Source organism: uncultured Dokdonia sp. (assembly GCF_947492815.1).
GTDB lineage: Bacteria > Bacteroidota > Bacteroidia > Flavobacteriales > Flavobacteriaceae > Dokdonia.
Map to the genome: position 1 here is coordinate 1 of NZ_CANLOB010000008.1, position 115,343 is coordinate 115,343.

Here is a 115,343-nt window from a genome sequence, read left to right on the forward strand (position 1 = left end):
TAGCTAAGGTTAAATCATTGGTATTTATTCGCATAACAAAATATACATTTTTGTCAACGAATTAGGTAACCTTTACAGAGACGAAGAAGTACCAGCCAAGCAATGGCACGACTTTATTGGATTAACTCCTATCACCGATGAAGATTGTGTAGATGATCCTAATGCCATCGGATGGATTTCTGTAAACCACGAGCGTATTTTATCAGATGATAAGATTGGGGATGGTGGAGGAATGACTTCTTTCCTTCTGGCTCGTGATCCAGGGGATGAGAGTCTTTATGTAATACCTCAAACTCTTGCAGATGGTCGTTCTGGAGAGTTTTTCAACGTTGATTTTAGTGGTGTTGGAGAAACTGGAATGAACTGTGGAGGAATTAACTCTATTGTAGATGGTCGTATCTGGACTGCAGAAGAGTGGTTTAGAACAAGTAATGCTAGTATTTATCAAGAAGGTGCTGGTGTAAGAGATACAGTACCTTACACAATCAAGTATACGTCTTTTGAGATGGCCAACTGGCAAACCATACCTAAATATGAGAACTTTAACTGGATGGTAGAGATTGATCCTCGTGAAGCCAAAGCTATACGTAAGCAATATAACTGGGGACGTCAGCCTTTTGAAGGAGGTACGGTAGCTGCCGACAACCAAACGGTTTATATGGGAGCTGATGCAACACCAGGATTCTTTACTCGATTTACAGCAAATGAACCTGGTGATTTTACAAGCGGCACATTGGAAGTATATAAACATGATGATCCTAACCGTTGGGTAGAAATTGATAATGAAGATTTTGATAAAATGCTAAACTTTGCAGGGGAAGCTGTTACTGCTGGAGCAACTATGTTCAATCGTTTAGAGTGGGTAACTATCGATGCCAATACTGGAAAAATATATATGACAGAAACGGGACGTGACAATCCCGGATCTCGTTGGGAAGATGAGCTTGCAGCAGGAGCTGTTTTTGCACCGCATCATATAGCACGCGCTGCTGATCAGGGAGTTGCTGATCCTGCCGATGCTGAATATTGGGATTATTACGGTCGTGTATTAGAATATGATCCTGCAACAGGTGATGTTCGTGTGTATATAGAAGGCGGACCTTTCTTTGAAGAAAGCCCTGCATTAGCAGAGTACCCCGTAAAACACTTATCTAATCCTGACGGACTTAATGTATTATACACTACTGTAGATAATGAAGAGAGAACATTCCTTTTGGTACAAGAAGATTTGAACGGTACTTCTTTTGGACGCGCTCCAGCTGAATTTCCAGATAACAGAATGTGTGAACTATACCTGTTAGATTTAGAAATTGAAAACCCAGTTTTAGATGATTTGATTCGTTTGACGCAGACCCCTCTTGGTGCAGAAATCACTGGTGCTGTTGGTACGCCCGATGGAAAGTCTATTTTAGTAAACTCACAACACCCTTCTACTTCAAACCCAGCACCATTCAATAATTCATTGACATATGCATTAACTGGATTTGACCGACCTGGGGCTATTGATGCTTTACTTTCTACTCGTGATGTAGAATTTGATGATTCAGGATTTAATATCTATCCAAATCCTGCAGAGCGTATTGTGTATTTTAATCAAACTACAGATGTTGCACTTTATGATATTTTAGGGAAACGTATAGGTGTTTACCGTAATGTAAATGCTATTGACATTTTTAATCTAGCTACAGGGACATATCTATTAAAGACGAAAGAAGGTGAGACTCGCAAACTTATTATAAAATAAATTTAATTATTTGAATTTAGCTTCAGGTGTTCTTTGAGGAGAGCATCTGAAGTTTTTATTAATTACTTGTTATTATGAATGTGCTAAAAAATACAACATTGGTTTTTTTCTTCTTAATGGGTTTCTATCTACTATGGAATAAAGGGGCTCCTGACAATTCTTATTCAGAGAAAGTTATCATTGGAATAAATGCTAAGTTTCAAAATGAATTAACAATATTTGATGAGCAAGCCCAACGATTTAATACTGTTGTTCTGGAAGCACAACCTAACAAAACCAATGAAACTGGGACAATTATTGTTAAATCATATAAAAACCTCAGAAAATCTTTTAAAAAAGTAGAATTTCTGATGGAATATTTAGATAAAGAATCCTTTAATTTCTCCATTAATGGAGCACCATTACCAAAAATTGAAAAAAAAGTACCCGATGTAATTGTCCTTGATCCTAAAGGCCTTCAAGTGATTGACGAATTATTAGCCGAGCCCCTCCATACAGAAAGTCTTAAAGAACTACAATATTATAGTGATAAATTAAGTAAAGACGTTACACGCATACGAAAATATCTTAAAAACAAGACAATTACTGATCGTCAGTTTTTTGAAGCCAGTCGTATAAGTTTAATCCGGTTAACATCCTTAGGAGTTACAGGTTTTGATACCCCAGGTACGCTAGAAGGCATTGCAGATGCAGAAGTAGTTATCAAAAGTTTGCATAGTTACATAGCACCTTATCGATTAGAATTAAAAAATATAGGAAAGTTAACATTAGCTAAAGAATGTGATGCTATTTTAAAAGCAGGAGAAAAACAGTTAAAACATACTACTTTTGACAACTTTGACCGATTAACCTTCATTAGAGAAGTTGTTAACCCCTTATACAAAATCATAAGAGATATTCATTTAGCACTAAATTATGAAACCATAGATGAAGTTACAAAGTATACGCCAGCCACCAATTATATGGCCGATAATCTATTTGGCAAAGATTTCTTAGATCCTTTTTATTATGTGAGTTTAGAACAAGATAAAAACTATAAGGACAAAGAAAATTTAGGGCAAAAATTATTTAATGACACACGTTTATCTCAAAATGGAACTATGGCATGTGCATCTTGTCATAAAAAAGAATTAGCATTTACCGATGGAGAGGCTATTACCTTATCTAATGATGGTTCTCCTTTAAAACGTAACTCTATGACTTTAAATTATTCTGTATTTGCTAAAGGTTATTTTCACGATTTACGTACACACCGTCTCGAAGATCAATTTGAGCATGTCATTGTGAGTAAAGGTGAGTTCAATTCTTCTTACAAAGAAATTATAATCAAACTTAATGCAATTGATGAGTATAAGGACGCTTTCGCGAAAGCGTTCCCAGAAGATAAAGAACCTATAAGCAGACGAAATTTAGATTATGCTTTCACAGCGTATACCATGGGGTTAAACTCCTATACAAATAAATTTGACAGATACTTTAATGGCGAGCCTGTAACATTAACCAAAAAAGAAAAAGAAGGGTTTAATCTTTTCACTGGAAAAGCAGCTTGTGCTACCTGTCATTTTTTACCATTATACAATGGTAGTGTACCTCCTTTTTATCTAGAATCTGAAAGTGAAGTATTAGGCGTACCTGAAACGACTGATGATCCTACGCAAATAGATGATGATTTAGGTCGTATTGCTAATGGAAGACCAAAAGATGGAGCACTACACTATAAAAACTCATTTAAAACACCTACACTACGCAATATTGCGTTAACAGCACCATATATGCACAATGGGGTATTTGCTACGCTAGAAGAAGTAATGGATTTTTATAATAAAGGTGGAGGTGCTGGACAAGGTATGAATATCTCACATCAGACATTAGCTCCAGATCCTTTAGAGCTTACTAATGAGGAAATAGATGCCATCATTGACTTTATGGAAGCACTTACCGATGAAGAGTTTAAGCCTTTTATAAAAACTATAACTGAAACTAATTAAACTACCTCAAAGCAAATCCAAGAGGCATTGAAAAGAAACTGAATTTTAACCCGTATTATGCAATAGAAAATCTATTCCGTCTTGAAACTGCTGTAAAATATATCACTGCGCTAGGTTTTTAAGCTTAACTATAGCGATGCTATGTTAAAACTCAGAAAACATCATATTCCATTGCTGTTTCAACCCTCATAACGAAGTTCAATTGCATAATACGGGTTTAATTTTGAAGTAAGACTCGGCGTATTAAATCCTTTGGTAGTGTCAATATAAATCTATTACTAAATGATAATAGATAGTCTAATAAAAAGATAATGAGTTAAGATGTAATCATTGATAAATGAGCATCAATTTTAGGGAAAAATTGATTATTTTTTAGTGTGATTTAAAAAGGTCATCCTTTAATCCTTCAAGTTTTCAACTTACTATAAAAGAGGTGGCTAAATTTAAAAAAATACATTTTTAGTAATTATGTTTCTTCTAGAGAAAGTGTAAAAAAGAAATATTTTTATAATACTACAGGACAGTTAAACTGGAAAAAAATAGTACATAACACATAGCGTAAAACAAGCCCTAAAATTGAAATAGAGTGATTATCTCATAGCCGACTCTCACTCTATTTCGTAACAGATACGTATGTTAATCCTACTTAACTACACTTTATATTACATATCCGTTTTTCATTTTTCATGACATAGCGTTTAAACATGTATAGTTATTTTTCTATACTAAAAATAGCATAAATCAAACGTCATTCAGTAAATAACGATAAAGTATTACGTCACAAATGGGTTCATTATATACATACAAACGATTCGTTATCTATACCATTCAAAAACCAATAGTTAGACATATATGTATGATCACTACCCATGTAGTTTATAAACTAGAGATAGCTGTTTCCAATATCAAAGATGTATAGAAAACCAAAATTATATTTGAGAATACACTGAGGTAATTACAACAAAAAGCTTTCTTTTTAATTCCTATTTCTTTTTCAAATTCTTTAGTGATAAGAATACATATTCGTATTTAGTTTATTACATTGCTCATTATAAAACGTGTAGATACGCTACACCTCACTAATACGAATCAGAAAATCATGCAAAACATTCAATTCCCAGTTAATTTCGAATTTAATATTTCAACCCTAGCAAATGACTTTAAAGCTACAGACGCAAGCGGAAAAACCATTGCCTATGTTAGACAGAAAATGTTTAAGCTTAAGGAGGATATTCAAATATTTAGTGACGACTCAAAAACAAAGGTGAATTATAGAATTAAAGCTGATAAATGGTTAGATTTTTCTACAGCATATTCTTTTTATGATGAAAGCACCGAAAATAAAGGTAAAAGCTTTGGGAAAGTAGTACGTAAAGGCTGGAAATCTATTTGGAAGGCAGAATATCAAATTATTGACGAAAACGAAAAACAACAATATACCGTGAGTGAAGAAAATGCTTGGGTAAAAGTAGGAGATTCATTATTAGGTCAAATTCCTATACTTAGCATCTTTACAGGATATCTCTTTAACCCTTCATATATTGTTGTAGATATAAATGGTAATCAAATTATTAGATTAAAGAAACAAGCATCTTTCTTTGGAAGAAAGTTTGAATTATCTAAATTAGGTGAGATGGATGCAGACGATGATGATAGAGTGATGCTTAGCTTAATGATGATGATTTTATTAGAACGAAGAAGAGGATAATCTTCCATAAAACATACATATCTCATAGCCATTCTTATATCGTTATGAGATGTGTAAACTAACTAGAAAGGTATGATTACTCATTCATTATTGCACTAGCGTCTCTATTCAGGTATACTTGTAGTAAAGATATATATACTACTACAATGAAAGCAAAACTAATCATACTGATTTCTCTAATCATCTTATCTTCTTGTAAAACGCAAAGTTATAGAGAGAAGTTTTCTTATTATTTTGATTTATCTGACCAATTACTTTTCATAGAAAGTAACATCATTAATTCTGATACAAATACATTTAGCATTGATATTCATTCTAGAAGTTGTTATTCTATAAATACTCTTATATCTAATTTTGAAATAAGTGTTGACTCTGTAAAAATCAAAACCATTAGAGAAACTAATTTTAAAAAAATAGTTGATACTTCATTTACGGTCTCTAAAAAGAAAATCTTAGAAGAGATTAATTATCAAAAAGAAAATGCCAAAGACATTATAGTTGTAGCCGGATACTATCAGCATATCCAAATTTCTCGTGATAACAAAGCCATACGATATCCAACAACAAAGGTTGCAGATTATTTAATTGAATATTTAGAAACTGGAGAAAATCATCAATAAATCATCGATCCACCTGAATGACCTCTAAGTTATCAATCTTCCCAGCATCTATCGTAAAACGTAACATCGTACGTACTTTATGAAAACCATGTTTCCCTATCGCACCTGGGTTCATGTGGAGTAAACCTAGTTTCTTATCGGGCATTACTTTTAGAATATGACTATGTCCACAAATAAATAATTTAGGCGGATTTGCTCGTATTTCTTCTCTAATTGCTGGAGAATAACGTCCTGGATAACCACCTATATGCGTAATCCAAACATCAACTCCTTCGCATACAAAACGATTATTTAACGGAAACTCTTGACGTGCTTCGGTATCATCTATATTTCCAAAAACAGCACGTAAAGGCTTGATTTTTTGAAGCGCATCAGTCACTTTTAAATCCCCAATATCACCCGCATGCCATACCTCATCGGCTTGTTGGGCATGATCGAGTATGTGATTATCTATATGACTATGGGTATCGCTAAGAAGAAGGATTTTTTTCAAGAACTTTAATTTTAATACGAATTAAATATAGCTGTTATTTTATAATAATTTGTGACTCACATTGTGCTCGTATATTGGCAGCCATTTGAGCGCTAAAATTAATCCAAAAATCAAAATCATATTCCGCATAGATACTCCATTCTTTACCACTATCATGCGTGATTATACAAGCAGCATATGTGCCATATTGATATATTGATATTTTTTTAATTGGATCTTTGAATCCCCAAATATTACATCGTACCATTCCAAACCCATCACCATGAGTATCTAAAAATGTATTCTTTATCTCATGTATAGTATTTCCTTTCATAGTTTTTTGAGACATTGCTTCATCAAAAAACCTTGTATCCTCTATAATAGGATTAAAATCTGGAAGAATAGGATTGGTTACCCAAAAAGGAGCCCAATCCTCTATAGGTTCATCAGGCCCAGGAGAAAGTGTCACCCATTTTCTTATTCCTGAATCATCTTCAACCCTTAAATTTAATTCATATGATGAATAAAAATGTCCATAATCCTGATTATAAAATGTTACATCAGGATATGACTCACTACTAGATATTCTTAAATTAGGGATGAGTCCAAATTCAATTGTTTGCCCTATGAGATCTTGAAGAATATCTTTATGTCTATCTAAAATTAATTTCATCTTGTTCTATAAGGTATAAGCAACTTACTTTGTTTATTATGTTTTTATACGCTTTCGCGAAAGCGTATATTTGCTCAAAAATAATACACTTTGCGGTATTTTATACAACTATCTTATAACGGAACTCCATATCATGGATGGCAACGCCAACCCAATGCAGTTACAGTGCAACAAACCATCGAAGAAGCACTATCTACATTGTTACGCACACCTACGACCATTATGGGTGCTGGACGTACAGATACGGGTGTACATGCCCAGATGATGTATGCACATGTAGATATGGGAGATACCGATTTTGATAAAGCGGATATAACAAAACTCACCTACAAATTAAATAGTTTTTTACCCCCAAGTATTGCGATTATAAAAATTATTCCTGTAACAGCAGCGGCACATGCTCGTTTTGACGCAACACATAGATCTTACATTTATAGAGTGAGTCCTAGTAAAAACCCATTTACACAAGAGCGTGCTTTTTATTATAAAATTCCGTTAGATGTAGAACGCATGCAAGAAGCTTCAGATATCTTATTAACATATTCAGATTTTGAGTGTTTTAGCAGATCAAATACAGATGTCAACACGTATCTTTGTGATATAAAAGAAGCATCTTGGTCTCAAGTAGATGATGAATATCATTTTAAAATCACAGCAGATCGATTTCTACGTAATATGGTACGTGCTGTGGTAGGTACACTTATAGAAATAGGACAGGGTAAAAAAACTGTTTCTTGGATGCATGAAGTGATTAAAGGTAAAAATAGAAGTCTTGCTGGTGCTTCTGCTCCTGCACATGGATTATACTTAACGGATATTGGATATCCTAAACATATATTTATAGATTAATGTCTACAACCAAAGGAAAAGCTTTTGATACAAAACTATTTAAAAGGTTATTGCAGTTTGCAAAACCTTATAAATGGCAATTATATCTAGCCGCCATTGGTGCTATACTGCTATCTTTATTTGCAGCATTACGTCCTAATTTTATGGAGAAAGCCATTGATATAGGAATTAGCAATAAAGAACCTGATAGTTTACTTTATTATATTGTTTTAATGGGGATTGTGCTTTTAGGTCAAGTTATTTTTAGGCTTTTATTTATTTACTATTCTAATTGGATTGGACAACAAGTTATACGTGATATACGTGTAAAACTGTTTAAGCATATGTTGCGTTTTAAGATGCAATATTATGATACTTCTGCTGTGGGAAGATTGGTAACTAGAGCTGTAGGTGATATAGAAACGATCGCTAGTATTTTTAGTCAAGGATTATTTATGATCATTGCTGATTTACTTACAATGACCGTTGTTTTAGGGTTTATGTTCTGGAAAAGCTGGCAACTTACACTTATTGTACTTGCTATTTTTCCTATTATATTATATGCAACACGTGTTTTTCAACGAGCAATGAAAGTTGCTTTTGAAGAAGTACGCACACAGGTTTCTAATCTAAATACATTTGTACAAGAGCGTGTTACTGGGATGAAAATCGTACAGATTTTTAATCGTGAAGCTATAGAACATAAGAAATTTGGAGCTATTAATAAAAAACACATGGATGCCTGGAATAAAACGGTATGGTATAACGCTATCTTTTTCCCTATTGCAGAAATGTGTACTTCTATTACTATTGGACTTATCGTATGGTATGGAGGTTTACAGGTTGCAGAATCTGACGCTATTACCATTGGAGTGATCACCGCATTTATAAGTTATATTCAAATGCTATTTACACCATTACGCCAAATAGCAGATAAGTTTAATACGCTTCAAATGGGAATGGTAGCTGCGAGTCGTGTTTTTGATATTTTAGATACTGAGTCTAAAATTACTGATGTAGGTACCAAAGAACTTACTGATATACGAGGAGAAATTACATTTGAAAATGTACGTTTTAGTTATATTTCTGATGAAGAAGTATTAAAAGGAGTTTCTTTTACCGCACAACCAGGGCAGACTATTGCCATTGTAGGATCTACTGGAGCTGGAAAGTCTACCATTATTAATCTATTAAGTCGTTTTTATGAGATAGACAGTGGTACAATTTCTATAGACAATACTTCTATCGCTGATATAAAGTTGACTCAGCTACGTAAAGAAATCGCTGTGGTACTTCAAGATGTTTTCTTGTTTGCAGATTCTATCCTTAATAATATCACATTGAATGATCCTAGTATTTCTGAAGAAACTGTAATTGCATCAGCAAAAGAAATTGGTGTTCATAAGTTTATATCTAGCCTTCCAGATGGTTATCATTATAATGTAAAAGAACGAGGTGCCATGCTCTCTAGTGGTCAGCGACAGCTTATTGCTTTTTTACGTGCCTATGTAAGTAATCCTTCTATTCTTATATTAGATGAAGCGACATCTTCTGTAGATTCGTATAGTGAACAGCTTATTCAGAAAGCTATCGGTAAGATTACCAAAGGACGTACTTCTATCGTAATTGCACATCGTCTCGCTACTATAAAAAAAGCAGACGTCATTATGGTTATGGATAAAGGAACAGTAATAGAAAAAGGAACCCATAAAGAACTCCTTAAAAAGAAAGATGGTCATTACTTAGCGCTTTATGAGGCGCAATTTACAGAGGCTGAAGTAATTTAATAAATACTACTCTCAAATTAATTCAAGAGTAGTATTTAAACTTACTTTTATTTTAAATATAAAATATCTACTCCAGAAGCACTTGTAGATCCGCTAGCATTTAAATTCCCAGACCAGTTTAATCCAAAATTATCACTATAAGCATAACGTACATTATTACCTGATTCTGCTTCATAAGCTATGACTAATCTATTACTTCCATTTGATGCAATAGATACATTATTATCAGTTTTCACATCGATATTATTAACCCTCACTTTTCTAAAAGTTCCAAAGTTAGACAGATTAAGCGTTGTTGATGATATAATCGTAGCAGCTGTAGTCACAATATGATTCGTACTAGTTCTAATGACGATTTGATAATGTTTAAAACCAGATTGATCAATTGGATTTTGTGTAATTGAAATAGAACGAGGAACACCCGTACCAGCAGGTAATTGTATATTTTGAGTACTATAATCTACAAAATTGACTCCATTACCACTAGCTTTTACAATGAGTTGATTATTATTGACTGCCACCATATATACACGTTGATTCCCAAAAATATCATCCACCGCTATAAAATCAAAATCATTATAAGTAGGTGAATTTGCTAGTTCTCTATTTGGAGACCAATTAAATGTAGTTCCATTCAAAACACTGTAAAACATTCTTGAATTACCCGAAGTTTTACCTCTATGGTATACGTAAAGGTTACCATCAAATCCCAGCATACTAAAAGTACCATTTGTTTGCGCACCTGGCACTACTCTTTCTGGACCAAACCTATTTCCATCAAGAGATATTCCATAATATATTTTTTTTGTATTTCTTCTACCTACGTAAGCAACCGCTACTCTTTCAAAAAATTGAGCCGACTTCACAGTAGATTTAGTTAATCCTAAGTCATTAAGTCGAGTACTACTAGACCAACCGCTTGTACCAGTAGTACTATGCGATGTATATATATTATCTCTTGTTCTTCCTCTATGAAAATATTGAAATCTATCTGGAAGTATTGTATTCCTTGTTGTATTAGCCACTAAATTAGAAGAAGTAATTTCTTCTTGACTTTCTTCTAAATCATTTTGACATGAAAATAAAAATAGCATACTACATATTGAAAATGCTACGTATCTAAAATTTAAAAATTGATTTTTCATTTCTTATTTTTTTGAAAGCGTTGTCATTGTACCAAATTCATCTTCAGCATATTAACATACGATTCGATTATTACAATGTGTTAACTACCTGTTCGAACAATTCAAAAATAAAATCACAAAACATTGAAAAACAACTAATTAACATGCTAAAAAAGCAAGATTCAAGAATATCGAGTAACATCTGATAAAGTTTTACCAGATCTGGGATTTTCAAATAAAAAGTATTGAAATCAAAGATAATATTATCTAAAAATTAAACCTTAAGTAATATGCTCTCTATAGGTTACTAGTGTCATTTCTTCAGATTTACCACGAAGCTGTACACTTCCAATAGTTTCTTTTGTGAGTCCTTCAGGAAGTTGATATAGAATATCGGCAAACTCACTTGACACCAAAATATCAACATTATTTTCATTACATTTTGCCTGAATACGAGCTGTTGTATTAAGTACATCACCAGAAAAAGCAATATCGCGTTTAATTCTTCCAAGCTCCCCTACCATAACAGCTCCATAATGAAGCCCTACTTTAAATACAGGTAAATAGCCATATGTTTTGGTATAATAAGCTTCTCGATGTGAGATTACTCCTCGCATTCTATAGTAACAACGTAGTGCATTTCCTTTTTTAAGTCCATTTTTCATCTTCCAAGTAACTACGACCTCATCACCCACATACTGATATACCTCTCCTTGAGATTGCTGAATGGGAGCGGCTATATCTTCAAAAAAATCTTTTAAAAAATGAAAATATTTTTCTTCTCCTAAAGCTTCTGCAATTCCAGTAGCATTACGTATATCTGCAAACATAAAAATACGACGCTCTCTTTTTGGTCTAAAATACTTTCCTTTCAAATAGTCAGGAAAAACTCCAGGTCCGTACTTATCATTTACCATAAAAATAACTACTGTGCTTAATACTATAAACAACCAAATAATAATATTTTTCATAAAGAGCCAACTCTGAAAAAATACTTTTACTTCAGTAATTACTTCTTGACTATGAAATGGTTTTCCAATATAATCACTGTAGTAAAAAACACTCCCTATCAAGCTAATTATCAATGCTACTATAATATAAGTAAGTGCGATTACAACAAGAGCTCTTCCAAAAGCATACTTTCTTAGGCTACGTTCCATAAAGTTAAGCGTAACTGTACCTCCAATAAGCCCTGCAATTATAGACACTAAAAGACTGGCTCTAAAAGCTATGGTAAAATCATATTCTGAAGTCAATGCATTATTTTCTACCAATGTCAAATACTCATATAAAAACAGCGAATTAAAAATAAGAACCCAAGCAAATAGTACCCAAAAGGCTCTTTTTGTATAATACCAAAATTCTTCTTTAGAAAATTTACGCATATTTTTTTGCTTTCGCGAAAGCGTACTCTTATTAAATACTATCTCGTATAACTTTAATAGTCTCTCTTATGGTGTCACCACTTATGGAGTCTTTAAGCGCTTTTGCTGCTTTTTGAGCTTCGGCTTGTTCTTTTATTAATTTAAAAAACTCTGTATCATTTAATGCGCCAGACTTAGCCATAAAATAACCTGCTACAGCTACAACAATAAAAAATAAAACTGTAATAACTCCTCCTATCAAAAAGAAAAGACCTGTTTTTAACACCAAAGCACCTGAATCTAACTTAAATAATTTTTTCAATACATACGCCATATAAGCAATAGTGACCAATGGTGAAATCATACCATATATCTGAACTAATGTTTGATTCCATATCACAAACAATCCAAAGATTGTGGTTATTAATGCTATATGTGAATACCCATATAAATAAATCACAAAATGCTCTACAAGATTATATTTCTTATAATTCCAAAATACGATTTTAGAAATCAGTGCTAATACTGGAATCATGGCAAAATATACTATAGATTGATTTTCCATGAGCATACTCATCCATTTAGAGATGAAAGATTTCTGGAATTCTGCTGTTGCACTACCATCATAAAAACTAGTCTGAGCTTGTATCATGTCTTCCATAAACCAGTGCTTTATTACAAAAGCATATATTCCTGCTACGGTAAGTGCGACAGCAAAATAGCTAAATGCAGGAAGGTATTTTTTACGCATTCCCTTCATATAACCCCCTATCACATCTTCAGGTCTTCGAAAAAGTGATAAGAACGTTCTTAAAAATGCATTTTCGATATTTAAAAAGCGATCTACAAAATCTTCAAAAAGGTTACGCCAAGTGATCCTATTATACATACGTTTCCCTCCACAATTAGGGCAAAACCGCTGATCTAATGCAAGATGGTTTTCACAATTAATACAGATATCACTTACTTCAAGAAGTTCTTGTTTACGTTTGGATACTTTCCCCATAGGAATATGGCTTGATCAGTTAGTAATGGCAAGTTACTATAATGTTACTAGCTTCCCAAAAGTAAGATTGTATCCTTTACGCTTTTTGTTAACTGTTTTATGCTATCTACTTTGAGACTATCTATAGCAACTTTACTAGCTTCTTTTAATGTCTTCTGACTTTCTTGTACATCTTTTATTTTTTCTATAAAAGTATCAAAGACACCTAATTCATATAAGATCCAACCACTTAAACCAAAAAATACAAGCCCTAAAACAAAAAACACAACACCAAAGAGTAATGTCTTAAGGATAATTTTTTCTATAGTTAAATTAAAAAGACGTGTCAGTACATAAGCGGTATAACCCACATATAAAAACATGAGTAGAGGACTAATAATTACCTGAGCAATACTAGACCAAATGAAAATAATCCCAATGATAGAAGCAATGATTTGTGTGTGGGAGTAGACGTATAAATAAATAACCACATGTTCTATAAAGTTATATTTTTTATAATTCCAAAAAACAAGTTTTGATACTAATGCATAAAACGGGATATTAAAAAAAGTCAAAATAGATTGGTATTCAAATATCCAATTCATCATCTGTTTAGTTGCTTGCACTGTATCATCTACATTAACATCATTGGCAGCATTTATACTCTCTCTAAACATATCGTCTGTAAGAAACCATTTTCTAAAAACAAATGTATACAGTCCTGTAATTGTAAGGGATATTGCAAAATAACTAAAAGCAGATAAGTAACGCTTCCGCATTCCGTCTATATATCCTCCTACAACATCTTCTGGTTTTTTAAAAAGCGTAAAAAAGGTTTTAAGGAAGTTATTTTCGATATTCAGAAAGCGATCTACAAAGTCTTCTGTAAGATTACTCCAGTTTAGTCTATTATACATTCTTTTGGCTCCGCATTGCGGACAGTATGCTTGATCTAGGTTCAACTGTGAATTACAGTTTTTGCAGGTATCAGAAATAACACTAAGTTGTTCTCGTTTCTTCTTAGGTTGCTTAATTACTTTTTCTTTTTCTTCTGGGAGTAATTGTTCTTCCATAAGCTTAGCTTAAATCTAATGTAATTAACTCTCGTAATTCATCTATCGTTTTGTAACGTACAAACTCGCCATTCTTTACATAACTGATATCTCCAGACTCTTCGCTTACCACTAATGCTAATGCATCTGTTTTTTCTGTAATACCAAAAGCGGCTCTATGACGAAGTCCAAACCGTAAAGGAATATTACGTTCTTGTGTTACAGGTAAAATCACTCTCGTAGCAGTAATCGTATTATTTTCTATAATCATAGCGCCATCATGCAATGTAGAGTTTTTGTAAAATACACTCTCTATGATAGGTCTATTAACCTCAATTCCCATAGCATCTCCTGTTGCTTTTACAAATTCTAAACTTGTTGTTCTTCGTATTACAATGAGTGCTCCTGTACGTACACTTCCCATATTTACACAAGCATCTAAAATGGCATTAACATCTATATCTAAAATAGTATCACCTTTAGAAAACTGAAAATTCTTAAAAACTCCTTTCCCTCTTAGATTTGTACTCCCGATCATCAATAGAAACTTGCGTATTTCTTGTTGAAAAACAACAATTAAAACTAGCATTCCTGCATCGATAAACTCTCCAAGAATGGTACTGAGCAATTCCATTTTAAGAAGCTCAATAAGTTTCCATATCAAATAAACAACAACTATCCCTATAAAAATGTTGATAGCCACTGTTCCTTTTACTAATTTATAGACATAATACAGTAATGTTGTCACCAGTACTATATCTATAATATCAAGAATGCGGATGTTTTCAAATATTTCCAAAAAGTGTGCTTTGTAGTAAAAGTAAAGGAAAAAATGACATCCTAAAACTGAACACGAAAAAAAACCGTTTTTAGGGATTTAAAAACGGTTTAAATTACAAAAGTTGAATGTTATTTAAACATTCATGATTTAACAGTTAGCACACGTAGCCTTAACAGGTCCGTCATACACAGTAGATATGCAAGTGTCAGTAAGACACACCTCATTACTTAAATCTGTTATAAATTCAATCATAGGTGTAATTGTTGTATTAGCAGTAACCCCTCCATTAATTTGCGTTTGTTGCAACTTTGAGATAACCATTTTGTTAAGACTCAAAGACTTTAATTTCTTTTTTTTCATTTAAACTTATATGTATTGTATTGAATAGGTCTTTCCTATTTTATAATAAGCAGTTCCTTTCCTATTACTTTTGTTACCCTAAATAAGATTAGAAGAATCAGTTTAAACAAATAGTAAGAGTGCAACAATTACTTCCATTTGATACCACACCCCATACTTGGTTTTTGGATCATTGTTTGTGGTCTACTATTAAATACATTATCTAAAGCCTCTCTTAAGTCACGGCCGTTTACTGGGATTCCATTTCCTGGTCGAGAAGCATCGAGTTGTCCTCGATAAACTAAAGTGTCATTTGCTCCAAAAAGATAAAAATCAGGAGTACATGCAGCGTCATAAGCTTTTGCTACTTCTTGCGTCTCATCAAATAAATATGGGAATGTAAAATTATTTTTTCGTGCATTATCCCACATAGCTGTAGGTCCATCTTGCGGGTACTTGACAATATCATTACTACTTATCGCCACAAAACCAAAACCTAATACTCTATAATCATTAGCTATTCTTACAATTTCATCTATCACATGTATTACAAAGGGACAGTGATTACAAATAAACATCACTACAGTACCACGTTCTCCCCTTATATCTGCATAACTACATTGTTGATTTGTAATGCTATCTATAAGTTTAAAATCGGGAGCTTTTGTACCTAGCTCAATCATATTTGAAGGTGTAAGTGCCATAGTCTTTTTATATTAAATGTACGTTTTTAAAGATACGTACTAATTGGACGCAAAAAACATAAGAATGTTACGTGTTTACGAGCTATATTTGAGTTTGTGATAGCTATTGATTCTTTATACGCTTTCGCGAAAGCATAAAAAAACCACTTCCTAACATCTAGAAAGTGGTTCTTCTTATATGTATTTAAGTTTTAATACGTCAAACTAAATTTGTTTCAGTTTCTCAAAGCAATCCACCTGACTCAGTGAGATTCTGAAATACATTCAGAAGGACGAAAATCTTATTTTTATATTTTATTTTATCATGCTATACGATCGCTTGATAAAATCAGTAAGTTCTTCTCCTTTTAATAGGTTTTGAGAAAGCTTAGCAAGATCAAAAGATTGCTTAATTAAGCGTTCTTTCTTCTTTGAGGTTTTTGTATTCATAATTTCAGAAACCAATTCGTGATTTGCATTTACAACAAGATTGTACATGTCTGGCATATTACCCATACCAAACATTCCGCCACCACCGCCAGATTGCTGCATCTCTTTCATACGACGCATGAATTCTGGTTGTGTAATAATAAACGGCGCTGCTTCACTATCCATCGCTTCCATTTGAACGGTATATGAAGTATCTCCAATAGCTTCTGTAATGACAGTTTTAAGAGATTCTTTCTCTTCATCAGATAATTTACTGATTTGCTCTTCTTCTTTCTTAATAAGGTTATCTACATGGTCACCATCAACACGAACAAAAGAAACGTTTTCTTTACTAGTCTCAAGTTTTTGAATTAAATGACTTACAATAGGAGAGTCTAATAATAATACTTCATACCCTTTGTCTTTTGCACTTTGGATATATGCATGTTGCTCATCCTTATTACTTGCATATAAAACAACTAGTTTATTGTCTTTATCTGTTTGCGTATCTTTTATTTTAGCTTCTAACTCTTCCCAAGTAAAGAAGGTATCATCTACGGTAGGATATAGTGCAAATTTATCTGCTTTTTCGAAGAATTTTTCTTCAGAAAGCATTCCATACTCTATCACTACTTTGATATCATTCCATTTCTTTTCAAAATCTTCGCGATCATTATTAAATAATGATTTTAGCTTGTCTGCTACTTTACGAGTAATGTATCCTGAAATTTTCTTTACCGCACCATCTGCTTGTAAATAACTACGAGATACATTAAGAGGAATGTCTGGAGAATCTATTACCCCACGTAACATTGTTAAGAAATCTGGCACAATTCCTTCTACATTATCAGTAACAAATACTTGATTTTGATATAATTGGATACGATCTTTCTGAGCGTTCATATCTTGTCCAAGCTTAGGGAAATATAAGATTCCTGTTAGGTTGAATGGATAATCTACATTAAGATGTATATTGAAAAGAGGTTCTTCAAACTGCATTGGATACAGCTCACGATAGAAATTCTTATAATCTTCTGTCTCTAAGTCTGTCGGTTGTTTTGTCCAAGCTGGATTAGGGTTATTAATGATATTATCAACCTCCTGTGTTGGTGCTGGATCTTCTTCTTTTGCGTCTTCTGGTTTTGGAAGCGTTTCTGTTTTCATACCAAACTTAATTGGTACAGGCATAAATTTATTGTACTTCGTTAACAACTCAGTAATACGCCCTTCTTCAAGAAACTCTGTACTATCTTCTGCTATATGAAGAATAATCTCAGTACCTCTGTCTGCTTTATCTGCAGCTACAAGTGTGAACTCTGGTGAACCATCACAACTCCAATGTGCCGCTGGTTCATCTTTATGAGATTTTGTAATAATCTCTACTTTTTCTGCTACCATAAATGCAGAATAGAACCCTAAACCAAAGTGTCCTATAATTCCTGCATCTTTTGCAGAATCTTCATATTTATTTAAAAACTCTTCTGCTCCAGAAAAAGCTACTTGATTAATGTACTTCTCTACTTCATCGGCAGTCATCCCTAGACCTTGATCTATAATATGAAGTTTCTTTCCTTCCTTATCTACTTTTACTTCAATAAGCGGATTTCCATATGTTACTTTAGATTCTCCTATACTAGCAAGATGCTTTAGTTTAAGAGTTGCATCTGTTGCATTAGAAATTAATTCTCTAAGAAATATTTCGTGATCACTATATAAGAACTTTTTAATAAGTGGGAAGATATTTTCTACCGACACATTAATTTTTCCTGTTGACATATCTTTATTTTTTGATAATTAGTTATTCTACTTTCCGAAATGAATTAGACAAAAAAAATACCAAGGTATAGAATATGACAAGATGGCATTGCAGCAAACAAAAAAAGCCAAGAATAATGAAATAATCTTAGCTTTGTATTTAGTTGTCAATAAATTAACTCTCAATAATCCATATATTCATTAAATAGATCTAAGCTAACTTTTTTCGCTTTCTCAACAGTTGTCGTAATATGTAGATGAGTAGGTTTAATCCAATCTATTAAAGTATTGATTCCTTCTTCATTTTCTGGTTTTATAAGTATTACAGGAAGCATCTTTTCTTCTTTATCTCTTCCTATTACTTTAAAGAAATTAATTGTTTTACGTAATCTATCCCCGAAAGAGTATTCTAAATCAGAAAAATCTAAAATTAAGGCATAGCAATTCATTTGAAAATAATACTGACATACTTTCCCAAACAAATAATCTGACGCATTATTTCCTTTTGATCCATTCGCTATATGACCAGAAACTTCGCAAAGCAAAAACTGAAAATCTTCATCTATTTGAAAAGATACAGATAGACTATCATCCTTATCATAATTAACTTTATAGAACTTCATATACGCATGTTCTTAGTAAGTACTAATACAGTATTACATTATGCCTGTCCTGTAGGTCCAAAATTTAAAGGAATAGGCTGTTTCTCATAATCTTTGATTTCTCCGTGAGCGCTTTCAAAACGTTTGATGTTTTCTGCTAATGCTTTTGTTAATCTCTTGGCATGTTGAGGCGTAAGAATGATTCTGGATTTCACTTTACTTTTAGGAGTTCCAGGCATAATATTTACAAAGTCAACTACAAATTCTGATACCGAATGATTAATAATTGCTAGATTCGAATAGGTACCTTGAGCAACAGCTTCATCTAATTCTATATTGATTTGTCCTTTTTTCTTTTGAGTGTTTTTATCGTCTGCCATAGTATTTAATTTTCGCAAAGGAGGGAATCTCGTCCACACATTCACAAATTGTTATTTTCTTAACTGAGTATCCCGTATTCAGGATAAAATATTGAATAGCGAAGGCAGAAATCTTATTCTATCTATCGCAATTACTGTGTATATGTTTTACGCTTTCGCGAAAGCTTATTAATTTAAAAATCCCATCTTACAAGATGCAAGATGGGATTGGTATTATAAATTAGTATGCTTTTAAGAGCGTATTAATTATAATTTACTTCTTGCTTTTCAGCCATCATATTCTGTAAGTCTTCTTTGCTACCTACGATAATATTATCATAGCGACGCATACCTGTACCTGCTGGTATTTTATGTCCAACAATTACATTCTCTTTAAGACCTTCTAAGGTATCTACCTTACCGCTTACAGCAGCTTCGTTTAATACTTTAGTTGTCTCTTGGAAAGAAGCTGCAGATATAAATGATTTCGTTTGAAGCGATGCTCTTGTAATACCTTGAAGGATTGGCGATGCTGTTGCTGGAGTTACTTCTCTAGCTACAACAAGGTTTTTATCTTCTCTTCTCAGTATTGAGTTTTCATCTCTAAGCTCACGTGGCGAAACAATCTGACCTGCTTTTAGGTTTTCTGAATCTCCTTCGTCTTCAACTACTTTCATTCCAAAAATAGCATCATTCTCTTCAATAAAATCTGCTTTATGTACTAATTGATTCTCAAGGAAAATAGTATCTCCCGGATCTTCAATACGTACTTTACGCATCATCTGACGTACTACTACTTCGAAGTGCTTATCATTAATCTTCACCCCTTGTAAACGATATACTTCTTGTACTTCATTTACTAAGTATTGTTGTACAGCCGATGGGCCTTTAATATTTAAAATATCATTTGGTGTTACAGAACCATCAGATAATGGCATACCTGCTCGTACATAATCATTTTCTTGTACAAGAATCTGATTAGATAATTTCACTAAGTATTTCTTTATTTCTCCTAATTTAGACTCAACGATAATCTCACGATTACCACGTTTGATCTTACCAAAAGAAACAACTCCATCAATAGCAGAAACTACTGCTGGGTTAGAAGGGTTACGTGCTTCAAATAATTCTGTTACACGTGGTAGACCTCCTGTAATATCTCCTGCTTTTGCAGATTTACGAGGTATTTTAACAAGAATCTTTCCTTCTTTTACTTTATCACCATCATCTATCATTAAGTGAGCCCCTACTGGAAGGTTATAAGAACGTAATGCATTACCATCAGCATCCTCAATAATCAATGTAGGTATCTTCTTCTTATCTCTAGATTCTGAAATTACTTTCTCTTGGAATCCTGTTTGTTCATCAGTTTCTACACGGTATGTAATACCTTGCTCAATACTTTCGAATTTGATTCTTCCAGAGAATTCAGAAATTACAACTCCGTTAAATGGATCCCACTTACAAATAACCTCTCCTTCTTTTACAGTAGCTCCAGACTCCATAAAGAGTTGAGAACCGTAAGGAATAGCATTTGTACTTAACGTGATTCCAGTTTTAGGATCTGTAATTTTAGCTTCAGAAGTACGAGAGATAACAATAAGAGCTTCATTACCCTCATTATCTTCTCCTTTTACTGTCTTAAGATCTTCTATTTCTAATTTACCTGGGAATTTCACTTTTACATTACTATCTTCAGAAACACCTCCTGCTACCCCTCCTACGTGGAACGTACGAAGTGTAAGCTGTGTACCAGGCTCCCCAATAGATTGTGCTGCAACAACACCTACAGCCTCACCCATTTGTACTGTTTTACCAGTAGCTAGGTTACGACCATAACATTTCACACAGATACCTTTCTTAGCCTCACAAGTAAGCGCTGATCTTACTTCTACGCTTTCGATAGGAGCAGCACCAATAGCATCTGCCATATCTTGTGTGATCTCTTCTCCAGATTCAACTAAGATTTCATTATTTAATGGGTTTACAACATCATTTAATGATGTTCTACCAACAATACGATCTGCTAGTTTTTCTACAACCTCTTCATTCTTCTTAAGAGCTGTTACTTCAACACCTCTTAATGTTCCACAATCATGACTATTAATAATCACATCTTGTGACACATCTACCAAACGACGTGTTAAGTATCCTGCATCTGCTGTTTTAAGAGCGGTATCTGCAAGACCTTTACGAGCACCGTGAGTAGAAATAAAGTATTCAAGAATAGAAAGACCTTCTTTAAAGTTAGAAAGAATTGGGTTTTCAATAATAGCTCCACCTCCATCATTAGATTTCTTAGGTTTTGCCATCAGACCACGCATACCTGTAAGCTGACGAATCTGTTCTTTAGATCCACGAGCTCCAGAGTCAAGCATCATATATACCGAGTTAAATCCTTGCTGATCTTCACGGATACGCTTCATAGATAATTCTGTAAGCTCACCATTTGTAGAAGTCCAAACATCAATTACTTGATTGTAACGTTCAGTATTGGTAATAAGACCCATGTTATATGAGCTTGTAATACCATCTACTTCAGCATTAGCTTCAGCAATCATTGTATGTTTTTCTGCTGGAATAATGATATCTCCAAGTGAGAACGATAATCCCCCACGGAATGCATATCCATATCCCATAGTCTTAATAAGATCTAGGAATTCTGCAGTTTGTGGTACACTTGTTACTTTTAATATGTTACCAATAATATCACGTAATGATTTCTTAGTAAGTACCTCATTAATATATCCTGCTACTTCTGGTACCGCTTCATTAAATAATACACGACCTACTGTAGTATCAATAACTTGATATGAAAGATTTCCTTCTTCATTATAATCTAAAGCACGTACTTTAATCATCGCGTTAATATCTACGCGCTTCTCATTGTAGGCGATCGTTACTTCTTCTGCAGAGTAGAAAGTAATTCCTTCTCCTTTTACATGGAATTCAGGAGTCGATTTTCTGGCCTTTGTCATATAGTAAAGACCTAATACCATATCCTGAGACGGTACCGTTACAGGTGCTCCATTTGCAGGGTTTAAGATATTATGTGAAGCAAGCATTAATAATTGTGCTTCAAGAATCGCCTCTGGTCCTAATGGTAAATGTACTGCCATCTGATCACCATCAAAATCGGCGTTAAATGCTGTACATACCAGTGGGTGTAATTGTATTGCTTTTCCTTCAATAAGTTTAGGTTGGAATGCTTGTATTCCTAAACGGTGAAGTGTAGGAGCACGGTTTAGAAGTACTGGATGTCCTTTAAGAACATTCTCTAGTATATCCCAAACTACTGGCTCTTTTTTGTCTATAATTTTCTTTGCAGATTTTACAGTCTTTACAATTCCTCTTTCAATCAACTTACGGATTACAAAAGGCTTATAAAGTTCGGCAGCCATTCCTTTAGGAAGACCACATTCAAATAATTTAAGTTCTGGACCAACAACAATTACTGAACGTGCAGAATAATCAACACGCTTTCCAAGTAAGTTTTGACGGAAACGTCCTTGCTTTCCTTTTAAAGAATCAGAAAGTGATTTAAGTGGTCTGTTACTATCTGTTTTTACTGCAGATGACTTACGTGTATTATCAAAAAGTGAATCTACAGACTCCTGTAGCATACGTTTTTCATTACGTAAAATTACTTCTGGCGCTTTGATTTCCATCAAACGCTTTAGACGGTTATTACGTATAATTACACGACGATATAAGTCATTTAAATCTGATGTTGCAAAACGTCCTCCATCTAGTGGTACTAATGGACGTAATTCTGGTGGAATCACCGGAACTACTTTCATAATCATCCACTCAGGAAGGTTCTCACGGTTTTTATTTGCATCACGTAACGCTTCTACAACTTGAAGACGTTTAAGTGCCTCTGTTTTACGTTGCTTAGACGTTTCATTATTTGCTTTGTGACGTAATTCATAAGAAAGTGCATCAAGATCGATACGTCTTAATAATTCAATAAGACACTCAGCACCCATCTTAGCGATGAATTTATTAGGATCTGTATCATCAAGATATAAATTCTCTTGAGGTAATGCATCTAATATATTAAGGTACTCTTCTTCTGTTAGGAAATCCATTTTTTGTAATGGCTCTCCTTCTTCGTTTGTTGCAATACCAGGTTGGATTACTACATAACGCTCATAATAGATAATCATATCAAGCTTCTTAGAAGGAAGCCCTAATAAATATCCGATTTTGTTTGGTAAACTTCTAAAGTACCAAATGTGAGCTACAGGCACTACAAGACTAATGTGTCCTACGCGATCACGACGTACTTTCTTTTCTGTTACTTCTACACCACAACGGTCACATACGATTCCTTTGTAACGTATTCTTTTATATTTTCCACAAGCACACTCATAGTCTTTTACAGGACCAAAAATACGCTCACAGAACAACCCGTCACGCTCTGGTTTGTGCGTACGATAGTTGATAGTTTCTGGCTTTAAAACTTCACCTTTAGAAGCTCCCAAAATAGATTCTGGAGAAGCAAGACCTATAGAGATCTTGTTAAAGCGCTTTTGTGTTGCATTATCATTCTTTCTTGCCATAATTCAATGTATGCGAATTAATTAAATTTGTGTTGTTTGATGGTCCGCTTTCGCGAAAGCGTACTCAAAAAAATACGCTTCCGCTATAGGGTATATCAAACTACTCTTCCAGACGAATGTCTAGTCCTAGTCCTTTAAGTTCGTGCATTAATACGTTGAACGATTCTGGTAAACCTGGCTCTGGCATAGGTTCTCCTTTTACGATACTTTCGTATGTTTTTGCTCTACCGATTACATCATCAGACTTTACAGTTAAGATTTCACGTAGGGTACTTGATGCTCCATAAGCCTCAAGAGCCCAAACTTCCATCTCTCCAAAACGCTGACCTCCAAACTGCGCCTTACCTCCTAAAGGTTGTTGCGTAATTAAAGAGTATGGTCCGATAGAACGCGCGTGCATCTTATCATCTACCATGTGTCCTAGTTTTAACATATAAATCACACCTACGGTCGCTGGTTGATCAAAACGATCTCCCGTACCTCCGTCAAATAAGTATGTATGTCCAAAACGTGGAATACCAGCTTCATCAGTTAAGGCATTGATCTCATCAAGAGAAGCACCATCAAAAATAGGGGTCGCATAAGTCTTACCTAATTTTTGACCTGCCCATCCAAGTACAGTCTCATATATCTGTCCGATATTCATACGAGAAGGTACCCCTAGTGGATTCAATACAATATCTACTGGTGTTCCATCTTCTAAGAAAGGCATATCTTCTTGACGAACGATACGTGCAACAATACCTTTGTTACCGTGACGTCCTGCCATCTTATCTCCTACTTTAAGTTTACGCTTTTTAGCAATATAAACTTTAGCGAGTTTGATAATTCCTGAAGGAAGCTCATCTCCTACTGAGATTGTAAATTTCTCACGACGAAGATTTCCTTGAAGATCATTTTCTTTAATCTTATAATTGTGAAGTAAATCTGCAACAAGAACGTTTGTATCCGCATCAGTTGTCCACGTACCTTGTGTAAGGTGTGTATAATCTTCTACAGAGTTTAACATCTTAAGGGTATACTTCTTTCCTTTTGGAAGTACTTCTTCTCCAAGGTCATTCATTACCCCTTGTGCTGTTTTTCCATTTACAAGCTTAAACAACTTTTCAATTAATGTTGCTTGTAAATCATCAAACTTCACATCGTATTGAGACTCAAGTACAGCGATATCCTCTTTGTCTTTTGCTCTCTTACGCTTATCTTTTATAGCTCTTGCAAATAACTTTTTGTTAATTACAACACCATGAAGAGATGGTGATGCTTTTAATGAAGCATCTTTTACATCTCCTGCTTTATCTCCAAAAATTGCACGAAGTAATTTTTCTTCTGGAGTAGGATCAGATTCCCCTTTAGGTGTAATCTTACCAATAAGTATATCTCCAGGTTTTACTTCAGCACCGATACGAATCATTCCATGCTCATCAAGGTCTTTTGTAGCCTCCTCAGAAACATTAGGAATATCATTAGTTAACTCTTCGTTACCTAATTTTGTATCACGTACATCTAAAGAATATTCATCAATATGAATAGACGTAAAGATATCATCACGTACTACTTTTTCAGAAATTACAATCGCATCCTCAAAGTTATACCCTTTCCAAGGCATAAAGGCTACTTTCATATTTCTACCCAATGCTAACTCACCATTTTCAGTAGCATATCCTTGAGATAATACTTGCCCTTTATGTACACGGTCCCCTTTTCTAACAATAGGTTTAAGGTTGATACTTGTACTTTGGTTTGTCTTACGGAATTTAATAAGATTGTATGATTTAATATCATCATCAAAACTTACTAATACTTCATCTTCCGTACGATCGTATCGTATATCGATTCTATTAGCATCTACATATTCAACAGTACCTGCACCTTCTGCATTTATTAATACACGTGAATCTGTAGCTACTTGTCTTTCTAATCCTGTTCCAACAATAGGAGCATCTGCTCTTAATAAAGGTACTGCTTGACGCATCATGTTTGATCCCATCAATGCACGGTTTGCATCATCATGTTCCAAGAATGGAATTAAAGATGCAGATATAGATGCAATTTGATTAGGAGAAACATCAGCATAATGTACTTCAGATTTTTCCACTACAGGGAAATCACCTTCCATACGAGCAATTACTTTATCTAACTCGATAGTACCATCATCGTTCATAGGATTGTTTGCTTGCGCAATTAACATTCCTTCTTCTTCTTCGGCACTTAAGTATCTTGGTTCTGTTGTTAAATCAATTTTACCATTTTCTACTTTACGGTATGGCGTCTCAATGAATCCCATACTATTCACTTTTGCATATACAGAAAGTGAAGAGATCAGACCAATATTTGGTCCTTCAGGAGTTTCAATAGGACATAAACGACCGTAATGTGTATAGTGAACATCACGCACCTCAAATCCTGCACGTTCACGAGATAAACCTCCTGGTCCAAGTGCAGATAAACGACGTTTATGTGTAATCTCAGCTAGTGGATTGGTTTGATCCATAAACTGTGATAATTGGTTTGTACCAAAGAAAGAATTAATTACAGAAGACAATGTCTTTGCATTAATCAAATCTATAGGAGTAAATACTTCGTTATCACGCACATTCATACGTTCTCTAATGGTACGAGCCATACGGGCAAGACCTACACCAAATTGTGCCGATAATTGTTCTCCTACAGTACGTACACGTCTGTTAGAAAGGTGATCAATATCATCAATCTCTGCTTTTGAGTTAATTAACTCAATAAGGTATTTAATGATGGTAATGATATCTTCTTTGGTAAGAACTTGCTTATCCATATCGATATCAAGTCCTAATTTTTTATTCATTCTGTAACGACCTACTTCACCTAAGTTATAACGTTGGTCAGAAAAGAATAATTTGTCAATAATACCACGTGCCGTTTCCTCATCTGGCGGCTCTGCATTACGTAATTGACGGTAAATATGTTCTACAGCTTCTTTTTCAGAGTTTGTAGGGTCTTTTTGAAGCGTATTATGTATGATGGCATAATCTGCTTGCTGATTATCTTCTTTATGTAAAAGAATTGTTTTAGCTCCTGCTTCAACAATCTCTTCTACGTGTTCTTTCTCTAGTATCGTATCACGATCTAAAACGATCTCGTTACGTTCTATAGATACAACCTCTCCTGTATCTTCATCAACAAAATCTTCATGCCATGTATTTAGTACACGTGCAGCAAGTTTTCGTCCTAAATATTTTTTAAGTCCAGTTTTAGAAACTTTAACCTCTTCTGCAAGATCAAAAATTTCAAGGATATCTTTATCTCTTTCAAAACCAATAGCACGGAACAATGTTGTTACAGGTAACTTTTTCTTACGATCAATATATGCATACATTACACTATTGATATCTGTAGCAAATTCTATCCAAGATCCTTTAAAAGGAATTACTCTGGCAGAATAAAGCTTTGTTCCATTGGCATGGAAAGATTGTCCAAAAAATACTCCTGGTGAACGGTGTAACTGAGAAACTACGACACGTTCTGCACCATTAATAACAAATGTACCACTAGGAGTCATGTAAGGAATTGTACCTAAATACACATCTTGTACAATGGTTTCAAAATCTTCATGCTCTTCATCTGTACAATATAATTTTAGACGTGCTTTCAAAGGCACACTATATGTAAGACCTCTTTCTATACATTCTTGTATAGAATATCTTGGTGGGTCTACAAAGTAATCTAAAAATTCGAGTACAAAGTTATTACGGGTATCAGTAATAGGGAAGTTCTCAAGGAAAGTGTTATAAAGCCCTTCATCACCTCTTTCATCTGGTTTTGTCTCCAGTTGGAAGAAATCTTGAAAGGATTTTACTTGAATATCCAAGAAATCTGGATAATCAGGTCTATTCTTTACCGATGAGAAACTAATTCTTTCTGCTTGTTTTGCATCTTGCATCATCAACGAACGGAATTTGATTAGAAACTAGATTTACTGTTGGGGTAAATCGATTTTTGATTTTATTTTTAAGACACTAAAATCAAGAAAAAGTCTTTGTTACACTATGGTAACCTTTATATACGACAAATGGTTTAGGTCAAATTATGCTTTAATATAAGCACAACAGACCTAAACCTTTATGTCTTTATTATTAGAGCTTACTTAAGCTCAACTTCAGCTCCTGCCTCTTCTAATTGAGCTTTAAGTGCTTCAGCTTCATCTTTAGCTACACCTTCTTTAATTGGAGATGGAGCGTTATCAACTAATCCTTTTGCATCTTTAAGACCAGCACCAGTTAATTCTTTAACTAATTTTACTACTGCTAATTTAGAAGCACCAGCTGCTGTAAGGATTACGTCAAATTCAGTTTGCTCATCTTCAGCGTCTCCGCCACCAGAACCACCGCCTTGAACTACTGCCGCTGCTGCTGCAGGCTCAATACCATACTCCTCTTTTAATATACCAGCTAACTCATTTACTTCTTTTACTGTAAGGTTAACTAATTGTTCTGCGAATTCTTTTAAATCTGCCATTTTTCTATCGTTTTTAAAAAAATAATCTTAATTATATAATTGTTAATAGTGCGTACTGCCTAACCTTCCTTTTCAGAAAGGGTTTTGATAATACCAGCGATTGTACTTCCTCCAGATTTAAGAGCGCTAACAACGTTCTTAGCAGGAGACTGAAGTAATCCAACGATTTCTCCAATAAGTTCTTCTCTCGATTTGATATCTACCAGTGCATCTAGTTGGTCATCTCCAACATAGATAGCTTCTTCAATAAATGCTCCTTTTAATAAAGGTCTGTCAGCTTTCTTACGAAACTCTTTAATCACCTTTGCTGGCGCATTACCTGTTTCAGACAACATAATTGCAGTGTTCCCTTTTAAAACTTCAGGAAGTTCTGCAAAATCTTTATCTGATGCGTCCATTGCTTTTGAAAGCAATGTATTTTTAACTACTGCTAATTTAACTCCTGCTTTAAAACATGCACGACGTAACTTTGAGGTATTGTCTGCATTTAAACCAGAAATATCTGCTAAATAGATATTAGTACTATCTGCTAATTGTGTAGTTAAATTTTCTATTACTTGTGATTTCTCTTCTCTTGTCATAATTTCTAATTTAACTAGTAGCGTAACTTTTAGAATCTACCTCAATTCCAGGACTCATTGTACTAGACATGAAGATACTTTTAATGTATACTCCTTTTGCTGTGGTAGGTTTTAATTTCACTAATGTACTAAGTAGTTCTTTTGCATTACCCGCAATTTTATCAGCATCAAAAGATGCTTTTCCTACAGATGCGTGTACAATACCAGTTTTATCAACTTTAAAGTCAATTTTACCAGCTTTTACATCTGAAACTGCTTTGGATATATCCATAGTTACAGTACCTGTTTTTGGGTTAGGCATTAAACCACGTGGTCCAAGAACACGTCCTAATGGTCCTAATTTACCCATAACACTAGGCATTGTAATAATTACGTCTACATCTGTCCAACCACCTTTGATTTTATCAAGGTACTCATCAAGACCAACATAATCTGCACCAGCTGCTTTTGCATCTGCCTCTTTATCAGGAGTAACAAGTGCAAGCACTTTTACATCCTTACCAGTACCGTGTGGTAATGTTACTACACCACGAACCATCTGGTTTGCTTTACGAGGATCTACGTTAAGACGTACAGCAATATCTACGGAAGCATCGAAATTTACGTTGCTTACTTCTTTTATTAAAGCAGAAGCATCATCAATACTGTAAGCTTTACCAGCTTCAATCTTGCTATGATTCTCTTTTTGCTTTTTTGTTAATTTTGCCATTTTAATTTTCTTTTTGGATGTTAAGCTGGAGCATCTCCACCTTTAACCGTAATACCCATTGATCTTGCAGTACCAGCAACCATTTTCATAGCGCTTTCTATTGTAAATGCATTTAAATCAGGCATTTTGTCTTCTGCGATAGTTCTTACTTGATCCCAAGTAACTTTTGCGACTTTTTTACGGTTAGGTTCACCAGAACCACCTTTTACTTTAGCTGCTTCCATTAATTGAACTGCTGCTGGTGGAGTTTTAATTACAAAGTCAAAAGACTTATCTCCATAAACAGTAATAACAACAGGAAGTACTTTACCGGCTTTATCTTGTGTTCTAGCATTAAATTGCTTACAGAACTCCATGATATTAACTCCGGCTGCACCTAAAGCAGGTCCTACTGGTGGAGAAGGGTTTGCGGCACCTCCTCGTACTTGTAACTTTACAACCTTACTTACTTCTTTTGCCATTTTTCAAAATTTAACTTTGACTTGTTCTTAGAGTTGGAAGCAATAGAACAAAATCCAAAATATTAGTGTAACACTTAATTATTTATACTTTTTCTACTTGCATGTAACTTAACTCTAGCGGTGTTTTTCTTCCAAATATCTTCACCATCACCTCTAGTTTACGTTTTTCCTCATTTACCTTTTCTACAGTTCCATTAAAACCATTAAAAGGACCGTCAATTACTTTTATAGTTTCACCAACAGTATAAGGAATTGCTACATTATCTTGTTTTACAGAAAGCTCATCTACTTTTCCTAGCATACGATTTACTTCTGCCTTACGAAGTGGCACAGGATCTCCTCCTTTTACCTCTCCTAAAAACCCAATCACTCCATTTATTGATTTAATAATATGAGGGATTTCTCCTCCCAAATGAGCTTTTACCATAATGTAACCAGGAAAATAAACTCTTTCTTTGTTTATTTTCTTCCCATTACGGATTTGGATTACTTTTTCTGTAGGAACTAAAACCTCTTCTATATAGTCCTGAAGATTAAGTCTTGTAATCTCCTGTTCTATATAAGCTTTGATCTTATTTTCTTGACCACTAACAGCCCTTACTACATACCAATGTTTGGTGTTGTTTGTTTTAGCCATAGTTAAAAATTAAGAACCTACTACTACTTTTTCAAAGTACAACTTGATCACATTACTAAACACAGAATCAATACCCCAAATTGCTAAAGAGAAAATAATTGAAAAAACAGCAACTACTACCATAAGACGCTGTGCTTCTGCTAGAGGAGTCCATGTCACATGATTCTTTAACTCGTTGTACGATTCTTGTACGTAATTTATTAATCCAGCCATAATTTTATTCTTATTTAGAAAATGACAAACAATGCTTTATCATTTTACTTAGCACGGGTTGAGAGACTCGAACTCACGACACCTGGTTTTGGAGACCAGTGCTCTACCAACTGAGCTAAACCCGTATATTAAAAAGGGACGCTAAACGCAAACACCTTTTAAACAAAAGTCAAGGCGTTCCGAACAATCGGAACACCTTTACTTTTATAAATTCATTTATAGTCTTAGTCTAGGATTTCAGTAACCTGACCAGCTCCTACAGTTCTACCACCTTCACGGACAGCAAAACGAAGACCTAAATTTAATGCGATAGGCTGAATAAGCTCAACAGTAATTGTTAAGTTATCTCCAGGCATTACCATTTCAACTCCTTCAGGAAGCGCAATGTTTCCAGTTACATCAGTTGTACGAACGTAGAACTGAGGACGGTAGTTATTATGGAATGGAGTGTGACGTCCACCTTCTTCTTTTTTAAGGATATAAACCTCTGCTTTAAATTTAGCATGTGGTGTTACAGATCCTGGCTTTACAATTACCATACCTCTAGAGATTTGAGTTTTCTCAATACCTCTTAAAAGGATACCTGCATTATCTCCAGCCTCTCCTCTATCAAGGATTTGACGGAACATCTCAATACCAGTAATAGTAGAAGTTAACTTTTCAGCACCCATACCGATGATCTCTACAGGATCTCCAGTGTTTGCGATACCAGTTTCAATACGACCAGTTGCAACAGTTCCACGACCAGTAATAGAGAATACATCTTCTATAGGCATTAAGAAATCTTTTTCAGTCTCACGTAATGGCTCTTCAATCCATGTATCAACAGCATTCATAAGCTCTAATACAGTATCAACCCACTTTTGCTCACCATTAAGTGCTCCTAAAGCAGATCCAGCAACTACAGGACCATTATCTCCATCATACTCATAGAAAGAAAGAAGCTCTCTAATTTCCATTTCAACAAGCTCAAGTAATTCTTCATCATCTACCATATCCACTTTATTCATGAATACAACAATACGAGGAATACCTACCTGACGACCAAGAAGGATATGCTCACGTGTTTGTGGCATAGGACCATCTGTAGCAGCAACTACAAGAATAGCACCGTCCATTTGAGCAGCACCAGTTACCATGTTCTTTACGTAATCGGCGTGACCTGGACAATCAACGTGTGCGTAGTGACGTGATTCAGTCGCATACTCAACGTGAGAAGAGTTAATAGTAATACCTCTTTCTTTTTCTTCAGGAGCATTATCAATTTGATCAAAAGCAGAAGCTTCTGAATAACCAGCATCTGCCAATACTTTCGTGATAGCAGCAGTTAAAGTTGTTTTACCGTGATCTACATGCCCGATAGTACCAACATTTAAATGGGGTTTCGAACGATCATATGTTTCCTTTGCCATAATGTAATTATTTAATCTTTAGTCTTAGTTATTATTAGTGTACTAAATTCTTATTGATCGACCCCCTCTTCATCTAAACACAAAAGGCTAGTACGACCTGTACTTATTTAATTATTTTTTTTTGAGCCAACGACGGGATTTGAACCCGTGGCCTCTTCCTTACCAAGGAAACGCTCTACCCCTGAGCTACGTCGGCTAGTTTACGCTTTCGCGAAAGCTCAATACCCAAAGGCATTTATAGAGCGGGAGACCGGGTTCGAACCGGCGACATTCAGCTTGGAAGGCTGACGCTCTACCAACTGAGCTACTCCCGCATTTATCAACATCGTCTACAACGACATTAAAAGGTTTTTCAATATTTCAAAACACACCACACAATTCATAATATGGTGATACAAAAAAAATCAAGTAAAAATGCATTAGATTTTTACTTGAAAATAATTAGAGTGGGGAGAGCAGGATTCGAACCTGCGAAGTTAAAAACAACGGAGTTACAGTCCGTCCTCGTTGGCCGCTTGAGTATCTCCCCTTTTATCAATTTTTTCGGATGCAAAAGTATGCATTTTAAATCAATAAATAACAATAATTTTAAAGAACTTTTTTAATCTTTTTTTTGAGCCGATGGAGGGACTCGAACCCACGACCTGCTGATTACAAATCAGCTGCTCTAGCCAGCTGAGCTACATCGGCTTTTTATACTTTTAAAAACCTCTAAAGAGACATAAAAAAAGTCCGTTATTTCTAACGGACTGCAAATGTAGACAATTTTAATATCTAACAAAACATTTTGTTTATTTTTTTTACGCAATATGTGCTCTTAATTTTTCTTTTCGCTTTTTTAGCACTCTTTCAAGCGATTGCACACACACATCTGTACCTTCTTCAAAAGATTTTGCATTCTTTTTTACAATAAACTCATCTCCAGGTACACTTATTAGTATTTCTACAATCTTATTTTCAGGCTTATTATTGGGCTCTAGTTTCAAAAACACATCTGCATGTATTATTTTATCATAAAATTGCTCTAACTTATTTAATTTCTTCTCGATAAATTCAATCAATTTTACATCTGGATCAAATTGTGGTGCTTCAACAGTTACTTTCATATGCCACTATATTTTAAGGGTTAGAACTTTGATAGTAATCATACTATCATATTTTCACAAACAACAATCACTTCTTATTTCGAGGATGTGCATTACTATAAACATTGCGTAGTGTTTTAATACTATTGTGTGTATACACTTGCGTAGATGCTAGACTTGCATGACCTAATAAATCCTTTACAGTATTTAACTCTGCTCCTTGGTTAAGCAAATGCGTAGCAAAAGAATGCCTAATAATATGCGGACTCTTTTTGATTTTGTTTGACGTCTTACTAAAATAATGATTTATTATCCTATAAACAAGTGTATCATACAATTTAATTCCTTTCTTTGTTATAAGAAGTGGTGCACCCTTTTCATTTTGAGAAATCTCATTTCGCTTCTCCAGATATTTAACAATAGTTACACAAACATTAGACAGCAAAGGCATCAAACGCTCTTTATTTCGCTTACCTATAACTCGTATTGTTTTTTGAGACAAATCAACACTACTTATCGTTAGCCCTATAAGCTCTGCACGCCTCATTCCCGTCCCATACAACAACTCCAACAACAAAAGATCTCTTAGAGACTCAAAATCATTAGAAATAGATAATAAATCAAAAACCTCAGACATTTCATTTTCAGAAAAGGGAATTTGAAGTTTTTTTGATGTTTTTAATGCTTTATGCTTCACCAAAGGAGACACATCAATAACTTCTATTTTCACAAGGAATTTATAAAATGATTTTAAGGACGATATTTTCCTATTAATACTTCTATTAGATATCCCTTCATCTACAAGTGCAACAATCCAATTTCGTATTTGATTATAATGCATTTCATGAAGTTCTACATCACCATCGTTTGCTTTCGCGAAAGCAAAAAAAGCTCCAATATCTTTTTGATACGCAAGGATTGTATGAGAACTATAATTCTTCTCTAATGTAAGATAGTCTATAAACGCATTGAGATACATAAGTTAGCTGCAGGGCATCATTAAATAAGATTCACTCTTGATTGGGAATAAAAAAACCGTTACTTCACAAAGATATACTTTATAAAGTAACGGTTATGTATCTTGAAAGAGATCATCTCCTTCTAAAAATCCAGACACCTCATATAAATTATGAGTGACGGATACTATTTCTAGATATTTTCTTTATCTCTAAGACCCTGAATATAAGAAGCCTTTTGAATTTCACGTCTTCTACTTACAGAAGGTTTTGTGAACTGCTTACGCTCTCTAAGATTACGCATAGTCTTAGTACGATCAAATTTACGCTTGAAACGTTTTAGCGCTCTATCTATATTTTCTCCGTCTTTTACTGGTATAATTAACATAGTGGGACCTCCTTTCTTTAAATTCTTATTCTGTTTTCAGGCTGCAAATATACTACTATTAGTTATTCCTGCAACCTAGTATTGATTTTTTTTATGCTTTTGTTTCAGTTTGCACTTTATATTCTTTTTTATCGATAATCATTTTGGCAATAATCTCTCTAAGAATATCTGAAGTTCCGCCACCTATAGGACCTAATCTACTATCACGCAGCATTCTAGCCATAGGATATTCTTCCATATACCCATAACCTCCTAACATTTGCAAGCAATCATAAATTACCTCGTCTGCTATTTTGGTAGCGGTTAATTTTGACATGGTTGCCTCCTTTACTACATATTCACCTTTATTAAGACGATATGCAATTGAATAATTAAATGCTTTTGACATTTCAACCTCTGCTTTACGCTCTGCTATTTTATGTCGTAATGCTTGAAAACGATCTATAGATTGCCCAAAAGCTTTACGCTCTTTCATATACTCCAAAGCATACTCAATAGCAAATTCTGCTCTTGCATGCGCATTAATTCCCATAATTAAACGTTCTGTTGCAAAGTGTTGCATGATATAACCAAAGCCTTTATTTTCTTCTCCCATTAGATTTGCCACAGGAATACGCACATTATCAAAAGCTATTTCTCCTGTATCGGAAGCTCTCCATCCTAGTTTATCTAATTTTGTAGCAGACACCCCTGGTGTATCACGGTCTACTACAAAAATACTCATTCCCTTCCCTCCTAGTTCAGGGCTTGTTTTTGCTGCAACGACCAAATAATCTGAATAGACTCCATTTGTGATAAAAGTTTTTGAACCATTTAACACATAATGATCTCCATCTTTTTTTGCAGTGGTTCTCATTCCTGCTACATCACTACCTCCAAAAGGCTCTGTAATACACAAACAACCTATTTTCTCACCTGTAATACTTGGCGCAAGGTATTCTGATTTTATTCGCGTATCGCCCTCAGCATTAAGATGTGTCATCGCCAGATAAGCATGCGCCCATATAGCAGCCGCAAATCCGCCTGAATTTATTTTCTGAAGTTCTTCAAGAAGGATTACAGTATAAAAGAAATCTAATCCCATACCTCCGTATTCTTCAGGATAAGCGATTCCAAAAAAGCCCATCTCTCCAAACTTTTCCCAGATGAATCGATCAATCTTTCCAGTTTCCTCCCATTTATCTATATGAGGAACCACTTCCTTTTGAAGGAAATCCTGTAAACTTTTTCTAAAAAGATTATGTTCTTCTGTAAAATATAATTCGTTCATCTTTATTCTTAAATTTAGGCTTAAAATCGTGTAATCGTTAAACAGATTTGTAGTCGTTCTATTTAACAGACAAATATAACTTAATTCTAGCAAATTTGTAGTCTGTCATTCCATCTAGTCCTGACAATTCCTCTAAGGTTTTAACACCTTCATGTAGTAATCTATAATCCACAATTTCCTTTGCTAAGTCAAAATTAAGTAATGGTATTGTGGCTAAATCTGAAGCGGTAGCAGTATTTACATTTATATAATGTATTGTCGGTTTTTCTTTTACCGTATACTCATTAAGCACAGCTCGTTTTTGTTTTGTAGAAACCCCATAGACGTCGTATAATTGACCATCTACTTGATATCCGCCTATTTTTCGAATATGACGTAGTATCTTATCTGCTGCAACTTCATCTACCCCTTCAATAACTAATAATGCATCTAATGTTATTTTATTTAAATCCTTTTTTTGATCGTATGTTTTCCATTTTGGTTGATGCACATACTTTTTTCTTGGTTTTGGATTTGTTACCCAATCCGGAAATTTAAAATAAGGAGAAATAATATCTAGTAAAGAATCAGAAACCTTCGTTACTTGTTTGAAATCTGCAATGGAGTTAATCCATTTTCCGCTTTCGCGAAAGCGGTGCAAGCGATCTACCTCTTCCAAATTCATTCCCAAGGTATATCCCTTATAATCTGTAATATAATTAGGATTAAAAGGATAACGCTTAGGTTTATTATTTTCTATCGCAAGCACCTTAAGTGAATCAATTTGTTTTTGAAAAGCAAGAACTTCTAATTGCTCTTCTTCTGAGATTGCAATATCTTGAGAAGGTTGATACCAAAACGAAATGCTTATAAGAATAAGTATGATTCCTATAAATACTAAAATCCCACTTCTTTTTTGTCGATCATAAAAGAAGTGGGATTTTAAATTATTCATTATAGAATGTTTTCTTTATTAACTGTTACCAGCTTTAATAGCATCAAAGAATCTCTTTAGTTGTTTCTTCACAACTGGGAATAAGAAATAAAGTCCAACCATATTCGGGAACACCATTGCAAAGATCATTGCATCAGAGAATGACCAAATAGATCCCATACTTGCAGCTGCCCCTACAATTACAAATAATAAGAATAAAATCTTATACACCATATCTGCCACCTTTCCACGTCCAAATAAGTACTTCCAAGACTGAAGCCCATAGTATGACCAAGAAATCATTGTCGATACAGCAAATAGTACTACCGCAATTGTTAAGAATACGCCAGAGTAAGGGATATATTGTGCAAATGCTTTTGATGTGATACCCGCTCCTTCAAATTGAACTCCATCAATAAAAACAGCACCAGAACCATCTCCTCCATACTCAAAGTATCCACCAAAGTTAAAGATCACAATAACAAGCGCCGTCATCGTACAAATTACTACGGTATCAATAAATGGCTCTAATAACGCCACAAGACCTTCACTAGCAGAATATTTTGTTTTTACAGCCGAGTGTGCAATAGAAGCAGATCCTGCCCCAGCTTCATTTGAAAAGGCAGCACGCTTAAAGCCTACCAACAGTACTCCTATAAGACTCCCTACACCAACGGCTGTTGGATTAAAAGCTTCAGATATTATTAAGCTAATAGCATCATCTACTAATCCAAAGTTGCTAAATATAATATAAAGACAGGCTAAAATGTACATTACTGCCATTAGTGGTACTACTTTTTCAGTTACAGAAGCAATACGCTTGATACCTCCTATAATAATAACTCCTACCAAAACAGCCAAAGCTACACCAATCCAAAAACCAGCTCCTGTACTCTGCAAATCAAATAATTCTTTTAGTACAATCGTTGCCTGATTAGATTGAGCTGCATTACCTCCTCCAAAGGAACCTCCAATACAGAATATTGCAAATAATACCGCTGTTATTTTTCCTAGTGTGCCAAATCCTTTTTCTTTAAGACCTTTACTTAAATAATACATAGGACCTCCATAAACAGTACCATCTTCTCCAACATCTCTATACTGCACACCAAGTGTACATTCTACAAATTTTGTAGACATCCCTAATAAACCACAAATGATCATCCAAAACGTTGCTCCAGGACCACCTAATGCAATCGCTAATGCAACCCCTGCAATGTTACCATTACCCACAGTACCAGACACAGCTGTTGCCAATGCTTGAAAGTGACTTACTTCCCCATCTTGACTCTCATCTCGAATGGTATCTGGAATATCTCCATCTACTGCTGCATTTTCATCTCCTAAGCCATGATTTTCTATATCATCATATTTACCACGCACTACGTTAATAGCCTTTCCGAAGTATCTGATATTTGGAAAACCAAAATAAAGCGTAAAAAAGATAGCACTAAGTACTAGTAAAATAATCACAAAAGGAGCTCCTTCAAATACTTCAAAAAATATCACTTTGCCTACTGCATCAGAGAAAGGTTTAAAAGCTTCATCGATTTTTTGATCTATACCTTTTTCAGCGGCATCTTGAGCAAACGTAAGTAGAGGAGTTAAAATGGCTAAAATTGAAAGAAGATATTTCTTCATCATTTAATGTATGTTAGGTTATTATTAAAACAGTTAGCAATATGCAAAAAAAAGCTCCTTAATCAAAGGAATGACTCTTAAAATCGGTTACAAATACTAAATTCCAAAAATACGATGTAAGTTCACAATTTGTTCTGGACGTCCTATCACAACCAGTTTAGAACCTTTTTTCAGAATAAAATCTGCACTAGGATTAACGGTATACTTTCCATCTGGAGATTTGTACCCAATAATGGTACAACCAGTTTTATAACGTAAGTCTATATCTTTTATACTTACTTCTCTTCCATCTGGACAAAATTTTTCAAAACCAATTTCTTCTACATTAATAGAATCTTCTTCTCCTACCACAGAAAGGTTATCTAAAAACTCTATAAGATCTGGTACTACGACTAGAGATGCCATATGATCGCCTCCTATTCTATTAGGCATAATCACATTATCAGCTCCGGCCAGTTTTAATTTCTTTTGAGAAGTCTCATACTCTGCTCGACTTATGATTTTAAGTTGTTGATTCAGCTGTCTTGCACTTAAAACCACAAAAAGATTGTCTGCATCATCTGGCAATGCAGAAATTAACGTACTTGCTCGTGCTACTCCAGCTTTTAATAATGTTTCATCTTCATTAGCATTACCATTTACAAATAAAGTATCTGCATCTTCATAACGTTGCACAACATCTTCTTCTTTATCTATAATAACAAAAGACTTATTATATGCACGAAGTTTTTCTACGGCTTGCTTTCCATTACGTCCATAACCACATACAATAATATGATTTGATAATTTGTCTATTTTTTTCTGCACTTTTCTATGTTTTATGGTATCGTACGCATTTCTACTTATAATGTACTCTGTGATTACAGATATAGCATATCCCACAATAACTACACTACACAATATAAGAACAACTGTAAAAACTTTTGCTTCTGGAGTTAACGGATTTACTTCTCCAAACCCAACGGTAGTTACCGTAATAACAGTCATATAAAGGGCATCTACCCATCCATAGTCAGCAATCGCCTTATATCCTAAAACCCCTATAAGTAAGGTTACCAACACGAGTGTGATGGCTACATATATTTTAGATCTAAAAAACTCAAACATACGCTATAGATCAAAAACTGATGTTCGTTTTGTGTATACTAAATCTTTTAACTTTAATAAAAAAGCAGATGTAAGATATAAAGCAAAACCAACACCCAATGTTGCAAAAGATATATAAATAAAAAACAATCGCACATTTTTTGCTCGCATTCCTAATCTATCAGCAAGACGAGAAGAAACATAAAATCCGTGCTTCTCAAAATAGTGTCTTATATTATATACTAGCTTTAACATTATTGCAAAATACGAAAGTATGTGTACATATTTTATACTCGCTATGTATTTTGATTAGATTTCTTCAATTCTCTTCCCCCTTCTCTAAAAGCTCAATAGTAGATTTTTTTATAACATCTATTGGGATTTAAGAAAAAGAATAAAAATTAAGTGTTCAACTAATTACTACTTCATCAAAATACGCAATGAATATTCTATATCTTTTTGCATCATAATATCACAAATACCATATTAAATCTGTATTTTTAAATAAAAAACTATGTTTGGACTTTTTGGTAAAAAATCACCCCTAGAAAAATTACAGAAACAGCATAAAAAAATACTTGAAGATGCATTTAAACTTTCAAAAACAAATCGTTCCGAAAGTGATGCCTTGTATGCAAAAGCTGCTGAAATTGAAAAAGAAATCGCAGCGCTTTCTGTTAATAAATAAATTAGAAATCTTTGCAGCAATAGGCTGTTTTTGAAATCCCTATTTTATATTTGTAATCATGGAACATTTCATCGTATCAGCTAGAAAATATCGCCCTCAAACATTTAAAGATGTTGTGGGTCAGCAGGCTATCACCAATACGCTTGAAAATGCCATAGCAAATAATCATCTAGCACAAGCACTTCTTTTTTGCGGCCCACGTGGTGTTGGAAAGACAAGCTGTGCTCGTATTTTAGCAAAACGTATCAATCAAGATGAAAACACACGTCCTGATGAAGATTTTGCTTTTAATATTTTTGAATTGGATGCTGCTTCCAATAACTCTGTAGATGATATACGAAACCTAATCGATCAAGTACGTATTCCTCCACAAGTTGGAACTTATAAAGTGTATATTATTGACGAGGTACATATGCTATCACAGGCAGCATTTAATGCATTTCTTAAAACGCTAGAAGAACCTCCTAAGCATGCTATTTTTATATTAGCAACTACTGAAAAACATAAGATTATACCTACGATACTATCACGTTGTCAAATTTTTGATTTCAAAAGAATCACGGTAACTGATGCAAGAAAACATCTTGTTCAAATTGCACAAGAAGAAGGTATAGAAGCAGACGAAGAAGCATTGCATATTATTGCTCAAAAAGCAGATGGTGCTATGCGAGATGCATTGTCTATATTTGATAGAGTTGTAAGTTTTAGTGGAAAAACGCTTTCGCGAAAAGCGGTAACAGAAAACTTAAATGTGTTAGATTATGACACTTACTTTACAGCTACAGATTTTATCTTAAAAAATGATATCCCACAGTTACTATTACAATTTAATGATATCTTATCCAGAGGATTTGATGGACATCATTTTATAGCAGGACTCGCTTCTCACTTTAGAGACTTAATGGTCTGCAAAAATCCACCGACAATACATCTATTAGAAGTAGGTGATGGTACTAAAAAGAAATACTACGAACAATCACAACAAACCGAACTCGCTTTCTTATTAAAAGCGATTGACATGGCAAACAATTGTGATCTCACGTATAAAACAAGTCGTAACCAAAGACTACTTGTAGAACTTTGCCTAATGCAGCTTGCCTCTATCACCTATGATGGAGAAAAAAAAAATGACCAACCTTTCATAATTCCGCCGTCATTTTACAAACTATCTCCTGAACATGCTCAAAAAGTAGATAGATCTCTAAAAACAACAGCTAGTATTACAAATGAAGCTGCTCCTGTCGCTGAAACTGTCGTAACTTCTACTCAACCAGTAGTTCCTGTTACACAAACCATCACTACTCCTGCTCAGCCAACAACACCAGTTGAAACCTCAGCACAGCCTACCATTATAAAAACGCATACAGAAGTAGCACCTGAAACACCAAAAACCGATGCTACTCCAGCAATAACGCAGCCTAAAATTGCCATCACAAAAGAGCGTATTTCTGGCTTATCATTAAAAGGACTACAACGCAAAAAAGAATTAGAAGAAAAGCGTAAAGAGCAAAAAATAGATGTTACTAATCTGCCGAAAGAACCCTTTACTGAAATTGCAATGCAAGCCGCATGGAAAGAGTATGTGGTTAAATTATCTAATCGAGGGGAAAAAATCATAGCCTCCAATCTAGAAGCTGATACCCCAAAACTAGATGGGACCGTAATACAACTAGAATACCCTAACGCTACAATGAAGGTAGAAGTTGAAAGAGCGCAAGGTCCCTTACTAGAATTCCTTAAAAGGAAATTAAATAACTATGATATTACCCTTGACATTGTTGTAAATGAGGAAGTACAACGTAAATATGCATACACACCTCAAGAAAAATATGATAAATTAAAGGAGCAAAATCCTGATTTAGAAATTCTTAAACGCGCATTTGATTTAGAATTATAACCTATGGAAGAGAAAGAACCTATACAGATGCTACATCTTAAATTACCCACAGATCCAAGATGGGTAAATATTGTAGAAAAGAATCTTGATGAGATCCTTACCGATCATGCGTATTGTGAGCAAAAAGCAGCATCATCTGCGATCTCCTTTATAATTGGTTTCCCTGAATATTCAGACCTCGTATCAGAAATGAGTGATCTTGCACAAGAAGAAATGAGTCATTTTAAAATGGTACATGATCTTATGGTAGAGCGTGGATTATCACTTGGACGCGAACGTAAAGATGCCTATGTACATAAATTGAGATTTTATTTCCCGAAAGGAGGATCAAGAGTAGAAAGCTTAATTAATAGACTTCTTGTTGCTGCTCTTATTGAAGCTAGAAGTTGCGAACGCTTCCGGTTACTTTCTGAAGAATTAGAAGATAAAAAGTTAGCCCGTTTTTATAAAAAACTAATGATTAGTGAAGCCGGTCATTATACAATGTTTCTTAGTTTTGCTCGCAAATATGGAAAACGAGAAGTAGTTGACGCCAAATGGCAAGAACTCCTTGATTTTGAAGCACAAGTAATGAAAGAATTAAGTGTAAGTGAAACGATACACGGATAACCGTTATTATATAGTATAAGAAAATCCCTAATCAAAATTATTTGATTAGGGATTTTTTATATGGTAAATATATCTCTTATAACCTATATCCAATACTTAAGGTAAAGAAGCTATTTTTTCCTTCTGCATTAGTTAGTACATTATCTCTATTAGCTTCATTTGTATCTTGTGAGAATAATGGTAAATCTACTGCGGCATCATCTTCAAACACTTCTGTAAAACCTATCGTATAACGAGCTTCTAAGAAGATATTCTCTGTAACTTGATAGCCTACTCCTCCAAAACCAGAGAATTCAAAACTTGTAAAATTATCAGATTGCTCAAACGCAGAAATTTTTAATCCCGCTTGAGGTCCAGCATTTATAAAGAATTTATTAAAGTTAATTTTTAGTGCTAGTGGCAATTGAAGGTATTCATATCGTAAACCTTCAAATTTATTTCCTTGAGCAGAATATCCAAACTCAGGCTGAAAACTTAAACGCTCACTAAGGGGAAACTCTGCAAAAAATGAAGCTGCAAATCCTATTCTACTTCCTTCTTGAGAATCAAAACCTCCTTGTCTTGGTGTATCACCTGCTAAGTTTACAATATCAAAAGAGAAACTATTAATCTGACTTACATTCACACCTAATTTGAAACCATATCCTACATTTTGACCATAGGATAACGAACAAAATAGAAATACTAAAACGCTAGATAATAATGTAATTTTTTTCATAATGTATAAGTGTTATGAGCTATAAAATGTGATGATTCAATGTTCTATACTGTTACATCTTTATAGCTAAAGAATGTATCTTCCGAGTGAAAGATACATTCTTTTATGGGTTTTATAAAAAAAAACAAAAGAACGATGGGTATTAATCTTTGAATGTTTAAAAAACATCGATTAATGACCTATATTGATTCTAAGTTGAACGATAAATACTTCTATTTTGATTTGTAAAGTGTCTTTATAATACCGTCAGATAGTCCTATAGTAGGCACAATAACATGCTCTGCATTTGCCCATTTCATGGCTCGCAAATAGATCTTAAGTGCAGGAATAATAACATCTGCTCTATCAGGATTCAATCCTAATTTAACAACACGCTCATCATAACTTAAATCTTCCAACATTTTGTAAAAGTTGAGCATATTTAAATACGAAAGCGATTTTCTAGATTTCTTCCCATTCATTTTAATAATCTTATTGATATTACCACCAGAACCAATAACCGTTATTTTTGAATAGCTTTTTGTTTGTTCTTTTATCCAAATAGAAATTGCTTCCCATTTAGATTCATCCACAAGGTTTTTAAGAATACGTACGGTTCCTATCTTAAAAGATTTTGAAGCCTTCATTTCACCCTGATCATATAAAGTACATTCTGTACTACCACCTCCTACATCAACATATAAGTATACCTTATCTTTTTCTATAACACTATGCAAATCTGTTGCAGCAATGATCGCAGCTTCTTCCTTACCATCAATAACTTCTATAGCAATAGATGTTTTTTCTTTGACTAATTGCACTACTTCATCACCATTTGAAGCTTCTCTCATTGCAGAAGTAGCACAAGCTCTATAATATTTTACTTGATGTGCATTCATGAGCAATCTAAAAGCCTGCATAGCATCTAACATTCTTTGGGTGTTTTTTTCTGAAATTTCTCCCACAGAAAACACATCTTCCCCTAAACGAATAGGCACTCTAATAAGCTCATTTTTTTTAAAAATTGTAGGCTCATTTCCCTGTTCAATTACATTAGCGATCAAAAGTCTAATCGCATTAGAACCTATATCAATAGCTGCATATTTTTCAATAGTCAACATTAATTACCTATAGCGTTTAAATAGTATTTATATGTAGCTAATTGAGATCTCACTTTAGGCTTATCATTTTCTACATAAGCATTGTCTTGTCTCTCATTAAGTTTTCTTGCCTTCACATTATCATTCCAACATATATCTAAGGTTTCTAAGATCTCTCTTTTCACATCTTGATCATAAATAGGACAACTCACTTCCACTCTATTATCTAAATTACGAGACATCCAATCTGAAGAAGATATATACACTTTTGACTGCTCTCCTTTTCCAAAAACATACACTCTTGGATGCTCTAAGAATCGATCTATAACACTAATAGCACGTATATTATCACTCAATCCAGGTACACCAGGAATCAAGCAACAAATACCTCTTACAATTAAATCTACCTTTACACCTGCTTGACTAGCATCATACAATTTATCTATAATGGCATAATTAGAAAGACTATTCAATTTAAGACGAATATACCCTTTACCTCCTTCTTCTACTTTCTCTATTTCTTCATCTATCAATCTATAAAATGTATTCCTACTATAATGAGGAGACACTACTAGATGTTTATACTTATTAACGATATAATTGGTATCAAAAAACACAAACAGCTTTGATAAATCCTTCAATATTTTTTGATCTGCTGTAAATAAGGTATAATCTGTATAAATATTAGCTGTTTTATGGTTAAAGTTTCCTGTACTTATAAAACCATATCTTTTAATTTTCTCATTTTCTTCACGCTCAATCACACATACTTTACTATGTACTTTTAAACCAGGAACACCAAAAATAAGCTTCACCCCTTGATTCTCCATTTGTTTTGCATACATCATATTAGATGCTTCATCAAATCGAGCTCGCAATTCTATTTGTACCGTAACTTCCTTTCCATTTTGAGCGGCATTAATTAAAGCACTTGCGATATGAGATATTTTTGCAAGCCTATAGATCGTAATCTTAACCGACTTCACCTTTGGATCTAGTGCGGCCTCTCGTAAAAACTTAATCGTGTAGGCAAATGTATGATAAGGTGCATATTGCAAATAGTCTTTTTGAGCTATTTTCTCAAACATGCTACAATCTAATGTAATCCCTTTTATAGGAAGTGGTTTCTGTTTTGGATACAGTAAATCTTTACGCCCTAAACTAGGGAATCCCATATAATCTTTTCGGTTGTGATACCTTCCTCCAGGGATAATACTATCATCATTTTCTATATCCAGCTTCTTCAGCAAGAAATCTAACGTCTCTTTCTCTATGGTTTTATCAAATACAAATCGTACAGGCGCTCCATCTTCTCTACCTTGTACAGATCTTGATAATTTTTCTATAAAACTTTTTCCAAGATCAGATTCTATATCTAGTTCTGCATCACGGGTAATTTTAATCATATGAGCAGAAATAGACTCATAATCAAAAATATTAAAGATACTATCCAAGTTATATCGAATCACATCATCGATCATAATGATACGATCCTGATCATCTATCTTTGGAAGCACTATAAAACGATCTATACTACTTGGGATTTCAAGTAATGCATACATAGGAGCTTCTTCTCCTTTCATCACCATCTTAATAGTAAGATATGCATCCAGATCTTGAATACGAGGTAATTCTACATCCTCTCTCAAGATAATGGTTTCTATAGCTGGACTCACTTCTTCTGTAAAAAAGTCTTTTACAAAACGTTCATGTTCATCATGCTCAATCTCTGTTTCTTTAATCACATGAATTCCTTCCGCTTCAAGCTTTTTATAAATATCTTGTAAAATATGTAAACTCTCTGCCTGTTGCTCAATCACAATATCTGTAATCATAGGCAACAGTTCTTCTGCCGTATACACCCCTAATGCCTTTCTTCCTTTACGTCCTGCTCTTACAATACGGCGTACCGTTGCATAGCGAACTTTAAAAAACTCATCAAGATTATTAGAAAATATACCTAAAAAACGGAGCCGTTCTATTAAAGGTACTGTCTCATCAGCAGCTTCTTGCAATACACGCCCATTAAACTGTAACCAACTTAACTCTCTATTTATATACTTACTCTTCTGGAGTTCATTCATTCTTTATAATTCTTTAGGTATGCATGTAAAAATAGTCTCTCCCAGACTCATATCTTTCCAATGATCTATATCAAATGTAATTGCAGTAAATCCACAAGTAGGAACATTATCTACAAATAGATGCCCGTACGTATTTACAAAATTAGTCATTGCATTATTATGACCAAACACCATAAGACAATCAATAGCATCATCACAATTTCGAATCACATCTACAAGATCACGTCCGTCAAAATCATAGAGTCTATGATTCAGTACAATTTCTTCTTCTGGTATTTGGTACGCTTTCGCGAAAAAAAACGACGTCGTCTTTGCTCGCATCGCATCACTACTCATCATCAGGTCTGGCTTGGGCATTTTACTAGCCACATGTGCTGCCACTCTAGGCGCATCAGTAAGCCCTCTATCATTTAAAGGACGCTCATGATCTATCACATCAAATTTCCAACTAGACTTCGCATGGCGAACTACATACAATGTTTTCATATATCAGGGTGCTAAACGTTCTTTCATCCATTGTTTTCCATCCCATCTATATCGAATTCTATCATGAAGTCTGCTCGGTCTTCCTTGCCAAAACTCGACAGAAACAGGTGTTACTAAATAACCACCCCAATGTGACGGTCTTGTGATATCTTCATTAGCATATTTCGCTTTAAGCGTAGTCATTCTATCCTCTATCACTTGACGACTTTCAATCACCGTACTCTGATTTGAAACCAAAGCTCCCAATTGACTATCCTTTGGGCGTGCATTAAAATAATGATCAGATCGCTCTGAAGATACTTTACGTACATTTCCTTTGATCACCACCTGACGTTCCATACTTGGCCAAAAAAAAGATAATCCCACCTGAGGATGCTTCGCCATACTCATCCCTTTTTCACTTTCGTAATTTGTATAAAATACAAACCCTTCCTGATCATACTCTTTTAATAACACAATACGTGATTTAGGAAAACCATCTTCGCCCAAAGTAGCAAGTGTCATCGCATTAGGTTCTTTCACCCCTCCATCTTCTTCTATCTCCTTATACCAAGTAGCAAATTGTGCTATAGGATCATCACTTATATCCGCAATAAGCAAAGCTCCCTTTTCATAATTTTGTCTAAATGCATGTAAGTCTCTGTTCATACCTGCTAAGGTACGAGAAAGCAAACGAAGTTAAAAGTAGTCATACACGGTTTCACATAGAATTAACCTTGCACCACCAATTACCAAATAGGGGCATTCACCCCTTGCTATAACACCATGACTTTTATAACTTTACAAGTAAACCATTTTCTTATGAAACCACAAAGAAAACAATCATTTTACATGTATCTATTAGGAATAGTATTCCTTTTATGTAGTTTATCATCTTGTGTAACTACACGTGTGGAAGCAAATCCATACCAAGACAGTGCAGTAAATATAGAATGCCAAAAACAACATAGTTGGAGTTACTTCTGGGGACTCAAACAAAAACGTGTCAATGCAAATCCTGAAGTAGAAGACGCCGTTTGCCCATGTCGTGAAAAAGCCATGAGTTGGGTCGAGACAAAATCTTCCCTTGGAGATTTCTTATTAAGCTTAGTAACAATAGGAACTGTAAACCACCGAACAGTAACGTATGGATGTGCAAGAGCACAAGACGGCGATGGAGGATTAGACGATTAATACCACACACTATGATACCAGAAGGATTAGAAAAATTACCCATTCAAGAATGGACCAATAAGCACGAAAATTTCACACACGATCTCGTTCCCAATACTTCTTTTAAAGTATATAATCCCACAGGAGCAAGTCGTCGAGAACGCTATCATAAAACCACTAAAAACTTTCAATGGCTCATCAAACACGGTATTGATAACGATATCAAATTACGTGCAATGGGAAGTGGTTGGTCATTTACCAAAGTAGGTGTAACTGAAGGAGGTCTTATCGATACGGCTTCTTTAAACTTTTCATTTCCGCTTACGCGAAACTATGTAGCGACCGACTATCCAAAACAACCACAAGATCTCTACTTCCTACAATGTGGTAGTATTATCTACGAAATCAATAATCGGTTAGCAACGAAAAATCCTGCGCGATCTATCAAAGCATCAGGAGCTAGTAATGGTCAGACCATTGCTGGAGCTTTATCTACAGGAACCCATGGTGCTGCTTTTGAAGTAGGTGCCATCCAAGATTTTGTAGTAGGACTACATCTTATCACAGGACCTAACGAACATATGTGGTTGGAGCGAGCTTCTTATCCCGTTGCGGCACCTAAATTTGTCAATTGGTTAGACGCCAAAATCATTAAAGACGATGCATTATTTGAAGCCGCATTAGTTAGTTTTGGAAGTTTTGGCTTTATACACGGCGTCATGATAGAAACCGAACCTGTTTTCTTATTAGAAGAACATCGTAAAGGAGATATTCCTTATAATGCTATTTTAAAGAAAGCCATGACAGAACTAGACTTTTCTGGTCTTAATTTACCAGGAGCAGGTCCTAATAAAGAACTCTATCATTTTGAAGTACTCTTTAACCTTCACAAGTTTGAAAAGAACAATCCAGATAAAGGCGCTTTCTTAAAGTATATGTACAAGAAACCCTATCAATTACCCTACACACCTGTGGTACGTGACAACAATTTTACCTACGGAGATGATTTATTAGGTATTATATCTTCTACTCTTGACCGATTAGGAGTCATTTCAGACCTTTTAATTCCACCTATGGTCAATACCATGTTTGGACTCGCCTTCAAACCGCAACCGCCACAAACAGGAACCATACGCGAACTCTTTAACTACACTAAATTCAGAGGAAAAGTAGCGAGTGCAGCGATAGGAATAGACATTGCAGATTCAGCCAAAGTCGTAGAAGAAATCATAGACGTCAATAAAAAATGTCCTTTTCCCGGCGGACTTTCTTTACGGTATGTAAAAGGAACGAAAGCTACTCTAGGATTTACAAAATTTACGCACACCTGTGTCTTAGAAATGGATGGCGTAGATAGTAAAGCAGCACGTACTTTTTATGAAGCCGTCTGGAACCGACTAGAAGAAAAGAACATTCCATATACATTGCATTGGGGTAAAATTAATTTTAACCTCAACAAAACGCGTGTTAAAAATATGTATGGCACTGCCCATGTAAATGCATGGATTGATGCTCGTAATACACTACTCACGAATGACACAGCAAAAGTATTTACCAATAAGTTCATAGAACGTTGTGGTTTGGATACGCTTTTAGGGCCAATTGTTTAATTATTAGAAAAAAAGTATAGGTCATAGAATATAGACATTCACAAAATAGAGTAACACTCTAAATTAGAGTAGTACTCTATTTTGTATTACTATAAACACACCCCTTACTCCCGTCTTCTTAGAGGGGAAACTGCCATATTTTTTAAGCATTCGCTTGAGTATTACTAGGTACACTTTCGCTAACCAGTCTGCCGACAGGCGGGAGCAGAAAAAAGCTCCTCACCTCTCTGAGGGGAGGTGGATGAATTGAAGTATGAAATTCAGACGGAGGGGAGTTTTATTTTTTCTTCTTCTTCCCTTTTATAAATCCTTTCTGGACTAACAAATCACGAATGGCTTTATTATGCTTGACGATACGCATATGTTCTTCATAAGATAATTCTTCATCATCATATAGTGCCTCGTAGTTTTCAAGCAATTCTACTTGATCTGTCGCCATAAAATAACGTCTATGCTCGGTATAGCCATCGGCATCGAGAAAATATTCACAGACATACCCATTGTCTTCTGTAATTTTAAAAGCAATGGTAATATTGTTTTTCACCGCAGTAGATCCTGCAATGCGATATACGCGATCGGGATAGGTATCTTGTTTTACCAAAAAAAGATTACGTGGTATTAACTGATCAAAGTGTTCTTGCAATTGAGCTGCAGCAGCTTTGGATATTTTTTTCTTTTCTTCCATCATCTTTTTTCGGGTCTCTTTTAAAAGGTAAATACTTTCCCATCATCTGCCAGATGAATTGTTGGAAATATGGTTACTGCTTCTTCTTTAAATTCGTTTAAGTCATTATATCGGGTAGAATAATGTCCTAAGATAAGATTTTCTACGTCGGCTTGTTTAGCAATACTAGCAGCTTGCTTTGCCGTACTATGTCCTGTTGGTTTGCACAAATGTGCATGACTTTCTAAAAAGGTTGATTCGTGATACAAAGCTGTTGCTTTTTGTATTTGATCGGCAATAGCTGGTTTGTATTTTGTATCACTACAATACGCATAGCTTTTTGGTTTGGGAGGATCTGACGTTAGTGCTGCATTAGGAACAATGGTTCCATCTTCTAAGGTGACATCGCCTCCTTGTTTGATTTTATTGAAATAGGCTTTGTCAATATCAAGATTGAGTACTGCATTAATATCTAACTTGCGTTGTCCTTCTTTTTCTTGAAAGTAATAGCCATTAGCATAAATACGATGTTGCAACGGGATCGTAGTGACAGTTACTGTATCATCTTCATACACCAATTCAGGTTCTTTGCTGCTCAGTTCTTTAAAATGTAAGGGGTAACTCGTAAAATTTTGCATCAACTTCAGCTGTAGCAACACAATTTCTTTAATCCCAACAGGACCATAAATGGTAAGCGGAGCGGTACGTTTTAAGAGACTAAAGGTAGAGATAACACCCATCAAGCCAAAGAAATGATCACCGTGTAAATGTGAAATAAAGATATGCTTAATGCGCACGAACTTTATTTTATTTCGCCGTAAGGCAACCTGTGTTCCTTCTCCGCAATCTATTAGAAATACATGATTCCGAATCTGTAATACTTGTGACGTCGGATTTTTAAATGCACCTGGAGCAGCAGCATAACAGCCTAAAATTGATACGGTAAATGTACTGCTCATGTATTGTTTTTATTTATGAATAGGTATGCGAAAATAAATATAAGTTTATAGAATTGAATTCTTTATTTTCTTTTTTTCATTGCCAAAAAAAGAAACAAAAAAGTCTAGGCTGACGAAACCTTGTCTAAATTTATTGTTCGTTTCCTAAATTTCAGAAACTCGCTACGCTCAAACAGTCTGAAATTTTACGGAACCTTCACGTCAAATTTTACGACAACCTTTCGAATGCCGAAAACAAACTAGTATGTAATTAGGTTGGGAAAGTATTTTATTTTGAAACGATATTGAGATTCCCACCGAAGTTTATGCTGAGCGAAATCTATACCCCTCGATTATATAAAAAAGTATGAGATTCCCATCTTCATGGGAATGAATTTAAAAGCCTAGATCACGCTCGATTTCCTCCATTTGGATGATATCTTCGGCTTCTTGAAGGGTAGGCACAACCATCATTTCGTCAGGGATGACATCATAATCAATACCCGTATTGACAATCACAAAAGATTTTTTATCAGCGCGTTGGTAATTTGAAAGTTTAATAAAAGCAACGAGTTGCTCTAATGTCAATTCGGTGTATTGTAAAAGATCAATCACTAAATTGAGGTCTTCATACTTTTCAGGAACTACATGCTCTAAATACGATGCAAACTTTAATACATCATCGCGTTCATCTTCTAGAATCGTATACGTATCTTTTTGTGTAACCTTCATTACTGTTTGATTTTTGAAGCTAGTAAATAGAGGACTGCCATACGAACAGCCACTCCGTTTTCAACTTGATTCAAGATAATTGCTTGATCAGAATCGGCGACATCACTAGTTATTTCTACGCCTCTATTAATCGGACCTGGGTGCATAATCACAATTTCTTTATCCAACGAATTTAATAAGGCCTTATCGACTCCGTATTGCTGGGTATATTCTCTGGTACTTGGGAAGTAACTGATATCCATACGCTCATTTTGTACACGGAGCATATTGGCCACATCACACCACTCAAGCGCTTTGCGTAGATCTAACTCTACTTCAACGCCAAGACTTTCAATATACTTTGGCATTAAGGTTTTAGGCCCGCATACTTTGACATTAGCTCCTTGTAATTTCAGAGCATAAATATTAGACAATGCTACGCGGCTATGTAGAATATCACCTACAATCACCACATTCTTCCCTCCTACATCGCCTAGACGTTCGCGTATCGAATAACTATCTAGTAATGCTTGCGTAGGGTGCTCATGCGCTCCATCACCTGCATTGACGATACTTGCATTGATATGTTTTGATAAAAAGACACCCGCTCCTGGATTCGGATGACGCATCACTACCATATCTACTTTCATAGACAGGATATTATTTACCGTATCAATAAGGGTTTCTCCTTTCTTTACGGAAGAAGCCGCTGCCGAAAAGTTAATCACATCGGCACTCAGTCTTTTTTCTGCGAGCTCAAACGAAAGTTTGGTACGCGTACTATTTTCAAAAAACAGATTGGCTATCGTAATATCACGTAAGGAAGGTACTTTTTTGATCGGTCTGTTGATCACCTCCTTAAAGTTATCGGCAGTTTGGAAAATCAGCTCAATATCTTCTTTGGTGATGTATTTTATTCCTAGTAAATGTTTTACACTTAATTCACTCATGGCTACTTATTAATGACATACACGGTGTCTTCACCTTCATTTTCTACCCAACTCACTTTTACCTTTTCTTCATTGATGGCATCTACTTGGCGCCCTCGGTAATCAGGTTGTATAGGGAGGTGTCTGCTAAAACGTCTGTCTATCAAACACAATAATTCTACTTCTTTAGGTCGCCCAAAACTCTGTACTGCTGTTAAAGCCGCATTGATACTACGTCCGGTATAGAGTACATCATCTATAAAGACCACTTTTTTATTTTCGACTACAAAATCGATGTGTGTTTTATTGGCGGCTAATATTTTTTCGCTTCTGCGAAAATCATCACGAAAGAAGGTAATATCCAAATACCCCAATTCTACATTTTCAATCTTGTAGGTATCGATGAGTAATTGTTTAATCCGTTCGGCTAGAAATATCCCACGCGGTTGAATTCCTATGAGTACGGTATCGGTAAAATCTTCGTGATTTTCAATGAGTTGACAAGCTAGTCTATTGAGGATAATATGTACCTCGGTCGCATTAAGTAATACTTTTTGACTCATAGATGATTCCAAAACAATGTTCGGAGAGCAAAGATAGGGAGTTTTTTTGTTTTTGTCTTTCCGCTTTCTCGAAATTAGACGTAGGACTGGAAGACGTAAGACATAGGACGCTGTTTCTTGGGAAGTGTCTTATGTCCTATGTCATCTCGACTAAAGGAGAGATCACACAAGTAGCTCAGGTACAAATCTCTTTTAAAACATACTTACTATTATGAGATTTCCTGCCTACAATAAAGTCTCTTTTTCACTTCACATACGGGAAACCGTAAATAAGTGTAGTTAGGATATGGTAAGTTTCGTAACAGTTACAAACGTTTACAAATAATTATATTCGTTTGCACATGATATCATTCATATTACCACAAAACAAAAACACCTATAAAACAATTAGTTACAATGCTATTTTTTTGAAAATTATGTTACATTTGAGAAAAAATAACTGTAAGTAAAATATCATACAAGTATGATATAAAGTAGTTACCTAACATTTGATGAACACTGAGCGACCATTTAAAATCGATTTAAGTAAAAAGGATTTCAAAGCAGAAATTTCGCTTCCGAAAACTTTGTATGCTGAAGAACAATTAGTAGATATTCACATTGCACCAACTATTGTGAAACTGGAATCGACAAACGATGGAAAAAAACAAGTTCTACCTTTTGACGAAAAAATGTTTACTGATGATATTTATAAAAAATTCAATCGCTTAACCTATAGTATCGGAAAACTGAACAGATTAGCAGAATTGATTTATGACAAACTTAAACGAACAATTTCGCTCTATTTGGCAGTCAATGAGTTGGAGGAATTAACTGAACGAAATAAAAAGTGTAAAGACCTAAAAAAGTATAACTTAAAAAAAGACTTGACTTTCGGAGAATTAAGAAATGTATTTAGTTGTATAATAAAAACTGACTCGGAATTTGAGCAATTTTCGGAATTAGATAGTGGAGAAAAACGAAATAAATTTAGTAAGCTTTTTGACAATTACATAGTCGATAGAGACTGTTACACACACGGAATTTTATCATTCTTATATCCAGAATTTGAACCAATTTTAAAAGTTAAACCACCTAATTCAGAGGAACATTACGTTGGACTAACGGAAAAAATATTAAGAGACAATTTGCTGACTTACCAAAAAATCGACGGAATATTAAGTGAGGTAAATCAAGTTTGGCAGGATAAACTTTAGGTAACAATGTGTTATAGTTCATTGCGGCTTGTTGGTTAAGACAAAGAGTTTTTCACACTTTTACTATCTTGGTTTCTTAATCTGAAAATCCTTGAGGATTTTCAGATTAAGAAACCATACACAAACATGTTGTATGCCATTTGACAACAGAATAACTTAACAATAAAAACATAGTATGAATAAAGAATTATACGAAAATGAAAAGGTTAATCTCTCTGAAGCAAACGTTGGAAGTGAAGTTAAATTAACTAATGAAGAGATTAATGAAAAGTATAAAAAAGGAGAAGTAAGAATTATTACTGAACAAGCTCGTTATCCTCTAAGTACTATTGTTAATATGGTAAATAGTGAAGATTATATTCTTAACCCTGAATTTCAAAGAAGGCATAGATGGGACACAACTCGAAAATCAAGATTGATAGAATCATTTATTATGAATGTGCCTATTCCACCAATCTTTCTATATGAAAGAGAATATTCTGTTTATGAAGTTATGGACGGATTACAAAGACTTACAGCTATTTCTCAATTTTATGAAGATAAATTTGCATTACAAGATTTAGTTGAATGGAAAGAGTTGAATGGATTTAAATACTCTAAATTACCTGAACAAATAAAAAAGGGAATTGACAGAAGATATATTTCTTCAATAATATTATTACAAGAAACTGCAAAATCAGAAGCCGAAGCCAACAGGTTAAAGCAATTAGTTTTTGAAAGAATTAATAGTGGTGGAGAAAAATTAAAAGCTCAAGAAATAAGAAATGCATTATTTCCTGGAGGATTAAACAACATAACAATTAGTCTTTCACGTAACGAATATTTTTGCAAATTGTGGAATATTCCAGAACCTGATGAAACTGAATTACAAACAGGGCAAGCTCGACAAGAAGTAATTGAAAATAAATACTTTAAAGATATGTCTGATGCTGAACTTGTGCTTAGATTTTTCGCTTATCGTCAAATTGACCAATGGCAAGGAAATACAATGGAATACTTTTTAGATGAGTTCTTAAAAAAAGGTAATGAACAATTCAACGAAGGTGTTCTAAACAGCTTAAAAGAACTATTTAATAATACTGTGAAATTCGCATTTGACTTATTTGGAGAAAAGGCATTTTGGCTTCATAGAAAAAGAGAAGACAAATGGTTTCATTATGAAAGGCCTACAAAAATATTGTATGACCCATTAATGCAAGTATTGGCGAGTAATCTAGATAAGAAAGAAGATATCTTGGCTAAAAAAGAAAATATTGTTGCTGGCATAGAGAATTTACATAAAGATAGTTTTGAATCTTTTAAAGGCCGTGACACTAACAAAACTAAAGTAACCGAAAGAATTGATGTTTTAAATAACTATTTAAATTCCTTTCTGAATGAATAATATCTTAAGTGAATTTCAGAATGAAATGGAGTTACTTAAGTTTTATATTGATTTTCAGAATAAGAGTTATAAGAATCAATCAAAGCTTGAAAAAGCTGACCCAAACTCTGTTTTTAATACATTAACCGTATCAAAAATAAAACAATTTGATTTTAACTCGCATATAATATCAATTTACGGAGCATATGAGCATTTTATAGAACAAATGTTAGTTAAGTATTTAACTGAGGTTTGCTTAATTACAAATTCTTATAACTTACTTCCTTTAGAAATACAAAAAAATAATTTAAACAAGACTCTAGAGATTATTAAACAACTTGATTATAGAAAAAATCGGAATATTAAACCTGAAAAAGTTATTGAAATATTACATAAAAACATTAATGAAAATTCTTCTACGATTAATATAAATGCTTTTAAAAATCATAGTGCAAATTTTAGAATATCAGTTGTAGATACTTATTTTTCTGAGATAGGAATAAAAAACATTTCTAGTTTAGTTAGACAATATGAACCTTTAAAAACTTATCTAAAAAATAATATCTCAGATTTTTCATCAAAAAAGAGTTCTATTATTTTTCAACCTTTAGAGCATATTTGTGACCTAAGAAATGATATTGCACACGGAGTTAGTAACATTCAATTAATAAATAAAACAATTCTATTTGAATATATCGATTTTATGAAAATCTACTCTACCGCATTATTTGAATTAATAAATGACAATTATTTAAATAAAATTTACGAGCAAAACAATGATGAAATTGAAGCTATAAATGTTTTTAATAACCAAATTTTATGCTTCAATACAAAAGGCAAATTAATCAACAGAAAATCAAAAATATTGGTTAAATCTGAAAATCACTTTCCAAATGTTTATTTAACAAGTATCAAAGATATCCAGCAGGATAATAAAAGTATCGACAATACTGAATTAGATAAAAATGTTGAAATTGGAGTTATGCTTGACAAAAAAATAAAAGAAACTATGAATTTCAAATTAGTAGCTGAATAAAAAACGGCACACAACAAAGAACTGAGTTAAAAAACAAGTTTTTTTAAACTAATCTTGATACATAATTCCCCCCTAGCGCTCGTTTGTAACGAGTGCTTATAACACAAATCCTTTTACTAGCATCACAACACACCTCTATCCATCCTAATTAATTTTTCGTACTTCGACTACGCTCAGTATAAACTTCTTCTTCGTGTTCTTTCGCGAAAGCGGAAAAACAAAAACACATCACATAGAACATAGGCCTATTCATCATCCCGTTTTTAATTTGGCTTTTAGCATAGAAAACAAAATCGATCACTACAAAATGTCCAAGATTCTTCTTTTAGGACGTAATTAGGTATAAACACTACGATTCTTTTATTCAAAATCAGATATTTGTAGTAGCAATCTATAAAACGTTTTCAATGAAAATCAACTCACTGGCACTTATACTTCTATTATCTAGTATTCCTTGTTTCGCTCAATGCAAATCTGAATTAGAACCATATGCTTCTGGATTTGATACTATAAAAGAAGATTCGTTTTCATTTCTGGACACGATTTTAAATGATATTAGAGTTGTAGGCTATGGAGAAGATACCCACGGAACTGCTGAGTTTACTCTACTTGCAAAAGAGCTCATGGAGTACCTATCTGAGAAATATCACTTTAAGATACTCATCATCGAAACGGGTTTTGGAGAAGGACAATATTTAGATGATTACATTCAAGGTAAAAGAGATGATTTAAAAACCATTTTGGAAGATCATAATTCAACATGGAGATATAAAACAAAGGAATTTTATCAATTAATGAATTGGTTAAAAGCATATAACAACAATACTGCTGACAAGATTCATTTATATGGCTGTGAAATGCAATATGTAATTTCAGATGTCCATAAGATTAGAGAATATCTAGAAAAAGTAAATGCTGATTATCAAATAGACGGGTTTGAAAAGCACTTATGGCAATCTATGGAAGAGAGCGAAAAAGTAGATTATTATATATCATATGCAAAACTCAAGAAGTATTTTATCGATAATCATGAACTATTCAAACGTAAAACTTCAGAGGAAGAGTTTAGTTTAGCTTATCATCATATTGTTGTGTTAGGGCAATTTGTAACCGCAATTAATCAACATGCGGAACAGCGCAAACACGATTTTCGGGATATCTATATGGCAGAAAACATTCAATGGATTCTAAATTTTCATGGAAACACATCTAAAGCACTTTATTGGGCGCATAATGCTCATGTTGGAGATTGGGTTGATAATGGAATTATAGATGTCACTGGGCATCAATTGAGAAAAATGTATGGAGATTCTTATTTTAATATAGCGACAGATTTTGGAACTGGAGAATTTTTGGCTTTTTCGCAGGATTGGAAAATGGAAACATTTGGTTATGATAGCGTTCTCGAAGACACATTTACTGAATGTTTAAGAAAATATGGAAGTCCTAACACTTTTTTGAACCTCCGAAAAGCAAGAGAACATAATGAATTAACTGGCTATCTAAATTCAGCATTTACAACAATGAGTGGTGCTGGTGCACAAGTAAGAAACCAACCTACAGAAACTAAAGAAATTGGGAAAGCCTTTGATGGTATTATCTATCTTGACAAAACCAGTAAAATCAATTGGGCTGAATAAAATGCTACAACATCGGCAACAGTTACGGAGGTCTACAATTCTGATTAAAATGGCTTATCCTCAGTCTCATATGCTATTCTCTCACTAGCCTTACTATTGCTCGTTTGCAATGATTGCTCACAAAACATTCTCTTCTAATGTTATGCTACCATTTAAACTTCAAGTATAATTTTACTAGAAAAAGTAGTTATGCAATCGTATAGAGATCAAAATGCATTAACCTGTTTCGTTAATAACTATGAATTAGAACCGAGCGTTTACAGATTGATATTTCTCATATTTGTGCTAAAACTAAGCTTAAAATAGTATGAATTTAAATGAGAAGGTTGTCATTTTCTCAGCACCTTCTGGAGCTGGAAAAACCACAATAGTCAAACACTTACTTTCAGTGAACAGTACGTTAGCGTTCTCAATATCGGCATGCAGTAGAGAAAAAAGAAATACCGAAGTTGATGGGAAGGATTACCATTTTCTAACGGTAGATGATTTTCAACAAAAAATAAAGTCGAAATCATTTGTTGAATGGCAAGAAGTCTATAAAGACAATTATTATGGCACTTTAAAGTCTGAAGTACAGCGAATTTGGAAAGAAAATAAATCCATCATATTTGATGTAGATGTTGTTGGAGGTATACACTTAAAAAAATATTTTGGAGATAAAGCGATTTCAATTTTTGTAAAAACGCAATCTCTGAATGAATTAGAAACTCGACTTAGAAATCGAAAAACGGAAACTGAATTCACGCTTCAAACAAGGTTACATAAGGCTAAAAAAGAAATGAAATATGAGAAAGAGTTTGATTTCATTTTAGTGAACGATCATCCAGAAACTTCTTTTCAAAAGGCTGAAAGCATTGTAAATTCATTTTTAAACCCACAATAAAGTTAGCCAACATCTTTTAAAATACTTTCAACTCAGCTAGCCCTCATTCAGAACTAGCTTACACAAAACACATCCCGCCTACGCGTACTATAACTCAACCTTTTCTGTTTTAGCTTTCGCGAAAGCGTAATATTGCTATTTAAAAAGAGCATACTAATTTGTATAATCAGGCACCTCTTTCTGTAGAAACTTCTCCTGCTAGTGCTCGTTTGCAACAAGTGCTTTATGCATAAGCCTAATCAATTAAAATAAAAAGATTGAGTGAACCCATGTACTAACTGTAATCAAGACCCTGTAACACATTCTTGAATTTTATGACTGATATGATATACTCTTAAAAATTAGATTTGATGACTGAAAATTCTCCAGAGCAACAAGGAAATAATCGTAAGGATTTGAATTGGCAAAATGAAGCAGATGCTCAACTCAACACTTCGGAATGGTTCGGAGCAATTATACGTTACTTTTGGAATCTTGGAAGAAAAAAGTTTGGAACATTCTATAATCAAAATGAGTTAAAAAAGAATGCAATCATTGGATGGTTATTCCAACTTATTTTGATAATTGTCTTACTATGTATTGGATATTATTATTTTATATATAGTTAAAATCTTGTACTAGCACTTATTTAAAAATAAATATATACAATCTCCCACTAGCGCTCGTTTGCAACGAGTGCTTATAAAGTATATACAACTACTAACTCAAAACACTACCTCAGCCCTTCTTAATTAAGCTTTCGCGAAAGCGGAAAAAACCAATCCTAAAAATTAGCTCCTTTTAAAAAAATCTTCAAATAGGAAGTGATTTTCAAATGGATTTTATAAATTTACCATACCACACCAGAACAGTACGGGTTATTAAAATTACAAACTAGCTAAAATTCACACACTATGAAAAAGTATTACTACACCCTTCTTATTAGTGGGTTGTTTAGTCTACTCACCAATGCACAAGTCATTTACAGTGACCAATTTGATGATATTCTGACTACTGAATCCAACAGTGCATACGATGTAAGCCTTGATAATGGAAACCTCAACATTCAAGGAAATGGAACCGCAGGGGCTTTTAATGCCTTTGAATATGATGTACATACTACAGGTACACCCACTACTTTTGATATGACATCACCTCCCCAAATTTTTATCAAAGCTAGAGCAAATGGTCCTGGCGTATTACGTGTAGACGTAAAAGATGCTGAAGGATATGTCTCCAATCTTTCTGCTAATTACGCATCGCTCACAGAAGAGTTTGCTGTATATACTCTTGATTTTACAGGAGATTTCAATGATGGTGGGTATGGAGGAAGTCCATGTGAGTCGGCAGATGCGCCTTGCCCAGTAAATGCATCAACCATTACAAATTTGGTGTTCTTTGTAGACGATACCACTGGCGGGTATGATGGACTCATTGAAATTGATTGGATTTCGGTAGGAGAATCGTTAGAAGAAGAAAATACAGACTTATTATATAGTGATCAATTTGATGATTTCCTAACTACAGATTCTAATGATGCTTACACTTCTTCCTTAGTAGATGGAAATTTAATGATTGTAGGAAATGGTACCGCAGGAGCTTTTAATGCATTTGAATATGATTTACACGATATGGGTGTAGTACAAGCCTATGATCTTTCTGCAAACCCACAATTATATATCAAAGCAAGAGGCACCAACATGCCTGAGTTTCGTATAGATATGAGAGATGCAGCAGGCTTTGTCACTAATCTACAAGCCAATGCAGTGACCTTAGAAGATGATTTTAGTATTTACCAATTGGACTTTACTGGAGATTTCTTAGATGGCGGTTTTGGCGGTAGTCCGTGTGAAGCAACAGATGCTCCGTGTCCTGTAGATCCTATGGCAATAGCAAAACTTGTGTTTTTTGTGAATGCAGCCACAGGAGGATATGATGGAACCATTGAAATTGATTGGATTTCTGTGGGCGAACCTCTTGAAACTGAAGAAGAGCCAGAACTTTTATATAGTGATCAATACGAAGACTTCTTAACAACAGGTTCTAATGATGCGTATACGGTATCGCTTTTAGAAGGAAATTTAAATATTGTTGGTAATGGTACAGCCGGTCCTTTTAATGCATTTGAATATGATTTGCACGATATGGGAACTCCTATGGCGTTTGATGTGTCTTCTGCACCACAATTATATATCAAAGCAAAAGGAACAAACACTCCTACCCTACGTATTGATATGAAAGATGCAGACGGATATGTGACAAATTTGCAAGCTAGTTCTGCTACGCTTACAGAAGACTATTTTATCTATACATTAGATTTTGAGGGGAATTTTCTAGATGGTGGATTTGGAGGAACATCATGTGAAGCTGCAGATGCCCCTTGTGCAGTAGATCCTACTATGATTACCAATCTGCTCTTGTATGTAAATGATGCTACAGGAGGTTATGAAGGAGTGATTGATATCGATTGGATTTCTATTGGGCAACCGCTAGAAGACGCATTACCAGCTGGTAAAAATATACGATACAACCAAGTGGGGTATCACTTAAATAGAGAGAAATTAATCAACCTCACTTCCGAAACTGATTTTGAGCCACTACCCTATACAGTCGTTAATGCCAATGGAACAACTGTGGCTTCAGGAATGACTTCGGCAACACAATTATGGGATGAGTCACAAGAATATGTAGCTACGATAGATGTTTCTGAAATTAGTACAGAAGGAACCTACGTTATTACAGTTGACGATAGAGAAGCAGCATTCCGCGTAAGCGAAAATGTATACGAAGCCTTAAGTGAAGCTGCTTTTAAATACTATTATTTTAACAGAGCTTCTACAGAAATTACTGCTGAATATGGAGGAGAATATGCAAGACCTTTAGGGTTACCCGATACTGAAATTTTAGTCCATTCTTCTGCTGCATCTGATGCACGTCCTGAAGGAACTGTCATCTCAGCTCCTAAAGGATGGTATGACGCAGGAGATTACAACAAATATGTTGTAAATAGTGGTATTAGTACCTACACATTGCTTGCTGCATTTGAGCATTATCCTGATTACTTTGAAACAAAAGCCTATGATATTCCAGAAACCTCTAACGCTATTCCTGATGTGTTAGATGAAGTAAAATGGAATTTAGATTGGATGCTTGCCATGCAAGATCCTAATGATGGAGGTGTATATCATAAATTAACTGGATTAAACTTCCAAGGAATTATCATGCCTGCAGACTACACAGCAAATCGTTATGTGGTTCAAAAGTCAACATCGGCGGCATTAAATTTTGCCGCAGTCACGGCAATGGCATCTCGTATCTATGCAGCGTATGAGGCAGAACTTCCTGGATATAGCGCACAACTTATTGCAGCTTCAGAAAGCGCGTATAATTGGGCACTGGCAAATCCAGCAGTGTACTATGATCAGCCAGATGATGTATTTACAGGAGAGTATGGAGATAACAATGTCTCTGATGAGTTTCAATGGGCAGCCGTAGAGCTTTTTATTACGACTAGTGACCAAACGTATAACGATGCTATTGATGTAGAAGCGATTGATAACGGAGTGCCATTTTGGGGATATACGGCACCACTCGGGCTTATTTCAATTGTAAACAATGCCGAACAGCTTGATAATGATGTCGATGTCGCAAGTGCGATTACTAAATTCTTAGAAACTGCTAATGAGTTAAAAGAAAAAGTAAACAATAGTGCCATGCGTGTTGCCATGGGATCTGGTGATTACAACTGGGGAAGTAATGGTCAAGCGGCAAATCAAATGATGTTATTAATCCAAGCCTATCAAATAGATGGAGATGAAAGCTTTTTAAATGCTGCCTTTACTGCTTCAGATTATTTATTAGGACGTAATGCAACAGGATACTGTTTTGTGAGCGGATTTGGTGATTTACCTATGAATAATCCACATCATAGAATTTCTGAAGCAGATACAGTAACAGATGCAGTACCAGGAATGGTAGCTGGTGGACCTCACTCTGGACAACAGGATGGATGTCCTGGATATCCAAGTACAGATCCTGCACGTTCGTATGTAGACACCTGGTGTTCCTACTCTTCAAATGAAGTAACTATTAACTGGAATGCACCACTATTCTACGCGACAGCAGCACTTTATAGAATTCAAGAAGAAACCCTTTCGGTAGGAGATATTGATATTACAGATGCAAATCCATTACAACTCTTCCCAAATCCTTCTACAGATATTATCAATATCAGTTTAGAGAATGCTTCTAATCTATCGGTAAAAGTATTTGCAATGGATGGGAAACTCATCATAGATCAAGCGCTTGAATCATCAAGAGCTCTGAATATTAATTCCCTTTCAAAAGGAATGTATATCATGCAAGTAGAAAATGAAGGAGAAAAATATGTGGCAAAGTTTTTTAAACTGTAATTTTTACGAATTCCACTAAGAAAGGTGCTTGTCTTATGATAAGCGCCTTTTTTTATGTAATCCTTTTTCCGCTTTCGCGAAAATGGAAATAGATGCCAAAAAATTATAAATATAATTATTAGCAACCCTCTACTTCTGCTCTACATTCACTAACTTTAATGTATATCAATAATGTTGTTACTCATACACAAAATCTTTGTAACGCGTTACCAAAAATATAGATATTGAAGATATATGGAATAAGCGGACTTGGGGCTGATAAAAGAGTTTTTGATGCGTTAACGCTAGATGTTGAGTTCGTACCCATAGATTGGATTACTCCTAAAAAGAAAGAGTCTATAAAAAAGTATTCCAAAAGACTTAGTGCTATTATTGATGTTGAAAATGATTTCTGTCTTATTGGAGTGAGTTTTGGCGGGTTAATAGCTACTGAAATAAATCAAATATTAAGGCCAAAAAAAACCATCTTGATTTCTTCTGCACATACTAAATATGAGCTTCCTGCTATATTTAGATGGTTTGGCAAAACAAAACTAATAAGGTTCATACCTACTTTTCTATTTGATCCACCAAGGTTTATTGCAACGTATTTATTTGGTGTAAAAGACGGTCAACTTCTTCGTGCCATTTTAGATGATACAGATCTGGACTTTACGAAGTGGGCAATCAATGAATTAACGAATTGGAAAAATACGATTCAAGCAAATAATATTCTTAAAATCAACGGAACAAAAGACAAATTAATTCCACCTAAAGGGACTACAAAAATGGTATTAATAGATGATGGCGCGCATTTTATGATTGTTGATCGCGCAAATGAAATAAGTAAAATTATCAATGAAGAAGTTAAAAAATGCTATAGCACTATATGAGAAAATACAGTTTTTATATTCCTACAAATTCATACTATTTATCAACTCATTATAGAAAGTCTATTATTTTTAATTCTCAAACTAACAATTACTTAAATACTCCTAGAATTTAATGAGATCATTTTATCATTTGGAAATTTACGATAAGATAAGAGCGAATCCTTATGCATATATTGGGCAACGTAAATTTTCACTCTTAGAATCATATATGATGCAATTTGACGCAATGACCACTGTCAAGTTTAATTCAGAAAAAACGGAATGGTTCAAACAAATGCCAAGTATGAGAGCATTTATCTCTTCTGAATTAAATCTACAAATCCCTGAATCAGTAAGATGGACTTGGGCTATTGGTTTTGAAACTGAAGACCAAAGAGAATTGCTTGAGAATTATTTCACATGGATTGACTCCTACGAACATGCATTTCCAGTTAACAGGAATGATTATCAATTCGAATCTAGTTTAAATGTAGATATCGACATGACCGATTTCATTAAGCATATGTGTGAAAGACCTATTATGTATGGGTTTAACAATCTTTCAGAATTAAGGGCGAATATAGACGGCTTTTTCTATTTTAAATCTGTTTATAATATGAAACTCACTAAAAATGAAGAGTTATTAAAAAGCTTTATTGAACGTTGGAAGAAAAAAGTAAATACAGATATAAAGTTTGAAACGTGGGATCGCCCTTTATTAAAAGAAAAAATGGGGATCCATCCATTTACATTTGGAGGAGGAAGTAATGGAGGTTGGATTTTTAAAAGGTTTGTTGAAATAGTAGAAGAAGAAACAGCAATTAAATTAAAAGATCTGAAATAGTATATAATGGCTGATTCTCATTGCTAAATCATACAACTACTTATCATCTATATCTTATAATTAAATACATGAAAAAAATCATCATCACAGCATTAATAACCATTCTTATTTTAGCATTCGTCATACTTTCTATGGGTGGTGGACATGGATTTTTCTGGCCTGCTAAACTAATATACCCCTATGCAATGATTATAACAGTTTTAAATAACCAAATAGGACTTTTTTCAATTATCATTGCTGTAATCCAAATTCCACTGTATGCTATCATAAGTAATAAAAAACCTAAATGGCTGTTTTTAATCATTGGCATTCATATAATTGCAGCCATTATTTGCCTGAATTTGCCAACTGAAACATTTAGTGGATAAATAATAGAGCGTGACTAATTATAATATGAAAGAAAAAGAATACACCAAGCTTGGATTTAATAAAGAACTGGAAAAAAAGTAATACTTCCTCATCGCAACATATATAATACACAAACTTCCCATTTTCTAATTATATACTTCTAATAGTAAGTATTCTAATTACGCTTTCGCGAAAGCGTATAAAAGAATCCTATTATTTCATAATTCAATGCCCTAGAAGATACCCTTATCATAAGTGTATAGCTTCTTTTCCTAATGAAACAATAGCGACGATCCCATAGATTACTCAAAGAAATCATACTATAATTATTTCTCTTTTTATACATTCGTACTATAAAGATTATACAATGCAAAAAATAATACACACGCTTTTCCTTTTTCTTATCTACACCAACGTTACTATTGCGCAAGAGAACAACTGTGTACGAAAGGTAACTTTTGGTGATACAGACATTTGTTTACCCACAATAGAAGGGTATAAAGAGTGTTATACATATCCTACTGTAAAACAATCGGCAGATGCTACAGAGGTCCCCATCAATATGGTATTAGGGTTCTATCTCGATGAAGAAACGTATGCTAAAAAAGATAATATTGGTAGTATTAGCTTTGATAATTACTTCAAGATTTATGCGACCAAACAAATCAAAGATTTGAAAGCTGATACTGATATTCTTAAGCGAATGCAAGGCATGATCTCTGCTAGTTTTCTTACAGAGAATTGGGATGAGTTTAAAAAACAATTAGACACTGTAGATTACGAAGGGGAAATTGGTGTTCCTACGATTGTAAAATCATATAATGCAAATGACCAATCATTTACTGCACTTTTAATTCTTAAACAGAAATTAGATACTGGGGAAACGAATGTTTTATCATTTGCGATGAATGGCTTATTACTTCAAGAGAGACTTATTTGGATGGCATATTATCTTGATTATGAAGGAGAAGCTTCTATTCAAAAATTACAAGAAAATAATGATCGGATTTTAGCTCAATTTTTTGATTAAATGATATATTACATATGATTACTACGATAACGACCAAACATTTAAAAATTTCTACAATGCAAAAAAGAAGCTTGGTTTTTATTTTTTTGATATGGGTTACAAATCTCTTGAGTTTTGAGGCGTATGCACAAGATCCCAATTTTCATATTTATGTATGTTTTGGGCAATCCAATATGGAAGGCCAAGGTACTATTGAAGCACAAGACACAGTAGCAAAAGATCGTTTTTTAATGATGCAAGCACTAGATTGCCCAGCATTAGGAAGAACAAAAGATACTTGGTATCCTGCAGTTCCTCCATTATCACAATGTCACTCAGGGCTTTCTCCAGCTGATTATTTTGGCAAAACACTTGTAGCAAATCTTCCAGATAGTATTAAGGTGGGGGTTATTAATGTGGCTGTAGGTGGTTGTGATATCCGATTATTTGATAAAGACATATATCAAGAATACCAAAATACCTATCAAGAGGATTGGTTTATTAATAAAGTAAAAGACTATAAAGGAAGTCCCTACGCGTATCTCATGGAAATGGCAAAAAAAGCACAACAAAAAGGAGTAATTAAAGGGATTTTACTACATCAAGGAGAGACTAACACAGGCGATACCCAATGGCCAACATATGTCAAAAAAATATATAACGACATGCTTACAACGCTTTCATTAAATGCAGAAGAGGTTCCCTTACTAGCGGGCGAGCTTGTTTCTATAGAAAATAGTTGTTGTGGTAGTATGAATCCCATCATCAATACATTACCTAGTGTGGTAGATACGGCACATATTATCTCATCTACAGGTTGTACGGCTCAGGATACTGCACATTTTGATTCAGAAGGCTATCGAGAAATGGGAAGAAGGTATGCTGCCAAAATGCTCACATTACTTCCTGAATAATGATATAAACGATACGTTTCTTCTTTCTTTTTAATTTTCTTTATACGCTTTCGCGAAAGCGATAAAAGATACCTTATATTCATAAAAAAGGTTCTTATATTAGTACATATCATAATGTTACATAAAAATGCGCTTCTCCATATTGAAAATAAATAGTGCTGATTGTCTATGATATACAACTAATACCTATGAAGTAGAATATTAAAAATTTAAAAATATGCTAGCAGTTATATTCAGTGAAAAATTTATAGAAAATGTTTTATCATTAGTACTAACAGCCATATTAACAGGAATACTTGTTCCGCTTCTATTTAGATGGATAGATCATCGAAGAAATAGAGAGCAAAAAATATTTGAAGCAACCTTATCTCGTCAAAATAAAATCATTGATTCACAAGTAAAACTTCTAGAAGACCTATCCTGTCTACTTTGGGAATATCAGTTATTATTTATTAATGTTCCTTACTTCAAACAATTTTCAAAACGAGACTTATATATAGCCGCTGTAAAAGAATATATAGAAAACTCAGGGGAAATACTTGGGAATATACGTGCAGAAATCAGCAAATCCATTCGGTTAGTTTCTCCTACATCACACCAGCAATTAAAAGACATGTATTATAAAGACTTACTCCCTATTGACTTAGAATTGAATCAATTGATAGATCAAGATACAAAAGATAAAAAGCACGCAAAAGATTGGGAAAATCTACAGATATACGTTCGTGATGATGTCGCTAAAAAAGTTGATGAAATTATTGACTATTTAGCTAACGAATTGCAACTCAAATTATCAAAAGAAGAAAAGGTTTAAAGAAAAAACCTCCCTTTTCCCTAAATTAGTCTTCAAAAAATAAGCGCATGCATCAAACGTGGTGGAAAGAAGGAATTGTTTATCAGATATATCCTAGAAGTTTTAAAGATACCACTGGAAATGGTATTGGAGATTTACGTGGTATTATAGAAAAATTAGATTATATCGCGAGTTTGGGGGTCGACATTATTTGGCTAAACCCTGTTTATGACTCGCCAAATGATGACAATGGGTATGATATACGTAATTATCGTACCATCATGGCTGAGTTTGGCACCATGGGTGATTTTGATGAGTTATTGGCTGGAATGAAAGCTCGCAACTTACGCTTAGTGATGGATCTGGTGGTTAATCATTGTAGTGATGAGCACGAATGGTTTCAACAATCCCGATCCTCACGTGATAATCCATACCGCGACTATTTCCATTGGTGGCCTGCCGAAAAAGGAATCCCTCCAAAACGATGGAGTTATTTTGATGTTGATGAAAATGCATGGCGATATGATGCACAAACCGATGCGTATTACTTACATTATTTTGCTGTAAAACAACCTGATTTAAAGTGGGAAAATCCAACGGTACGTCAGGAGATTTATGATATGATGCATTTCTGGTTTCAGAAAGGCGTAGATGGATTCCGAATGGATGTAATTCCGTTTATTAGTAAGGATACTACCTATCCTGAAATAGATGCTACGGCACCGCATGAATTTATTGCTTATTACTCCAATGGTCCTCGTATACATGAATACCTCAACGAACTCAACCATGAAGTAATATCAAAATATGATGCTTTTACGGTAGGAGAAGGACCCGGCATTCATATTGACCAAGCGCTAGATTTTGTACATGAAGATCGAAAAGAAATGGATATGTTTTTCCATTTTGATTTGATGTCTTTAGATCGTAAACCTGGCGAAGTATTCACCATGCGAGAAGGTAAATGGAAGCTATCTGAGTTTAAGAAAATTTTTAGTGATTGGGATACCGCTTTCGCGAAAGCGGGTTGGGGAAGCTTATTTCTTGCAAACCATGATTTCCCAAGATCTGTGAGCCGTTGGGGAAATGACAGTCCTGAACATTGGAAAAACAGCGCTACCCTACTCCACACCTTTTTATTGACCATGCGAGGCACTCCTTATTTTTATCAAGGAGATGAAATTGGGATGACTAATGTACGCTTTACAGATATTGAAGATTATCGAGATATTAATACCATCAATCGCTATAAGTATGTAAAAAATAGCGGTGGTGATTTGGGAGCATTTATGGAAAGTGAGCAACATGCTGCACGCGAGAATGCGCGTACACCTATGCATTGGGATGCTACATCTAATGCTGGTTTCACTTCTGCCACACCTTGGATACGTTTAAATCCAAATTACAAAGACGGTGTTTCTGTAGCATTTCAAGAGACCGAAGCGTATTCCATACTTTCCTATTTTAGAAAAATGACAGCTGTAAGAAAATCAAATCTTGCGCTCGTATATGGAGATTATGAATGCTTGCATCCAAATCACGAACAAGTTTATGCATATACCCGTACGCTAGGAGCAGATCGATTTTTAATCCTGCTTAATTTTAGTGATGATACCGTTACCTATATACTCCCTTCTCATATTACGTATAACAGAAAAGTAAAAGTAATTTCGAACACCTATATTCTAGACGATCAAACCTATAAGGAGTTTATGTTGAGTGCTTGGCAAGCCGTTCTGTATCGACTGGAGGATTAAATTACATCTTAACTACTTATTATGAAGAAAAAATTACTGCCTATTTTTCTATTTATTTCTTTTATCTGTACGCTTATAAGTTTCATTATAACAATAGCATATATGCCTACCAAAACTAATGAAATTGAAACTTCAAAAATAAGAGCCGAAATAGAAGAACATGTTATTAGTACGCTAGAGGAACATAATAAAGAGCGACAGAATAGTATGAGCTACTACCCGAATGGCATAAAAAAAGATTCAGGTATTTATAATGCAAATAAGCAAAAAGTAGGGTATTGGAAGTATTATTATAAAAATGGAACTATTGATCGCGAAGGTTTATACATCGGAAATCAAAAACAAGGTGTTTGGAAAGAATACACAGATCAAGGTAAATTATCATACGAGATACCTTATGTAAATGATCTTGAAAATGGATTAATGATATCGTATAGTCATGATACAATAGATGCACTAATGAATATTAAGGATGGTCTTCGACATGGGTTATTTCAAACCTTTCACGAAAACGGAGCTTTGTTTCAAGAAGTGCAAATGGTTAATGGACATGAACATGGAGTATTAAAAAGTTTTCATCCTGATGGCTCATTGAGACAACTTTCTGAATATGATATGGGTAAAGCCATAGGAACCATAAAAGAGTATCATCCAAATGGACAGATAGCCAGAATAGGAAGTTATAAAAACGGTGCACAAGACGGCGATTTTAAATATTATAATGAAAATGGAAAGCTTACCGCTATTGAGACTTTTGAAAATGATTTTATGAGTAATTATATTGAATATGAAGAATAGTTTTTTTTATATTAATAATTATTCTAGAACTTCACAAAGCCTTAGTTTTAGGTATATTTATACTGAAAATTAGTACAAAACAGGAATTGAAGAAGTATGCTAGAAAAAGTAATAGAATATGCTAAAAAAAAGCATAAAGACGTAAATCAAAAATATGATGATTTTGATTACGACTACCATCTGAATATGGTATATCAAGTAGCTCAAAAATTTATTCATCTCATCCCCAAAGAAGAACAAGAAAATGTGCTTGCAGCTTGTTGGGTACACGATATTATTGAAGATGCTAGAGAGACCTATAATGATGTAAAAAAGGAAACTAATGAAACTATTGCCGAACTTGCATACGCCTTAACCAATGAAAAAGGAAGAACAAGAAAAGAACGCGCAAATGACACCTATTATAAAGGCATAAGAGAAACTAAAAATGCTTCATTTATAAAGATGTGCGATAGAATAGCTAACGTTCAATACTCAAAAAGTACGGGTTCAAGAATGTTTGAGGTATACCAAAAAGAAAATGAAAACTTCATCTCTAAAATATATGTCCCTCAATGCGATGAAATGGTGCATCATTTAAATGTCCTTTTGAGTAAAGAATAAAAGGTATTACATCAAGATTCCGCTGAAAAAGCGAGATTAGCCTTCCTGCCGTCAACAGAGGCAGATTCAATTATGTGTTTTGTATGCATCTTACAGAGTTTACAAAATAGTGTTTCACTCATTAAAATTATACGAATATCTGTTTTAATTAAAACTACGCAAATACATTGCGTAACGTCATTTTACTTTTGAACTGTAATTAAAACTCTGGCAAAAGAAGTTCCTATATTCTTTTGGTGAAATTACTTCTCGCCGAGTCTTTACTTACTTATCAATACCATTAAAGAATGCTTTCTTTATTTGTTCAAAAAAAGTAATACCATGAAGACATTAAAATTATTTAACGCAGTATTAGCAAAAGATTCTAATGATCAACCTTTTGTTGCAAAAGAAGGATACATTATTGAATCGGGCGCTTTATGGGCAAAGAATAAAATTATTCGTTTTTATAAAAATGAAAAACTAGACGGTTTTGGCCTCAATAAAACCTTTCATAAATCATGGAAAACAGTTCTTACAAACACAAGAAAAGAACTGTGGATGGAACAGATTAAACACTACGTTTCAACCTATGGAAGCAACTTTCAGGATGTCATGTATATTCCAAATGAAATAATCGATATTCCTGATACAAAACTAGCATTCAAAGTCATTAAAGGCTATTCAAATAAGGAAATGACTGAAAAATGCCTGTATTTATTACAATCTGGTATCGCATTAAAAGAAGATACTATAGATGAAGTGTTAACTATTTTAGTTGATGAGCTCTCTTATCATTTTACAGGTGATGAAAATATCAATAACAAAGAAGCAATTGTAAAAATTGCAGATTTATATGGTGTTTTACCAAAAAACAACATCGCTTTTTTAAGGTATATTATTTATAAAGCAACTGGCGAGTCATTATTAATTAAAAGCAAAGATACTGTCGAAACTATTATTGCGTCAAATTACAATCCTACTGAGCAGTTTGCCGAATTCGGATTAGAAAAATTAGCAGAAATTTTTAATCGATTTAAACCATTATTTCTTGCTTTTAAAGCAAAGTGTCCTAAAATAATCAATAAGATTTCAAAACTATCTAAGACACATCACAAACCTCTAATAACAAATCCATTAAATCTTGTAACGAGTGTATTACTTTTAGAAGAGGATACACATTGGTTAGATAATGCTACTCCTTTTGCTTTGTTTAAAGCACTTTCAGCTTGTTATACAAGGATGAATGGTCAACACGCATTTGCATACAGAATAAGAAATGGGAAATCCTTTATAAAAAACAATAATGTATCTGGAGTTATCTGGCCTAATTATTATTTTATAATAGCCTATTTAAAAAACAAGTTTGATTTTTCTGGAAAAAAATTCTTTTTCCCTGCAGGTGTTGAATATGCACTCCCAACTTCTGAAAAAATGTATGTGGGAAACATACCTACAGGTAGTAAATTCTTTGCAGATTCTTTAGCTGTAGGTATTTATTGGGAAAATCAATGGGGAGCTCATGATATAGATGTATCTGGCTTACATATAGGAGGAAAAATTGGATGGAATGCAAGCTATAAAAAAGGAAAAGGAGAACTTATCTATTCTGGAGATATTACTGACGCACCTAATGGTGCCGTAGAATATATATATGCTCAAAAAGGGTTAAAAGAACCTACTTTAATTAATAGTAATGTATATGATGGTTCTAGTAACTGTGAATATAAAATGATCATTGGAAAAGGAGATAACATAGATTATGAATATATGATCAACCCTAATAATCTATTTTTAGAAACAAAATGTCAATCTGTGCAAAAACAAACTATTTTAGGGATACTTATTCCTGAAAAAGACAAACAGTGTTTTGTTGTCTTAAATGTGGGAGCAGGAGAAACGAGAGTTTCTGGAAATTCGCTATTATCCCATACCGCTACAAAAGCTTTATATCAACAATGGCGTAACTCCATTTCTTTAAAAGATATTATTATTGAGTTAGGAGGAAAAATAGTTATGAATCCTAAACATGCTATGTATGATTTTTCATTAGATAAGCTACAAAGAGATAGTTTTACTAAGGTTTTTAAACCTGTCCAGAAATAATAAAACTTATGAGAATCATATTAGAAAACGATATTGAAGTAAGTATCCGAGAGTTACATCAATGGGGAACATACAATGGTCTTCTAGAAGGACTCCCTACCGATGCATCTAATAAACGTACTATTGAAAGAGTCATCAAAAGAGCACAAGAAATGTGCTATGTAAATGATTATTATTTAATTGAGCCTAAGCAAACTCCCATAAAAATTAACAGACCCTATCCATTTGGTACACCCATGAGTTTGCCTTCTATGGTATGTGTTGCAGAGTTATGGCATCATCAACCTGCAAGAAATGAAGATATGCATGCATCTTCATTATTAGTAATTTGGTTTCAAGAAACATATTGCTTTCCAATAGAAGATGATATTCTTGAAAAAATCAAAACAATAGATTGGGGTAAACATGCCTATGATTTTGAGTATTAAAAAAGTACTTATTTTTTTATCACTTTAAACGTTTGTACTTTTCCTCCTGATTGAACTCTTAAAAAATAGAGTCCATTAGTAAAAGCCTTTAGTGAAATTGATGCATTTTCTGTTATTTTTTGATCTATTATTAATTGTTGCCCCGTAACATTATACAAACTATATGTACTATTGCTTACAGCATTTGTCACTGTAATTATATCACTAGTTGGATTTGGAAAAATTTCTATATCCGCTTTCGCGAAAGCGGACTCAACCCCCAATACACTTTCATCTTCATAATACATAAACCCATTACCTGCGTATCCTACATAAAGTACTCCTGGGATAAAAGGATTGGCTTCAAAAACTTTTGCACGGTCATAAATTCCTAAAGGATATGTTCCTATTTGTGTCCAATTATCCCCTTGATTTATACTTTTAAATATTCCGTATACACCATCGGCTTCTCCTTGAATAAAAATAGTAGGATACGTGGCATTGGGTTCTGGAGCCCCAATAGCTACATTCAACACCTTATCTGTATTAGAAAGAGTTGTCCATGTTTCTCCTCCATCTGTAGACCGTTTTAATCCTTCAATTAACTCTACACTTTGTTCTATACCATTGGCAAAAAACAAATGTCCTTCAAAATCAGGTACACTTTCTAGTTTGCCATTAAAAGCAAAGGCACTGTCAAGTCCAACTTCTGTAGTCCAAGTGGCGCCACCGTCTATTGTTTTATGAATAAATCCATTTCCAAAATCATAGAGGTAAAACGTATTAGGCGCTACACGATCGGCAGTTAAAGCTAGCCTAGAAAAAAAGAAACCACTCAAGCAACAGGTGTCTGAAGCACCAGGTATAGAAGCTTGATTCCAAGTCTGCCCTTTATCTAAAGTAAAATAAGGCAATTTATTATCTGCTGGTAACCAAACAATATTATTGATATCTGTAGCACTCACTGATATAAAACCAAATAATTGCGTATCACCTTCAGGAAGTGATGCAAATTTTGTCCATGTTTCACCTCCATCTTCTGAGTACCCAGAATATTGCGTACCGTCATCAAAACAGCAGAAGCGATGATCGTCTACTACAGATACTACAAAATTAGGATTATTGATATTACGATCTAAAGACCAAGCAGAATTAAACCTATTAATAGGCCCATAGGTCTCAGGGTAAGCATCTAGATCATTGTGTTTAAATATAGGCCTATCCCAATGTACCGTCACTACAGAACCATCGGTAAGGCCTATAATATCATTAGAGACTAAATGTTCTTGATCTTTAGAGGTCTCTACCCATGTAATATCAGAATCATCTAGACCTGTAGAAGTCCATGTTCCTACGCCATCACTTATCCATAATTTATCTTCTATAACAGGGTCAAATACAATTTCCCCTAAAGAAAAGAAATCTCCATCATACCATTCCATCCAAGGGATGTTTGGAGCAACTCTAGTTTTGGTTTTAAATTCCCATGTGGGTGTGTTTTCTGTAAGATTTGCTGTCTGATATGTATCTGTAAAACCATTCCCAAACACTAAGGCTCTATCTACATTAAAAGGATCTAAAGCTATATTTAAAAACTCATCGGTTCCACTTGGAAAAACAGTACGCCAAATAGCCCCATCATAAGCCATAGCTCCAATACTATTAAAATTTCCGTCATAACCTACAATATATAAGACACCAGTATTTGAAATTTCTGTATCTAGAAAAACAGGATTTGTAATACCGCTATTTGTGGCTTCCCAAGTAACACCCGCATCTATAGACACATATACATCTTCCCCATCTACACTAGCATATAGTGTATTTGTCCTCCCATTAGTACTACCACTCGTAATATCAAATTTAATCTCACGTACGCCTCTATCTACTGTCCCAGAAGGAACAGTGGTAACTGTATTCCAAGAAGTACCGCCATCAAAAGTAACCCACATCCCATCATTAATACTTCCAAAATATACAACCTCTTCATTTATAGGATCTACAGAAAGACGCTCTCCTGAAAGTTTAGATTCATCATTGTTGGGAAAGTTTTGAATAGATGGAAAATTAGTTTTTTCCCAAGTATCTCCACTATTTTCTGATTTAAAAATACCATCTTCAAAAGCCATATAAGCAATCGCAGCATTACTGTCTGCCCCTACAATACTTAAAACCCCATCATACTTTTGCACATCAATTTCTGATGGAGGCATTGAATTTGTAGTAACTAATTGAATCCACGCATCTGATGGCGCATCATAACGATAAGCTCCTCCAACATCAGATCTTGAATAAATAGGACTTCCATTGGGATGTACATACAAGCCTGTCATCCATCCACCAGCTCCAGTTTTGAGAGGTTTCCATAATTCATTTTGAGCAGCAACTGTTACAGTTCCTATAAGAACTAAGAGTAGGATGAACTTTTTCATAAGTAGCTAGTTTTCCTTAAGTTAAAAACTAAAGTATCATCCTCAAAAAAATTAACAGTCTTGTTTAAACTTACATATCTTCAATAATTAAAAACAAAAAACAATTCAAAAAACTAAAAGTCAAATGATTAAAATAAAATCTGCTTCTATTTTATGTTTTTAAAAAAATAAAAAGGTTAAACACAGTAATCATACATCAATACTTCTCACAAGAAAGAAAATTGACATGATAATTATCTAAAATGACCAATGAATAGCTGTTAAAAAGCAAAGAAAACCCCTTGTGATTTCGTATCTTTATTGCAAACAACTTTAATGAATATTCCCACTATCGATTTACCTCGAATCGTTGTTATCGGGGCAGGATTTGCAGGGCTTCAAGTTGCAAAAAAGATAGATACAAATCACTATCAACTTGTGCTCATTGACAAAAACAATTATCATACATTTCAACCTTTATTATATCAAGTTTCTTCGGCAGGATTAGAACCAGATTCTATTGCCTATCCTATTCGGAAAATCTTACATAAAAAGAAAAACACATTTTATAGACTCACCAATGTTGAACACATTGATACAGAAAAATCGACAATACAAACATCTATTGGCGATCTTATTTATGATAAGCTAGTTATTGCTACAGGAGCCACCAATAATTTTTTTGGAAATGACAATATCGCATTGCACTCACTTCCTATGAAGTCTTTGACCGATGCACTTAATTTACGCTCTAAAATCTTAGGTAATTTTGAGAAAGCATTAAATACCACAGATCTGGAGCGACGTGAAGAATTAATGAACTTTGTGATTGTTGGAGCAGGTCCTACAGGAGTTGAACTTGCAGGAGCTCTTGCTGAGTTAAAAAATAAAATTCTTCCAAATGATTTTCCAGACCTTGATTTACGCATCATGAAAATCCATTTGATAGAGGCTGCAGATCGGGTATTAGCTCCTATGCAAGAGCGCTCTTCTGAAAAAGCGTTTACAGCGCTTAGAAAATTAGGCGTGCATATTTGGACACAAACTTTTGTCACCGATTATAAAGACAATGTAGTTTCTACAAATGGAGATCAATCCTTTAGAACCGATACACTAATCTGGGCTGCTGGCGTAAAAGGTGATTTTCCCGAAGGTTTACATATAGCAGAGATAGGAAGAGGACACCGTATTATAACAGATGATTTCTGTATAGCAAAAGGTGTAGATAATGTATACATACTCGGAGATGCGGGATTGATACAATCTGAACGATACCCACAAGGACTTCCTATGCTAGCTTCTGTAGCGATGCAACAAGGAGCCTATCTTGCAAAAGCTTTTAACCGCTTAGCGCGAAATAAAAAAACACTTCCTTTTATCTATAATGACAAAGGATCTATGGCTACCATAGGACGTAACAAAGCCGTTGTTGAAGTCAAAAAATTTAAATTTCAAGGCTTTTTCGCCTGGCTTGTTTGGATGTTTGTACACCTTATGCTATTAGTTGGCTTTAGAAACCGTGTCATTGTGTTTGTTAATTGGATGTGGAATTATTTTAGATATAATAATGGTTTGCGATTGATTGTAAGGCCTTATAAACGCCCTACTATAACATAAGAATTCCAAAACGATTTAACAACTACATATGAAAATGTACAACTACCATATTTTTGATAGTTGTACATTTTCCATCAACTACTTATGCAAAATAGAAACTTGTCAATTATACACTTTTTACAAGTATAAATTCTAAATATCCTGTATACGCTTTCGCGAAAGCGTATAAAAGCAGTCTATACTCCTTACCCGAAAGGGGCAAACACCCCTAAACAACTACATATCAATAAAATAAATTTGTCACTGTAATAAAACACATCATTTACAGAGGTTTTTTGGCATATCACAAGCTCAGACAAGTGTTTTAAGGAAAGTCTATCAGCTATTTAAATGTAAATCAGTAATATAACTACTGAAACTACTGATTCTACCCCTAAAAAACCATGTGTTTAAGTGTAAGCTGATGCATCTTTAACATAAGTATTATGGCAAAAAAACCAAAATAATTAGTTGTCAATAATACAAAAACAAGGGGAAATAATTTATTAACTAAAATCAAAAAAAGAATGAACAATTACAGAAGAGAAGAAGCGCTCGAAAGAAGAAGAAAAGCAGCGCAACTTGCGTATGATCGTCCGCATTTACCACACATTGATAATGGAGACGAGCAGTGTTTTAGACATGATCAAAAAAACGCTGAGCGTCATGGTATTGCAAAAGGAGAGCCATCGTACTTAATGACCTTTACAAAGGGAATGCCTCATAATGAAAAAACTGGTTTAGTAAACACACCACTTAACGTTCAAAAATTTATCAATGCGATAGATAGTGGTGATGAAAGAGACTTTAGAGACACGCCATTAGGACGTGAAGAAAATGTAGGTTATGAATGTAAGCTTCCTGATTGGTTGTCAGAGAAAGCAAAGACAGGTAACAATGGAAGACCTGTGGGCCTACGCGCTTGGGAAAGTCAAAGTGCTGGATTGGCGTTTGATCTAGAAGGACCAGATGCACAAGCAGTTACTATGCCTCCTGCACCTCGCCTAGGGAGTGAGGAATTAGAAGGAGAAATGGCTGAGGTGTATACCCAAGCATTATTAAGAGATGTTCCGTTTCATGCATACACAAATGGAGTAATGGGATGTGGTAAAGGCTTAGATATTAAAAAAGATATCTCTCCAGATTATGTGATTGATGCTTTTGACACAAAACCTGCTTACGTAAAACAAGTACAGGAATTTACAGCTAAATTACAGAAACTTGATTGGTTTAATGAAAAAGTAACATTAAAACTAAATGAGCAGGAAGAAATACGTAGATGTGATCGTTTATGTCCTACGCCAACTACTGCTTATAGAGGAATCACACCAGGTGATGACATAGGTCCTTACCTTTCTCAATTCCTTTTAGTAGGAAATACAGGTGTTAATGGAAATGATGCTGAACGTAGAACAAGAGACGGATTAATCACTTATGGAGCAATTTCTATAGATCAACGTGTGCGTACAGCAACGCCTGGTCAAAACTATATGCAAACTTGGGAAGAATGGCTAGATGTACAAAATGCAGCAAATGTAGGTGCTCTTGAAACATACCTTCCTGGTAACACGCCTCAGGGACGTCGTTTTATCTATACACCTCGTGATCTTGCTACGTATGTACATTATGATGCTTTATATGAAGCATACTTAAACGCCTGTTTAATTCTTTTATCAAATGGAACTCCATTTGATCCAGGAATTCCTTTCCAAGGAAATGATAAAGTTGATCACCAGCAAGGATTTGCTCATTTCGGCGGACCACACATCTTATCATTAGTAACAGAAGTAGCGACACGTGCTTTAAAAGCTGTACGTTTCCAAAAATACAACGTACACAGACGTTTACGTCCTGAAGCGCTTGCTGCAAGATTATTCAAAGTAGATGAATTACAACACATGGCTCCAGACTTAAGAGAAATGTTTGATAATTTAGCTGAATGCAAAATCTTAGATGCAGTAGCAGATGAGAATGGAAAAGCAGGAAACTACTTATTACCTATGGCTTTCTGTGAAGGATCGCCTATGCATCCAGCCTATGGAGCTGGTCACGCTACTGTAGCTGGTGCTTGTGTAACGATTCTTAAAGCATTTTTCGATCACAAGAGCCTTCTAGAAGTAGTTCCTAAAGATGAATTACGAAAAGAGGATTTTAATATTCTTGAAAAAGTAAAACCAGGACTTACAGAAGATAAAGTACATTCTTCAAATCTTGCATACGTATCTGTAGATCAAGGACAATCTTTAAGTGTTGTACCGGTACTTGATAGTGAAAATAAAATCGCAAAACTTACGGTAGAAGGAGAACTTAATAAATTATGTTCTAATATTTCTATAGGACGTGATTGGGCTGGAGTACATTACTTTACAGATTATTATGAGTCTATCTTAATGGGTGAAGAGATTGCTTTAGGTATTCTTGAAGAACAAAAATTATTGTTTGGAGAAAACTTCTCTATGACAGTACCATTATTTAATGGAGATACAAAGAGGATATAATCACCACAATATCTTTTTTGTTAAAGCGCCACTCTTTTTTGAGTGGCGCTTTTTTATATGTACCAATCATAAGAAGAAAGCTTCACTGTATACCCATCATAATTAGCGTCATTTAAAAAGCGATCTCCAAAATCTTCTTTGTACCATTCAAACAATGCAGAGCAATGAATGTTTTTTTGATCATGATTTACTATAAATTCCTGACTCACAAAAGATACTTCAGCTACAGCAAGTTCTTCTTCCAAGCCTGAAGTTGTATAAAAAGCAATAGCCGGACAAGATGTTGCGCCACAGTTTAAAGCAAAATGAATACGATAGTCTATTGTATCTACCATATGCGCTAACTTAGGGTTGTCTTGTGCGATATGATTTCTTGCATTACGACGTAACAGACCATGCTCTATATCATCTAAAGAAAATGTAAGATTATCTATACTAAATAAGGGTCTTTTAAAGAAATCAGCTTCTTCTTTCATAGATGCTTTAATCTTAAACTTAATGATGGCATAATTGGTCATTCCATTATACACATTGAGCCAAAAAGCAAGTTTTGCTGTATCATCTTTGTAAAGAGTAAGATCAACCTCCTTTAGACTTCTAAGGTATTTTTCAATTAACAGATTATCTACACCATCTCCATACTGATAGGCATATCGTGCTATTTTTAAATCTTTTGAAAAGGATCTAGCATCAAAAACCGTCATACACAATTATCTATTTCTTCTCCTATTTTTATTTCGACTATTTCTAGAATTTGAATTTGAACCTTCACTCTTTTGTGATTTATTTTTTGGGTGAGCGTTTCTAGACTGTTTATGTCGTTGTTTATTTTCGGCAGCTCTGGCTTTCAATTCTTCGATGGTATCTGTAGGTTCAAATCCTGGTATAATGTTACTAGGTAATCGTTCTCCTAATAATTTTTCAATCCCTCGCACGTATTCTTTTTCATCGACACCTACTAGTGAAATTGCTTGACCGCTAGCTCCTGCCCTACCTGTTCGTCCAATACGATGTACGTAATCTTCAGGCACATTAGGTAATTCATAATTAATCACATAAGGTAATAACGGAATATCAAGACCGCGGGCTGCAATATCTGTTGCAACCAATACACGTATGGTTCCTTTTTTAAAACCAGCTAATGCTTTTGTACGCGCATTTTGTGTTTTATTCCCATGAATTGCCGCCGACGTAATTCCCGCCTTATCTAATTTCTGACTTAACCTATTAGCACCATGTTTGGTACGCGTAAAAACAAGCACCTGATCCCAGTTGCCTTCCTTAATAAATTTAGTAATCAGTGCTGTTTTCTTAGATTTATCTACACGATAGGTCGTTTGGATGACTTTCTCTGCTGTAGTATTTTCTGGAGTTGCTTCTACCAATACCGGTTTGTACAACATGTTACTTGCTAATTCTTTAATACTTTTAGAAAAGGTAGCACTAAACAACAATGTTTGACGCTTTCTAGGCACTAATGAAATCACTTTTTTAATATCCCTCACAAATCCCATATCTAGCATACGATCTGCTTCATCTAATACTAAAAATTCTATTTTAGATAATGACAATTCCCCTTGACTTTGTAAATCTAATAATCGTCCTGGCGTTGCAATCAAAATATCAACTCCTTGTCGTAAGGTACGTACTTGCGGTTTCTGATTCACTCCTCCAAAAATCACTGTAGATCGAATATCTAAAAACTCACTATACGCTCTTACATTATCATATACCTGAGCAGCTAACTCACGCGTAGGTGTGAGTACTAACGCACGTATGGGACGCCTGCGTCTAGCTTCTGTTTGGGTTAATAGTTGCAACATAGGCAAGGTAAACCCGGCTGTTTTTCCGGTTCCTGTTTGTGCAGAAGCAAGCACATCTTTTCCTTCTAATACGACAGGAATTGCTTTCTCTTGTATCGGTGATGGTGTAGTATATCCTTTTTTGCTTATCGCTTTAAGCAAGGCATCAGATAAGCCCAATGATTGAAATGACATAAATAGGTCTTAAGAAATGACGCGTATTTAGTGTTTGTATCATTTCGTGTATTTTACAAAGGTACTCTTATTTTAAGTCATACGCTTTCGCGAAAGCGTATACAACACACATAAAAGCTATCTATTTACTGAAAACACAGCACTAACGTTTCCAAAACTTCAATTTTTTCTTCCATCTTTTTTTCCTGTGGAATCCTTTTTGAAAGTCTTGTACCTCTTGCCACATGGCTTTAAACACGACTTCTTTATCATCTCCGCTAGCGTTAGCATACGCGTCTGCTGTGATCTTTACCTGAGATTCAACAGCAGATAAGCGTCTAAAATTAGACATACGCGTTTTAAAATCCATCGGTCCAAATTCCATTCGGTTGAGATCTACTAGATAGAAATCATACCCATCATCCTTGATCACAATAAGCGTATTTCCAGGAGAATGGTCTAGGAAATGAATGTTTTTTTGATGAAGACCGTAGGTGAATTTCGCGAAAGCGGACAACAAATCTTTATCACCAACATATTCAGAATCTCGTATGAGTTCGCGATACGTCAAATCATACGTCAGATGTTTACTCACATAATAGCTTCTTCCAAAAAAAAGACCACGCTCTTCAAAATAGCCTATAGGTTCTGGTGTAAGCACGTCATTTTCTAACAATCGATTAGCATACTCAAAAGAACGTCGCGCCTTTGATGTCCTAAAATAACGATACGCAATCTTATTAATAAGATTAGGTACTTTAAAGGATTTGATATTAATAGTCTCCCCATCCAGTTCAAATAACTTGAGAGAATTACGATTCCGTTCATCAAACTTTTTACCTTGTGATTCAAAATGAGTCACGATATCTACAATTTGATTTTCCTTATCCTTATATGTGGGTGCAATATGATAGTTCACGTTGCAAAACTACTATATTATTTGGTGTGTAACTATTATAAATTTACTTAGACATATTGATATGAAAGGTTATCTATTTATTGGAAGTCTTATGTTTTTGAGTATCCTATTGGTTTTAGCTCACAATAAAATATTTATGAAATCAAATTTCTACTTAAAGAAAATTAAACCAAAGTCCTATTTTTATGAATTAGTATTCTATATGTTTTTCATAGGTCCAATTTTAGTACTTTCAATATTTCTTACTTCCATTTTATTATATTATTTGATGTACTAAAGCTATTTTTAAAAATTATCTATACTTTAATTTAAACAATGAACAATCAGGAGTTTTGATTTATCTTTGTTCGCATGTCTGAAATTCCTACTATTTTTTTAGAGAGTCATAATCTCAAAAACCTAAAAACAGGTTTTGGACAATTTAATTATCATCTTATTAAAGGGATGTATAATGCCCAAGTTTCTGACATACGATGTACCTTATATGCAAAAGACACTGCTCCTTTTCAAAAAGAGTTTGGAGATTATTTTGATTATAAGAAATACTATACGTTACATAGACGCTCACCTTTTAGGATTCGAAAAAAATATGATGTTTGGCACTCGCTCAATCAAAATGTAAAGATAGAGCCATATCATGATATTCCTTATGTGCTTACAGTACATGACGTCAACTTTATAGATGAGGTATCTAAAGATTTGAATCATGAGAGTAACCAACGTTTTCAAGCTAAACTAGATCGAAGTCATGCGATAACGTATATTTCTAAGTACTCCCAAGAATCTACTCACAAATACTTTAAAATTCCTGATGTTCCTGAATATATTATCTATAATGGCAACACATTAGAAACCATTACACTTCCAGAGAATCATGTTCCTAACATAAAAGTAGAGGGTCCTTTCTTTTTTAGTATTGGTGAGTTTAGTGAACGTAAAAACTTCCATTCACTAGTAGAAATGCTAGCACATATCCCTGAATACAAACTTGTACTTGCTGGTAATAACGGAACTGATTATGCAAGAACAACCTTGCAAGAATGCATTCAAAAACACGGACTTCAAGATCGGGTGATATGTACTGGGAAGATTTCTGAATTTGACAAACAATATTACTTGAAACACTGTACTGCTTTTGTATTTCCTTCCTTACGAGAAGGGTTTGGTATACCTCCTATAGAAGCGATGCGATTTGGAAAACCTGTTTTTATATCTAATAATACATCGTTACCTGAAGTAGGAGGAACACATGCCTTTTATTGGGATCATTACGATCCAGCATATATGGCTTATGTATTAACAAAAGGATTAGCTAATTATTCAAAAAATACAAATATGCTTTCTGAAGCATACATAGCACATTCAAAAAGTTTTAGTTGGGCAAATGCAGCACAACAATATATAGACGTTTATAGAAGCCTTACATCTTGACATCATCCATCACATTAAAATGACTGAACACGATTATTTAAATTTAAAAATGGGAGCTATTGAACAATACTCGATGATTGTTCAACATAAGAACTTGCCTGAATGGAAAAAAAAAGGTTGGTTAGCATATACTGAAATTGGACTCCCTGAAGGTGATGAAGAAGCTTATATGCTCTATGGAGAAATAAAAAAAGATGACCAATTAATATTTAATAGACCTACATTACTCAAACAAGTACATAAAAAAGATATTATTGGTTTAGAGATTATAGATTTTAACTCACATCTTGGAAATTACGGAATGGGAGGCGCAGGTTTTTTTGGTTTACAACTCAGTAATGATGAATACTTAACGTATGCTGTTTGGGGAGCTGGAGATTATGTTATCATTGATAATAACGTTGTAACGTGTGATCCTGACTTATACAACAAAACAAAACCTTGGACTTCTAATTACGGAGATGACAAAACTTGGAATTTCCTAACAGAATATATTTCTGGAGGAGAAATCACCAATTATGAAATTGGTATTGATTCTTGTCAAATAATGGTCAGTAATCATGATACGACCTTCACAGTATCTTTTGTTAAAAATGACCTTAGATTGCCTAGAAAAGTAGGAAGAAAAAGAAATGCCTATAAGACAGGGAGCATTGAAGACTATATCCTATTTCAACATATAGATGGAACATTAATAGTCTAAAGACACAGAAGATAATAAGTTATATAGATTATGAAAGAAGAACACGAAAAAGCAATCGCAACACTTAAAAGAGGCGGACTCATTCTCTACCCGACAGATACGGTATGGGGTATAGGATGTGATGCTACAAATGCTGATGCTATTGAAAAAGTATATCAGCTTAAAAAACGTGCAGAAAGCAAAGCGTTAATTTGTCTTGTGAGTGATTTTAAAATGCTACAACAATATGTAGAAGAAATTCCTGAAGTAGCCTACGATATTTTAAAATATGCTGCTAAACCTACTACCATTATTTATGACGATCCTATTCGTATAGCAGAAAATCTAATTGCAGAAGATAACACTTTAGGAATACGTGTATGTCGAAATAAATTTTGCAATTTTTTATTGAAGAAATTCAGAAAACCTATTGTATCAACAAGTGCTAATATTAGTGGTTCGCCAACACCTAGAAGCTTTAAAGAGATAGACCCTGTTATTTTGGAAGGCGTAGACTATGTTGTAAATTTGGACCGACAAAAAAAATGTCTTGCCCCTTCAACTATTATTAAATTAACCAATGACGGAAAAGTCTCTGTAATTAGAAAATAAGAGATCTCATACAAATACATACGAATGCCAACTTACCAAAATGCTTTATCAGACCCTATCTTTAAAACCATCTCCCAAGCTGCTGATGCGCTAGCTTTAGAGTCCTATGTAATAGGTGGGTTTGTACGTGATTATATTTTAAAACGCGGCACTGCAAAAGATATCGATGTGGTAGCTGTAGGAAGCGGTATTGAGCTTGCACAAAAAGTATCGCAACTTCTACCAAACCGACCAAAAGTTCAGGTATTTAAAACCTACGGAACTGCCATGTTACGAAGTGGTAATACAGAAGTAGAGTTTGTAGGTGCACGTAAAGAATCTTACACCAGAGATAGTCGTAATCCTATTGTAGAAAATGGAAGTTTGCAGGATGATCAAGATCGTCGTGATTTTACTATCAATGCACTTGCCATACGATTAAACGATGCGCATTATGGAGAACTTATTGATCCATTTGGAGGTATAGAAGATCTTAAAAAAGGAATTATAAAAACTCCTTTAGATCCTGATATTACTTACAGTGATGATCCTTTACGAATGATGCGTGCTATTCGTTTTGCAACGCAACTTAACTTTACTATTGAAAAAGAATCATTAGCCTCTATTACACGTAATGCAGATCGCATAAAAATTATCACCAAAGAACGCATTGTAACTGAGCTTCATAAAATCATATTGAGCCCTATACCTTCTAAAGGTTTTTTATTGTTAGAAAAAACAGGGCTACTTCCGTACATACTTCCTGAACTGATCGCTTTAAAGGGAATCGATGAAGTAGAAGGCCAAAAACATAAAGATAACTTTTACCATACACTGGAAGTTGTAGACAACATCTCTAAAAACACAGGCGATCTTTGGTTACGATGGGCTGCATTATTACATGATATTGGAAAAGCGCCTACCAAAAAATTCAGTAAAAAAGTAGGCTGGACCTTTCACGGACATGAATTTGTAGGGTCTAAGATGGTATATAAATTATTTAAGCGTTTAAAGATGCCATTAAATGACAAAATGAAATTTGTTCAAAAAATGGTATTAATGAGTTCGCGACCTATTGTCATTTCTGAAGATCATGTGACAGACAGTGCTGTACGAAGGTTGGTATTTGATGCAGGAGATTACATTGAAGATTTGATGACATTATGTGAGGCAGATATTACGACTAAAAACCCAAAGCGTTTTAAAAGATACCACAACAACTTTAAGGTGGTACGTCGTAAAATAAAAGAAGTAGAAGAACGTGACCACATTCGTAATTTCCAACCTCCTATATCTGGAGAAGAAATTATGAAGACGTTTGGACTTGCTCCAGGAAGAGAAATTGGCATTATTAAAGAAGCCATTAAAGAAGCTATTTTGGAAGGTATCATTCCTAATGAACATGAAGCAGCACATGCTTTTATGATCCAAAAAGGAGAAGAGATTGGACTTTCCTTAATGTAATAGAAAGTTAATTATACTTTATTTTTCCTTATACCTTTCATTAAATAACAATGTGAGCAAAATTTCTATTACCGGTAATAGGTACTTAAACTGTTCTTATAAAACACAAAAAATAACCTCCTAGAGATTATTTCCTGAATATGGCGAATAAAATTAGTCCCTTAAATGTTATTTCCGTCCCAAGCATACATTACATGAAATAAAAAGTCTTTGTCAATCATATATTATATCCTAAAATTCAGCACATTTTATAGGGATGAATTAATTTCATCAATCATTGATTATAATTTTAACAGAAATAATTTTAATCATAAAACTATAATAAAAATGAAGCAAAAAAAATCAAATTCGTTAATTTCAAAATTAGCCTTCAACAAAGAGACCATTTCTAAATTAGAAACTTTAAATGCTATTAAAGGAGGAGCAACATGTGACTGTCTAACATATGAAGCGGGTTGTAAAACACATGGCGCTAACTCTGAAGTTTTTAGAACTATTCCCTGTTAAACATTTAGTGCACACTTAAAAAGTATACATTTTAAAACACAATACTTATCCAATCAATTTTGGACGTATTGTGTTTTTCACAATCTAAATAATTTTCCTATTAACTATAAAATGTTATTAATAACAATTAAAACTATAACTTTTTAAATAAAGTTTAAGTTCAACATTTGTATTTAAAAAATTGTGAGTAAACTCATAGTGTTATAGGTTCAATATAAATATTGAACTTACATAAAATATTACAGGCAATTAGACATATCTAAAAAGGAATCAAATTCAGAATCTTTTACAAGTTGAATGTATTCAAATAGAAATCACTTTAGAATTAAGAACTAATAAAAGTACAATTAATAGAAAGCTTAAATCAAACAGCATAGGTATATGAATAAACTGTTCTTGTCTTTTTAGTCTTAAAACGTAGGTTAGGTTTGTTTTCTGTTACCATATGACTTTTGTAATAAAGTTCTTATTGTATCATTTCTTAAGTTTCTAAAAAATACCGTCACCTTATTTCTCTCATAACTTACATTCTGTTGTATCCTCGAGAGAAAGGAGAAAGAAAGAAAACACTTATTAGTCAAATGAAAATGACATTAAAATAATTTCATTTGAATATGATCAGATTATTCATACAATTATAAAAACATTCTTGCAAGAGTAGACATACAATATGAGTGTCTTTAAATGTTCATATTAATTATGAAATTAATAAATTATGTAACTATGTTAAAAAAAATAAAAAATTTAAATGGAGTACAAACCTTAAGTCAGAAAGCACAAAAAAACATATTAGGAGGCTGGGGAGAAATTTGTCTTACGATTGGATGCTTTAGTAATTATTCCCAAATTGGAGGTGGATCTTGTGTTATACAAGCTCCAGCAGGTCAAAATTGTATTGGCAACGTGGATGAAAATGGGCAATGTTGTGTAGGGTTTGGATTCTAGTCAATCGTTTTAAAAAACATTTTAGGATATAGAAAAAATCACAATACTCTTACTCATTAAACATTCTTTTCTAATAGTTTTATAAAACTTAGGCAAATTCTTCTAAATTAATAGTTTCTAAAACTTCTTTTAGATTAGAACAATATTTAAAGAGTAGCTTTGTCTTTTTTCTTAAAATATAAGCCTTGATATAAATATACCAAGGCTTATATGTTTTACATCAAAAAAATATAAAATGCACTAAAGATACTTGTTCATTTCTCCTCTACTTCATTATAAAAGTTTTCGAAACTATGTGTTTACAAGAGTTTCACTACTACGTAAGACAAAAACAATTTCTCATCTTAAGACGCATTATATAATTCATTTAGTGTTATTGCTTTTACATTGATATTTAAAAATGTATAAATTACATTAGTTTTTATGCGACCCATCACAATACGGAGGGTTCTTCGTTAATTTACACGTACATAAATATACAGTTCCTGTTTCTTTTGCTTCAAAGCGTAGATTAGGTGTGCTTTCTGCTGCTTTATGACCTCCATCACAAAAAGGTTGGTTTTCACTGTGTCCACAAGTACACCAAGAGTATTTCTTTCCTTCTACAACCTCACAAGCAATAGGAGCATCTCCTCCTCTTTTCTTATTATCTTCCATAGCATTATTTTTTATACCTACTTGTCAATATACAAGAAGGTATCGTTATTTTTAGATTATTAATAAATCTAAGATATAAAGAAAGACTTTTGGAATTATTCTAAATTATCAGCCTTGTGTTTCTTTTTCTGAAAACAAGCTTATCGTATAATCTAGTAGTGAAACATCTCCTTTGGCTCCATGTCCTGGTATCACTGTTTTAACATCTGGATATGTTTCTTTTATTTTCTGAATCGTTTTTGGCCATTGCTGTGTATCTGCATCTTTTATGTTACCTATAGATCCAAATAAAGGTCGTACCATACATCCTCCAAATAACAGTTCTTCTTCTTTGATATAAGACACAATATTATCTTGGGTATGTGCAGGTCCAAAATAGGCATTTTCAACAGTACTACTTCCTACTTTTACTTCCTGCTTCACTTCAAATGGGTGGGTTATTACTATGGAATCTTTGGCTAAAATAGCTGCGGTTTTAGACGAAGCATATGAAGGTATATTTGCTTTCGCGAAAGCTTTTAATCCTCCAGAAGCATCACTATGATTATGATTTACAACAACTCCTTTTATCGTTGCTTTTAATTCTGTCTGGACAAAATCTATAAGTAATTTTGTATCGTTATCATTTACAGGTGTATCAAAAACAACCGCTTCTCCTTCAGAAATATAAACATAACCGTTACAAGGATAGTAAGTAGATTCTTTTAATTTTAAATATGAAATATATTGATAATGATTTTCTGAAAGTTTAACAATCTCTATTGGCCTTACATAAGCATCAGGATCAAATTTATTCCTCCCCAAACAAGATGTTAATAATAGTGTCAGAATACAAAAAACACTAAGGTTATAAAGTAGTTTTTTTATCATTTCCGTTTATTCCTTTTATTGTAATTCTTATCTCCTCTTGTTTTAGGCTTTTTATATTTCTGCTTTATAGTTCGCTGATATGAACCACCTAAATTGACTTTTTTATTCTTTTCTTTCTTCTCGTGAAAGGCAGGTCCTGGCGCATCCTCATCTTCCATATTCTTTCTACGGATAGGATTATAAATTTCCTTTGCCTCAGGACGCTCTTCTGGAGCTAATTCTTCAGATATCTCTACAGTATCTGGCAATTCTGTTTGAGGAACTTCATACTGCATTAATTCCTCTATATCTGCGAGTGCTTTCTCTTCTTTTGGAGTTGTAAGAACAATGGCTGTACCTTGTCGTTGTGCACGACCAGTTCTTCCTATACGATGCAAATAGTTTTCTGGATAATTGGGTGTATCTACATTAATGACATGTGAAATATCATCTATATCTAACCCTCTTGCCATTACATCTGTTGCAACAAGAATACGTACGACACCTTCTTCAAAATCTTTGATACTATTTAAACGATAGTTTTGCGTTTTGTTAGAGTGTATCACTTCACATTGTTTAGGGAATGCTTCGTCTAGTCTTTTAAAAAGACGATCAGCCATACGTTTATCTCTAGTAAATAGTAATGCTTTTGGGTATGTTTTCGCGGAAGCGAGTTCATCCATCAAAAAATTGACCTTTGTATAAAAGTTAGGAATCTTATATCCTATTTGTGTAATATTTTCGAGTGGTGTTCCACTACGCGCTACAGAAATGCGTTGTGGTTTTTGAAAGAAATCACTAATTAATGCATCCACATCATCTGTCATGGTTGCAGAAAACATAATATTTTGTCTACGCGGAGGTAGAATATCAAAGATGTTCATTAGTTGAGGTCTAAACCCTAAATCTAACATCACATCTACTTCATCTATAACTAACTTCTGAATAGTTTTAAGTTGTAAAACCCTACTTACAGCAAGATCATATAAACGTCCAGGTGTGGCTACAATAATATCTTGACCTTCTGCAATAAGCTTTTTTTGTGTATTGATATTTGCACCACCATATACTCCTGCCACACGTACATCCAAATAAGTTGATATCTTGTTAATTTCATCAACTACCTGAACAACAAGCTCTCGCGTAGGCACCAAGATCAATACTCTAGGTGTCTCCTGACGTGAGCGTGTAAGAATTCGTAAGATTGGGAGCATATATGCATACGTTTTTCCCGTACCTGTTTGTGCGATACCTACAACATCTCTACCGGACATTACAGGGGAAAAAGCAAGTTCTTGAATAGAAGTTGGCTCGGAAAAACCTAGGTCTTCCAATGCATTCCACAAAGAATTATTAAGATTGAGTTCTCTAAAAGTCATAACATTAGAAGGATCGGACAAAGCTAGTGAATTTTAACAAATTTTTGTAAGAAATTCGTATTAACAATTTATAGGCTAAAAATATTTTAGAATATGCTCATTTTATTCATATTCAACTATAAGAAGTATTGAATTTAGATACCACTAAAAAAAGGATTAGTCCAACTTATAATTTTGAATTTGTCCGTTAAATTTTCAAAATCGAGTTTTACTAAGAAATTTGTATTAACGGTTTAAGTATACCCATCCCACCATATCATCAATGTTTGGATCTCTTAATTTTAGCACCCAAAAATACACTCCTGTAGGAGCTTCGTTACCACCAATACCCTGATTAGGAATACCGTCCCAAAATGGGACTTCATTATCTCCACTATAAATCAAGTTTCCTAAGCGAGAATAAATAGTTAATTCATAATCAAAGACATCTTTAAGATTACTAATTTCAAAGACATCATTTATGGAATCTCCATTAGGAGAAAAGCCATCTGGCACAAAGGGAGGGCAGTTTTCTATAGTAATTGTAAACTGAGCCAAATTGTAACAGCTATCACTATTGGGGCTATCGGTTCGTATATATATAGTTTGCGGGTTTGTACTATTTGTATATATAAACGGGTTTTCGATTTGATTCACTTCATTAAAAGCATCATCAGGGTTTTCATAATACCCCGTTATCACCTCATCATCTAGTAGTACAATATCTTCGGCAGCTAACACAAGATCGAATGTTGCCATTTCAAAACCTTCATTACATGCTTCTATAGCGGGTAATAACTGTGGAGGATCTATAGTAAGTGCTTCAATTCCAAAAATACCCAAATCAAAACATGCCGTATTATCAGGATTTTCCAAGCGTACATATATGGTTTGTGGATTTTCTATGTTTTGATATACTTCTGGATTCTGAATACCACCTATATTATTCTGGGCATCCTCTAATGTGGTATGAAAACTTACTGTAAAATCTTCTTGTCCGTCTACAATTGTAGCTTGTTGTTGGGTAAGGTCAAATAATAAAATACCATCATTGCTACTATCATCACAAGCAACAATATCGTTTAAAGAAGGTATGATAGGTTGATCAAATACTTCCAGAAGGAAAGAATCTGTAGTTACACATATCGCATCATCATTTTGTACAATACGCAAATAAATGGTTTGCGGAGACATCGTATTATCAAAACTATCTGGGTTGGGAATTGCATCATCTCCATTAGTAGCATCAGCTTCTGTAAGATGAAACGTCACTGTTACATTAGATTGATTTCCAATGGCGAGTACTTCATTTATTGTTAAATCAAATGTAAACAGGCCATCATTATTTTGATCATCACAGACTAAAAGGTTTCCTAAGGCATTTGCTATTACAGGAACATCTTCTACTATAAGTTGAAAAGAAGACACATCAAAACAATCTTCTGCTAACGTATTAGAGAGTCGCACAAAAATAGTTTGTGGGTTACTTGTATTCTGGAAACTTGTAGGGTTTGCAATAGGATCTGTGTTTGTTTGCGCATTTACTAGACTAGTATAAAACTGAATAAAAACATCTGTTTGTGTTCCTATGATAGTTCCGTTTTGGGAAGACAAATTAAATATAGCAGTCTCGTCATTACTTTCATCATCACACACTATAGTATCTTCTAAATCAGGAATTACAGGTTGTGCCGCTACCGATATCATAAAAGACTCAATGCGTGTACACAAGGGATCTGCTTCTAGACGAAAGCGCACAAAAATCTGTTGAGGATTTGTACTATTTGCATAGCTATCAGGATTCGTAATTGGATTACTACCAGCGATAGCATCACCTTCTGTCTCGTGATAGGTAACTATAACTCCTGTTTGTCCTCCTACTGCCATATCACCAATAACAGTCAAATCAAAAAAAGCAATCTCATCATTACTTTCATCATCACACACACTTACATCCAACAAAGGTGTTTCTATGTCTATTACATTCAAGTTTATAGAAACCTCAGATGATTCATTATTTACTTCATTAGTCTCAGTGACTTCCCCATTTCCAGTCCCGTCATCATCTACAACCGCTATTAAGGTAAAGATATCAGGAATTCCATTAGGAATAGTCAATGTAATTAATCCAGATAGTGATGCGTCAGGAAGTATTTCTGCAGTGGTTATGGTCGTTCCGGCAAGGACAGCATCTGCATAAAATGCCACAGACGTTCCTACAGGCAAAGGATCTGTTCCCAAATTTGATACTGTATATGTAATTTCAACATCTCTGCTGCCGCAAGCGACATCAAATGTATCTATAGCAATTACCCCATCTGGCAATTGACTATTTAATACTGTAATAATATTATTAATCATTACAAAGTCCTGACCGGAAGTAAGCAGAATCGTAGCCGAAGTATCTCCTATATTGATATTATTTTCAATACTGTAAAAATCAATATCCATATTATACAAATCATCTTGACCTGTAAAACTATTAGTCCCATTAAATTGATTATCTGCTGGGTTTAATGGAGGGTTACTTAAGATATTCCCATTTATAGACAGGGTTTCATTTACAGCAATACCCGCATCTCCTTCCCATGCAACAAATCCTATACGAGCATTTTCATTATCTAAAACATTTAGGTTTTCTAGTTCTATCGTCAGTTCGTTGTTAAACTGAGACACATTTTCAAGTCCATCAAAAACATTAACAAGATTTAAAGGTAGATCTGGGTCTTCAAAAATAACGGTGATGGCCCATCCTCCAAAATTAGTTCCTGTAGAACAGAAAGGCGTAATCGCATCCGTTAAATCTAAGTCTCCAAAGATGTATTCTCCAGATCCTATAGTTTGTACCATCGTAGTTACATCTACAAATCCTGCAAAAAATACGCGGTCGTCATCTATTTGATCTGCAAAGGTACGCTCTGCTGTAAGCGGAATATCATTAAGAGTAATATCAAAATCGCCTGTGCCAGAACCTGCCCAATACAAATATGCAGCTTCTACTGTTTGATCTGGTGCAAGGGTTAGCGTGGCCGCACTTTCTGTAAGAATTTCACAAGGAGCACCGCCTCCATTTTCATCTGTATTGAGTGTGTTTCCTATAGCAGTATAATCAAAACGTCCAGCAAAAATCGTAAACTGCTCTATCTCTTGCGCCTCTAGAAAGGGCGAGATGAGCAAAAATACAAGTAGGATTTTATAGTAGTTTTTTTGCATAACTGCCTAGTATCCTATAAATGTACCATTTCTTTTTTTGATTAGCTATACCAAAACCTCCTCAATATAGGTATGACTTTTTTCGCTTTCGCGAAAAACAAGCAAGAAACCGGATCGTTTTACTACAGACATTAGGGCAATTTAATGATACTCTAGTAACAGATACCCGAATCATCTTTCGCGGAAGCATAAAAAAGAGCCAAAACATATATTTCGTCCTGACTCTTGATTGTTTTATATCTTGATTTGTTTTCGCGAAAGCGAAAATAAAATTATAAATCGCGCTTTTTCAGTAATGCAAATGAGGCATATATAAATATAAAAATCCACACTGAGACAATCGCTACTTCATACCAATGCACTGCATAATCTAATGCTGCATCGGCATCTAATCGGCTTGCTGCATTTTGAACAAAGTTCATTCTTGTAAATGGTTGATTAATCAGATTCCACATAGAACCAAGTGGTAAAACATCCCATACTTTCCAGCCCACTTCGCTATTTACTCCCCAAGAGACAAGACCTAAAATTATCCATTCTACAATCCACCAAAATAAGAGGAAGCCCAAAGCAAATGCTGAACGTTTTATTAAAATTCCTAAGAATAAACAGAAAGAAAAGAATCCTACCAATTTCAAGAAAAAAGCAAACAAAAATTCTAATCCTTGTACAATGATTGCTGGTTCATTAAAGTCTGAATAGATCAATCCTAATACAAAGCTTAAGAGCCCTACAAAAATGGTTGAGATTAAAGAAAAAACAATTACTGTAAAAAACTTAGAAAGTATGAATTCCTTTTTGCTTAATCCATCTATCAAATTCTGTTTGAGTGTTCTATTACTATATTCATTTGCGGTCATAGACACAATCACGACGGCAAGGAAAAATTTAAGTAAAGCGGCTAACCAAGTATTTCCATGCCATATAAATGGAAAATTAAAAATACCTTGTTCTGCTAATTTCACTTTAATAATTGGAATTTCTATTAAAGAAATTAGTGCAATTGCAGATAATAGTATAAAGTATCCTAAGATGAGAACTCTAGATACTTTATTATGTTTAAGTTTATAATATTCTATCGTTAAAAGTCGTAGCATGGCGGTTTAGTTTAGGTTGTTAGTCAATTCTAAGAACTGCTCTTCCAAGCTTTCCTTACGTTGTACAAGATGGCTAAGAACAATGCCTTGGGCATGCAATTGATTATTCAATTCTTTCGCGCTAAGCGGATTATTTAAAAATCCAGTAACCAAATCGCCTTCTGTTTTTACGTCTCCAAACATTGGGTTATTGTTAAGATAGTCTACAAGTTTTTTGGTATCATCACATTTCAATTCAAAGAAACCATGACTTGCATTCATCGCATCTACGCGACCTGAATACAACTTTACACCTTTACGTAAAATAACCACATGAGAACACACTTTTTCTACTTCATCTAGTAAATGAGAAGCTAGTAAAATGGTCGTGCCAGAGGCTGCTATCTTTTTTATAATTTCTCTAATTTGATGAATCCCCTGTGGGTCTAAACCATTAGTAGGTTCATCTAAAATTAAAATTTCCGGATCATTTAATAAGGCAGAAGCAATAGCAAGACGCTGTTTCATTCCTAACGAATAGGTTCTAAACTTACTGTCTTTACGGTCTAATAGACCTACAACTTCCAGTTTTTCGTCTATCTTATCTTTAGATACGCCTTTTATTTGACATACAAGTCCAAGGTTTTGACTTGCCGTCATGTATGGATAAAAGTTTGGACGTTCTATGATCGCGCCTACTTTTTTAAGCGCATTATGTGTAGAATCTGATCCGTCAAACCAGTGATAATCTCCTTTTGTGGCGTTTACGACATTCAGCACCATTCCTAAAGTAGTTGATTTTCCACTTCCGTTAGGTCCTAAAATACCATACACATTTCCTTTTTCTATGGTAAATGAGAGATCATTTACAGCACGTACCGCACCGTAATGCTTGGTAAGTTTATTGAGTGTGAGTATTGTTTCCAAAAAGATATGTTTTTTGATTGTGTTATGTAAACTAGACGGTTACCAAAACTTTTTGTTACAAAAAAAGTCCCGCAATGCGGGACTGTATATCGTGAAGCCTTGTTATTGCTGCTCTTTATTAAAATAAACAAGATAATAATACATCTGTTTTTCTTCATCCCAACCCTTTTCTACAAATTTTTCTGCACTTTCAGGATTGATAAAATCTAACTTGATTTGAATATTTGTATCCAACTGGATTAGATTCTTTATTTTTTTACGTTGCGAACTTACCGCTTTGTTACTAATAGGAAACTCTGTTAAGTCTTCTATTTTATATTTTGGTGCTTGTTCCGATTTATAATGTTTAAATTCTGGAATTAAATCAGGGTTTTCCAAAACTTCATTAACAAAGGCACTTTCATTAAAGGCATCATTCTTTGCAAAATGATTTACCGCACGGTTCATAAATAAGACTTCTTCTTTCTTATCTTCTGCTGGAAGTACTACATCTTTAGCAAAGTCTTGACAGAATTTTAAATACTTCTTCGTATAAAAATTATCATCTTCAAATATCTCAACGCCTAAAAAGTTTTCAAGCCAATACTTGGTGTCGTAACGATTGGAATCTACCGATAGGATTTTATATCCTTCTTCTGGTTTATGATTTACAATCAGACAGCCTTTATCTAATTTATTAAGATTGATTCCTTGTTCTAAAAGCATTTCTAGGTTAGACCCGCTTTCGCGAAATTGTAAAAAGTCTTGCTTTAACTCGCTTTTAAAAATCCCTATGGCATCGGTTTTAATATTATCAATCATCACATTATCTAAATGTGCGATATATAACTCTCCAGCTTTAATATGTGGATGCTCACTCTGTTCATACAAATGTTTTGCAATCTCTTCAGAGAGTAAGTGCGTTGCACTAGGGTTTTCAAAAATCTTCTGTGCAATTCCAAATAAGGTATGAAACTCTAAATCGGCTTCATGATCAAAGCGATAATAGTTTTCTTCTTTTTCTCTAAAAGGTTTAAAAAAGAATTCCTTTATTAATGGAGTAATTTCATCACTTAAAGGATACGGATCATTAGACACAAAAAGACCTTCTGCTTTACTTTTATTACCAACTCTATGAATAGAGAGTGACTCAATTTGCGTGCTATATAAATTAATCATGTACTTGGTTTGGTATTGTTAGTTTACACTGGGTATGTTTCTGGGGATAGACTAGTTCCAGTTTTGATCAAAATTAAGGTTATCAAGATCATCTATATCTAGATCATCATCAAATTCTGGCCCCATATCTTCTTCATCAGCTTCAAAGTTTATTTCTGGTGCTTGGTCTGGTATTTGACCATGTACAAACATCAAGTTAGGATAGATGATGCCTTCTTCACGCTCTGCAATTTCTCCAAGCTCCACCATAAAACGCCACATACTTAAGAAATCATATACATAAAGCATACGTGTTTCTGCCTCACTAATCACATCTTCTACGAGTGTTTCATTCATTAATCGTACCTGTACACTTCCATCACTCATATCAAAAAGAGAAATCTCCTCGCCTTGATTCCATTGATCGTCACTCTTATAAAAAGATGCCATCTCTCCTCCATCAAATCCAAAAGATTGATTGATGGCATTATGGAAATCTTCCAAGGTTGCTGTCTGATCAATCTCTAAGTCTCTAAATACATCTTCTTCTGTATCTAGAATGACTCTAAAACGATATATCATATCTTCAAAAATATTAGGGAGTAAAGATACTAATACCTTTACGAGTATAGAAGGTGTATGGGTAAGAAGTTATTAAGATGAATTAAAATGATAGTATAAACGCTATTTCCTATTACATATTACTAATATATTCCCGATGTACATTTTGGATAGATTTCTTGATTTTTCCCCTCCCTGAAGGGTGAATCGAAGAAATATTCATTACTTCATTAGGATTTGAAGTAAATAATGAAGATTGATAAGATAATATACCAGTTATTTTATAAAAATGCACTGCGGATATATATTACAAAATCGTAGCTTTATATTAGCGCCTCTTAACACGTTACTATGAACACAAACAAGGTAGTTGCCTATTTTCTCGGACTTTTAAGCTTAGGTGGTATCTCTGAAACCTATAGAATACTCACTTCTTCTGCTCCAGATATTGCTCCTCAAAGAGGGTATCTTATGGTTTTATCTGTATGTATGACAGGATTATGCATATATGCTACTGCAAAATTTTGGAGAAAAAGCAAAGAATAACTACACAACAAACTACCCATCAGTCAAATAAAAAATATATCATTTAGAAAATGTGGTATTCAAAATAAAAGGTATTCTTTTGAAGACTTCTAAACAGTAATTTTTATTAAAAACTGTTAAAGTTTATTTATTTTGTAAGAATAATCTTTATTAATTGTTTTTAACACATCGTTGATTAACACAAATTTCCCTATATTTGTACTTCCTAAATCAAAAATTAAACGTCATGACACAAATTACACTTCTACAATTCCGGACTAATTCCTCTTATTTTCACAAGCAGTATTAAATAAAAATCCTAATTGTATAATTAGCTGTATATCTGATATATAGTTCACATGCAAGCTTTAACATTCAATACTTATAAATTAATCTCACAATTTATAGGGTAACAAAATTGAATCACAAGAACATTAAACTAATATGTTCAATTCTAAAAAAAGCTTTTACTAAAAATTATACAATCTAATTTTCATAGTATACCCAACCCCAAATTAAGATTATTATGTCCCCAAAAATTTACAAACTAGCAGTTCTATTTTTATTTTTAATCGTTGTCTCTTGTACAGATGAAGGAGGTCTTGAGAATGCTCCTCCTGCATATGAAGTAAACATACTCACTCTTGGAGATTCAAGAGTTCAAGGTAATAGACCTAATCATGAAAGTTATCGTTTTGAACTTTGGAAAAGTTTTATTCAAAACAACTGGACCGTTGATTTTTTAGGTCCAAATATAGATACAAGTGAATACCCATTAGTAGATGGCTTAAATTTTGATAGTGAGCATGGAGGTGTAGGTGGATATACCACAAAAAATGTATTATCATCTCTAGAAGAAACATTAGCTAGTGTAGAAATGCCTGATGTTATTTTATTAGGAATTGGTGGTAATGATTTAGTGAGAAATATTGCTAATGAAGATGCTATTCAAAACATACATGGGATCATAGACATTTTACAAGATTACAACCCTGACATCACTATTTTTATAGAACAAATTGCACCGGCAGTATCTGAAATTTATGATGAAGAAAACATCTTAATTTTTAATAGTTTTAATGATGCTATTTTAACCGTTTCTGGAGAACGTACTACAGAAGATTCTCAAGTAATTGCTGTAGATATGGCTTCAGATTGGTATGATATCTTATTAGCAGATCAAGTACATTATAATAGTTTAGGTGCAAAAGTAGTTGCAGATAAATACTATAATGCTGTAAATTTACATTTAGAAAGATAAATGAATTGAATATACATCATCTATCACATACACTTGAAACACAAGGATACTATATTTTAGATAATGTATATTCAACTACAGAAATACAACAAATAGCAACCTGTGTAGAGAAAGCCACTCAACACGAAGAAGATTTCTTAAAAACAAAGGATGTATTTGCCATACGACAACTCCTAAAAAATATTCCAAAGTTAGAAGGAGTTTTATTTAACGAAAACCTGAAATCGTTACTATCTGGTATTTATAAATCACCTTATTTCTTAACCAAAGCAATTTACTTTAACAAACCTGCAAAATCTAATTGGTTTGTTCCCTATCATCAAGATCTCAGTATCTCCGTTACTCAAAAAAAGGAACTCAAAGCGTATATAAACTGGACCTATAAAAAAGGACAGTATGGCGTGCAACCACCTTTAGATATTCTTAAAAGTATTACTACTATTAGAATACATTTGGATGATACAAACCTACATAATGGCGCTTTAAAGGTAATTCCCACTTCTCATACAAAAGGTATTATTCGTACAGATCAAAAAAATTGGGATACAGATACAGAAAAAATATGTGATGTTAAAAAAGGAGGTGTAATGTTTATGAAACCACTCACATTACATGCATCTAGCAGAACTACCAATGGAAAACAGAGAAGAGTTATTCACCTTGAATTTAGCCATCAAAAATTAGAAACTCCTCTAGAATGGTTAGAATACCATAGATTGAATTCGATCTAAAGTTTTCTATGACTACTTGCTTCTTATCAAATTAACGTTAAAGCTATTTTAAAATCTATTGTGCTTCAATTTTAGATAGTACCTTAGACTCTCATTCCAATTTAACCAAAGTCTATATTCTATGTTTAAAAAAGTACTTTTTTTAGCACTCATTAGCACATCTTTTTCCTCACTAGCGCAAGATCTTACATTTGAAGAATACAATCCTTCATCAACACTAGTAGTTCCTGGTGAAGTCATACATAAAGCAAAATTTCCATTTATAGATGTACACGGACATCAATATCGTATGCCCAATCAAGACTTAGCTCCAGTAATTGCAGCTATGGATACCCTTAACATGGGAATCATGGTCAATTTAAGCGGTAGGTCTGGAGAATCTTTACAAAAATCTGTCAAAAACATAGCCGATCATTATCCGAATAGATTTGTCGTTTTTGCTAATATTGATTTTGATGGTGTTGGAAGTTCTGGATGGACAGAAAAAACAGTTTCTCAATTAGAAAAAGATGTACAAAACGGCGCACGTGGTTTAAAAATATATAAAAGTTTAGGCTTACGCCATAAAGACATCACTGGAAAACGGGTTGCGGTAGACGATCCAAGACTAGATGCTATATGGGCAAAATGCGGAGAATTAGGTATTCCTGTACTAATACATACTGCAGACCCTAAGCCTTTTTGGGATGAGTTTAATTCCGACAATGAACGTTGGTTAGAACTAAAAACGCGTCCAGGAAGGAAAAGAGGTACTGACAATCCTGCTCCATGGGAAACACTTATCGCAGAACAACATCACATGTTTAAAAAACACCCAAAAACTACATTTATAAATGCCCATATGGGATGGTATGCAAATAACCTTCCTAAACTAAGTCAACTACTAGACGAAATGCCAAATATGAATGTAGGTATAGGTGCTATTATAGCAGAACTAGGGAGGCAACCAAGACAAGCAAAAGCCTTTTTTATCAAATATCAAAATCGTATTCTATTTGGAAAAGACAGCTGGAAACCCGAAGAATTTCCAACCTATTTTAGAGTTTTGGAAAGTGATGATGAGTATTTTCCATATCACAAAAAGTACCATGCATTCTGGGCTATGTACGGATTAGATCTACCTGATGATGTTCTTAAAAAAGTATATTACAAAAATGCATTACGTATTGTTCCAGGACTTGACAAAACATTATTTCCTGAATAAAAGGTATGAAGCCCCAGAACAAGCCTAGAAGCCGATAAAAAGAATCGATCCAAACGTTGAGATATTAAATCAAAATCCTACTTTTTCTGCGGGATTAGTTCAACTATTTATTCTATATGCATCTTACAGATTTTATAAAATAGTCTTTCACTAATAATTAATTTTGTTAAACTTTTTTGAATTTTTGTTAAACAAAAATATAAATTTCATACTTTAGAGGGTGTAAAACTATCCGATTATGAAATTTTCAAAGTTTATACTTTCAGTTAGTAGTCTTTGTATCATACCATTACTTAGTATTTCTTGTAGTAATGATGACGCAGATACCACTACAACACCACCAGTTATTCAAGAAGTACAACGTACCCTTATACCTGATCCTGCTTTTGAAGCTGCTCTTATAGAATTAAATCTAGATAATGAATTAGATGGTTCTATTCCTACAGAAAATATTGAAGATGTTATGGATCTAGTTCTTAATGAAAAAGGAATTTCTGATCTTACAGGAATAGAAGGTTTTACTAATTTGTACAACTTATGGCTTAATGACAATCAATTATCAGAAATAGATCTATCACAAAACAATAGAGTAAAATTTATTTTTGTAGAAAACAATGCTATCTCCGAAATTGATGTAAGCAACTTACCTAACCTCGAAAAGTTAGAATTAGGAGGAAATACTATTTCTGAAATAGATGTAACTAACAACCAACAACTTCAGTTTCTAATTTTAGATGGAAATAATGTTACCTCGTTAGATGTATCCAACAATCCAGAATTATTTACTTTAGAAGTTCTTAATAATCCTTTAAGCTGTATAAAAGTAAATCAAGATCAATTAGACAATATACCCGCAAATTGGGTAATTGACGACAATGATACCTTATCATTAGAGTGTAATTAAAATCTTCACCAATGAAAGTCACGATCTTTCACTTCTAAATCTTCTCGCACCATATAATCAGTGATTCTACGACGTTGATTGAACTGTTTGTGAACATAAGAAAGAGTAAGAGAATCTTTGCTCAGGTATAAGATTTTAAAAAACTTTTCATCAGATTCCTGATTTAATAACTCGGGCAATTGATCACTGGTTAGTTTTATATAGTAATCCCCTTTTTCTGAAGTTGTAATTTCCCAAGTTGCCTCCAAAGAAGGGCCACAATCTCTTTGCGATGCGTTGTTATCTTTTACGAGTCCGCTTTCGCGAAAGCGTTGCCTGTATTTTAAAAAGCAATCCCCCATATTCATTCTTGTCTTTCCATTATATCGCTTTGCAATCTTCCAAGACTTTACAGAATCTGCCGTTAATAGATGTATTGCGTTTTCAGGAATAATGTAAGGTGGTTTCACTTTGTCTTGACACGATACAAAAACACTTAAAAGAATACACAAAAAAAAGATACACTGTTTCATATACCTAAAATACATATTCTATATTTTATTAAGGTATTATTTCATACCCATTAAAACAGGGTATTGTATCTTAGAGAGAAATTATGAGGTATGCCTAAATTACTTTTACTACTAATGTTATTATGTATTTCATCCTTAGGTTGTCAAAAACACATACAAAAAGAAGATGATATGATTACCACAGCTTCTGGATTGCAATACAAAATTCTTAAAGAAGGTACTGGAGAAGAAGCAAAAGTAGGGCAAGATGTAAAAATACATGAAAGTACTTCTTATAGAGATGGTACACTTATCTTTTCATCTGAAGGGATGAAACCAATCCAATTTACCCTTGGAGGAAAAATAGTTATAGAAGGAGTTGATGAAGGTATACGCGGAATGAAAAAAGGAGAGATTCGCAAACTTATTGTTCCAACGTCCTTAAGTAAACGTTCTAGCTATCCTCCTATTTTATCTAAAGATTCTATCTTAGTGTACCAAATAGAACTTATTGATATTGTAAACTAACCACATTATTATGAAAGAAGTCATCCAAAAATTTTACACAGCATTTGCTGCTAAAGATCCAGAAAAAATGATTGAGTGTTATCATAAAGACATTCATTTTGAAGATCCTGCTTTTGGTGTTCTCACTGGAGAAAAACCTGGTCAAATGTGGCGTATGTTATGTGCTTCTCAGAAAGACAAAGAGTTTCTAGTTACATTTTCTGATATTACCTATGATACTGAAAAAGGAACTGCACATTGGGAAGCTGTATATCACTTTAGTAAAACAGGAAGAAAAGTACATAACAAGATAGATGCAACTTTTGAATTTAAAGATGGACTCATATCAAAACATGTTGACACCTTTAATCTACATAAATGGGCAGGACAAGCATTAGGTTTTAAAGGAAAACTAATAGGTGGAACTTCTTTTTTTAAAAATAAATTACAAGCACAAACTAACAAAGCATTGAGCACATTTATAACAAAACAAAACACTTGATAAATGGGTTCACTCACATACACCAACAATATGATTTTTAGATAATTGGCACAACTATCTATCTTTACTTCTTATCGTATATAATGTATCAGACTTCATTTTTGTAATTGTCAATTATTCCCTGTTTTCATTTTTTGCATTAACACTAATTAACACAAATCAAAGTAGGAGTACTAGAAAATGAATTGTTTAATATTAAAGAATCTATCATTCAAAAAACAATTCAATTATGAAAAAGTCCCTATCAATGCTATTCGTTTTATCTTTATTACTCATGTCTTTTCAATGTGAAGATGAACCTAGTGAAGTTATTATAACTAATAATTTTAAAGCTACTATATCTGATATAGATCTATCTCTAAATGATACCTTATGGATTACTGGCAGAGTATCTTCACAAGCCTTTAATGAAACACTTGGAGATTCCATTCCTAATGATTTTAATAATGGGGATTTAGTTTCTATTTATAAACTAAGACCTGCTATGGATCAAAGTAATAGTGTAGACGCTATTAATAATTTTGAGATCATTGAAGAAGTTGGACAAACTTCCCGTTTAGGTGCATGTCCCAATGGTGGTTTAGCTATTGAGGGAACACTTTCTGAAGACAGCTCTGAATATCGTTATAAAATTGGTTTAAAACCAGTGGTAGAAGGAGACTATGTACTCAGCTGGAATTTTGATACCTCTATAACAAATACCGATAGGAATACCGAAATCTTATCTAATTATCCTGTAGATGGCAATCCAAATACGTTAGAGTTTGACAATTGTGGTATTGTTTCTACATTACCAAATATTGATGCTTCTACAAAATTATATTTCTTTTCTGTAGACTAAAAAGCAAAAGAGGTCTCAAGATTATTTCTTAGACCTCTTTTGTTTTATTATAACCTATTATTTACTGCTTATAAACTCGTACCCAATCTACGACTGTAAAAGCTTCATCAGGGATGTTGTCAGGATTTAAATTGTCACTAAAGAAATCACCACCTACTGCCATATTTAATGTAATACGTTGAAACCTGTTATAAAAATCATCTACAAGTCCCCACTCTGCTTCTGTAAAAGTGTGCACTAACTCGCTGTCAAAAAATATTTCAAGTTCATTCTCACTCCAGATGACTTCAAAGACATGAAACTCGGTCGTAATGTTTCCTCCACTATTAATAAATGTAGTGGTTTGACCTGGATCAGTGTCTGGTTGTCCTTCGGTACTACCATAAAAGAAATTAGTAGAATATTGTTGTGTATTATTACCTCTATATTCCATAACATCTATCTCTCCATTGGTAGGCCAAGGATCACTAAAAGACCAGAAAGCAGGCCATAAACCATCGCCTTCAGGTAGTAGAATACGTGCAGACATACGCAATTTTGTTCCTTCTTCTAAATTTTCAGGGCTATAAGTTTCATTGGTTTCTATACGTCCACTCGTAAATTCAAATGTTTCGATGGTAGGATCAAAAGGATTTGTAAAACCTGTGACTGTTTCTCTTTTTTCTTGTAAGTACAAGTACCCATTTTCTAATACTACATTAGAGGGCGTATATTTCTGAAATTCATTATTAAAAGCTCCACTATCCCATGCAGTCCATGCAGTTAGGTTAGTATCAAACTGTTCTTCCCATACCAGATCCCAATCTGGTAAATCTTCTACTTGTTGATCTACTCCACCAACGTTTGAAACATCTGGTAGAATCGTAACATCAGAAGAATCATCATTTGATTCCTCATCATTCATAGGATCTTCCATAGAAACTTCAGGTTCTACGGATGTCGTATTATCAGTATCTGAACAGGAAACTATACAGCAACTACATAGTATTAGTAATAAAAATGTTTTCATAGCATCATTTTTTTCTTAAAAATAATGCTAAAAATTGACTTACCTGCTATAGTTAGGTGCTTCCTTTGTAATGGTTACATCATGCGGATGGCTTTCATTAATACCACTCGCTGTAATCTTCACAAAGCGTCCGTTTTCTTTTAAGGCATCTATCGTTCCCGCTCCACAATATCCCATTCCTGCTCTTAGTCCTCCTACAAACTGGTGGATACTTTCATTCAATTCTCCTTTGTATGGAACACGTCCTACAATACCTTCTGGAACTAATTTTTTAATATCATCCTCTACATCTTGGAAGTAACGATCTTTAGACCCTTTTTTCATAGCTTCTACAGAACCCATACCACGATATGATTTGAACTTACGTCCTTCATAAATGATTGTTTCACCAGGAGACTCTTTCGTTCCTGCAAGTAGTGAACCTAGCATGACACAATCAGCTCCTGCTGCAATTGCTTTAGGAATATCACCTGTATAACGTATCCCTCCATCTGCAATTACAGGTACTCCAGATCCTTTAATAGCTGCAGCACATTCTAACACTGCCGAAAACTGTGGAAATCCAACTCCAGCAACAACACGAGTTGTACAAATAGATCCTGGTCCTATTCCTACTTTTACGGCATCGGCTCCAGCTTCTACAAGATATTTAGCCGCTTCGCCAGTGGCGATATTTCCAACAACGCAATCTAAGTTAGGATAGGCTGCTTTTACATCTTTCAATACAGCAACCACTCCTTTTGTATGTCCGTGTGCTGTATCAATAACAATAGCATCTACTCCAGCTTTTACTAAAGCACCTGCTCGCTCTACAGCATCACCTGTCACTCCAATTGCAGCGGCTACACGTAAACGACCATAAGAATCTTTATTGGCATTTGGTTTTAGTGTAAGCTTCGTAATATCTCTAAATGTAATCAGTCCAACTAATATGTTACCGTCTTTAACAACAGGTAATTTTTCTATTTTATGATCTTGTAATATTTCTTCTGCTTGTGCAAGTGATGTTCCTTCTTTTGCAGTTACAAGATTTTCAGAAGTCATTACTTCAGCTACTGGGCGATCGTTATTTTTTTCAAAACGAAGATCTCTATTGGTTACAATTCCTAATAATTTCCCTTCGTCATCTACAATAGGAATTCCTCCAATACTATGCTCACGCATGGCATTTTTAGCATCAGATACAATAGACGTTAATGGCAATGTTACAGGATCTATAATCATTCCGCTTTCAGCACGCTTTACTTTACGTACTTTCATAGCTTGCTGTTCTATGGTCATATTCTTATGTAGCACACCTATACCACCTTCTTGTGCAATAGCTATTGCCATACGACTTTCTGTAACCGTATCCATCGCGGCAGATATAATAGGTACATTAAGTGTTATGTTTTTTGTAAACTTTGCTTGTATACTTACTTCTCTTGGAAGTACTTCAGAAAAAGCTGGGACTAGAAGTACGTCATCATATGTAAGACCTTCTCCTAAGATTTTGTTTTCGTGTGCAGTCATTGCAATTATGTTTTATATTTCGCTAGAGATATATGCTTTCGCGAAAGCGTAAAAACTAAGATTAGTATTTACTAGTTAACATTTAATTGCGTGCAAAGATAGTGATAAAATAGAGACTGTAAACAACGAAAACCTTAATTCTTGCGAGGTATCAATCCTTTTGGGACAAAAGCTTTTTCTTCATCATACAAGCTAATGTAAAAAATCAATGGTTTTTTTAAACCCTCGTACGTCAATTCGTATTTATCTAATAAAGCAATACCTCCTAGTGTTGCATTTTCACTTTCGTAACCACAACAACTTCCTAGTCTTACAAAGTGTACGGTTTCTCCATTAGGTCCTGCTAAAGAAGCAAAATAACGTTTTTCATTACGAGCACCACTAGAAAATCCCCCTCCTATTTTAATAGGATTTTTTTCAGAATATCCATACGACGCATCTTTTGAAACTTCTGTAATATCAAGAAATGGTTCTATGTTTTCACTAGAATACATAGGAAGTGAACCTCCGACCGTAGTTGTACCTGTTACTTGGTTGGTTGATTTGCAACTAAGGCAACATATTGCCATGCATAGAATAAGTAGTGCTTTTTTCATTTTTTAAATTTTGTTTGTCATAAAACTACAAAAAGCAGCAGTTTCAAAATAGTTAGAATTCGTGAATGACCACTTTGAATGAGGGAACTAAAACATTCTTAAAAAAAATTTACAATATAGTTTATAAAACTGAGAGAGATATATAGGTCATCACGTTATCTTAATTCAATCTAAATACAAATCTCTTTAAAACAGTTATTTATATTGTTTCTAAAACCATTGCTTTCTACTTTTAAGTAAATTAATTACTAAAAAAAAGGATTATGGCTATTAGACTTGCACACAATTGTAGTAATTGTGATCAATTAAAGGATGGAAATTTTTGTACAAAACACAGTGTACAGGTAAACACACATTACACGTGTGATAGTTTTGAGATGAAGGCATCGTTAAAAGATGAGCGTAACTGTGTTACCTGCTCACGATATGAAAAAAGCGATTGTGCTAACCCTGAAAAATCTGCTCCTGGCATGTTATGTGCTTCATGGGCACCACAAGCGCAGGCATAGTACATAATCACTCTATATATTATAAACCCTTATGATTTTACAATTCATAAGGGTTATTTTATATTATGACTATTCAAAACATGTGCTAGACCTAATTCAAAAAGAGCTCCAGATACCAAGTCATGTATCATTTTTAACTCTTCATAGTTCATAGCAAAACTTACTTGAGGAATCGGAGTATTCAACAGCATGGGTTTACAGGAATTATCTTCACAACAGTCTTTACAATGTATAGATCTCTGTCTGGCCTCTTCTATATCTTTTTTAAATGCAATAAGTTGTTCTAAAGTAAAATGCAATCCAGTTTTTTTAAAAACGATATTAATTTTATATAAATCCTTAATGACACATCGTTTCCAGACAAAAACAATCCCAAATTTATTTTTATATATAATTGAAATATCATCCATAGCTTAATTCAAAAAAAAGATATAATCAATATCCAGTAACTTAATATTTTCAAAGGGTTTCTGTGTTTTCTGTAGAATCAAATCTTTCAGTGATTCTAATTCCTGTCTATTAAACATCATAGATAAATTCTGTTGCATCGTTTGTATGGGAATTTTACGTTTTATAACCATCCGTTCATACTTCATTTCCCAATATTCTACTTCAATACCAGATACATACTGCTTAAAAGACTCTAATTCTTTAGGAGTGAATTCTATGTATAAATTATTGAATGTTAAATGATATATATTACACGTTTCACAAAAAGAAAGTTGTCCGTTACAGTTTTTGGCTATTGTTCTTATTTTATGACACATACTTCTCTTATTTTTTTAATAACAATCCATCAATAACTGGTTATTCTTCTCAAAATCTACTAAAGGGCATTTTAATTCTTCTATTGAAACCTCCTCCAATAGTTTTACAACCTGATTTTGCATGCTTAATGATCCACAAATCATAACCACTCCTCCTGTTTCAAAAACCTCTTTTATAAGAGCTCGTTTTGTAGCTAAAACATCTTGCACATACTGTTGACTTCCTTCTCTGGAATAAGCATTTTTATAGGACTTTATACGCTTTCGCAAAAGCGCACGATTCATAAACTCTTCATATAAGGTAAAGGAATCTCGTGTGCGACCTCCCCAAAATATATGCATTGGGATTTGTATTGTGTTTTCTTCTATCATTCCTAGAAATGGAGCGATTCCGGTTCCATTTGCAATACATATAATAGAACGCGCATGTTTAGGGAAATGAAACTTCGTATTCTTTTCTAGAGTACCACTTATTTTGTTACCCAACTCAAGTGTACTCATATATGAAGAACATTTCCCTTGGTCATGCTTCTTAACACTTAACACAATTTTCTTATCTATTTTCGCAACAGAATACTGCCGCGCTTTTGTTTCATTTTCTGGTGTAATCGCTACCAAATCCCCAGATTGAAATGGCACTTTCTTCTTACTTTTTAACTGAAGTATAAAAGTGTCATCCATATTAAGATTTGTCTTTTCTACAACAGTAAAGCTGTGTAGTTTCTTTTTCTTTTGATGTATCGAAACGTGTAATGCCATTTCTGTTGCTGTATTCCAATCACGTATCCAATGCTGAAAGGAATCTTCAGATTGATCATCTATTTTATGTAAAGGCATCACTGGCATATATGCCGCATGTCTATGCAATAACGCATCTATCTGTAATGCAAATCGACAATACTTTGGATACATAGAAGAACCAAAACCTACGACTGCAAATTTTAAGTGAGTTATAGGGGTGATCTTTGCTACTAATTTTTCAAAATCACGAGCATTTGTTGGTGCATCTCCATCTCCATACGTGGCCGTAAAGATGAGTAGATGTGTGGCTTTTTCATACGTACTATACTCATTTAGTGAAGACATAAAAACAGATTTCCCTTGTTGAACAAGTGATCTATGCACCGCTCTTGCAAATGTATATGTGTTTCCTGTTTCTGATCCTACCAATAAAATATATTCACTAGTATCTTTACCTTGAGAAACCACGGGGGCTTTTGTATTTGATTTTCGTCTACGCTTTAAAGTCATAGCAATACCAGAGTATATAAAAAACAAAATACTCATACTAGCCATTAATAATAGTAACGACCAAATCACACTCCCCTGCCCTGTATGTAATGTAAAACTCAATTGAGACGCTACTCGAACAAATGGATATGTTAACTCGCTTACAATAGCACCATTATATTGATGTATGAATAACTCTTTATCAAGTAGTGCTATTTCAAAATAGTCTTCGGTATCTTCAGAAAAAGGAAATGTTATTTTTCGCACTTCATTAAGAGAAGTTTGCTTAAAGATTGGGAAATCGATAAGGTCTAGTGATGGTTTATTTTCAGTCCCATCAACATCCCAATGGTGTTGTAAATCACTTTCAGGTAGTAAAGAAAACTTCTCTGCAGAAAGATACACCCCTGTAATCGCAAGTATTAAAATAGGATATAACAACCATCTTCCTAAAATAACATGATACCGCTGATTAAAATTACGTTCTTGAACCTTTGTATAAAGTTTTAAAAAGCCTCCTTGTCGTTGAGCCAATACTAAAAGTCCTGTGACTGCAATCAAACAAAGCAATAGAGATACCAATCCTATAAAAAACCGTCCTATACTTTTTAAGAAAAGTGATCTATGTAGATTTGTTGTAAAACTAAAAATAGGAGCTCTCTCTTTTACTTCTCCAAGTATTTTTCCTGTAATAGGGTCTATATAGCCTGTCTGACTTTCTCCATCTTTAGTAATGACAGATGCTATGACAAAATCTGAAGGCGTTACTTCAAATTCTAATACTTCGTCATATTCATTTTTAAGTGTCTGAATGGTTTCTCCTACAGCTATTTCATGGAGGTTATTTACAACATAAGGTTGTATACTATTAGATATAGGTTCAAATGCTAGAATAATTCCAGTGATAGAAGCTATAATTAGAAATAAAGCAGAAGATATAGCCAGTACTAAGTGACTATATCTCCAGAGAGAAAGTACCATATATGAATGTATTATTGAGGTATCATACGGATATATCGAATAAATCCTTTTCCTTCTACTTTGCTTTTTACACTTTCTGATGTCAACTCAAACTGCACATCATCTACATAATACTCCTGATCTTCTACAGCAGTTTCAAATCGGATGCTATAGCCTGCATCTATTTTATCACTTGGAATTTTCAGCACATTAATTTTACGCTCTCCACCACTTATGGTTGCTCCAGAAATCGCATCTATATCTGGACGGCGTTTTCCGTAAAATTCCCACCATTCTGTAATATCACTATACCACTCTTTATCTTTTCCCTGCACATATAAGGTTTCTTCATAAGCTCCTTCTGGGTTGATTAATGAAACTACGATATAGGCTCCTTCCCCTGTATAATTTACCATTTGAATCATACATTTTACTGAGGTAGTTTCACTAGGTTTTGTAAAAGCGACCAATAAAAAGAGAGCACAAATAGCGATGGTGCTTTGTTTGATAATACGTTTCATATTACTTAAGAAAATTTAATGGTGTTTGTTGTTGTTGTAAAAGTTCATTTTCACTAGCGAGATCTAATACCGTTTCATCAAAATCCGTTTTTATGGTTTTATCAGCTCCTAGGCTTAATAGGTATTTAAGGATTTCATCATTTTCTGCTTTCATTGCTGCAATATGCAATGCGGTATACCCTTCATTATTTTTAGCATTTACATCTATATCAAAAGCAACTACTCTTTTTAATAAAGCAAGATTATTTTTTTGTGTTGCAAGGTGCAATAATGTATTCCCATCATATTGTGTTTGATTCATCGACAAATCATTTTCTTGAAGTAATTTTAATTTTGCATCAAACACTTTTGAATCTTTTGCCCTAAATGTATTCAGTAAATAGTATGCGAGTGAATTTCCATCTTTATCCTTGGTTTGGATATCGGCTCCTTTTTCTAATAAGAAGGCTACTACACCAGGGGTATTCCGATTGACAGCCATCGCAAGAGCTGAGCGTCCATTTTCATCTTTTACATTGATATCCTTTACATACTCCGATAAAAACTGAACAATTTCTAATGTATTGCTATTTGCAGCATTCATAAAAGGAGAATCTCCGCCTTTATCCTGTAAATTCACATCCACTCCTTTTTCTATAAAATAAGAGAAAATAGCAGGGTCATTAGATTTATAAGCAATCGCATGTAAAGGATTACGACCGCGGTCTCCTATCACATTAGGCTGAATTCCTAAACCTTCTAAAAATGCATAAGTATCTAATCCGTTTTGTGAACGACGTGTCCCTTGACTCGCATATAACATGGCATTACCTCCTTCTTGATTGACTGTATTTGAATCGACTCCTTTTTTAATAAGTAGTTTCAAAAATGGAATATTTCCATTTCTAGCCGCATACGTAAAGAGCGTGTTTCCATTAGGATCTTTTTCTTTTACATCAAATCCTTTCGCTAGAAAATAAGCAAGCTCTTTTTCATTTTCTAAAGAAGACGCTATTAAGAATAATGAGTTTACACCATTCTTATTTTTTTCTTTAGTAAGTATCACACCATTCTTTTCAAATAAATCATACACTTTTGTATTCTTTTGACCTGTTGAGGCTGCAAAGGTTACTGGTGTATTTCCATGACTATCTGTTACATCAATGGCTGCTCCTTTTTCAAAAAGATGCTGCATAATTCCTGTATTGCCTTTGTATGCAGCCCAAAAAATATAGGTACGACTATCGTGCGTTCGTTTCTTTACGTCATTTCCCTCTAGCGAAAGAAGATACTTTATAGTATTCTCATTTGTGTTTTCAAGTAACGCATATACGACAGCATCAAAAGCATTACCATTGAGCTCGCTAGGATTATTCCCTGCTTTAATAGCTTCTTTTACTTTCTCTATAGAGGGATTTGCTCTCCAATAGTCTCTTTGTAAGAACACATTGTCTTGGGCAAATACGAGTTGCGAACATAAAAGCATAGCAACTATCCAGATATAGTGTATTGATTTCATATTAAGGTTTTTTTACAAAGGATTCGATAACTGGATTTATCTGTGCAGACTCAGTAATGGCATCATCAAAAAGGTGTTTATATAATGCTTTATTATCTACTTTTGCTTCTAATGACAAATCACTTTTTCTCCCATATACTTCTTCCCATTTAGCACGGACCAGCTCCCATTTTTGGGTATGTTCTTGCCACCACTTTGCCGCAGCAGCACAACGACTCTCATCTACTCTC

General features: G+C 34.0%; 107 protein-coding genes and 5 tRNA genes (1 of these 112 running past the window's edge). 46 read left to right on the forward strand and 66 right to left on the reverse strand.

Annotated elements, in window-relative coordinates; all coding sequences use genetic code 11:
* Window positions 1–232: 232 nt before the first annotated feature.
* From Q1A01_RS09590 to Q1A01_RS09605, 4 genes are all read left to right on the forward strand, one after another.
* Window positions 233–1,744 carry an alkaline phosphatase PhoX gene (locus Q1A01_RS09590; RefSeq protein ID WP_299679535.1) on the forward strand — a complete coding sequence of 504 codons (1,512 nt, stop codon included), beginning with the start codon at window positions 233–235 and terminating at the stop codon, window positions 1,742–1,744.
* A gap of 74 nt (window positions 1,745–1,818) precedes the next feature.
* Window positions 1,819–3,732 carry a cytochrome c peroxidase gene (locus Q1A01_RS09595; RefSeq protein ID WP_299679538.1) on the forward strand — a complete coding sequence of 638 codons (1,914 nt, stop codon included), beginning with the start codon at window positions 1,819–1,821 and terminating at the stop codon, window positions 3,730–3,732.
* 1,099 nt (window positions 3,733–4,831) lie between these two features.
* A complete protein-coding gene (locus Q1A01_RS09600; RefSeq protein WP_299679541.1) occupies window positions 4,832–5,440 on the forward strand; it encodes a hypothetical protein in 609 nt (202 codons plus the stop codon).
* 146 nt (window positions 5,441–5,586) lie between these two features.
* The gene (locus Q1A01_RS09605; RefSeq protein WP_299679545.1) at window positions 5,587–6,060 is read left to right on the forward strand and encodes a hypothetical protein; all 474 of its coding nucleotides are present in this window, start codon (window positions 5,587–5,589) and stop codon (window positions 6,058–6,060) included.
* A gap of 1 nt (window position 6,061) precedes the next feature.
* Here Q1A01_RS09605 and Q1A01_RS09610 read toward each other — a convergent pair whose 3' ends face one another.
* Both Q1A01_RS09610 and Q1A01_RS09615 read right to left on the reverse strand, forming a co-directional pair.
* A complete protein-coding gene (locus tag Q1A01_RS09610; protein WP_299679548.1) occupies window positions 6,062–6,553 on the reverse strand; it encodes a metallophosphoesterase family protein in 492 nt (163 codons plus the stop codon).
* Between the two features lie 34 nt (window positions 6,554–6,587).
* A complete protein-coding gene (locus tag Q1A01_RS09615) occupies window positions 6,588–7,205 on the reverse strand; it encodes a hypothetical protein (protein WP_299679551.1) in 618 nt (205 codons plus the stop codon).
* Between the two features lie 90 nt (window positions 7,206–7,295).
* On the opposite strand from Q1A01_RS09615, the gene truA reads away from it, so the two are divergent.
* Together truA and Q1A01_RS09625 are read left to right on the forward strand one after the other, a co-directional pair.
* Window positions 7,296–8,054: a tRNA pseudouridine(38-40) synthase TruA gene (gene truA, locus Q1A01_RS09620; RefSeq protein ID WP_299679554.1), complete on the forward strand. Its 759-nt coding sequence runs from the start codon at window positions 7,296–7,298 to the stop codon at window positions 8,052–8,054.
* Entirely contained in the window at window positions 8,054–9,820 is a 1,767-nt protein-coding gene (locus Q1A01_RS09625; protein ID WP_299679557.1) for an ABC transporter ATP-binding protein, read from the forward strand. Before truA ends, Q1A01_RS09625 begins: the two co-directional genes overlap by 1 nt.
* Before the next feature lie 47 nt (window positions 9,821–9,867).
* Here the strand turns inward: Q1A01_RS09625 and Q1A01_RS09630 are convergent, their stop codons facing one another.
* The 32 genes from Q1A01_RS09630 to Q1A01_RS09785 form a co-directional block, all read right to left on the reverse strand.
* Window positions 9,868–10,965: a hypothetical protein gene (locus Q1A01_RS09630; RefSeq protein ID WP_299679559.1), complete on the reverse strand. Its 1,098-nt coding sequence runs from the start codon at window positions 10,963–10,965 to the stop codon at window positions 9,868–9,870.
* A 260-nt stretch (window positions 10,966–11,225) separates the two neighbouring features.
* Entirely contained in the window at window positions 11,226–12,329 is a 1,104-nt protein-coding gene (locus tag Q1A01_RS09635) for an adenylate/guanylate cyclase domain-containing protein (RefSeq protein ID WP_299679561.1), read from the reverse strand.
* A gap of 31 nt (window positions 12,330–12,360) precedes the next feature.
* The gene (locus tag Q1A01_RS09640; RefSeq protein ID WP_299679564.1) at window positions 12,361–13,314 is read right to left on the reverse strand and encodes a DUF3667 domain-containing protein; all 954 of its coding nucleotides are present in this window, start codon (window positions 13,312–13,314) and stop codon (window positions 12,361–12,363) included.
* 47 nt (window positions 13,315–13,361) lie between these two features.
* Entirely contained in the window at window positions 13,362–14,366 is a 1,005-nt protein-coding gene (locus Q1A01_RS09645; protein ID WP_299679567.1) for a DUF3667 domain-containing protein, read from the reverse strand.
* 4 nt (window positions 14,367–14,370) lie between these two features.
* Window positions 14,371–15,144 carry a diadenylate cyclase gene (locus Q1A01_RS09650; RefSeq protein WP_299679570.1) on the reverse strand — a complete coding sequence of 258 codons (774 nt, stop codon included), beginning with the start codon at window positions 15,142–15,144 and terminating at the stop codon, window positions 14,371–14,373.
* Window positions 15,145–15,273: 129 nt separating this feature from the next.
* Entirely contained in the window at window positions 15,274–15,486 is a 213-nt protein-coding gene (locus tag Q1A01_RS09655; protein ID WP_299679573.1) for a class I lanthipeptide, read from the reverse strand.
* 128 nt (window positions 15,487–15,614) lie between these two features.
* A complete protein-coding gene (locus Q1A01_RS09660; RefSeq protein WP_299679576.1) occupies window positions 15,615–16,169 on the reverse strand; it encodes a thioredoxin family protein in 555 nt (184 codons plus the stop codon).
* 294 nt (window positions 16,170–16,463) lie between these two features.
* Complete coding sequence (gene htpG / locus Q1A01_RS09665; protein WP_299679578.1) at window positions 16,464–18,353, reverse strand: molecular chaperone HtpG; 1,890 nt, start codon at window positions 18,351–18,353, stop codon at window positions 16,464–16,466.
* Between the two features lie 161 nt (window positions 18,354–18,514).
* On the reverse strand, window positions 18,515–18,955 hold the full coding sequence (locus Q1A01_RS09670; protein ID WP_299679581.1) for a hypothetical protein: 441 nt from the start codon (window positions 18,953–18,955) through the stop codon (window positions 18,515–18,517).
* 38 nt (window positions 18,956–18,993) lie between these two features.
* Window positions 18,994–19,314: a DUF3467 domain-containing protein gene (locus Q1A01_RS09675; RefSeq protein ID WP_299679584.1), complete on the reverse strand. Its 321-nt coding sequence runs from the start codon at window positions 19,312–19,314 to the stop codon at window positions 18,994–18,996.
* 242 nt (window positions 19,315–19,556) lie between these two features.
* Window positions 19,557–23,858: a DNA-directed RNA polymerase subunit beta' gene (rpoC, locus tag Q1A01_RS09680; RefSeq protein WP_299679587.1), complete on the reverse strand. Its 4,302-nt coding sequence runs from the start codon at window positions 23,856–23,858 to the stop codon at window positions 19,557–19,559.
* A gap of 100 nt (window positions 23,859–23,958) precedes the next feature.
* Window positions 23,959–27,777, reverse strand: a complete 3,819-nt coding sequence (gene rpoB, locus Q1A01_RS09685) for a DNA-directed RNA polymerase subunit beta (protein WP_299679590.1) — start codon at window positions 27,775–27,777, stop codon at window positions 23,959–23,961.
* 197 nt (window positions 27,778–27,974) lie between these two features.
* A complete protein-coding gene (rplL, locus tag Q1A01_RS09690; protein WP_299679593.1) occupies window positions 27,975–28,349 on the reverse strand; it encodes a 50S ribosomal protein L7/L12 in 375 nt (124 codons plus the stop codon).
* A 59-nt stretch (window positions 28,350–28,408) separates the two neighbouring features.
* The gene (rplJ, locus tag Q1A01_RS09695) at window positions 28,409–28,930 is read right to left on the reverse strand and encodes a 50S ribosomal protein L10 (protein ID WP_299679596.1); all 522 of its coding nucleotides are present in this window, start codon (window positions 28,928–28,930) and stop codon (window positions 28,409–28,411) included.
* 10 nt (window positions 28,931–28,940) lie between these two features.
* The gene (gene rplA / locus Q1A01_RS09700) at window positions 28,941–29,639 is read right to left on the reverse strand and encodes a 50S ribosomal protein L1 (RefSeq protein ID WP_299679599.1); all 699 of its coding nucleotides are present in this window, start codon (window positions 29,637–29,639) and stop codon (window positions 28,941–28,943) included.
* 20 nt (window positions 29,640–29,659) lie between these two features.
* Window positions 29,660–30,100: a 50S ribosomal protein L11 gene (gene rplK / locus Q1A01_RS09705; RefSeq protein ID WP_299679602.1), complete on the reverse strand. Its 441-nt coding sequence runs from the start codon at window positions 30,098–30,100 to the stop codon at window positions 29,660–29,662.
* Between the two features lie 82 nt (window positions 30,101–30,182).
* Window positions 30,183–30,737, reverse strand: a complete 555-nt coding sequence (gene nusG, locus Q1A01_RS09710) for a transcription termination/antitermination protein NusG (RefSeq protein ID WP_299679605.1) — start codon at window positions 30,735–30,737, stop codon at window positions 30,183–30,185.
* A gap of 9 nt (window positions 30,738–30,746) precedes the next feature.
* Window positions 30,747–30,950 carry a preprotein translocase subunit SecE gene (gene secE / locus Q1A01_RS09715; RefSeq protein WP_299679608.1) on the reverse strand — a complete coding sequence of 68 codons (204 nt, stop codon included), beginning with the start codon at window positions 30,948–30,950 and terminating at the stop codon, window positions 30,747–30,749.
* A 52-nt stretch (window positions 30,951–31,002) separates the two neighbouring features.
* Window positions 31,003–31,075 (reverse strand) — tRNA-Trp (locus Q1A01_RS09720).
* A 99-nt stretch (window positions 31,076–31,174) separates the two neighbouring features.
* Entirely contained in the window at window positions 31,175–32,362 is a 1,188-nt protein-coding gene (tuf, locus tag Q1A01_RS09725; RefSeq protein ID WP_299679611.1) for an elongation factor Tu, read from the reverse strand.
* Between the two features lie 124 nt (window positions 32,363–32,486).
* Window positions 32,487–32,558, reverse strand: a tRNA-Thr gene (locus Q1A01_RS09730).
* A 45-nt stretch (window positions 32,559–32,603) separates the two neighbouring features.
* A tRNA-Gly gene (locus Q1A01_RS09735) sits at window positions 32,604–32,676 on the reverse strand.
* A 133-nt stretch (window positions 32,677–32,809) separates the two neighbouring features.
* Window positions 32,810–32,891 (reverse strand) — tRNA-Tyr (locus Q1A01_RS09740).
* Between the two features lie 87 nt (window positions 32,892–32,978).
* Window positions 32,979–33,052 (reverse strand) — tRNA-Thr (locus Q1A01_RS09745).
* Between the two features lie 110 nt (window positions 33,053–33,162).
* Window positions 33,163–33,468: a ribosome-associated translation inhibitor RaiA gene (raiA, locus tag Q1A01_RS09750; protein WP_299679614.1), complete on the reverse strand. Its 306-nt coding sequence runs from the start codon at window positions 33,466–33,468 to the stop codon at window positions 33,163–33,165.
* A gap of 67 nt (window positions 33,469–33,535) precedes the next feature.
* Window positions 33,536–34,426: a tyrosine-type recombinase/integrase gene (locus tag Q1A01_RS09755; RefSeq protein WP_299679617.1), complete on the reverse strand. Its 891-nt coding sequence runs from the start codon at window positions 34,424–34,426 to the stop codon at window positions 33,536–33,538.
* Window positions 34,427–34,596: 170 nt separating this feature from the next.
* Window positions 34,597–34,791 carry a 30S ribosomal protein S21 gene (rpsU, locus tag Q1A01_RS09760; protein ID WP_299679620.1) on the reverse strand — a complete coding sequence of 65 codons (195 nt, stop codon included), beginning with the start codon at window positions 34,789–34,791 and terminating at the stop codon, window positions 34,597–34,599.
* 91 nt (window positions 34,792–34,882) lie between these two features.
* Window positions 34,883–36,061 (reverse strand): acyl-CoA dehydrogenase family protein, encoded by a 1,179-nt coding sequence (locus Q1A01_RS09765; RefSeq protein WP_299679623.1) that lies wholly within the window; start codon window positions 36,059–36,061, stop codon window positions 34,883–34,885.
* Window positions 36,062–36,119: 58 nt separating this feature from the next.
* Window positions 36,120–36,995, reverse strand: coding sequence for a helix-hairpin-helix domain-containing protein (locus tag Q1A01_RS09770; protein ID WP_299679626.1), 876 nt, complete (start codon window positions 36,993–36,995; stop codon window positions 36,120–36,122).
* An 18-nt stretch (window positions 36,996–37,013) separates the two neighbouring features.
* Window positions 37,014–38,615 carry an alanine/glycine:cation symporter family protein gene (locus Q1A01_RS09775; RefSeq protein WP_299680022.1) on the reverse strand — a complete coding sequence of 534 codons (1,602 nt, stop codon included), beginning with the start codon at window positions 38,613–38,615 and terminating at the stop codon, window positions 37,014–37,016.
* A gap of 96 nt (window positions 38,616–38,711) precedes the next feature.
* On the reverse strand, window positions 38,712–39,722 hold the full coding sequence (locus Q1A01_RS09780) for a potassium channel protein (protein WP_299679629.1): 1,011 nt from the start codon (window positions 39,720–39,722) through the stop codon (window positions 38,712–38,714).
* A gap of 3 nt (window positions 39,723–39,725) precedes the next feature.
* The gene (locus Q1A01_RS09785; RefSeq protein WP_299679631.1) at window positions 39,726–39,956 is read right to left on the reverse strand and encodes a PspC domain-containing protein; all 231 of its coding nucleotides are present in this window, start codon (window positions 39,954–39,956) and stop codon (window positions 39,726–39,728) included.
* Between the two features lie 259 nt (window positions 39,957–40,215).
* Between Q1A01_RS09785 and Q1A01_RS09790 the strand changes: the two genes are divergently transcribed.
* The 3 genes from Q1A01_RS09790 to Q1A01_RS09800 are packed head-to-tail and all read left to right on the forward strand — an operon-like array spanning window position 40,216 to window position 42,895.
* Complete coding sequence (locus Q1A01_RS09790; RefSeq protein ID WP_299679633.1) at window positions 40,216–40,389, forward strand: Lacal_2735 family protein; 174 nt, start codon at window positions 40,216–40,218, stop codon at window positions 40,387–40,389.
* 58 nt (window positions 40,390–40,447) lie between these two features.
* Window positions 40,448–42,286: a DNA polymerase III subunit gamma/tau gene (locus Q1A01_RS09795; protein ID WP_299679635.1), complete on the forward strand. Its 1,839-nt coding sequence runs from the start codon at window positions 40,448–40,450 to the stop codon at window positions 42,284–42,286.
* 27 nt (window positions 42,287–42,313) lie between these two features.
* Window positions 42,314–42,895, forward strand: a complete 582-nt coding sequence (locus tag Q1A01_RS09800; protein WP_299680025.1) for a tRNA-(ms[2]io[6]A)-hydroxylase — start codon at window positions 42,314–42,316, stop codon at window positions 42,893–42,895.
* Between the two features lie 76 nt (window positions 42,896–42,971).
* Here Q1A01_RS09800 and Q1A01_RS09805 read toward each other — a convergent pair whose 3' ends face one another.
* From Q1A01_RS09805 to pdxH, 5 genes are all read right to left on the reverse strand, one after another.
* Window positions 42,972–43,613: a porin family protein gene (locus Q1A01_RS09805; protein WP_299679638.1), complete on the reverse strand. Its 642-nt coding sequence runs from the start codon at window positions 43,611–43,613 to the stop codon at window positions 42,972–42,974.
* Window positions 43,614–43,825: 212 nt separating this feature from the next.
* Window positions 43,826–44,713 (reverse strand): exopolyphosphatase, encoded by an 888-nt coding sequence (locus Q1A01_RS09810; protein WP_299679641.1) that lies wholly within the window; start codon window positions 44,711–44,713, stop codon window positions 43,826–43,828.
* On the reverse strand, window positions 44,713–46,776 hold the full coding sequence (gene ppk1, locus Q1A01_RS09815) for a polyphosphate kinase 1 (RefSeq protein WP_299679644.1): 2,064 nt from the start codon (window positions 46,774–46,776) through the stop codon (window positions 44,713–44,715). Before ppk1 ends, Q1A01_RS09810 begins: the two co-directional genes overlap by 1 nt.
* A gap of 3 nt (window positions 46,777–46,779) precedes the next feature.
* Window positions 46,780–47,262 carry a histidine phosphatase family protein gene (locus Q1A01_RS09820; protein WP_299679647.1) on the reverse strand — a complete coding sequence of 161 codons (483 nt, stop codon included), beginning with the start codon at window positions 47,260–47,262 and terminating at the stop codon, window positions 46,780–46,782.
* A 3-nt stretch (window positions 47,263–47,265) separates the two neighbouring features.
* The gene (gene pdxH, locus Q1A01_RS09825) at window positions 47,266–47,910 is read right to left on the reverse strand and encodes a pyridoxamine 5'-phosphate oxidase (protein WP_299679650.1); all 645 of its coding nucleotides are present in this window, start codon (window positions 47,908–47,910) and stop codon (window positions 47,266–47,268) included.
* Window positions 47,911–48,063: 153 nt separating this feature from the next.
* Here pdxH and Q1A01_RS09830 point away from each other — a divergent pair, with 153 nt between their 5' ends.
* Both Q1A01_RS09830 and Q1A01_RS09835 read left to right on the forward strand, forming a co-directional pair.
* Entirely contained in the window at window positions 48,064–48,435 is a 372-nt protein-coding gene (locus Q1A01_RS09830) for a hypothetical protein (protein WP_299679653.1), read from the forward strand.
* A gap of 11 nt (window positions 48,436–48,446) precedes the next feature.
* Window positions 48,447–50,024, forward strand: a complete 1,578-nt coding sequence (locus Q1A01_RS09835; protein WP_299679656.1) for a hypothetical protein — start codon at window positions 48,447–48,449, stop codon at window positions 50,022–50,024.
* Between the two features lie 277 nt (window positions 50,025–50,301).
* On the opposite strand, the gene Q1A01_RS09840 is transcribed toward Q1A01_RS09835, so the two are convergent.
* The 5 genes from Q1A01_RS09840 to pyrR all read right to left on the reverse strand — a co-directional run bounded on the left by Q1A01_RS09840 (window position 50,302) and on the right by pyrR (window position 53,829).
* Window positions 50,302–50,712 (reverse strand): hypothetical protein, encoded by a 411-nt coding sequence (locus Q1A01_RS09840; protein WP_299679659.1) that lies wholly within the window; start codon window positions 50,710–50,712, stop codon window positions 50,302–50,304.
* A gap of 17 nt (window positions 50,713–50,729) precedes the next feature.
* On the reverse strand, window positions 50,730–51,647 hold the full coding sequence (locus tag Q1A01_RS09845) for a ribonuclease Z (protein ID WP_299679662.1): 918 nt from the start codon (window positions 51,645–51,647) through the stop codon (window positions 50,730–50,732).
* A gap of 375 nt (window positions 51,648–52,022) precedes the next feature.
* Window positions 52,023–52,358, reverse strand: coding sequence for a ribonuclease Z (locus Q1A01_RS09850; RefSeq protein WP_299679665.1), 336 nt, complete (start codon window positions 52,356–52,358; stop codon window positions 52,023–52,025).
* Window positions 52,358–53,287 (reverse strand): aspartate carbamoyltransferase catalytic subunit, encoded by a 930-nt coding sequence (locus tag Q1A01_RS09855; protein ID WP_299679668.1) that lies wholly within the window; start codon window positions 53,285–53,287, stop codon window positions 52,358–52,360. The genes Q1A01_RS09850 and Q1A01_RS09855 overlap by 1 nt, the downstream gene beginning before the upstream one ends.
* A gap of 2 nt (window positions 53,288–53,289) precedes the next feature.
* A complete protein-coding gene (gene pyrR, locus Q1A01_RS09860; protein WP_299679671.1) occupies window positions 53,290–53,829 on the reverse strand; it encodes a bifunctional pyr operon transcriptional regulator/uracil phosphoribosyltransferase PyrR in 540 nt (179 codons plus the stop codon).
* A gap of 491 nt (window positions 53,830–54,320) precedes the next feature.
* Here pyrR and Q1A01_RS09865 point away from each other — a divergent pair, with 491 nt between their 5' ends.
* The 18 genes from Q1A01_RS09865 to Q1A01_RS09950 all read left to right on the forward strand — a co-directional run bounded on the left by Q1A01_RS09865 (window position 54,321) and on the right by Q1A01_RS09950 (window position 74,768).
* Entirely contained in the window at window positions 54,321–55,025 is a 705-nt protein-coding gene (locus tag Q1A01_RS09865; protein WP_299679674.1) for a hypothetical protein, read from the forward strand.
* A gap of 175 nt (window positions 55,026–55,200) precedes the next feature.
* On the forward strand, window positions 55,201–56,409 hold the full coding sequence (locus tag Q1A01_RS09870) for a DUF262 domain-containing protein (RefSeq protein ID WP_299679677.1): 1,209 nt from the start codon (window positions 55,201–55,203) through the stop codon (window positions 56,407–56,409).
* Window positions 56,402–57,424 carry a HEPN domain-containing protein gene (locus tag Q1A01_RS09875; RefSeq protein WP_299679680.1) on the forward strand — a complete coding sequence of 341 codons (1,023 nt, stop codon included), beginning with the start codon at window positions 56,402–56,404 and terminating at the stop codon, window positions 57,422–57,424. Before Q1A01_RS09870 ends, Q1A01_RS09875 begins: the two co-directional genes overlap by 8 nt.
* Before the next feature lie 407 nt (window positions 57,425–57,831).
* Complete coding sequence (locus Q1A01_RS09880) at window positions 57,832–59,064, forward strand: erythromycin esterase family protein (protein ID WP_299679683.1); 1,233 nt, start codon at window positions 57,832–57,834, stop codon at window positions 59,062–59,064.
* Between the two features lie 307 nt (window positions 59,065–59,371).
* The gene (gene gmk / locus Q1A01_RS09885; RefSeq protein ID WP_299679686.1) at window positions 59,372–59,947 is read left to right on the forward strand and encodes a guanylate kinase; all 576 of its coding nucleotides are present in this window, start codon (window positions 59,372–59,374) and stop codon (window positions 59,945–59,947) included.
* A 350-nt stretch (window positions 59,948–60,297) separates the two neighbouring features.
* Complete coding sequence (locus Q1A01_RS09890; protein WP_299679689.1) at window positions 60,298–60,555, forward strand: hypothetical protein; 258 nt, start codon at window positions 60,298–60,300, stop codon at window positions 60,553–60,555.
* Between the two features lie 285 nt (window positions 60,556–60,840).
* Window positions 60,841–64,338, forward strand: coding sequence for a glycoside hydrolase family 9 protein (locus Q1A01_RS09895; RefSeq protein ID WP_299679692.1), 3,498 nt, complete (start codon window positions 60,841–60,843; stop codon window positions 64,336–64,338).
* Window positions 64,339–64,562: 224 nt separating this feature from the next.
* A complete protein-coding gene (locus tag Q1A01_RS09900) occupies window positions 64,563–65,210 on the forward strand; it encodes an alpha/beta hydrolase (protein ID WP_299679695.1) in 648 nt (215 codons plus the stop codon).
* A gap of 283 nt (window positions 65,211–65,493) precedes the next feature.
* Window positions 65,494–66,033, forward strand: coding sequence for a hypothetical protein (locus Q1A01_RS09905; protein WP_299679698.1), 540 nt, complete (start codon window positions 65,494–65,496; stop codon window positions 66,031–66,033).
* Window positions 66,034–66,101: 68 nt separating this feature from the next.
* Complete coding sequence (locus Q1A01_RS09910; RefSeq protein WP_299679701.1) at window positions 66,102–66,401, forward strand: hypothetical protein; 300 nt, start codon at window positions 66,102–66,104, stop codon at window positions 66,399–66,401.
* A gap of 347 nt (window positions 66,402–66,748) precedes the next feature.
* Window positions 66,749–67,411 carry a hypothetical protein gene (locus Q1A01_RS09915; protein WP_299679704.1) on the forward strand — a complete coding sequence of 221 codons (663 nt, stop codon included), beginning with the start codon at window positions 66,749–66,751 and terminating at the stop codon, window positions 67,409–67,411.
* A gap of 56 nt (window positions 67,412–67,467) precedes the next feature.
* Complete coding sequence (locus Q1A01_RS09920; RefSeq protein WP_299679707.1) at window positions 67,468–68,304, forward strand: sialate O-acetylesterase; 837 nt, start codon at window positions 67,468–67,470, stop codon at window positions 68,302–68,304.
* 217 nt (window positions 68,305–68,521) lie between these two features.
* Entirely contained in the window at window positions 68,522–69,118 is a 597-nt protein-coding gene (locus Q1A01_RS09925; RefSeq protein WP_299679710.1) for a hypothetical protein, read from the forward strand.
* Between the two features lie 47 nt (window positions 69,119–69,165).
* Complete coding sequence (locus Q1A01_RS09930) at window positions 69,166–70,854, forward strand: alpha-glucosidase (protein ID WP_299679713.1); 1,689 nt, start codon at window positions 69,166–69,168, stop codon at window positions 70,852–70,854.
* Window positions 70,855–70,956: 102 nt separating this feature from the next.
* Window positions 70,957–71,652 carry a toxin-antitoxin system YwqK family antitoxin gene (locus tag Q1A01_RS09935; RefSeq protein WP_299679716.1) on the forward strand — a complete coding sequence of 232 codons (696 nt, stop codon included), beginning with the start codon at window positions 70,957–70,959 and terminating at the stop codon, window positions 71,650–71,652.
* A 96-nt stretch (window positions 71,653–71,748) separates the two neighbouring features.
* Window positions 71,749–72,255, forward strand: a complete 507-nt coding sequence (locus Q1A01_RS09940; RefSeq protein WP_299679719.1) for a phosphohydrolase — start codon at window positions 71,749–71,751, stop codon at window positions 72,253–72,255.
* A gap of 321 nt (window positions 72,256–72,576) precedes the next feature.
* Complete coding sequence (locus tag Q1A01_RS09945; protein WP_299679722.1) at window positions 72,577–74,340, forward strand: hypothetical protein; 1,764 nt, start codon at window positions 72,577–72,579, stop codon at window positions 74,338–74,340.
* Between the two features lie 8 nt (window positions 74,341–74,348).
* Entirely contained in the window at window positions 74,349–74,768 is a 420-nt protein-coding gene (locus Q1A01_RS09950; protein WP_299679725.1) for a hypothetical protein, read from the forward strand.
* Window positions 74,769–74,776: 8 nt separating this feature from the next.
* Here Q1A01_RS09950 and Q1A01_RS09955 read toward each other — a convergent pair whose 3' ends face one another.
* On the reverse strand, window positions 74,777–77,179 hold the full coding sequence (locus Q1A01_RS09955) for a T9SS type A sorting domain-containing protein (RefSeq protein ID WP_299679728.1): 2,403 nt from the start codon (window positions 77,177–77,179) through the stop codon (window positions 74,777–74,779).
* Window positions 77,180–77,494: 315 nt separating this feature from the next.
* On the opposite strand from Q1A01_RS09955, the gene Q1A01_RS09960 reads away from it, so the two are divergent.
* Entirely contained in the window at window positions 77,495–78,775 is a 1,281-nt protein-coding gene (locus Q1A01_RS09960) for an NAD(P)/FAD-dependent oxidoreductase (protein WP_299679731.1), read from the forward strand.
* Between the two features lie 506 nt (window positions 78,776–79,281).
* Window positions 79,282–81,252 carry a vanadium-dependent haloperoxidase gene (locus Q1A01_RS09965; protein ID WP_299679734.1) on the forward strand — a complete coding sequence of 657 codons (1,971 nt, stop codon included), beginning with the start codon at window positions 79,282–79,284 and terminating at the stop codon, window positions 81,250–81,252.
* Window positions 81,253–81,305: 53 nt separating this feature from the next.
* On the opposite strand, the gene Q1A01_RS09970 is transcribed toward Q1A01_RS09965, so the two are convergent.
* The 3 genes from Q1A01_RS09970 to Q1A01_RS09980 all read right to left on the reverse strand — a co-directional run bounded on the left by Q1A01_RS09970 (window position 81,306) and on the right by Q1A01_RS09980 (window position 84,147).
* On the reverse strand, window positions 81,306–81,956 hold the full coding sequence (locus tag Q1A01_RS09970) for a DUF547 domain-containing protein (RefSeq protein ID WP_299679737.1): 651 nt from the start codon (window positions 81,954–81,956) through the stop codon (window positions 81,306–81,308).
* 6 nt (window positions 81,957–81,962) lie between these two features.
* Window positions 81,963–83,249: a DEAD/DEAH box helicase gene (locus Q1A01_RS09975; protein WP_299679739.1), complete on the reverse strand. Its 1,287-nt coding sequence runs from the start codon at window positions 83,247–83,249 to the stop codon at window positions 81,963–81,965.
* A 142-nt stretch (window positions 83,250–83,391) separates the two neighbouring features.
* Entirely contained in the window at window positions 83,392–84,147 is a 756-nt protein-coding gene (locus Q1A01_RS09980) for a Kdo domain containing protein (protein WP_299679743.1), read from the reverse strand.
* Between the two features lie 351 nt (window positions 84,148–84,498).
* On the opposite strand from Q1A01_RS09980, the gene Q1A01_RS09985 reads away from it, so the two are divergent.
* The 6 genes from Q1A01_RS09985 (at window position 84,499) to Q1A01_RS10010 (ending at window position 89,767) form a co-directional block, all read left to right on the forward strand.
* A complete protein-coding gene (locus tag Q1A01_RS09985; protein WP_299679747.1) occupies window positions 84,499–85,578 on the forward strand; it encodes a glycosyltransferase family 1 protein in 1,080 nt (359 codons plus the stop codon).
* Window positions 85,579–85,597: 19 nt separating this feature from the next.
* Window positions 85,598–86,281, forward strand: coding sequence for a hypothetical protein (locus tag Q1A01_RS09990; protein ID WP_299679750.1), 684 nt, complete (start codon window positions 85,598–85,600; stop codon window positions 86,279–86,281).
* Between the two features lie 30 nt (window positions 86,282–86,311).
* On the forward strand, window positions 86,312–86,872 hold the full coding sequence (locus Q1A01_RS09995; protein WP_299679752.1) for an L-threonylcarbamoyladenylate synthase: 561 nt from the start codon (window positions 86,312–86,314) through the stop codon (window positions 86,870–86,872).
* Window positions 86,873–86,896: 24 nt separating this feature from the next.
* The gene (locus Q1A01_RS10000; protein WP_299679755.1) at window positions 86,897–88,315 is read left to right on the forward strand and encodes an HD domain-containing protein; all 1,419 of its coding nucleotides are present in this window, start codon (window positions 86,897–86,899) and stop codon (window positions 88,313–88,315) included.
* A gap of 327 nt (window positions 88,316–88,642) precedes the next feature.
* A complete protein-coding gene (locus tag Q1A01_RS10005) occupies window positions 88,643–88,822 on the forward strand; it encodes a hypothetical protein (RefSeq protein WP_299679759.1) in 180 nt (59 codons plus the stop codon).
* Window positions 88,823–89,545: 723 nt separating this feature from the next.
* On the forward strand, window positions 89,546–89,767 hold the full coding sequence (locus tag Q1A01_RS10010) for a hypothetical protein (RefSeq protein WP_299679762.1): 222 nt from the start codon (window positions 89,546–89,548) through the stop codon (window positions 89,765–89,767).
* Window positions 89,768–90,181: 414 nt separating this feature from the next.
* On the opposite strand, the gene Q1A01_RS10015 is transcribed toward Q1A01_RS10010, so the two are convergent.
* The 8 genes from Q1A01_RS10015 to Q1A01_RS10050 all read right to left on the reverse strand — a co-directional run bounded on the left by Q1A01_RS10015 (window position 90,182) and on the right by Q1A01_RS10050 (window position 99,566).
* A complete protein-coding gene (locus Q1A01_RS10015) occupies window positions 90,182–90,424 on the reverse strand; it encodes a CDGSH iron-sulfur domain-containing protein (RefSeq protein WP_299679765.1) in 243 nt (80 codons plus the stop codon).
* Between the two features lie 108 nt (window positions 90,425–90,532).
* Entirely contained in the window at window positions 90,533–91,228 is a 696-nt protein-coding gene (gene bla / locus Q1A01_RS10020) for a subclass B1 metallo-beta-lactamase (RefSeq protein WP_299679768.1), read from the reverse strand.
* 62 nt (window positions 91,229–91,290) lie between these two features.
* Window positions 91,291–92,652, reverse strand: a complete 1,362-nt coding sequence (locus Q1A01_RS10025) for a DEAD/DEAH box helicase (protein ID WP_299680028.1) — start codon at window positions 92,650–92,652, stop codon at window positions 91,291–91,293.
* A 225-nt stretch (window positions 92,653–92,877) separates the two neighbouring features.
* Window positions 92,878–95,844, reverse strand: coding sequence for a gliding motility-associated C-terminal domain-containing protein (locus tag Q1A01_RS10030; RefSeq protein WP_299679771.1), 2,967 nt, complete (start codon window positions 95,842–95,844; stop codon window positions 92,878–92,880).
* A 272-nt stretch (window positions 95,845–96,116) separates the two neighbouring features.
* Window positions 96,117–96,941: an ABC transporter permease subunit gene (locus tag Q1A01_RS10035; RefSeq protein ID WP_299679774.1), complete on the reverse strand. Its 825-nt coding sequence runs from the start codon at window positions 96,939–96,941 to the stop codon at window positions 96,117–96,119.
* 6 nt (window positions 96,942–96,947) lie between these two features.
* On the reverse strand, window positions 96,948–97,847 hold the full coding sequence (locus Q1A01_RS10040; RefSeq protein ID WP_299679777.1) for an ATP-binding cassette domain-containing protein: 900 nt from the start codon (window positions 97,845–97,847) through the stop codon (window positions 96,948–96,950).
* A gap of 102 nt (window positions 97,848–97,949) precedes the next feature.
* On the reverse strand, window positions 97,950–99,005 hold the full coding sequence (locus tag Q1A01_RS10045; RefSeq protein WP_299679780.1) for a nucleoid-associated protein: 1,056 nt from the start codon (window positions 99,003–99,005) through the stop codon (window positions 97,950–97,952).
* Window positions 99,006–99,056: 51 nt separating this feature from the next.
* On the reverse strand, window positions 99,057–99,566 hold the full coding sequence (locus Q1A01_RS10050) for a hypothetical protein (protein ID WP_299679783.1): 510 nt from the start codon (window positions 99,564–99,566) through the stop codon (window positions 99,057–99,059).
* Window positions 99,567–99,896: 330 nt separating this feature from the next.
* Between Q1A01_RS10050 and Q1A01_RS10055 the strand changes: the two genes are divergently transcribed.
* The 5 genes from Q1A01_RS10055 (at window position 99,897) to Q1A01_RS10075 (ending at window position 104,170) form a co-directional block, all read left to right on the forward strand.
* The gene (locus tag Q1A01_RS10055; protein ID WP_299679786.1) at window positions 99,897–100,091 is read left to right on the forward strand and encodes a hypothetical protein; all 195 of its coding nucleotides are present in this window, start codon (window positions 99,897–99,899) and stop codon (window positions 100,089–100,091) included.
* 505 nt (window positions 100,092–100,596) lie between these two features.
* A complete protein-coding gene (locus tag Q1A01_RS10060; RefSeq protein ID WP_299679789.1) occupies window positions 100,597–101,331 on the forward strand; it encodes a GDSL-type esterase/lipase family protein in 735 nt (244 codons plus the stop codon).
* Between the two features lie 5 nt (window positions 101,332–101,336).
* Window positions 101,337–102,062 (forward strand): phytanoyl-CoA dioxygenase family protein, encoded by a 726-nt coding sequence (locus tag Q1A01_RS10065; RefSeq protein ID WP_299679792.1) that lies wholly within the window; start codon window positions 101,337–101,339, stop codon window positions 102,060–102,062.
* Window positions 102,063–102,183: 121 nt separating this feature from the next.
* Window positions 102,184–103,266 (forward strand): amidohydrolase family protein, encoded by a 1,083-nt coding sequence (locus tag Q1A01_RS10070; protein WP_299679795.1) that lies wholly within the window; start codon window positions 102,184–102,186, stop codon window positions 103,264–103,266.
* A 238-nt stretch (window positions 103,267–103,504) separates the two neighbouring features.
* Complete coding sequence (locus Q1A01_RS10075; protein WP_299679798.1) at window positions 103,505–104,170, forward strand: hypothetical protein; 666 nt, start codon at window positions 103,505–103,507, stop codon at window positions 104,168–104,170.
* Between the two features lie 5 nt (window positions 104,171–104,175).
* On the opposite strand, the gene Q1A01_RS10080 is transcribed toward Q1A01_RS10075, so the two are convergent.
* Window positions 104,176–104,619 carry a lipocalin family protein gene (locus tag Q1A01_RS10080; RefSeq protein WP_299679801.1) on the reverse strand — a complete coding sequence of 148 codons (444 nt, stop codon included), beginning with the start codon at window positions 104,617–104,619 and terminating at the stop codon, window positions 104,176–104,178.
* A gap of 153 nt (window positions 104,620–104,772) precedes the next feature.
* On the opposite strand from Q1A01_RS10080, the gene Q1A01_RS10085 reads away from it, so the two are divergent.
* The 3 genes from Q1A01_RS10085 to Q1A01_RS10095 all read left to right on the forward strand — a co-directional run bounded on the left by Q1A01_RS10085 (window position 104,773) and on the right by Q1A01_RS10095 (window position 106,511).
* A complete protein-coding gene (locus tag Q1A01_RS10085) occupies window positions 104,773–105,189 on the forward strand; it encodes an FKBP-type peptidyl-prolyl cis-trans isomerase (RefSeq protein ID WP_299679803.1) in 417 nt (138 codons plus the stop codon).
* Between the two features lie 10 nt (window positions 105,190–105,199).
* Window positions 105,200–105,670: a nuclear transport factor 2 family protein gene (locus Q1A01_RS10090; protein ID WP_299679806.1), complete on the forward strand. Its 471-nt coding sequence runs from the start codon at window positions 105,200–105,202 to the stop codon at window positions 105,668–105,670.
* 229 nt (window positions 105,671–105,899) lie between these two features.
* The gene (locus Q1A01_RS10095; RefSeq protein ID WP_299679809.1) at window positions 105,900–106,511 is read left to right on the forward strand and encodes a hypothetical protein; all 612 of its coding nucleotides are present in this window, start codon (window positions 105,900–105,902) and stop codon (window positions 106,509–106,511) included.
* Between the two features lie 61 nt (window positions 106,512–106,572).
* Here the strand turns inward: Q1A01_RS10095 and Q1A01_RS10100 are convergent, their stop codons facing one another.
* From Q1A01_RS10100 to Q1A01_RS10110, 3 genes are all read right to left on the reverse strand, one after another.
* The gene (locus tag Q1A01_RS10100; protein WP_299679812.1) at window positions 106,573–107,520 is read right to left on the reverse strand and encodes a glycoside hydrolase family 16 protein; all 948 of its coding nucleotides are present in this window, start codon (window positions 107,518–107,520) and stop codon (window positions 106,573–106,575) included.
* Window positions 107,521–107,559: 39 nt separating this feature from the next.
* Entirely contained in the window at window positions 107,560–109,032 is a 1,473-nt protein-coding gene (gene guaB / locus Q1A01_RS10105; protein WP_299679815.1) for an IMP dehydrogenase, read from the reverse strand.
* A 134-nt stretch (window positions 109,033–109,166) separates the two neighbouring features.
* A complete protein-coding gene (locus tag Q1A01_RS10110; protein WP_299679818.1) occupies window positions 109,167–109,628 on the reverse strand; it encodes a hypothetical protein in 462 nt (153 codons plus the stop codon).
* Between the two features lie 263 nt (window positions 109,629–109,891).
* On the opposite strand from Q1A01_RS10110, the gene Q1A01_RS10115 reads away from it, so the two are divergent.
* Window positions 109,892–110,137, forward strand: coding sequence for a hypothetical protein (locus Q1A01_RS10115; RefSeq protein WP_299679821.1), 246 nt, complete (start codon window positions 109,892–109,894; stop codon window positions 110,135–110,137).
* Window positions 110,138–110,190: 53 nt separating this feature from the next.
* Here the strand turns inward: Q1A01_RS10115 and Q1A01_RS10120 are convergent, their stop codons facing one another.
* The 6 genes in view from Q1A01_RS10120 to Q1A01_RS10145 are tightly spaced (at most 15 nt apart) and all read right to left on the reverse strand, a layout consistent with a single transcriptional unit that may run on beyond the window.
* On the reverse strand, window positions 110,191–110,547 hold the full coding sequence (locus Q1A01_RS10120; RefSeq protein WP_299679824.1) for a hypothetical protein: 357 nt from the start codon (window positions 110,545–110,547) through the stop codon (window positions 110,191–110,193).
* 3 nt (window positions 110,548–110,550) lie between these two features.
* On the reverse strand, window positions 110,551–110,904 hold the full coding sequence (locus tag Q1A01_RS10125; protein ID WP_299679828.1) for a DUF6686 family protein: 354 nt from the start codon (window positions 110,902–110,904) through the stop codon (window positions 110,551–110,553).
* Window positions 110,905–110,919: 15 nt separating this feature from the next.
* Window positions 110,920–113,115, reverse strand: coding sequence for a PepSY domain-containing protein (locus Q1A01_RS10130; RefSeq protein ID WP_299679831.1), 2,196 nt, complete (start codon window positions 113,113–113,115; stop codon window positions 110,920–110,922).
* An 11-nt stretch (window positions 113,116–113,126) separates the two neighbouring features.
* Window positions 113,127–113,615, reverse strand: a complete 489-nt coding sequence (locus Q1A01_RS10135; protein ID WP_299679834.1) for a DUF2271 domain-containing protein — start codon at window positions 113,613–113,615, stop codon at window positions 113,127–113,129.
* 1 nt (window position 113,616) lies between these two features.
* Window positions 113,617–115,113: an ankyrin repeat domain-containing protein gene (locus Q1A01_RS10140; RefSeq protein ID WP_299679837.1), complete on the reverse strand. Its 1,497-nt coding sequence runs from the start codon at window positions 115,111–115,113 to the stop codon at window positions 113,617–113,619.
* Between the two features lies 1 nt (window position 115,114).
* Window positions 115,115–115,343: the 3' end of a DUF6607 family protein gene (locus Q1A01_RS10145; RefSeq protein ID WP_299679840.1), read on the reverse strand. The gene runs 677 nt beyond the window's last position; the window shows 229 of its 906 coding nt (coding positions 678–906); the start codon falls outside the window, past its right edge — the gene reads right to left on this strand; its stop codon occupies window positions 115,115–115,117.

Coding starts and splice junctions, on each gene's coding strand:
- Q1A01_RS09970 (WP_299679737.1), bottom strand. CDS start 81,956: ATGACGGTTTTTGATGCTAGATCCTTTTCAAAAGATTTAAAAATAGCA.
- Q1A01_RS09960 (WP_299679731.1), top strand. CDS start 77,495: ATGAATATTCCCACTATCGATTTACCTCGAATCGTTGTTATCGGGGCA.
- Q1A01_RS09755 (WP_299679617.1), bottom strand. CDS start 34,426: ATGTATCTCAATGCGTTTATAGACTATCTTACATTAGAGAAGAATTAT.
- Q1A01_RS10025 (WP_299680028.1), bottom strand. CDS start 92,652: ATGACTTTTAGAGAACTCAATCTTAATAATTCTTTGTGGAATGCATTG.
- Q1A01_RS09915 (WP_299679704.1), top strand. CDS start 66,749: ATGCAAAAAATAATACACACGCTTTTCCTTTTTCTTATCTACACCAAC.
- Q1A01_RS09985 (WP_299679747.1), top strand. CDS start 84,499: ATGTCTGAAATTCCTACTATTTTTTTAGAGAGTCATAATCTCAAAAAC.
- Q1A01_RS09840 (WP_299679659.1), bottom strand. CDS start 50,712: ATGATGGAAGAAAAGAAAAAAATATCCAAAGCTGCTGCAGCTCAATTG.
- Q1A01_RS09630 (WP_299679559.1), bottom strand. CDS start 10,965: ATGAAAAATCAATTTTTAAATTTTAGATACGTAGCATTTTCAATATGT.
- Q1A01_RS09995 (WP_299679752.1), top strand. CDS start 86,312: ATGAAAGAAGAACACGAAAAAGCAATCGCAACACTTAAAAGAGGCGGA.
- nusG (WP_299679605.1), bottom strand. CDS start 30,737: ATGGCTAAAACAAACAACACCAAACATTGGTATGTAGTAAGGGCTGTT.
- Q1A01_RS09990 (WP_299679750.1), top strand. CDS start 85,598: ATGACTGAACACGATTATTTAAATTTAAAAATGGGAGCTATTGAACAA.
- Q1A01_RS10090 (WP_299679806.1), top strand. CDS start 105,200: ATGAAAGAAGTCATCCAAAAATTTTACACAGCATTTGCTGCTAAAGAT.
- Q1A01_RS09925 (WP_299679710.1), top strand. CDS start 68,522: ATGCTAGCAGTTATATTCAGTGAAAAATTTATAGAAAATGTTTTATCA.
- Q1A01_RS09805 (WP_299679638.1), bottom strand. CDS start 43,613: ATGAAAAAAATTACATTATTATCTAGCGTTTTAGTATTTCTATTTTGT.
- Q1A01_RS10100 (WP_299679812.1), bottom strand. CDS start 107,520: ATGAAAACATTTTTATTACTAATACTATGTAGTTGCTGTATAGTTTCC.
- Q1A01_RS10140 (WP_299679837.1), bottom strand. CDS start 115,113: ATGAAATCAATACACTATATCTGGATAGTTGCTATGCTTTTATGTTCG.
- guaB (WP_299679815.1), bottom strand. CDS start 109,032: ATGACTGCACACGAAAACAAAATCTTAGGAGAAGGTCTTACATATGAT.
- Q1A01_RS09625 (WP_299679557.1), top strand. CDS start 8,054: ATGTCTACAACCAAAGGAAAAGCTTTTGATACAAAACTATTTAAAAGG.
- Q1A01_RS09590 (WP_299679535.1), top strand. CDS start 233: ATGACTTCTTTCCTTCTGGCTCGTGATCCAGGGGATGAGAGTCTTTAT.
- Q1A01_RS10095 (WP_299679809.1), top strand. CDS start 105,900: ATGAAAAAGTCCCTATCAATGCTATTCGTTTTATCTTTATTACTCATG.
- ppk1 (WP_299679644.1), bottom strand. CDS start 46,776: ATGAATGAACTCCAGAAGAGTAAGTATATAAATAGAGAGTTAAGTTGG.
- Q1A01_RS09790 (WP_299679633.1), top strand. CDS start 40,216: ATGTTTGGACTTTTTGGTAAAAAATCACCCCTAGAAAAATTACAGAAA.
- pyrR (WP_299679671.1), bottom strand. CDS start 53,829: ATGAGTCAAAAAGTATTACTTAATGCGACCGAGGTACATATTATCCTC.
- Q1A01_RS09600 (WP_299679541.1), top strand. CDS start 4,832: ATGCAAAACATTCAATTCCCAGTTAATTTCGAATTTAATATTTCAACC.
- Q1A01_RS09645 (WP_299679567.1), bottom strand. CDS start 14,366: ATGGAAGAACAATTACTCCCAGAAGAAAAAGAAAAAGTAATTAAGCAA.
- Q1A01_RS09865 (WP_299679674.1), top strand. CDS start 54,321: ATGAACACTGAGCGACCATTTAAAATCGATTTAAGTAAAAAGGATTTC.
- Q1A01_RS09830 (WP_299679653.1), top strand. CDS start 48,064: ATGAAACCACAAAGAAAACAATCATTTTACATGTATCTATTAGGAATA.
- Q1A01_RS09875 (WP_299679680.1), top strand. CDS start 56,402: ATGAATAATATCTTAAGTGAATTTCAGAATGAAATGGAGTTACTTAAG.
- Q1A01_RS10035 (WP_299679774.1), bottom strand. CDS start 96,941: ATGCTACGACTTTTAACGATAGAATATTATAAACTTAAACATAATAAA.
- Q1A01_RS10060 (WP_299679789.1), top strand. CDS start 100,597: ATGTCCCCAAAAATTTACAAACTAGCAGTTCTATTTTTATTTTTAATC.
- Q1A01_RS09785 (WP_299679631.1), bottom strand. CDS start 39,956: ATGTTAAAGCTAGTATATAATATAAGACACTATTTTGAGAAGCACGGA.
- Q1A01_RS09800 (WP_299680025.1), top strand. CDS start 42,314: ATGCTACATCTTAAATTACCCACAGATCCAAGATGGGTAAATATTGTA.
- Q1A01_RS09845 (WP_299679662.1), bottom strand. CDS start 51,647: ATGAGCAGTACATTTACCGTATCAATTTTAGGCTGTTATGCTGCTGCT.
- Q1A01_RS09765 (WP_299679623.1), bottom strand. CDS start 36,061: ATGAACGAATTATATTTTACAGAAGAACATAATCTTTTTAGAAAAAGT.
- rpoB (WP_299679590.1), bottom strand. CDS start 27,777: ATGATGCAAGATGCAAAACAAGCAGAAAGAATTAGTTTCTCATCGGTA.
- Q1A01_RS09855 (WP_299679668.1), bottom strand. CDS start 53,287: ATGAGTGAATTAAGTGTAAAACATTTACTAGGAATAAAATACATCACC.
- htpG (WP_299679578.1), bottom strand. CDS start 18,353: ATGTCAACAGGAAAAATTAATGTGTCGGTAGAAAATATCTTCCCACTT.
- Q1A01_RS09975 (WP_299679739.1), bottom strand. CDS start 83,249: ATGTCATTTCAATCATTGGGCTTATCTGATGCCTTGCTTAAAGCGATA.
- Q1A01_RS09635 (WP_299679561.1), bottom strand. CDS start 12,329: ATGCGTAAATTTTCTAAAGAAGAATTTTGGTATTATACAAAAAGAGCC.
- Q1A01_RS09670 (WP_299679581.1), bottom strand. CDS start 18,955: ATGAAGTTCTATAAAGTTAATTATGATAAGGATGATAGTCTATCTGTA.
- Q1A01_RS09890 (WP_299679689.1), top strand. CDS start 60,298: ATGACTGAAAATTCTCCAGAGCAACAAGGAAATAATCGTAAGGATTTG.
- Q1A01_RS10045 (WP_299679780.1), bottom strand. CDS start 99,005: ATGATTAATTTATATAGCACGCAAATTGAGTCACTCTCTATTCATAGA.
- Q1A01_RS10120 (WP_299679824.1), bottom strand. CDS start 110,547: ATGGATGATATTTCAATTATATATAAAAATAAATTTGGGATTGTTTTT.
- Q1A01_RS09930 (WP_299679713.1), top strand. CDS start 69,166: ATGCATCAAACGTGGTGGAAAGAAGGAATTGTTTATCAGATATATCCT.
- Q1A01_RS09810 (WP_299679641.1), bottom strand. CDS start 44,713: ATGTTGACTATTGAAAAATATGCAGCTATTGATATAGGTTCTAATGCG.
- Q1A01_RS10015 (WP_299679765.1), bottom strand. CDS start 90,424: ATGGAAGATAATAAGAAAAGAGGAGGAGATGCTCCTATTGCTTGTGAG.
- Q1A01_RS10075 (WP_299679798.1), top strand. CDS start 103,505: ATGAAATTTTCAAAGTTTATACTTTCAGTTAGTAGTCTTTGTATCATA.
- Q1A01_RS09870 (WP_299679677.1), top strand. CDS start 55,201: ATGAATAAAGAATTATACGAAAATGAAAAGGTTAATCTCTCTGAAGCA.
- rplA (WP_299679599.1), bottom strand. CDS start 29,639: ATGGCAAAATTAACAAAAAAGCAAAAAGAGAATCATAGCAAGATTGAA.
- Q1A01_RS10085 (WP_299679803.1), top strand. CDS start 104,773: ATGCCTAAATTACTTTTACTACTAATGTTATTATGTATTTCATCCTTA.
- rpoC (WP_299679587.1), bottom strand. CDS start 23,858: ATGGCAAGAAAGAATGATAATGCAACACAAAAGCGCTTTAACAAGATC.
- Q1A01_RS10130 (WP_299679831.1), bottom strand. CDS start 113,115: ATGGTACTTTCTCTCTGGAGATATAGTCACTTAGTACTGGCTATATCT.
- Q1A01_RS09955 (WP_299679728.1), bottom strand. CDS start 77,179: ATGAAAAAGTTCATCCTACTCTTAGTTCTTATAGGAACTGTAACAGTT.
- Q1A01_RS09935 (WP_299679716.1), top strand. CDS start 70,957: ATGCCTACCAAAACTAATGAAATTGAAACTTCAAAAATAAGAGCCGAA.
- Q1A01_RS10000 (WP_299679755.1), top strand. CDS start 86,897: ATGCCAACTTACCAAAATGCTTTATCAGACCCTATCTTTAAAACCATC.
- rplJ (WP_299679596.1), bottom strand. CDS start 28,930: ATGACAAGAGAAGAGAAATCACAAGTAATAGAAAATTTAACTACACAA.
- Q1A01_RS09605 (WP_299679545.1), top strand. CDS start 5,587: ATGAAAGCAAAACTAATCATACTGATTTCTCTAATCATCTTATCTTCT.
- Q1A01_RS10055 (WP_299679786.1), top strand. CDS start 99,897: ATGAACACAAACAAGGTAGTTGCCTATTTTCTCGGACTTTTAAGCTTA.
- rpsU (WP_299679620.1), bottom strand. CDS start 34,791: ATGTTAATTATACCAGTAAAAGACGGAGAAAATATAGATAGAGCGCTA.
- Q1A01_RS09795 (WP_299679635.1), top strand. CDS start 40,448: ATGGAACATTTCATCGTATCAGCTAGAAAATATCGCCCTCAAACATTT.
- Q1A01_RS09655 (WP_299679573.1), bottom strand. CDS start 15,486: ATGAAAAAAAAGAAATTAAAGTCTTTGAGTCTTAACAAAATGGTTATC.
- rplL (WP_299679593.1), bottom strand. CDS start 28,349: ATGGCAGATTTAAAAGAATTCGCAGAACAATTAGTTAACCTTACAGTA.
- Q1A01_RS09595 (WP_299679538.1), top strand. CDS start 1,819: ATGAATGTGCTAAAAAATACAACATTGGTTTTTTTCTTCTTAATGGGT.
- Q1A01_RS09780 (WP_299679629.1), bottom strand. CDS start 39,722: ATGTTTGAGTTTTTTAGATCTAAAATATATGTAGCCATCACACTCGTG.
- Q1A01_RS09640 (WP_299679564.1), bottom strand. CDS start 13,314: ATGGGGAAAGTATCCAAACGTAAACAAGAACTTCTTGAAGTAAGTGAT.
- Q1A01_RS10050 (WP_299679783.1), bottom strand. CDS start 99,566: ATGATATATCGTTTTAGAGTCATTCTAGATACAGAAGAAGATGTATTT.
- Q1A01_RS09940 (WP_299679719.1), top strand. CDS start 71,749: ATGCTAGAAAAAGTAATAGAATATGCTAAAAAAAAGCATAAAGACGTA.
- Q1A01_RS09920 (WP_299679707.1), top strand. CDS start 67,468: ATGCAAAAAAGAAGCTTGGTTTTTATTTTTTTGATATGGGTTACAAAT.
- Q1A01_RS09820 (WP_299679647.1), bottom strand. CDS start 47,262: ATGAAAACATTGTATGTAGTTCGCCATGCGAAGTCTAGTTGGAAATTT.
- secE (WP_299679608.1), bottom strand. CDS start 30,950: ATGGCTGGATTAATAAATTACGTACAAGAATCGTACAACGAGTTAAAG.
- Q1A01_RS09945 (WP_299679722.1), top strand. CDS start 72,577: ATGAAGACATTAAAATTATTTAACGCAGTATTAGCAAAAGATTCTAAT.
- Q1A01_RS09770 (WP_299679626.1), bottom strand. CDS start 36,995: ATGAATAATTTAAAATCCCACTTCTTTTATGATCGACAAAAAAGAAGT.
- Q1A01_RS10070 (WP_299679795.1), top strand. CDS start 102,184: ATGTTTAAAAAAGTACTTTTTTTAGCACTCATTAGCACATCTTTTTCC.
- Q1A01_RS10030 (WP_299679771.1), bottom strand. CDS start 95,844: ATGCAAAAAAACTACTATAAAATCCTACTTGTATTTTTGCTCATCTCG.
- tuf (WP_299679611.1), bottom strand. CDS start 32,362: ATGGCAAAGGAAACATATGATCGTTCGAAACCCCATTTAAATGTTGGT.
- Q1A01_RS09880 (WP_299679683.1), top strand. CDS start 57,832: ATGAAAATCAACTCACTGGCACTTATACTTCTATTATCTAGTATTCCT.
- Q1A01_RS09850 (WP_299679665.1), bottom strand. CDS start 52,358: ATGAAGGTTACACAAAAAGATACGTATACGATTCTAGAAGATGAACGC.
- Q1A01_RS09615 (WP_299679551.1), bottom strand. CDS start 7,205: ATGAAATTAATTTTAGATAGACATAAAGATATTCTTCAAGATCTCATA.
- Q1A01_RS10010 (WP_299679762.1), top strand. CDS start 89,546: ATGTTAAAAAAAATAAAAAATTTAAATGGAGTACAAACCTTAAGTCAG.
- raiA (WP_299679614.1), bottom strand. CDS start 33,468: ATGAAAGTAACTGTTGAAGCACCACAATTTGATCCAGATGTAAAATTG.
- Q1A01_RS09660 (WP_299679576.1), bottom strand. CDS start 16,169: ATGGCACTTACACCTTCAAATATGATTGAGCTAGGTACAAAAGCTCCC.
- Q1A01_RS10110 (WP_299679818.1), bottom strand. CDS start 109,628: ATGAAAAAAGCACTACTTATTCTATGCATGGCAATATGTTGCCTTAGT.
- Q1A01_RS10005 (WP_299679759.1), top strand. CDS start 88,643: ATGAAGCAAAAAAAATCAAATTCGTTAATTTCAAAATTAGCCTTCAAC.
- Q1A01_RS09950 (WP_299679725.1), top strand. CDS start 74,349: ATGAGAATCATATTAGAAAACGATATTGAAGTAAGTATCCGAGAGTTA.
- rplK (WP_299679602.1), bottom strand. CDS start 30,100: ATGGCAAAAGAAGTAAGTAAGGTTGTAAAGTTACAAGTACGAGGAGGT.
- Q1A01_RS09905 (WP_299679698.1), top strand. CDS start 65,494: ATGAGAGCATTTATCTCTTCTGAATTAAATCTACAAATCCCTGAATCA.
- Q1A01_RS10125 (WP_299679828.1), bottom strand. CDS start 110,904: ATGTGTCATAAAATAAGAACAATAGCCAAAAACTGTAACGGACAACTT.
- Q1A01_RS10115 (WP_299679821.1), top strand. CDS start 109,892: ATGGCTATTAGACTTGCACACAATTGTAGTAATTGTGATCAATTAAAG.
- pdxH (WP_299679650.1), bottom strand. CDS start 47,910: ATGAACAGAGACTTACATGCATTTAGACAAAATTATGAAAAGGGAGCT.
- Q1A01_RS09835 (WP_299679656.1), top strand. CDS start 48,447: ATGATACCAGAAGGATTAGAAAAATTACCCATTCAAGAATGGACCAAT.
- gmk (WP_299679686.1), top strand. CDS start 59,372: ATGAATTTAAATGAGAAGGTTGTCATTTTCTCAGCACCTTCTGGAGCT.
- Q1A01_RS09895 (WP_299679692.1), top strand. CDS start 60,841: ATGAAAAAGTATTACTACACCCTTCTTATTAGTGGGTTGTTTAGTCTA.
- Q1A01_RS09675 (WP_299679584.1), bottom strand. CDS start 19,314: ATGGCAGACGATAAAAACACTCAAAAGAAAAAAGGACAAATCAATATA.
- Q1A01_RS09910 (WP_299679701.1), top strand. CDS start 66,102: ATGAAAAAAATCATCATCACAGCATTAATAACCATTCTTATTTTAGCA.
- Q1A01_RS10135 (WP_299679834.1), bottom strand. CDS start 113,615: ATGAAACGTATTATCAAACAAAGCACCATCGCTATTTGTGCTCTCTTT.
- Q1A01_RS09775 (WP_299680022.1), bottom strand. CDS start 38,615: ATGAAGAAATATCTTCTTTCAATTTTAGCCATTTTAACTCCTCTACTT.
- Q1A01_RS09965 (WP_299679734.1), top strand. CDS start 79,282: ATGAACAATTACAGAAGAGAAGAAGCGCTCGAAAGAAGAAGAAAAGCA.